The 83,153-nt window shown below is 32.1% G+C and carries 77 protein-coding genes, 1 tRNA gene and 1 rRNA gene; 30 read left to right on the top strand and 49 right to left on the bottom strand.

Features of this window, described 5'->3' with window-relative positions:
• Window positions 1-552 (bottom strand): tRNA lysidine(34) synthetase TilS (tilS, locus tag ABYI63_RS08205; RefSeq protein WP_372755340.1); only part of this gene is annotated, 552 nt, incomplete at its 3' end.
• 149 nt (window positions 553-701) lie between these two features.
• Between tilS and ABYI63_RS08200 the strand changes: the two genes are divergently transcribed.
• Window positions 702-1,400 (top strand): hypothetical protein, encoded by a 699-nt coding sequence (locus ABYI63_RS08200; RefSeq protein WP_372755338.1) that lies wholly within the window; start codon window positions 702-704, stop codon window positions 1,398-1,400.
• Here the strand turns inward: ABYI63_RS08200 and pabB are convergent.
• Window positions 1,388-2,686, bottom strand: coding sequence for an aminodeoxychorismate synthase component I (gene pabB, locus ABYI63_RS08195; protein ID WP_372755336.1), 1,299 nt, complete (start codon window positions 2,684-2,686; stop codon window positions 1,388-1,390). The genes ABYI63_RS08200 and pabB overlap by 13 nt on opposite strands.
• Window positions 2,687-2,765: 79 nt before the next feature.
• Between pabB and ABYI63_RS08190 the strand changes: the two genes are divergently transcribed.
• The gene (locus ABYI63_RS08190) at window positions 2,766-3,647 is read left to right on the top strand and encodes an aldose 1-epimerase family protein (RefSeq protein ID WP_372755334.1); all 882 of its coding nucleotides are present in this window, start codon (window positions 2,766-2,768) and stop codon (window positions 3,645-3,647) included.
• A 46-nt stretch (window positions 3,648-3,693) separates the two neighbouring features.
• Window positions 3,694-5,040 (top strand): DEAD/DEAH box helicase, encoded by a 1,347-nt coding sequence (locus ABYI63_RS08185; RefSeq protein WP_372755332.1) that lies wholly within the window; start codon window positions 3,694-3,696, stop codon window positions 5,038-5,040.
• Between the two features lie 35 nt (window positions 5,041-5,075).
• On the opposite strand, the gene ABYI63_RS08180 is transcribed toward ABYI63_RS08185, so the two are convergent.
• From ABYI63_RS08180 to ABYI63_RS08145, 8 genes are all read right to left on the bottom strand, one after another.
• Entirely contained in the window at window positions 5,076-5,618 is a 543-nt protein-coding gene (locus ABYI63_RS08180) for a cupin domain-containing protein (RefSeq protein ID WP_372755330.1), read from the bottom strand.
• Between the two features lie 83 nt (window positions 5,619-5,701).
• Window positions 5,702-6,511: a helix-turn-helix domain-containing protein gene (locus tag ABYI63_RS08175; RefSeq protein WP_372755328.1), complete on the bottom strand. Its 810-nt coding sequence runs from the start codon at window positions 6,509-6,511 to the stop codon at window positions 5,702-5,704.
• A 519-nt stretch (window positions 6,512-7,030) separates the two neighbouring features.
• Window positions 7,031-8,566, bottom strand: a complete 1,536-nt coding sequence (locus ABYI63_RS08170; protein WP_372755326.1) for a helix-turn-helix transcriptional regulator — start codon at window positions 8,564-8,566, stop codon at window positions 7,031-7,033.
• 263 nt (window positions 8,567-8,829) lie between these two features.
• Window positions 8,830-9,438 (bottom strand): DEAD/DEAH box helicase, encoded by a 609-nt coding sequence (locus ABYI63_RS08165; protein WP_372755324.1) that lies wholly within the window; start codon window positions 9,436-9,438, stop codon window positions 8,830-8,832.
• A gap of 95 nt (window positions 9,439-9,533) precedes the next feature.
• On the bottom strand, window positions 9,534-10,562 hold the full coding sequence (locus ABYI63_RS08160) for a putative zinc-binding metallopeptidase (protein ID WP_372755322.1): 1,029 nt from the start codon (window positions 10,560-10,562) through the stop codon (window positions 9,534-9,536).
• 156 nt (window positions 10,563-10,718) lie between these two features.
• Window positions 10,719-11,297 carry a YceI family protein gene (locus ABYI63_RS08155; protein ID WP_372755320.1) on the bottom strand — a complete coding sequence of 193 codons (579 nt, stop codon included), beginning with the start codon at window positions 11,295-11,297 and terminating at the stop codon, window positions 10,719-10,721.
• Between the two features lie 24 nt (window positions 11,298-11,321).
• Window positions 11,322-11,675: a SnoaL-like domain-containing protein gene (locus tag ABYI63_RS08150; RefSeq protein ID WP_372755318.1), complete on the bottom strand. Its 354-nt coding sequence runs from the start codon at window positions 11,673-11,675 to the stop codon at window positions 11,322-11,324.
• A gap of 95 nt (window positions 11,676-11,770) precedes the next feature.
• Complete coding sequence (locus ABYI63_RS08145; RefSeq protein WP_372755316.1) at window positions 11,771-12,355, bottom strand: Crp/Fnr family transcriptional regulator; 585 nt, start codon at window positions 12,353-12,355, stop codon at window positions 11,771-11,773.
• A gap of 93 nt (window positions 12,356-12,448) precedes the next feature.
• Between ABYI63_RS08145 and ABYI63_RS08140 the strand changes: the two genes are divergently transcribed.
• On the top strand, window positions 12,449-13,657 hold the full coding sequence (locus ABYI63_RS08140) for a multidrug effflux MFS transporter (RefSeq protein ID WP_372755314.1): 1,209 nt from the start codon (window positions 12,449-12,451) through the stop codon (window positions 13,655-13,657).
• Window positions 13,658-13,755: 98 nt separating this feature from the next.
• Here the strand turns inward: ABYI63_RS08140 and ABYI63_RS08135 are convergent, their stop codons facing one another.
• Both ABYI63_RS08135 and ABYI63_RS08130 read right to left on the bottom strand, forming a co-directional pair.
• Window positions 13,756-15,528, bottom strand: a complete 1,773-nt coding sequence (locus ABYI63_RS08135; protein WP_372755312.1) for an ABC transporter ATP-binding protein — start codon at window positions 15,526-15,528, stop codon at window positions 13,756-13,758.
• Between the two features lie 250 nt (window positions 15,529-15,778).
• Complete coding sequence (locus tag ABYI63_RS08130; protein ID WP_372755310.1) at window positions 15,779-16,786, bottom strand: NAD(P)-dependent alcohol dehydrogenase; 1,008 nt, start codon at window positions 16,784-16,786, stop codon at window positions 15,779-15,781.
• 137 nt (window positions 16,787-16,923) lie between these two features.
• Here ABYI63_RS08130 and ABYI63_RS08125 point away from each other — a divergent pair, with 137 nt between their 5' ends.
• The 3 genes from ABYI63_RS08125 (at window position 16,924) to ABYI63_RS08115 (ending at window position 20,248) form a co-directional block, all read left to right on the top strand.
• The gene (locus ABYI63_RS08125; protein ID WP_372755308.1) at window positions 16,924-17,538 is read left to right on the top strand and encodes a fumarylacetoacetate hydrolase family protein; all 615 of its coding nucleotides are present in this window, start codon (window positions 16,924-16,926) and stop codon (window positions 17,536-17,538) included.
• 126 nt (window positions 17,539-17,664) lie between these two features.
• The gene (locus ABYI63_RS08120; protein ID WP_372755306.1) at window positions 17,665-19,584 is read left to right on the top strand and encodes a DUF294 nucleotidyltransferase-like domain-containing protein; all 1,920 of its coding nucleotides are present in this window, start codon (window positions 17,665-17,667) and stop codon (window positions 19,582-19,584) included.
• 4 nt (window positions 19,585-19,588) lie between these two features.
• Window positions 19,589-20,248 carry an exonuclease domain-containing protein gene (locus ABYI63_RS08115; protein ID WP_372755304.1) on the top strand — a complete coding sequence of 220 codons (660 nt, stop codon included), beginning with the start codon at window positions 19,589-19,591 and terminating at the stop codon, window positions 20,246-20,248.
• A gap of 65 nt (window positions 20,249-20,313) precedes the next feature.
• Here the strand turns inward: ABYI63_RS08115 and acs are convergent, their stop codons facing one another.
• Genes acs through ABYI63_RS08100 form a run of 3 tightly spaced genes read right to left on the bottom strand, consistent with a single transcriptional unit; the run spans window position 20,314 to window position 24,239 of the window.
• A complete protein-coding gene (gene acs / locus ABYI63_RS08110; RefSeq protein ID WP_372755302.1) occupies window positions 20,314-22,221 on the bottom strand; it encodes an acetate--CoA ligase in 1,908 nt (635 codons plus the stop codon).
• Window positions 22,222-22,270: 49 nt separating this feature from the next.
• Window positions 22,271-23,992, bottom strand: a complete 1,722-nt coding sequence (locus ABYI63_RS08105) for a sodium:solute symporter family protein (protein WP_372755344.1) — start codon at window positions 23,990-23,992, stop codon at window positions 22,271-22,273.
• Window positions 23,985-24,239 (bottom strand): DUF4212 domain-containing protein, encoded by a 255-nt coding sequence (locus ABYI63_RS08100; protein ID WP_372755300.1) that lies wholly within the window; start codon window positions 24,237-24,239, stop codon window positions 23,985-23,987. Before ABYI63_RS08100 ends, ABYI63_RS08105 begins: the two co-directional genes overlap by 8 nt.
• A gap of 353 nt (window positions 24,240-24,592) precedes the next feature.
• On the opposite strand from ABYI63_RS08100, the gene ABYI63_RS08095 reads away from it, so the two are divergent.
• Window positions 24,593-25,696: a heparan-alpha-glucosaminide N-acetyltransferase domain-containing protein gene (locus ABYI63_RS08095; RefSeq protein ID WP_372755298.1), complete on the top strand. Its 1,104-nt coding sequence runs from the start codon at window positions 24,593-24,595 to the stop codon at window positions 25,694-25,696.
• An 85-nt stretch (window positions 25,697-25,781) separates the two neighbouring features.
• Here the strand turns inward: ABYI63_RS08095 and ABYI63_RS08090 are convergent, their stop codons facing one another.
• The 13 genes from ABYI63_RS08090 to ABYI63_RS08030 all read right to left on the bottom strand — a co-directional run bounded on the left by ABYI63_RS08090 (window position 25,782) and on the right by ABYI63_RS08030 (window position 38,194).
• Window positions 25,782-26,483 (bottom strand): response regulator transcription factor, encoded by a 702-nt coding sequence (locus ABYI63_RS08090; RefSeq protein ID WP_372755296.1) that lies wholly within the window; start codon window positions 26,481-26,483, stop codon window positions 25,782-25,784.
• A 2-nt stretch (window positions 26,484-26,485) separates the two neighbouring features.
• The gene (locus ABYI63_RS08085) at window positions 26,486-28,051 is read right to left on the bottom strand and encodes a sensor histidine kinase (RefSeq protein WP_372755342.1); all 1,566 of its coding nucleotides are present in this window, start codon (window positions 28,049-28,051) and stop codon (window positions 26,486-26,488) included.
• Window positions 28,052-28,114: 63 nt separating this feature from the next.
• Window positions 28,115-28,714 (bottom strand): dephospho-CoA kinase, encoded by a 600-nt coding sequence (coaE, locus tag ABYI63_RS08080; protein ID WP_372755294.1) that lies wholly within the window; start codon window positions 28,712-28,714, stop codon window positions 28,115-28,117.
• On the bottom strand, window positions 28,711-29,670 hold the full coding sequence (locus ABYI63_RS08075) for a YbbR-like domain-containing protein (protein ID WP_372755292.1): 960 nt from the start codon (window positions 29,668-29,670) through the stop codon (window positions 28,711-28,713). Before ABYI63_RS08075 ends, coaE begins: the two co-directional genes overlap by 4 nt.
• A gap of 6 nt (window positions 29,671-29,676) precedes the next feature.
• Entirely contained in the window at window positions 29,677-30,678 is a 1,002-nt protein-coding gene (locus ABYI63_RS08070; protein ID WP_372755290.1) for a glycosyltransferase family 2 protein, read from the bottom strand.
• Between the two features lie 118 nt (window positions 30,679-30,796).
• Window positions 30,797-31,615, bottom strand: a complete 819-nt coding sequence (locus ABYI63_RS08065; protein WP_372755288.1) for an enoyl-ACP reductase — start codon at window positions 31,613-31,615, stop codon at window positions 30,797-30,799.
• A gap of 96 nt (window positions 31,616-31,711) precedes the next feature.
• On the bottom strand, window positions 31,712-33,364 hold the full coding sequence (gene recN, locus ABYI63_RS08060; RefSeq protein WP_372755286.1) for a DNA repair protein RecN: 1,653 nt from the start codon (window positions 33,362-33,364) through the stop codon (window positions 31,712-31,714).
• Between the two features lie 43 nt (window positions 33,365-33,407).
• Complete coding sequence (locus ABYI63_RS08055; RefSeq protein WP_372755284.1) at window positions 33,408-34,295, bottom strand: DUF4835 family protein; 888 nt, start codon at window positions 34,293-34,295, stop codon at window positions 33,408-33,410.
• Entirely contained in the window at window positions 34,288-35,499 is a 1,212-nt protein-coding gene (coaBC, locus tag ABYI63_RS08050) for a bifunctional phosphopantothenoylcysteine decarboxylase/phosphopantothenate--cysteine ligase CoaBC (RefSeq protein WP_372755282.1), read from the bottom strand. Before coaBC ends, ABYI63_RS08055 begins: the two co-directional genes overlap by 8 nt.
• A gap of 12 nt (window positions 35,500-35,511) precedes the next feature.
• Window positions 35,512-35,838 (bottom strand): DNA-directed RNA polymerase subunit omega, encoded by a 327-nt coding sequence (locus ABYI63_RS08045; protein ID WP_132218790.1) that lies wholly within the window; start codon window positions 35,836-35,838, stop codon window positions 35,512-35,514.
• A gap of 12 nt (window positions 35,839-35,850) precedes the next feature.
• Window positions 35,851-36,678, bottom strand: a complete 828-nt coding sequence (locus ABYI63_RS08040) for an outer membrane protein assembly factor BamD (RefSeq protein ID WP_372755280.1) — start codon at window positions 36,676-36,678, stop codon at window positions 35,851-35,853.
• 117 nt (window positions 36,679-36,795) lie between these two features.
• Complete coding sequence (gene dapA / locus ABYI63_RS08035; protein WP_372755278.1) at window positions 36,796-37,674, bottom strand: 4-hydroxy-tetrahydrodipicolinate synthase; 879 nt, start codon at window positions 37,672-37,674, stop codon at window positions 36,796-36,798.
• Window positions 37,667-38,194: a hypothetical protein gene (locus ABYI63_RS08030; protein ID WP_372755276.1), complete on the bottom strand. Its 528-nt coding sequence runs from the start codon at window positions 38,192-38,194 to the stop codon at window positions 37,667-37,669. The genes dapA and ABYI63_RS08030 overlap by 8 nt, the downstream gene beginning before the upstream one ends.
• A 58-nt stretch (window positions 38,195-38,252) precedes the next feature.
• On the opposite strand from ABYI63_RS08030, the gene ABYI63_RS08025 reads away from it, so the two are divergent.
• Both ABYI63_RS08025 and ABYI63_RS08020 read left to right on the top strand, forming a co-directional pair.
• Window positions 38,253-39,011: a 5'-nucleotidase C-terminal domain-containing protein gene (locus ABYI63_RS08025; protein WP_372755274.1), complete on the top strand. Its 759-nt coding sequence runs from the start codon at window positions 38,253-38,255 to the stop codon at window positions 39,009-39,011.
• 4 nt (window positions 39,012-39,015) lie between these two features.
• Window positions 39,016-39,933 carry a bifunctional UDP-sugar hydrolase/5'-nucleotidase gene (locus tag ABYI63_RS08020; RefSeq protein ID WP_372755272.1) on the top strand — a complete coding sequence of 306 codons (918 nt, stop codon included), beginning with the start codon at window positions 39,016-39,018 and terminating at the stop codon, window positions 39,931-39,933.
• Here ABYI63_RS08020 and ABYI63_RS08015 read toward each other — a convergent pair.
• The 5 genes from ABYI63_RS08015 to ABYI63_RS07995 form a co-directional block, all read right to left on the bottom strand.
• Window positions 39,930-40,727 carry a hypothetical protein gene (locus tag ABYI63_RS08015; protein WP_372755270.1) on the bottom strand — a complete coding sequence of 266 codons (798 nt, stop codon included), beginning with the start codon at window positions 40,725-40,727 and terminating at the stop codon, window positions 39,930-39,932. The two genes, ABYI63_RS08020 and ABYI63_RS08015, sit on opposite strands and share 4 nt — an antisense overlap.
• Window positions 40,728-40,944: 217 nt before the next feature.
• Complete coding sequence (locus tag ABYI63_RS08010) at window positions 40,945-41,586, bottom strand: hypothetical protein (RefSeq protein ID WP_372755268.1); 642 nt, start codon at window positions 41,584-41,586, stop codon at window positions 40,945-40,947.
• 162 nt (window positions 41,587-41,748) lie between these two features.
• A complete protein-coding gene (ligA, locus tag ABYI63_RS08005; protein WP_372755266.1) occupies window positions 41,749-43,743 on the bottom strand; it encodes an NAD-dependent DNA ligase LigA in 1,995 nt (664 codons plus the stop codon).
• A 51-nt stretch (window positions 43,744-43,794) separates the two neighbouring features.
• Window positions 43,795-44,661: a peptide chain release factor N(5)-glutamine methyltransferase gene (gene prmC, locus ABYI63_RS08000; RefSeq protein ID WP_372755264.1), complete on the bottom strand. Its 867-nt coding sequence runs from the start codon at window positions 44,659-44,661 to the stop codon at window positions 43,795-43,797.
• A gap of 54 nt (window positions 44,662-44,715) precedes the next feature.
• On the bottom strand, window positions 44,716-45,207 hold the full coding sequence (locus ABYI63_RS07995) for a GNAT family N-acetyltransferase (protein WP_372755262.1): 492 nt from the start codon (window positions 45,205-45,207) through the stop codon (window positions 44,716-44,718).
• Window positions 45,208-45,261: 54 nt separating this feature from the next.
• Between ABYI63_RS07995 and ABYI63_RS07990 the strand changes: the two genes are divergently transcribed.
• Genes ABYI63_RS07990 through ABYI63_RS07975 form a run of 4 tightly spaced genes read left to right on the top strand, consistent with a single transcriptional unit; the run spans window position 45,262 to window position 47,991 of the window.
• Window positions 45,262-45,714, top strand: a complete 453-nt coding sequence (locus ABYI63_RS07990) for a hypothetical protein (RefSeq protein ID WP_372755260.1) — start codon at window positions 45,262-45,264, stop codon at window positions 45,712-45,714.
• 10 nt (window positions 45,715-45,724) lie between these two features.
• A complete protein-coding gene (gene ribD / locus ABYI63_RS07985; protein WP_372755258.1) occupies window positions 45,725-46,777 on the top strand; it encodes a bifunctional diaminohydroxyphosphoribosylaminopyrimidine deaminase/5-amino-6-(5-phosphoribosylamino)uracil reductase RibD in 1,053 nt (350 codons plus the stop codon).
• Complete coding sequence (locus tag ABYI63_RS07980) at window positions 46,770-47,390, top strand: HAD family hydrolase (RefSeq protein ID WP_372755256.1); 621 nt, start codon at window positions 46,770-46,772, stop codon at window positions 47,388-47,390. Before ribD ends, ABYI63_RS07980 begins: the two co-directional genes overlap by 8 nt.
• Window positions 47,383-47,991 carry a YigZ family protein gene (locus tag ABYI63_RS07975; RefSeq protein ID WP_372755254.1) on the top strand — a complete coding sequence of 203 codons (609 nt, stop codon included), beginning with the start codon at window positions 47,383-47,385 and terminating at the stop codon, window positions 47,989-47,991. The genes ABYI63_RS07980 and ABYI63_RS07975 overlap by 8 nt, the downstream gene beginning before the upstream one ends.
• Window position 47,992: 1 nt before the next feature.
• Here ABYI63_RS07975 and ABYI63_RS07970 read toward each other — a convergent pair whose 3' ends face one another.
• Window positions 47,993-48,391: an acyl-CoA thioesterase gene (locus tag ABYI63_RS07970; protein WP_372755252.1), complete on the bottom strand. Its 399-nt coding sequence runs from the start codon at window positions 48,389-48,391 to the stop codon at window positions 47,993-47,995.
• 184 nt (window positions 48,392-48,575) lie between these two features.
• On the opposite strand from ABYI63_RS07970, the gene dnaA reads away from it, so the two are divergent.
• From dnaA to ABYI63_RS07955, 3 genes are read left to right on the top strand one after another with little or no spacing between them, the layout of a single operon-like run.
• Window positions 48,576-50,003, top strand: coding sequence for a chromosomal replication initiator protein DnaA (gene dnaA / locus ABYI63_RS07965; RefSeq protein WP_372755250.1), 1,428 nt, complete (start codon window positions 48,576-48,578; stop codon window positions 50,001-50,003).
• Between the two features lie 13 nt (window positions 50,004-50,016).
• Window positions 50,017-50,490: a low molecular weight protein-tyrosine-phosphatase gene (locus ABYI63_RS07960; RefSeq protein ID WP_372755248.1), complete on the top strand. Its 474-nt coding sequence runs from the start codon at window positions 50,017-50,019 to the stop codon at window positions 50,488-50,490.
• Window positions 50,477-51,193, top strand: a complete 717-nt coding sequence (locus ABYI63_RS07955) for an SAM-dependent methyltransferase (protein ID WP_372755246.1) — start codon at window positions 50,477-50,479, stop codon at window positions 51,191-51,193. Before ABYI63_RS07960 ends, ABYI63_RS07955 begins: the two co-directional genes overlap by 14 nt.
• A 3-nt stretch (window positions 51,194-51,196) precedes the next feature.
• On the opposite strand, the gene ABYI63_RS07950 is transcribed toward ABYI63_RS07955, so the two are convergent.
• The 5 genes from ABYI63_RS07950 to dapF all read right to left on the bottom strand — a co-directional run bounded on the left by ABYI63_RS07950 (window position 51,197) and on the right by dapF (window position 55,217).
• Entirely contained in the window at window positions 51,197-51,856 is a 660-nt protein-coding gene (locus tag ABYI63_RS07950; protein ID WP_372755244.1) for a peptidoglycan-binding protein LysM, read from the bottom strand.
• A 111-nt stretch (window positions 51,857-51,967) separates the two neighbouring features.
• Window positions 51,968-52,879 carry a DUF2279 domain-containing protein gene (locus tag ABYI63_RS07945; RefSeq protein WP_372755242.1) on the bottom strand — a complete coding sequence of 304 codons (912 nt, stop codon included), beginning with the start codon at window positions 52,877-52,879 and terminating at the stop codon, window positions 51,968-51,970.
• Entirely contained in the window at window positions 52,879-53,922 is a 1,044-nt protein-coding gene (mltG, locus tag ABYI63_RS07940; RefSeq protein WP_372755240.1) for an endolytic transglycosylase MltG, read from the bottom strand. Before mltG ends, ABYI63_RS07945 begins: the two co-directional genes overlap by 1 nt.
• On the bottom strand, window positions 53,923-54,447 hold the full coding sequence (locus ABYI63_RS07935; RefSeq protein ID WP_372755238.1) for a GNAT family N-acetyltransferase: 525 nt from the start codon (window positions 54,445-54,447) through the stop codon (window positions 53,923-53,925).
• Window positions 54,444-55,217 (bottom strand): diaminopimelate epimerase, encoded by a 774-nt coding sequence (gene dapF / locus ABYI63_RS07930; RefSeq protein ID WP_372755236.1) that lies wholly within the window; start codon window positions 55,215-55,217, stop codon window positions 54,444-54,446. The genes ABYI63_RS07935 and dapF overlap by 4 nt, the downstream gene beginning before the upstream one ends.
• Before the next feature lie 307 nt (window positions 55,218-55,524).
• Between dapF and ABYI63_RS07925 the strand changes: the two genes are divergently transcribed.
• Both ABYI63_RS07925 and ABYI63_RS07920 read left to right on the top strand, forming a co-directional pair.
• The gene (locus ABYI63_RS07925; protein ID WP_372755234.1) at window positions 55,525-56,928 is read left to right on the top strand and encodes a trypsin-like peptidase domain-containing protein; all 1,404 of its coding nucleotides are present in this window, start codon (window positions 55,525-55,527) and stop codon (window positions 56,926-56,928) included.
• 237 nt (window positions 56,929-57,165) lie between these two features.
• Entirely contained in the window at window positions 57,166-57,795 is a 630-nt protein-coding gene (locus ABYI63_RS07920) for a tRNA (guanine-N1)-methyltransferase (protein WP_372755232.1), read from the top strand.
• Between the two features lie 35 nt (window positions 57,796-57,830).
• Here ABYI63_RS07920 and ABYI63_RS07915 read toward each other — a convergent pair whose 3' ends face one another.
• The 6 genes from ABYI63_RS07915 to ABYI63_RS07890 form a co-directional block, all read right to left on the bottom strand.
• The gene (locus tag ABYI63_RS07915; protein WP_372755229.1) at window positions 57,831-58,316 is read right to left on the bottom strand and encodes a GtrA family protein; all 486 of its coding nucleotides are present in this window, start codon (window positions 58,314-58,316) and stop codon (window positions 57,831-57,833) included.
• Window positions 58,317-58,409: 93 nt separating this feature from the next.
• On the bottom strand, window positions 58,410-59,138 hold the full coding sequence (locus ABYI63_RS07910; protein WP_372755227.1) for a LytR/AlgR family response regulator transcription factor: 729 nt from the start codon (window positions 59,136-59,138) through the stop codon (window positions 58,410-58,412).
• 88 nt (window positions 59,139-59,226) lie between these two features.
• Complete coding sequence (locus ABYI63_RS07905) at window positions 59,227-60,264, bottom strand: sensor histidine kinase (protein ID WP_372755225.1); 1,038 nt, start codon at window positions 60,262-60,264, stop codon at window positions 59,227-59,229.
• A gap of 4 nt (window positions 60,265-60,268) precedes the next feature.
• The gene (locus ABYI63_RS07900; protein ID WP_372755223.1) at window positions 60,269-60,613 is read right to left on the bottom strand and encodes a DUF4907 domain-containing protein; all 345 of its coding nucleotides are present in this window, start codon (window positions 60,611-60,613) and stop codon (window positions 60,269-60,271) included.
• A gap of 116 nt (window positions 60,614-60,729) precedes the next feature.
• Entirely contained in the window at window positions 60,730-61,722 is a 993-nt protein-coding gene (locus ABYI63_RS07895) for a Kelch repeat-containing protein (RefSeq protein WP_372755221.1), read from the bottom strand.
• A gap of 3 nt (window positions 61,723-61,725) precedes the next feature.
• Window positions 61,726-62,610, bottom strand: coding sequence for a DUF6268 family outer membrane beta-barrel protein (locus tag ABYI63_RS07890; protein ID WP_372755219.1), 885 nt, complete (start codon window positions 62,608-62,610; stop codon window positions 61,726-61,728).
• A 223-nt stretch (window positions 62,611-62,833) separates the two neighbouring features.
• Here ABYI63_RS07890 and ABYI63_RS07885 point away from each other — a divergent pair, with 223 nt between their 5' ends.
• The 4 genes from ABYI63_RS07885 (at window position 62,834) to ABYI63_RS07870 (ending at window position 68,225) form a co-directional block, all read left to right on the top strand.
• Window positions 62,834-64,144 (top strand): DUF4270 family protein, encoded by a 1,311-nt coding sequence (locus ABYI63_RS07885; protein WP_372755217.1) that lies wholly within the window; start codon window positions 62,834-62,836, stop codon window positions 64,142-64,144.
• The gene (locus ABYI63_RS07880) at window positions 64,134-65,384 is read left to right on the top strand and encodes a hypothetical protein (RefSeq protein ID WP_372755215.1); all 1,251 of its coding nucleotides are present in this window, start codon (window positions 64,134-64,136) and stop codon (window positions 65,382-65,384) included. Before ABYI63_RS07885 ends, ABYI63_RS07880 begins: the two co-directional genes overlap by 11 nt.
• A gap of 33 nt (window positions 65,385-65,417) precedes the next feature.
• On the top strand, window positions 65,418-66,095 hold the full coding sequence (gene trmD, locus ABYI63_RS07875) for a tRNA (guanosine(37)-N1)-methyltransferase TrmD (RefSeq protein ID WP_372755213.1): 678 nt from the start codon (window positions 65,418-65,420) through the stop codon (window positions 66,093-66,095).
• 243 nt (window positions 66,096-66,338) lie between these two features.
• The gene (locus ABYI63_RS07870; protein WP_372755211.1) at window positions 66,339-68,225 is read left to right on the top strand and encodes a CocE/NonD family hydrolase; all 1,887 of its coding nucleotides are present in this window, start codon (window positions 66,339-66,341) and stop codon (window positions 68,223-68,225) included.
• 111 nt (window positions 68,226-68,336) lie between these two features.
• On the opposite strand, the gene ABYI63_RS07865 is transcribed toward ABYI63_RS07870, so the two are convergent.
• Window positions 68,337-70,409: a hypothetical protein gene (locus tag ABYI63_RS07865; protein WP_372755209.1), complete on the bottom strand. Its 2,073-nt coding sequence runs from the start codon at window positions 70,407-70,409 to the stop codon at window positions 68,337-68,339.
• A gap of 427 nt (window positions 70,410-70,836) precedes the next feature.
• On the opposite strand from ABYI63_RS07865, the gene ABYI63_RS07860 reads away from it, so the two are divergent.
• The 7 genes from ABYI63_RS07860 to ABYI63_RS07830 all read left to right on the top strand — a co-directional run bounded on the left by ABYI63_RS07860 (window position 70,837) and on the right by ABYI63_RS07830 (window position 79,583).
• Window positions 70,837-71,520, top strand: coding sequence for a hypothetical protein (locus tag ABYI63_RS07860; protein ID WP_372755207.1), 684 nt, complete (start codon window positions 70,837-70,839; stop codon window positions 71,518-71,520).
• 297 nt (window positions 71,521-71,817) lie between these two features.
• The gene (gene rplS, locus ABYI63_RS07855) at window positions 71,818-72,168 is read left to right on the top strand and encodes a 50S ribosomal protein L19 (protein WP_372755205.1); all 351 of its coding nucleotides are present in this window, start codon (window positions 71,818-71,820) and stop codon (window positions 72,166-72,168) included.
• 874 nt (window positions 72,169-73,042) lie between these two features.
• Entirely contained in the window at window positions 73,043-75,253 is a 2,211-nt protein-coding gene (locus tag ABYI63_RS07850; RefSeq protein WP_372755203.1) for an NADP-dependent isocitrate dehydrogenase, read from the top strand.
• 75 nt (window positions 75,254-75,328) lie between these two features.
• Window positions 75,329-77,704 carry a TonB-dependent receptor domain-containing protein gene (locus tag ABYI63_RS07845; protein ID WP_372755201.1) on the top strand — a complete coding sequence of 792 codons (2,376 nt, stop codon included), beginning with the start codon at window positions 75,329-75,331 and terminating at the stop codon, window positions 77,702-77,704.
• A 4-nt stretch (window positions 77,705-77,708) separates the two neighbouring features.
• Window positions 77,709-78,521 (top strand): DUF4249 domain-containing protein, encoded by an 813-nt coding sequence (locus ABYI63_RS07840; RefSeq protein WP_372755199.1) that lies wholly within the window; start codon window positions 77,709-77,711, stop codon window positions 78,519-78,521.
• A 20-nt stretch (window positions 78,522-78,541) separates the two neighbouring features.
• Window positions 78,542-79,360, top strand: coding sequence for an N-acetylmuramic acid 6-phosphate etherase (gene murQ, locus ABYI63_RS07835; RefSeq protein ID WP_372755197.1), 819 nt, complete (start codon window positions 78,542-78,544; stop codon window positions 79,358-79,360).
• The gene (locus ABYI63_RS07830) at window positions 79,350-79,583 is read left to right on the top strand and encodes a DUF6095 family protein (RefSeq protein ID WP_372755195.1); all 234 of its coding nucleotides are present in this window, start codon (window positions 79,350-79,352) and stop codon (window positions 79,581-79,583) included. Before murQ ends, ABYI63_RS07830 begins: the two co-directional genes overlap by 11 nt.
• A gap of 518 nt (window positions 79,584-80,101) precedes the next feature.
• Here the strand turns inward: ABYI63_RS07830 and ABYI63_RS07825 are convergent.
• From ABYI63_RS07825 to rrf, 3 genes are all read right to left on the bottom strand, one after another.
• Window positions 80,102-82,558, bottom strand: coding sequence for a helix-turn-helix domain-containing protein (locus ABYI63_RS07825; protein WP_372755193.1), 2,457 nt, complete (start codon window positions 82,556-82,558; stop codon window positions 80,102-80,104).
• A 337-nt stretch (window positions 82,559-82,895) separates the two neighbouring features.
• Window positions 82,896-82,968 (bottom strand) — tRNA-Lys (locus ABYI63_RS07820).
• A 68-nt stretch (window positions 82,969-83,036) separates the two neighbouring features.
• Window positions 83,037-83,143: ribosomal RNA gene (gene rrf / locus ABYI63_RS07815) — 5S ribosomal RNA — on the bottom strand.
• Window positions 83,144-83,153 lie beyond the last annotated feature (10 nt).

Here is an 83,153-nt window from a genome sequence, read left to right as displayed (position 1 = left end):
ATTGCTGCTGTCTTCTCGCCACTCCAACTTATGCGCTCTGGCATAGGTTTCGATGTCTTCTCTTGTAAAACTTAATAGTGGCCTCACCACATTATTATTAACTGCCGGAATGCCTAATAAACCATCTAATCCGGTTCCTCGTGTTAGATTTATCAAAAACGTTTCGAGGTTATCATCGGCATGATGCGCCGTTAAAATATATTCAAAATGAAGTTGTTCGGTAAGTTCGGCAAACCATTGATATCTTAAAACCCTTGCTGCCATTTGAATACTTATCTTTTCATCGGCTGCAAACAATTTAGTATCAAAGCTTTCTATAAAGACTTCTAAATCTAATTCTTCGGCAAGTTGTAAAACAAAATCTTCGTCGGCATCACTTTCCTTCCCGCGTAAATTAAAATTACAATGTGCCAACGCTACATTTAAACCGATTTTACAACAAAGTTGAGCTAAAACCACGCTATCAATGCCACCTGAAATAGCTATAATCAATTTACTGTTCTTTAAAAAAGCCAGTTTAGAATCAATGTGATTTTGAAAGGTATGAATCATATTTCAAAGTTAATCTTTATTTTAATGTGAGAAAGAAGCGAGATAGCAAAGTTTCGATATAAACAAATACCGATACCTAAAAATGATTTTAATCATTAAAAATAATAGAGAATTTTGTAAATTTAGAAAGACAACTAAATACAGGCACTATGAGCACTATTGAACGATTAAACGACAAAGCCACCCAAAATGCATTTAACAAAAAAGTTGTGGCAACTTCCCATCAATTACATCCTTACGTAAAACATCGCCTTTATATTGCGGAATCTACAGGCATCATTCCTAAAAAAATGTACTCCTCTAGCGGAATTATTGATGAAAGCATCGTTAAATTTTATGAAAACGGTTATGATATTGATATTGACGCCAATGCTTTAAAATTAAAATTATTTAAATATGTGGATGCGGAATTGGATGCTATCTATAAAAAAGAAGCATTTCATAAAAACACCGTGAGCACGAATGCCATTTTAGAAGAAGAACTTGGTGCCTTAGAAGAACATTACACCATTGATGATGGCTTTGACTATGTTATGAATGAAGATTTAGACGACATTTCATATCAACAAAATGGACATAAAAAAAACTTTTTTTTATATGATGATGGCGATGGAAGCGCCTCGGTTTTAAATGCACTTGACGCCACGAAGGCTAAAGGAGATTCTAGTAAAAAAGCACTGGGCAACTTGTATAGTTGGCTTCCTTTAAATGTATCTAATATTGTTGACTTGTTTATTTTTGGAAAACTTAGTTTTGAAGAAATTTCAAAAGTAAAAAATATTGAAACCAAACGGATTGCGCTTATTTTTGATGAAATAAAAAAGAATTTTAACGATCACATCGAATAGTCTTCTAAGACTTCTCGCATGGCTTTAGCCTTAACCAAGCATTCTTCGTATTCCTTTATTGGGTCACTTTTAGCAGTAATAGCCCCACCAACGGAATACGATACGTATCGCTTGGTTTCGTTGTATAATATACTACGTATAACCACATTAAAATCGAAATCACCCGTAGGGGAAAAATACCCAACTGCTCCAGAATAGAGTCCGCGTTTGGTTTCTTCCAAAGCTTCAATAATAGTCATTGCAGAAATTTTCGGTGCCCCTGTCATGCTACCCATTGGGAAAGTACTTTTTATAATATCTACCGGATGCGTGGTATGTTCAACCTCCGATTTTACAGTAGAAATCATTTGATGTACCTGGTCAAATGTATAAACTTCACATAATTCCTCAACAAAAACACTACCTTTCTTAGCGGTTTTAGATAAATCGTTTCGTACCAAATCCACAATCATAATATTTTCGCTTCGCTCCTTTTCATTAGTCTGCAACTCTTTTTTTAGTTGCTCATCTTCCTCATTATTCTTTGATCGTTTCGCGGTCCCTTTAATAGGTTGTGAAATAATTGTAGTCCCTTGTTTTTTTATATAACGTTCTGGGGAAGCCGACAACACATACTTGTCTTGACATTTTAAAAAGGTTGCAAAGGGCGGGTTTGATATTCTATTTAACTTAAAGTAGGTTTCCAAAGGATTAATCTGCGTATCTTCCGAATAAAACTCCTGACAAAAATTAGCTTCATACAAATCACCACGATGTATGTGTGCCAACATGTTATTTATCTTCTCAACATAGGCATCCTTATGGATGCGAAGTTTAATTTTGAGATTATTTGATTTAGAATAAGTTAAATTTTCATATGCCTGAATGGCTTTTAAATCCACCTCAAATTCATCATCACACATATTTAAATACTGCATTTCAACTTGGCTTCCCTTAAAAAAGAAAAGTTTTTTTGGCTGAAAGAAATACAAATCGGGAAACTGTAAACCATCAAAATTCTGTGACACCAGATTTTCAACAGCATTTTTTAAATCGTAAGTTAAATAACCAAAAATCCAATCTTTAGTAGCCGTTTGGTATCCTTTTAAATGTTCAAAAGCTTGAGTGAAATCGGTTTTAATGCTAGTAAATGCATCAACAGCAAGCACTGCATCGTAACTGGAATAGGCTTGTTTATAATTATTAGAGTCCAACCAAACAACATCATCAAATTGTTGAGCCCAATGCAATAACTGCTCCTTAAACAAGTTTACATCGGGGATAATATGGCTAAAGGTGGTTCTCAACTATTAAATTTAAGCTGTAAAGTTAGTTAGATTCCTTAAAAATTTACAACTTTTGTACTTTAGTTTAAAATAACGGCATATGATAACTTTAGAAAATAGTCAACTTAAAATAATGGTAAATGCCATAGGTGCTGAATTGAGCAAAATTACCTCCGTAAAAAATGAAACAGAATTTATGTGGGACGCCAACCCAAACGTTTGGGGGAGTTTTGCTCCTAATTTATTTCCCATTATTGGCGCATTAAAAAATGACACTTATTTTTTTGAAGGTAATGCTTATAAGTTACCAAAACATGGTATGGTTAGAAATAACGACGCCGTTATATTACACGAACGCACTACAAATAGCTTAAAGTTTAAACTAAATTATAGTGAAGATTCCTTAAAAATCTATCCATTTAAATTTGAGTTTTACATAACCTACACTTTGAATAACAACAGTATTGAAGTACAGCATACCGTTAAAAACATAGATAAAAAACCACTTTACTTTTCGGTTGGCGGACACCCTGCATTTAAATGTCCGGTATTTGAAAATGAGGTTTATGAAGATTATTCATTGGAGTTTGAATACATTGAGAATTCAGAAACACACCTCATAAACATGGATAACGGCCTCATTTCCAAAAACACCAAACCCATCTTAAGCAACACAAACACATTGCCATTAACCCACGATATGTTTAATGATGATGCGCTTATTTTTAAAGATCTGAAGTCTAAAAAAGTAACTTTAAAGAGCAAAACCCATGGCAACATCCTTTCTGTAAGTTACCAAGATTTTCCTTATTTAGGAATTTGGGCTAAACCAACTGGAGATTATGTGTGTATTGAACCATGGTTAGGTATTGCAGACAATGATGATACCAACCAAGACTTTACCACTAAAGAAGGTATTTTAAAATTAGACGCTGGCAACACGTTTAAAGCAAGTTATTCCATTGAAATACTCAAGCTATAAGCGAAATAGAATAATAAGTGTAACTTTGCAATCTTAAACAGCTACTGTGACTTTCAAAGATTTAAATTTAAACACGCCTTTATATAACGCCTTAGACGATTTAGGCTTTACCACACCAACACCTATTCAGGCCGAATCCTTTAATGTGGTTAATTCAGGTGCCGATATTGTTGGTATAGCCCAAACAGGTACAGGTAAAACATTTGCCTACATGCTGCCTATTTTAAAAGGTCTGAAATTTTCTACACAAGAATCTCCTCGGGTTTTGGTATTAGTTCCTACACGCGAACTAGTAGTACAAGTAGTTGAAGAAATTGAGAAACTAGCAAAATACATTAATACCCGTGTATTAGGTGTTTATGGGGGCACGAACATTAACACCCAAAAACAGGCAATTGCAGAAGGCGTTGACATATTAGTTGCTACGCCGGGCCGAATGTACGATTTAGCACTTACACGCGTATTACAGTTAAAAACCATTCAAAAACTGGTTATTGATGAAGTTGATGTGATGCTCGATTTAGGTTTTAGACACCAATTAATTAACATATTCGATTTACTTCCTGAAAAACGCCAAAACATCATGTTTTCGGCAACAATGACCGATGATGTAGATGCATTAATTAATGATTTCTTTAAAGGTCCGGAGCGCGTTTCCATTGCTGTTTCTGGTACTCCTTTGGAAAACATTACCCAAACACGTTACAACGTTCCTAATTTTTATACTAAAACTAATTTATTGAAACATCTTTTAAACGATGTGGAAACTTTTAATAAGGTTTTGGTATTTGTTTCGAACAAAAAAATGGCTGATCGCTTATTTGAAATTTTGGATAGTAATTATCATGATGAATTATGCGTAATACACTCCAACAAAACCCAAAACTACCGGTTACGTAGTATTGAACAGTTCCGAAATGGAGACAACCGTATTTTAGTTGCTACCGATGTGATGGCACGTGGTTTGGATATTGATAACATTTCGCATGTTATTAATTTTGATACACCTAATTACCCTGAAAATTATATGCACCGTATTGGTAGAACTGGTCGTGCAGAACGTAAGGGTGATGCTATTTTATTTTCAACAGAGGAAGAACAAGAGTCCGTTAAAGCTATAGAAGGCCTAATGCAAATGACGGTTACCTTGTTAGAAATCCCAGAAGCTGTTGAAATATCTACCGAACTTATAGAAGAAGAGCGTCCGCAAATTAAGGAACGCAACAACCCTGCAAAGCGCGATGAAAATATTGGAGCAGCGTTTCATGAAAAATCCCAAAAAAACCAAAAAGAAAATTTGGGAGGTTCATATAAATTTAAAATTGCAGCCAAATACAAAAAGCCTAAAACGAGAGGTGATAAGAATTACAACAAAAGGAACAAGCGAAAATAAAAATCTAGCTCATTATTCTTACAGTCAGAAGTTTTTTAAACAAAACTGATACCATGTTTTCCACAAATAGAAGCAACCTTTTCAAAATCTGGAGGACCAGCCGGTAGTTCTGCTAATTCCATAAACATGTGCTCTATACCAGCAGGAAAAGCGGAAGTTATCATTTTAGCCTTTTCGGTCCCTACTACTTTCCATGAATGCGCTATATTTTTAGGAGCAAAAGCAACATCGCCTGCTTTTAAAACAGTGGTTTTCCCATTAACCATTATTTCTATTTGTCCTTTAACAACTCGAAAAACTTCATCTTCTTTGGTATGAATATGTGGGGGAATTCCAACCCCGGGATCTACATTATCAACCCATTCTACTAACTGATTATTGGTATCACTACCTATAAGTTTGTGTGTTTGGATATCACCAATAACATTTAATACATCACCTTCAGCATCTTTAACTATTTTGGGTTGCGTACTAATGTTTTCATCGTTTTTTAAAGGTGCCTGTCCTGAAATAGAACTAGGTGCTAATACTAGACATATGCCTAAACCTGATGTTTTTAAAAAGTCTTTTCGTTCCATAATATTTTGATTTACTGCAATATACCACCACACATCTTTAATATCACTACGAAAAACACGGCAAAACCTTAGATTTTCAGAAATTATTGCTTTTTGCGAAGTGCAGAGGGGGTATTGCCCGTGTGGAGCTTAAAAAAATAACAAAAATAATCGGGTGAAGAAAAACCTAATGAAAAACTAATTTCTTTAATAGTTTTGTTTGAAAATTTTAAAGCATGTCTAGACCGCATTAGCAACTGTTCCATTATGATGCTTTTAGCACCTACTTTTAAAACTTCCTTAACACATTCATTAAGATATTTAGGCGAAATATGAAGTTTATCTGCATAATAAACCACTTCATGATGTTTAAAAACATGCGTATTAACCAACTGTTTAAAACTATAAACCAATTGAGCTTTGGAGTTATATTTAGATGCCACGGATTTTATATTACATTGTCCATCGCAATAAATAAAAAAGGTATTGAGTAAAGACATTATGGCCTCATCTTTATGATTGAGCTGAGAACCCAATAATTCGTCCATCATTTCTAAAATGGCTTGTATACGCTTTTCTATACCTGGGCTTAATTGTATTAAAGGAATATCTTCAGAATTAAACAATCGCACTTTATTAATATGTAAGTTGCTTAACATGGGATTATTTAAAATTTCCGGAGTTATAAAAAGTATATAACCGGAAGCCAAAACACTGTTCGTTTTTACTAGTTTCCATTGACTTCTGGCATCAATAAAAATGATAGAATTAGCTACATTTTTATACGAAATACCATCTATTTTTAAAGAATCTATCCCATTTTTTATCCAACAAACTGCAAAACTATTTGTGTTGTTGGGTTTTGAAATAGTCCCTTTTAAAATTTGAGATATATGGATACCGTTAGATTGCATATAAAGACAATATTTTACGTAAAATCCTGATGGATTTACTAAAACCTTAATATATGAAAGAAACTTTAAATATTAAAATATACCTATTGTAAATTAACTAGACTTGAAGACACAACTAATTTAACTATACATGTTTTAAAATGAAATTAAATAAAACTGTTTAATGAAGAAGAAATATTTTTAATGATTTTATTTAAGAAAATAAAAAAAGGAGCCTCTCCCAAGACTCCTTTTTTAAATCCCTATAAACAAAATTATTGTCGATAACTACTTTTGTTTTTGATCAAATTTCCTAACAGATAACTGTCTTTAAATTTTAACCAACTTCCAACCACTTAGAAACAAAAGTATTCGGGTACTGATAAAATCAGCATTAATTAATAGCAGAACAAATATCATTAACTTCCTTGAAAATCGCTATAAATGCACTACGCAATTACTACGCAACTTGAAAATTCCAAGCAATATGTAGGTTTTATATTATCTAATATTTAAAAGACTAAATAATATACTACAAATCTATTTAGTGGATAAATTTTTAAAAGTTTCTTGAAGATAATCTGGCAAGGTAGTTTCATTAGTGTTCAGTGCTATCTTTTTAGAAATTCTATAGCGTTTACTTTCTAAAGCTCTAACCGAAATGTTTAAAAATAAGGCTATTTCTTTATTCTTAAATCCCATAAAAAGATAGTAACAAGTAATAATTTCTGAGTCGTTAAGTTGCGGATGTAAGGTCTCTATTTTTTTAAAAAACTCTACGTTAAGATCATTAACTATTTCAATTTGATTATCACTTTTATCTAAAAGTACCGAAGCATTATGGTGTAAGTTTTTGTATAGTTCCTTAACTCTATCTCGTTGTTCTGTTTCAACACGTATTTTAGAAATATTTTGAACTTCATTTTTCAAATTAAGAATATACTCTTCTAGACCCAACACCTTACCTGTTAATTTCTCGTTATTGGACTTCAAATATGACAAGTTACTTATCTTATTTTTAGTAGCCTTTAACTTACTTTTGTTTTTTCTATAATAAAGAAAAAAGAAAACGCTTAAAAATGCTAAAACACATAACAATAGCAATGCCAAAACACCATTCCAAAATGTTTTACGACTTTCATTTTTTAGCTCCGATTCCTTTTCTAGCAAAACATGGCTTATTTGCATACTTGCTTCCAGGTTTTTATCAAACATTTTGTTTTCAAAATAAACTATGGAATCCAGATATACTTTTGTATTATTAAAATCCCCTAATGATTTATAAGTATCTACTTTTAAATTCAAATACCGTCTTATTAAATCCTTGTTCATGCTGTTTCTGTACTTTTCAGATTTAGATAAATAGTGAAAAACAGAATCTTTAGTTTTGGTTTTAAAGAAATGTTCCGCAAATGATATGTACAAAGCGGCGCTATAGGAGTTATAATTATAAGTTGTAATGGTTGGGTTGTGTTCTAAACTCTCAAATTCATTTAGGTAACCATAGGCACTTTTTAAATTATCTAATTTAATAAAGTTGGAAGTTAGCATGTAGGTAGCAAATAAATAGAAATAAGCATCATCTTCTATCTTTTTGTATTTATCCAAATTCTTTAATAACAACTTATTGCAGGCTTCATAGTTATTATTGGTAAATTCAACATAAGCATGCATTTGCTCCACTTCAATCAATCCATTGGTATTATTCTCTAATTCGTAATACTTCTTTGCTTTATCTAAATAACTATACGCTATAGAAGCTTTTTTAGCAAAATACATTCCTGCAAAAAGTTCTAAACTAGCATTTGCGGCCACATTATAGTTCTTCTCCTTTTCAGCATACCTAACAGACAGCACATAATTGTGGTAAGAACGTGCATATTCACTTCGCTCATCATGTATTAAGGCTTTAAGAAAATAATAGTCGGCAAGTCGTCCTTTAATTTTATCTTCTATTGGCTCTGGAATAGAATCTAAAAATGCCTGAGCTTTTGCAGAAGTTTCGTTAACATATACATTGGCGGAATCGACTAACCTAAAGTAATTTTTGGATGCTCCATTTTGAGTAAAACTCATCGTACAAAAACTTAAAAAGCATGACAAACAGAGCTTTTTAATTAGGTTATGGCTTATACCAAGTCTAAATAGAGAGAAACTTTCGATGGCTAAAGGTTTTACTTGAAATGACTACAAAAATAATAAATATTTTTGCACAAAAATTGGCAAAACGAGTATAATTACTTCGAATTAAAATTAAAAAACACCTTGATAAATTATTATTTCTTTAATATGAAAGTTAAAAAAGCACCCTTTAATAGCATTATTAATATTTGTGCTAATTATAACTCAATTACCTCAGCAAGGTGCATGAAGGACTCTTGCCAACGGTCAAAACGATCATCATATTTATCAGTAAAAACTAAATATTGGCATCTTCCAATGCTTTCTGGAGTTCTTGTTACCTCAGCAAAATTATTGTTTCTAAATAAGAATTCAGCATCTTCAACAATGCACATTTGTAACTTATTCAAATTAATACCGTTAAGATAAAATATTCTGTTTAACCGTTTAGGCGTAGCAATCACAATATCGGTTCCTAAATACAAGTCTTCCCGCTGTAACTCTATATTATGCTCTTCATAAGCACAATATACCCGTAAATCTGTCCCCCTTTTATAGGCATTGAAAATTTCGGCAAGGTGTAATGCCGACTGTTTGTCTTTCACAAAAATTAATGCACGAGGCGCATCTTCAAAAGCTTTTTTTAATTTATTTATGACACTAATAACAATACTAGTTGTTTTTCCAGCATTTTTAGTCGCTATTACAAATAGATTTTTGCCTCCTTTTATTTTTGATAATATTTCCTTTTGAAGTGCATTTGGTTCTGTTATACCTTGGCGTTGCAAATTATCTTTAAGCGGCTCAATTATTTTTTTAAAAGACATTTATAAATTTTTATTTATATGGCAAAGATAACCTTTTAAAAATTCAATTAGAAATAGTGCTATCAGATAATACTATCACTAAAATAATGAAGCATTTATTGAATAACCAAACTGCTGTTATTTAGCAAATTGTGGATATATGTAAGCTTTTCAACTACTTTATTTGGTACCACAAACGGATAAATATCTGGTAACCCCATAGACCTGTTCAAGCTATTAGCAGCGCAAGTTAGTGCCATACTAGCTTCAAAAATAACGTTAAAGTCTTCTGTTGCATAAGGGTTTAAACTTGAAGTAACTACCAACTTTTTTACTGCTTGTTTTTCAGGCTGGAAGACCATACCAAAACTGTGGGCTGTTTCTAGGGTATCCATAATATGTAAATAATGTGCCCAGGTTTCAGCCCAATCTTCCCAGGCATGGCTACTGGCATATTCACTAATAAAATTTTGATTCCAATTCTCAGGCGCACCATTTTTATAATGAGTCTCCAAAGCATCACCATAATTCATACGCTCATCTCCAAACATCTGTCTAAACGATTCTATATTGGAATCATCAAACAAAAGTTCCCAGTAATAGTGACCAACTTCATGCCGAAAATGCCCCAAAAGTGTTCGGTACGGTTCATTCATCTGTTTTCGCAATTGCTCACGATGTACAGAATCGGCTTCGGATAAAATAATAGTTACTACTCCTTCGGCATGCCCTGTTAGCACATTTTTATCATTGTTTTCAGATAAAAAATCAAAAACAATACCCTCCGATTTTTTTAATTTTGAAACAATTGGTAACCTCAGTTTTAACAATTGGTAAATTAATCGATGTTTGGCAATCTCTAATCTTTTCCATTTTTCAAAATTCTCATTACTAGTTCTGTCGGGAACTGTTCTGTTTAAACTGCAGGCCAAACAAAACTCTTTGTTTTGATTAGCATCTACCAACCAGTTACAAACACCCCATGCTTCATTAGTGCAAAGCTTTGAAAAGTTGCTTTGGTTGTTGTTAGGTATTTCAAATGCATCAAAATACGGATTGTAACCCAAAGCAGTGTTGCAATTTTTACAAATTGTATTTTCGAAAAAGACAGGTGATTCACAATTAGGACATTCGAAAACCTTCATAGCTATGTTTTTATAATAAATTTATGAAAAAGGCAAATATTAAGAATGGATGCTACAATCAAATGTAAGAATTTATTTTAATTCATGTGTTTTAATTCCACAAAAAAAAGCGCTCAATAATGAACGCTTTTTACTTGCTATTAGTCACTCTGTAATTTAGAATTCTAAGTCTGATACTAAATCGAATTCATCGTATATAGCTTTATCTTTCAAACCATCAAAGAAGCTTGTAGAACCGTAACGCACGTCGTATTTAGTTCTATCAACTTTTAAGGATGCTGTTGCTTTATTTCCATAAATAGACATTACAAAAGTAATAGGGTGTGTTTTACCTTTTATTGTTAAATCGCCAGTTACACTATAAGAATTTTTTCCTGAAGGTGTTACTTTTTTAAATACTAATGTAGATGTTGGGTGGTTTGCAACACCAAAGAAATCGTCCGATTTTAGGTGGCCATCCAATTTCCCTTTAGAATCTCCTTGTAAGTCTGTTGAACTAATAGTAGTCATATCAATTACGAATTCGCCACCAACTAATTTATTATCTTCAAAAGTTAATGAACCGGATTTGATTGCGATGGTACCTTCGTGAGAACCTGTTACTTTGTAACCTTTCCAAACGACTTTACTTTTATCAATTTTAATATCTTTTTTCTCTCCAGCTTTTGTAGTAAAGGCGAAAGATGTAAATGCTACTAGAGCTACAATTGCTAAATTTTTAATTGCTTTTTTCATTGTTTATTTTTTTTTAAGTTAATACTAATTTCCGTAATAAAATTTTTCTTTTATAATTTTACCTTCTTGCCATTCTTGAACTGCTACTTGTGTGAATTTTTTATAACCTAAATCATTGTGAGTGAATTCTAGTTCCCATTCCACCATAGTAGTTTTTTCTCCAACAGCTACTTTTAAAGGTTTTGCACATTTAAATTCTGTAATACCTGCAAAAAAAGCTTCTTTTCGTTTTCTATTCAGTGCTTTTCCAATACACAACGGATTGTCGTTTTCTTGCATAACCACCTCATCATGATAATAATCCTCAAAGGCTTCTAAAGCTTTTCCTTGAAGAATTAAATCGTTTACAGCGCTTATTTTTTCAATTAGTGTATTCACGTGTTGAACTATCAATATGACAATACAAAGATGAAAAACATAAACGTTATACAAAATAAAGTAGTTTATGAAATGATGTTAAACTAGATTAACATTTATTGCTCTAATATAAGCTGACTTTTTATTTTACTAAGAAATTCTTTTGTTATACCTAAGTAAGAAGCAATCATATATTGGGGTATCCGTTGCTCGATTAATGGATACTGTTCTCGAAAATACAAATATTGATTTTTAGCCGAAAGACTATTGTTTCTAACAATTCTTTTTTGAGACGCAACAAAAGCCTTTTCTATAATTTGTCTGAAAAAACGCTCTAATTTTGGAATACCAGCTAAAAGGTTTTCATAAGATTCATAAGGAAATATGACTAATTCAGAATTCTCTAAGCACTGCACATTAAAATCGGCAGGGGTTTGGGTTATAAAACTGCCCATATCTGAAGTCCACCAATCTTCTATGGAAAACATTAAAATATGCTCCTGCCCCTCAGAATCTACATAAAAGGTTTTTGTACAACCAGATAATACAAAGCAGGTATATCTGCAAACATCACCTTGTTGCACAATATATTGCCCTTTTAAAAATTTTCTAACTGTTATTTTAGATTTAAGAAAAGCAATTTCATCAGTTGTTAAATCTATATATTTACTTATATATTTTAAAAGTGGCTCTATATTCATCTAAAATAAAGTTTAAGACAAATTTAATAATAATACTGTGGTTTATTAATCTAAATTAACATTTAAACTTTTTAATAACATTACTTTTGTGGCATGCAAAAAACACAAACTTTTAAATTTGAATTTGTTGCGTTGATGGCTTCGTTAATGTCCATTGTTGCTTTATCAATAGATGCGTTATTACCTGCATTACCAGAAATAGGAACAACGCTACATATTACCAACCCAAGCGATAACCAATTATTAATTACAATGATTTTTTTAGGTATTGGTTTTGGGCAACTTATTTTTGGACCAATATCCGATAGTTTAGGACGTAAACCTGTTGTTTTCGTGGGGTTTATAGTTTTCATTTTTGCAAGTATTATTTGTGTAAACACTTCAAGTTTTGAGGTTATGATTATAGGAAGAGTTTTACAAGGCATTGGACTAGCATCACCAAGAAGTTTAACTATTTCTATGATTCGAGATTCCTATAGTGGGAATTACATGGCCAAAATAACCTCGATTGTTGTGATGTTTTTTATTTTAGTTCCTGTAATTGCTCCAACATTAGGTACTTTTTTGCTTTACTTTTTTAGCTGGAAAGCCATTTTTTATTTTAACCTAGCATTCGGCGTTGGTGTTATGTTTTGGTTTTGGAGAAGACAACCAGAAACATTACCTAAAGAAAAACGCATCAAATTCTCAACAAACTTATTTGCAAATGGTGTTAAAGAGTTTTTTAAGTATCCTGAAGCCATTGCCTACACCTTGGTTTCTGGTTTTATAACTGGTTCATTTATGGTGTATTTGAGCACCTCTCAACAAATTTTTGAGCAACAATATGATTTAGCTGAAATGTTTCCCTACATCTTTGCTAGTTTGGCAATCTCTATAGGCTTGGCAACTTACTTAAATAGCACCTTAGTTGTTAAGTTAGGGATGTTACGCCTAGGTTTTTTCGCCACTATTGCTTATAGTACCGTGTCCTTGCTATATGTTGTTATGTTTTGGTCTGGAGTAAACCCAAGTATTTATGTTTTGGTAGTCTTTTTTGCAATTCAATTTTTTGCTGTAGGTTTTTTGTTTGGAAACTTAAGAGCCCTTGCCATGCAGCCGCTAGGACATATTGCTGGAATAGGCGCAGCTTTAAACGGGTTTATATCTACCGTATTTGCTGTTCCCATAGCAAATTACATTGGCGGATTTGTTAAAACTTCTGTCTTACCACTATTTATTGGCTTTTCAGTTTTCGGCATATTATCCTTGTTTATATTTCTATATCTCAAAAAACAAAACCGTGCGGTTAGCATAGCATAGAGCTTCTCATTACCTTGGGTTAGAGTTTATTTTTGAGGTTTTTAAAACACGGTATTGTTCCGTTATTAGCCTCTAATTGATTAACAAAAATAATTGGTTTATATCTTCGCCTGATAAGTATATAAATCGTAATACCTTCCTTGTAAAGCAATCAATTGATCGTGACTACCTCGTTCTACAATATGTCCAGCTTCTATTACTAATATTTGATCTGCTTTCTTAATTGTACTTAAACGGTGAGCAATTACTATGGTAGTTCTATCTTTAATTAATTCTGATAAACTTTTTTGAATTAATGCTTCACTTTCGGTATCTAAACTGGAAGTCGCTTCATCTAAAATAATAATTTTCGGATTCGCTAATATAGCACGCGCTATTGCTAAACGCTGACGCTGACCGCCGGATAATTTTACCCCTCGCTCTCCAATTAACGTGTCCAAGCCATTTTCAAATCTGTCTGTGAACTCATTTACATAAGCAGCCTTAACAGCACTTTGTAGTTCAGCTTCGGTAGCATTTGGTCTTGGGAACATGATATTTTCACGAATAGTACCTTCAAACAAAAATTCATCTTGTAAAACCACACCTAAATATTGGCGATAAGAACTCAACTTTACTTTTGATAAGTCCTGTTTATCAACACTTACCATTCCTGATTTTGGAGTTAAAAAAGTAGCAGACAAACCAGCAATAGTCGACTTTCCAGATCCCGAACTTCCTACTAAAGCTGTAACCGATCCTGCTGGAGCTGTGAAACTTATATTATGCAATACTTGTTTACCGGCTTCATAGGCAAAGGACACATCATTAAAGCTTATCTCTCCTTTTATATCTTTTAACTCAATAGTACGCTCTACATTGTCTTCTTCTGCAGTCATATTCATAAGTTCTTCGGTTCTATCTAAACCTGCCAATGCTTCGGTTAGTTGACTACCAATATTACTCATTTGTACAATTGGGGCAATCATAAAACCGAGAACTAAGGTGAAGAATAAAAAATCACCTGTTGTCATTTCCCCATTAATCATATAATAACCACCAATACCCATTATACCCGTTGTTGCAACACCTATTAAAAAGGTAGAAGCACTCGTCATAAACGCTGTTGCTGTTAAACTTTTCTTCACGTTTTGGTAGAGTTTTTCTACGCCTTTTTCGAATACAACTTGCTCCTGCGCTTCTGCATTAAAGGCTTTTATTACCCGAACCCCTGCTAAGGTTTCAGTTAAACGTCCTGTTACTTCTGCGTTTATTTTACCACGAACTCTAAAAATGGGGCGAATGTATTTAAAAGCCCTAAGTGCAATGTATCCAAAAATGGAGAGTGGTACAAACACAAAAAGTGTCATCCAGGGATTCAATTTAATAAGGATTATCAACGAAATAATAGCCGTAAAACTACCGCCTACCAATTGCACTAAACCAGTACCAATTAAATTTCGTACACCTTCAACATCACTCATAATTCGAGAAACCAGAGCACCAGATTTTGTATTATCGAAAAAATTAATAGGTAACGAAAGAACCTTTTTTTGAACCTGGGCGCGCAATTCACTAATTAAATACTGTGCTTGTACACTTAAAATACGGGTTAATAAAAATGAGGTAGTTGCCTGTACTAAAATAGCTGTTAAAACAATGGCTATTAATGTGTAAAGCTGTGTATAATCTTTATTTGGAATTACATCATCAAGCAATACTTTACTCTGCCAAGGCAATACTAGAGCAGAAAGACTTTTAATAACTATCAAAATTAATCCAATAAAAACCAAATTTCGCCTTGGCCAAATAATGGTTTTAAAGGCTTGTGCCATAGTTACTTTTGACTTTGTTTTATCGCTAGGTTCAGCGTATTGTTTTAAGTGTCGCATTATAAAATATTAGAAGTCGCAAAAATAACCATTCTAAACGGTGTATTCTACAGATTGTTATAAATAAAAAAACCACCTTTAAAAAGTGGTTTAATTATACTAAAGTTTATAAGTCTTTAATCGCGTTTAGATTTTTTTGCAAGCTTCGCTGCCTTCTTTTCCTTAGGTGTTAAAAGAGGTTCTTTTTTAACCGTTTTCTTAGCATCATGTGATTTTGCCATTTTTAATAAAATTTAATTAAACATTTTGTTTATACTTTCAATACAATTCTAAATCGGGCTTTACCGTCTTCTAAATGCTTTATGGCCTTATTGACATCTTCCAATTTAAATTCTTCAACTGTTGGATAAATATTGTGTCGTACACAAAACTCCAACATCTTTTTAGTTAACGCGATACTTCCTATTGGGCTTCCTCCTACCGATTTTTCACCCATAATTAAACTGAATGCAGGAATCGCCATAGGTTCTAAAACCGCACCAACTGTGTGTAATTTTCCCTGAGGTGCCAGTGTGGTTAAAAAGGAATTCCAATCTAAAGTTACATTGGTTGTATTCAAAATAAAATCTAACGTACCAGCGATACTCTCTAAAGCTTCTGGCTTGGTAGAATCAACTACATGGTGTGCACCCATTTTTAAAATCTCTTCTGTTTTATTAGGATTTGAACTGAAGGCTGTAACTTCACATCCCCATGCCTTTAAAAATTTTATCGCCATATGTCCTAAACCTCCAACACCTATTACACCCACGCGATCCGTTGGTTTTACTCCCGACAAAACAATAGGATTAAACACGGTAATTCCGCCACAAAATAGAGGGCCTGCCTTAGCCATATCTAAACCTTCTGGTAATGGAATTACCCAAGACCAATGGCCTCTTACGAAATCGGCAAATCCGCCATGACGACCTACAATCGTAGCCTCCGAACTGTTACATAAATGTTGCTTTCCGTCTAAACACTGGTTACAATGCATGCAAGCGCCAGAACTCCAGCCCATGCCTACTTTATCGCCAATTTTCAAACCTTTTACGTCTTTTCCAAGAGCAGCCACTTCTCCTACAATTTCATGTCCTGGTACTAAAGGGTATTGACTCATACCCCAGTCATTATGAATCATGCTAATATCTGAATGACAAATACCACAATAAATCACCTTAATATCCACTTCTTCACCACCAATATTTGGCAATTCATATTGAAATACATCCAAAGTTGCACCTGCCTCCTTGGCTGCATATCCCGTTACCTTTTTCATAATTTTAGAATTTAGTTGTTAGTTCTAAAGATACAGAAAACAGCATTAACTTTTATAATAAAGAAGTTAAATATAGTTTAAATTAATCGGCTTATTTACTAAATTTACAACTTCAACATTAATAAAAATTAAACATTATGAAAATAATTGGAATTGGTAAAAACTATGTAAGTGATAAAGCTGAAATTGCAGATATTAAAACGGGAGATCAATTAATATTTTTAAAAGCTGAAAGTACATTAGTTACTAATAATGACAATATTGTTTTTCCTTCTATTACAAAGGAATTGGCATACGAAGTTGAGTTAGTGGTTAAAATAGGTAAAAAAGGAAAAGACATTTCAGTTGAAACTGCCGATTCTTATATTTCTGAAATCGCTGTTGGAATTGATTACACCGCAAAAGACGTATTAGCTGCAAGCAGAGCAAATAAAGGGCCTTGGGCATTAGCTAAAGGGTTTGACGGAGCTTCACCGATTTCGAGTTTTAAACCAGTTTCAAATTTCCCTGATTTAAACAATATCAATTTTGATTTGGTTATCAATGGAGAACAAAAACAAGTAGGAAATACCGATTTTATGATTTATAATTTTAGTGAAATTATTTCTTTTGTTTCAACTTATATGACACTTGAGCCTGGAGATCTTATATTTACAGGAACACCTGCCCTTGGTACAGGTTTAAATGTTAAAGGCGATCATTTACAAGCCTCCATTGAAGGAGAATTACTATTAGATTTTAAATTAATTTAATTCTAAAAAAATTTTAAAATGTCTCGTAACTTTAATGAACAAAACGAGCACATTCCATATTTTATTCTCCAACGGAAGAATTAATAGTTATAAGCATGTGTCCATAAACAAAACAATTATAAACACATGAAAAACTCTATTGCAGAACGTGTATACGATTTCTTAAAAATCTATCCGCCTTTTAACATGTTGAAGGCGGATGATTTATTAGAAATTTCAACTCAAGTTTCTATAATATATTTAGAAAAAGGAGACACTTTATTTAAAAAAGGAGATGCTTTTAACGAGCATTTTTATATGGTTAGAAATGGTGCCATCACTTCCTTTCATACCGATTCCAACAATGTACAAGAAATAGTAAACATAAGTGATGCTGGCGATATTTTTGGTGTTCGCCCCCTCATTGCTAAAGAAAATTACAAACTTACAGCTACCGCAAACGAAGAATCTATTGTTTATGCCATTCCCATAAGCACGTTCCAAGCAGTTACACAAGGTAATGCTAGTATTTATAAATTTTTAATTACAGCCTTTGCCACAAATGCCTACGATCCTTATACAGCAGAAGAAACTGGCAAAATATTTGCCGATTACCTACCGGTAACTTCACAGGATATTGTAAGTTTTCAAACCGCAAATTATTCAAAAAACCCAATTACTTGTAATGTTAATTCATCCTTGAAAGAGGCAGCCATCAAAATGAGTACTCATAAAATTGGCTGTATCATTGTTGTAGATAAAAACACCCACCCAGTTGGAATTATTACCAATAGTGATATTAAAAATAAAATAGCTACGGGCTTATTTCCCATAGAAACACCCGTTACTAATATCATGAGTTCACCCGTAATTACAGACAAAAAAGATTTAACCGTAGCCGATGGCCAGTTGCAGATGATCAAACATACTATTGGACATTTGTGTATTACGAAAGATGGCACTGTAAATTCAAAACTTATTGGTGTTTTAACACATCACGATGTACTAGTTACTTTAGGCAACAACCCTTCCGTAATTTTAAAAGAAATTAAACGTGCCAAACGCACAAAAAGATTGCGAACAGCAAGACTTAAAGCCAATACACTGTTAAAAAGTTATTTAGAACAGAACATTCCAATCTCGCATATTGTAAAAGTTATTTCTCAAATTAATGATGCTATTACAATTAGAGCTATAGAAATAGCTTTAAAAAAAATGCATATACCACCTCCTGTTTCATTTTCGTGGCTGTCTTTAGGTAGTCAAGGCAGGAAAGAACAATTGTTGTTTACAGACCAGGATAACGCGATTGTTTTTGAAGATGTTGAAGAAAGTAAACTCCTAGAAACCAAAGCTTACTTTTTAGAACTAGCTAAAATGGTAACAAAATCATTAAATAAAATTGGTTTTGAATACTGTGATGCTAACATGATGGCAAGCAATATGGAATGGTGTAAATCTATAACCGATTGGAAATTACAATTTGAAAAATGGATTTTACATCCCGATGAAAAAGCCATCTTACTATCTTCTATATTTTTCGATTATAATTCGGTTTATGGTGATAATGACCTGGTAGATGCATTATCAAATTCCATATACGAATCCTTAAACAAAACGTCTTTATTTTTTAAGTTTTTAGGAAAAGATGCCATTAATAACCCACCTACCCTCAGCTTCTTTAAGCAATTTATTATAGAAGAAAACAAAGAAGAAAAAGACCTTTTCAACATAAAAAGCAGGGCATTAATGCCTTTAATTGATGCAGCAAGATTATTGATATTAAGCCACAACATAAAAGGCATAAATAATACTGCTGAACGATTTGAAAAATTAGCTGAATTAGAGAAAAACAATAAAGAACTGTATGAATCCTGTTCATATGCCTTCAAAGCTTTATTAAAATTTAAAACAAAACAAGGGTTATTACATAACGATTCTGGTAAGTATATAAAATTAGACACGCTATCAAAAGAAGATAAACTAAAACTAAAAAGATGTTTTAAACCCATCCAAGAAGTTCAAGAAACCTTAAAGATTAGGTTTGATTTAAAAAACTTTATGTAACAAAATGATAAACTGGCTCTTTAAGAAAAAATCCAATTATCCAGATTTTTGGAATGACTATATCAACTGTTTCCAATCCAAAAACGAATCTACTATTCCTGCTACTCGTTTTATAGCTTTTGATACAGAAACCACAGGGTTTGACAAGAAAGAAGACCGTATTTTATCTATTGGGGCTGTATCCTTTACGGGAAAAACAATTAACGTAAATGATAGTTTGGAATTGTATTTAAAACAAGACATTTTTAAAGCTGAAACTGTTAAAATTCATGGTTTAATGAAATCCGAATCTAAAGAAAAGATATCGGAACTAGATGCTATTAAAGCCTTTTTAGCTTATATAAAAAATGATGTTTTAATTGCACATCATGCCAATTTCGACAAGAACATGGTAAACGAAATGCTTTTAAGACATGGCTTAGGAAAACTTAAAAATAAGTTTATAGATACAGGTGTTTTATATAAAAAATCGATTCATGTCATATATAGAGATAAAGACAAAATCTACTCATTAGATGAATTAGCTAAAGAATTAAATGTTCCAATCGTAGATAGACATACTGCTACTGGCGACGCATTAATTACTGCCCTTATATTTCTGAAAGTATTAGCCCGATTGGATAAACGCAAACACTTAAATTGGGGATATCTTATAGAAAAATAGTCAACAATTATCACCAAATAACTGTTGACCATTTTTAATCTTGAACTCAATACTACTACACCTTATTATAGTGCATTATCCATAATTTCTTGAACCACTTCTGGGTTTAATAGCGTACTAGTATCCCCTAAATTGCTAGTATCTTTACAAGCAATTTTACGTAAAATACGACGCATAATTTTACCTGAACGTGTTTTTGGTAAGCCTTGCGTAAATTGTATTTTATCAAGTTTTGCAATGGGGCCTATTTTATCAGAAATAAGCTGATTTATCTCTTTACGTAAATTATCATGAACCCTACTTTCACCTGTATCTTTAAGTATTATATAACCATACAACGCACTTCCTTTAACATCGTGTGGAAAACCAACAATGGCACTTTCAGCAACAGCAGGGTGTTCGTTTATAGCATCTTCAATAGGTGCTGTACCTAAATTATGACCTGAAACTATTATAACATCGTCTACACGACCTGTAATACGGTAGTAACCTACTTCATCCCGTAAGGCACCATCTCCCGTAAAGTACTTATTTTCATAAGTTGAAAAATAGGTTTCTCGGTAACGTTCATGGTTCCCCCAAATAGTTCTTGCGATACTTGGCCAAGGAAATTTTATGCACAAACGCCCCTCAACTTGATTGCCTTTAAGTTCATTTCCAAATTCATCCATTAAAGCTGGCTGAACCCCTATAAAAGGCAGTGTAGCATAGGTTGGTTTTGTTGGCGTAACATACGGTATAGGCGTTATCATAATTCCTCCTGTTTCCGTTTGCCACCAAGAATCTATTAAAGGACTTTTGTTTTTTCCTATTACATCGTTATACCAGTGCCATGCCTCTTCATTAATTGGTTCTCCTACACTGCCAAGTACCTTTAAAGACGTTAAATCGTATTTTTCAACAATTTCAACACCTTGCTTTGCCAAGGCACGAATGGCCGTTGGTGCTGTATAAAATTGTGTAATTTTATGTTTTTGAACAATTTGCCAAAACCTTCCAAAATCGGGGTAACTAGGCACTCCTTCAAATAAAACCGTAGTAGCACCATTCGCTAATGGGCCATAAACAATATAACTGTGCCCAGTAATCCAACCAACATCGGCAGTACACCAATACACATCATTTTCACGATACTGAAAAGCATTTTTAAAGGTATACGCTGTATAAACCATATAACCTGCAGTGGTATGCACCATTCCCTTTGGTTGCCCCGTTGAACCGGATGTATACAAGATGAAGAGCGGATCTTCAGCATCCATAATTTCTGCCTTACAATCGGTTGATGCCGCATCTAAAAGTGGCTGTAGCCATTGGTCTCTACCACTTTTCATATTAATTTCTGAATTTATTCGCTTTGCAACTAAAACACTTTTTACACCAGGACATTTTTCCAAGGCTTCATCAACAATACCTTTTAAATCGATGGTTTTTGAACCTCTATAAGCACCATCAGAAGTAATTACCATTTTACAATCACTATCATTTATTCGCGTAGCCAATGCAGTAGCAGAAAACCCTGCGAACACCACCGAATGAATGGCACCAATTCTAGCACAAGCTAATACCGCTATTGCCAATTCAGGAATCATAGGTACATAAATACAAACACGATCCCCTTTTTCAACACCCTGATTTTTAAACACGTTAGCAAATTGATTTACTCGCTTGTGCAATTCATTATATGTAATATGCTCTGATGGTTCCTCAGGATTGTTCGGTTCGAACAAAATAGCCGTTTTATCGCCACGAGTGGCCAAATGCCTATCAATACAATTTTCTGTAATATTTAACTTAGCGCCTTCAAACCATTTTACCTCAGGTTTTTTAAAGTCCCAGCTTAAAACATTATCCCATTTTTTACGCCATACAAAATGCTCTTCGGCAACTTCCTCCCAGAAATTTTCTGGTTCTCTAATAGATTTTCTGTAAACTTGATAGTATTCCTCTAAATGTTTAATGTGATAGTTACTCATTCTGTTTGATGTTTATTATTTGTTGTTTGTTGTTTTATTTTCACCTTATTTAATGCTCAGTTGCTGCACCTGCTCCACTTGGTATGCGTATATTTTCAACAATATCCTGTACATCTTGAGGCGGGGCGGGAGTGAATTTCATAATGATTATAGAAACTATAAAATTCAAAACCATGGATACGGCTCCAAAACCTTCTGGCGAAATACCAAACCACCAATCAGATTTATTTCCACCTCCAAACCAATCGAATTTAAATTTAAGCATATAAAATAACATAAATGCAATACCTACAACCATACCTGCAATAGCTCCTTCTTTATTCATTCGTTTATAGAAAATGCCTAAAATTATAGCAGGAAAAAAAGACGCTGCTGCTAAACCAAAAGCCAAAGCCACAGTTGCTGCTACAAAACCCGGTGGATTTATTCCAAAATAACCCGCAATACAAACAGCTACAACTGCCGATAATCTTGCCGCAATTAATTCGCCATTTTCTGAAATTTGTGGATTGATCATTTTTTTTATTAAATCGTGTGATACGGAAGATGAGATAACTAATAATAAGCCAGCTGCAGTTGATAATGCTGCTGCTAGAGCACCTGCCGCTACTAATGCAATAACCCAATCTGGTAAATTAGCAATCTCAGGATTTGCAAGTACCATAATATCATTATCTACAACCAATTCATTTTTTGAAGCATCCGCTAGATATTGAATAAGGCCGTCTTTATTTTTATCACTAAAAACGATTAAACCTGTTGTCTCCCACTTTTTAAACCATTCTGGAACGTTGGCATAAGGCTTATTGGAAACAGTTTCAATTAAGTTCGTTCTAGCAAAAACGGAAACTGCTGGTGCTGTAGTATATAAAATGGCAATTAACAGCAATGCCAAACCTGCCGATTTACGAGCATCCCTAACCCGTTTAACAGTAAAAAATCTAACAATTACATGTGGTAAACCTGCTGTTCCTACCATTAGAGCTAAAGTTATAGCAAATACATCTATCATTGATTTGGAACCTTCGGTGTATTCCGCAAACCCCAAATCGGTGCTTAAACCATCTAATTTATCCAACAAATAAGTACCAGAACCATCGGATAAAGTGCTCCCAAAACCCAATTGAGGAATTGGGTTACCCGTCATTTGAATAGAAATAAAAATAGCAGGAACCATAAATGCAAAAATAAGCACACAGTATTGGGCGACCTGCGTATATGTAATACCTTTCATACCACCTAAAACGGCGTAAAAAAGTACAATTAACATTCCAATGATAACCCCTGTATTAATATCCACTTCTAAAAAGCGTGAAAACACCAAACCAACACCCCGCATTTGTCCTGCAACATAGGTAAACGAGACCAATAACGCACAAATTACACCTACAAAACGTGCTGTATTGGAATAATACCTATCTCCTATAAAATCGGGAACTGTAAATTTTCCGAATTTGCGTAAATACGGTGCTAATAACAATGCCAAAAGCACATAGCCTCCTGTCCATCCCATTAAATAAACAGCACCATCATAACCTGCAAATGAAATAATTCCCGCCATGGATATAAATGAAGCTGCGCTCATCCAATCGGCAGCTGTTGCCATACCGTTGGCTAAAGGAGAAACGCCTCCCCCTGCAACATAAAACTCTTTAGTGGAAGCTGCTCGCGTCCAAATGGCAATGCCTATATAAATTGCAAATGTTAAACCGACTATAATATAAGTCCAGTTTTGAACGCCTAGTGCCCCCAAAAAAAACAGTTTATTCATCATAACCATATTTTTTATCAAGCTTGTTCATTAATCGAACATAAACAAATATGAGTATCACAAATACATAAATAGAACCTTGCTGAGCGAACCAAAAGCCTAATTTAAAGCCTCCCATTTTTATTTGGTTCAAGGCATCTTTGAATAAAATACCTGCGCCATAGGAAACTAAAAACCAAATTGTTAAAAGTATAAATAGGTATTTTAGGTTTTCTTTCCAATAGGCTTTTGCACTATTTTTTGTCATGGTTATAGTTTAGTTGGTTGCTTTTGAAAATTACATAAATCAAAATTTTAAGAAAATGGTTGGTTAATCCATAACGTATCATTAATTATGTTAAATGATGTTTAAAATAATTGACATATTGCTAATATAATAATTTGCATATAATGCGCAATTAGATTCATGTATTTTATAAAATTTTCAGAAAAAAATTAACTAAAAATGCTAATAAAAACTTAAAACAATAAAAATAAAAATTTCAAACTATTGCTGTTTTCATTAGAAATATCTTTATTAATATTGCATAAATAATTTATAAAAGCTTTATTGCATTTTAAATTATAGAAGTATCTTTACACTAATCAAAGCAAAAAGTATTGCAGACAAATCGTCTTTATTTTATTGATGCCGTTAGAGCCTTTGCAATTTTAATGATGTTGCAAGGGCATTTTATTGATACCCTTTTAGACCCTATTTATAGAAGTACCGATTATACGGCTTATAATGTGTGGTCTTATTTTAGGGGTATTACCGCACCTACTTTTTTTACAATATCTGGCTTAGTTTTTACTTATTTACTTTTGCGTGCCAATGCTAAAGGAGATGATAAAAAACGTATGAGAAAAGGCATTTTTCGAGGTTTGTTGTTATTAGGTATTGGCTATAGTTTACGCGTAAATTTAGTTAGTTGGTTTACGGGCTATTTTGGCACTTACTTTTTAGTAATTGATGTATTACAATGTATTGGATTGTCTCTAATTATTTTGGTTGGCTTATACTCAATATTTAAGAATCATAGTTATGTTTTTTCAGGTGTCTTATTTACCATTGGATGTATTGTTTTTTTATCTGAACCTTTATACAGAAATATAGAAATAACCAGTGTGCCTCTTTTTTTCGCAAACTATATGACTAAAATGAATGGTTCTATATTCACAATTTTACCATGGTTTGGTTATTCTGCTTTTGGAGCATTTTTATCTACTGTTTTTTTCAGACATGCGCATAGAAGTCGTTTCAAACAACTTTCAATCACAACATTTTTTGCCACAGGTATAATGCTCATTTTTTGGTCTACAGACATTCTTTACTTTCTTCATTACCTAACAAATTTTAAATTATTTCATAGATGTGCCGATTTTAATTATCTATTCATCAGACTTGGAAATGTGTTAGTTATTTTTGGTTTGTTTTATACTTTTGAAAAATATTTAAAACAATCTATCGTATCTAGGATTGGAGAAAAAACCCTTTCTATGTATGTAATTCACTTTATAATACTTTATGGAAGTTTTACAGGTTTTGGTTTAAAACGTTTCTTTAATAAATCATTAGACCCTATGGAAGCAGTTATTGGAGCTATTATGTTTGTTATAGTGGTTTGTTTGGTATCCTTCCATTATGGTAAGACCAACACATTCGTATATAATATGATAGGAAAATTAATTAAGCCTTTTAAAAGCAAAAAAGAAGTTGATTAAAATAGAATTCAGTTAATAAACTTATTTAAAACAAAAAATCCAGCATGAGCTGGATTTTTTATTTCTGAGATTTAGGTTTATTATACTAGTTTACAACAAGTCTAAAACCTTCACCATGTATATTTAATATTTCTACTTTTTCATCAAGCTTTAAATATTTACGAAGTTTAGCTATATACACATCCATACTACGAGAGGTGAAATAATTATCGTCTCTCCATATTTTAGTAAGCGCTAATTCACGTGGCATTAAATCGTTTTCATGTAAAGCCAACAAACGTAATAATTCATTTTCTTTAGGAGATAATTTAACTGGTTCTCCTCCTTTATAACGTAAAAAACGCAATTTTGAATTCAAATCAAAATTACCAATTTTAAACTCAAATTGTTTACTATCAGAAATGGTTTCGGTAGCTTTACGTTGAATAATGGCTTTAATTTTCATTAACAACACTTCACTATCAAAAGGTTTATTTAAATAATCATCTGCACCTACTTTATAGCCTTTCAACACATCTTCTTTCATTGTTTTTGCTGTTAAAAACACAATAGGCACATCGGTGTTTTTTTCGCGTATTTCTTTCGCTAAGGTGAAACCATCCTTATATGGCATCATAACATCAAGAATGCATAAATCGAAATCGTCTTTCTTAAATTTTTCGAATCCCTCCATGCCATTTTTAGCGTGAACAACATCGTAATCGTTCATCACTAAATAATCCTTAAGTACAATTCCAAAATTAGGATCGTCTTCTACTAATAAAATTTTCTTTTTTTGCTCTTCCATATTTATGATATTATTGGAAGCTTTATTGTAAAAATGCTTCCTTTGTCTTTTTCACTTTCTACTGATACGTGACCTTGATGGTCTTCTACAATTCGTTTCACGTAAGCCAAACCTAATCCATGGCCTTTTACGTTATGTATATTTCCGGTATGCTCTCTGTAAAATTTTTCGAACACCCGTTTGGCAGCTGCTTTACTCATGCCGCTACCATGATCTTTTATTTTTAACAAAATATTGTTTCCAACATTTTCTGTATATACTTCTATTTTTGGTGCTTCCGGCGAATACTTAATAGCATTATCCAGAATATTTACAATCACATTTGTAAAATGAGTATCGTTTGCCAAAACAGACGACTTCGCTGCATCAAAACACGTTTTAATATAACCTTTTCTATCTTCTACTATAAGTTCAACGTGAGTAATAGCATCTTCAATTAAGTCGTGCAAGTCCAACCTATCCTTACTAATGTTTAATTCATTTTTCTCTAGTTTAGATATTCTTAATACGTTTTCAACTTGCGCATGCATACGTTTATTTTCTTCCTTAATCATTGCTAAATAGCGCACTACTTTTTCTTTATCGTCAATAACTTTTGGGTTTTTAATAGCGTCCAAAGCTAAATTGATAGTAGCAATTGGCGTTTTAAACTCATGAGTCATATTATTTATAAAGTCTGTCTTTATTTCAGAAATTTTACGTTGCTTAACTAATTGATATAAGGCGCTTCCGTAAGCCAAAATAATAATAGAAGTAAAAATAATTGATAACAAAATCATGCCCAATAAGGATGATAAAATAAACTTTTTATCATCTGGAAAATTCACAAGTAGCTTATAGGAACTTTGGTTATTTTCATTATAAAACATAAACACACTAAAGGCTGATGCTTCATAATTTTCAAAGTTATCGCTTCGTATTCTAGTTGCTAACCCGTTACTATAAATAGCAAACTCGAAATCGATAGTAATGCCTTGTTCTTTAAGTTTCTCAGATAATAGACTTTGAATTTCTTCCTTAGTTACACGTTTATGAATTGGTAATCTAGGTGCTAAATCTTTATAAGCATCGTCAAAAAATATTTTATCGGTGCTTGATAATTTATCTAAAAGCAACAACTTATCGTTGGTACTTAAATCGGCATTAGAACCGCCATTTTGATAAACTTTGGTTTCCTTATTGGTTAAAACCCGTTTTACGTTAATAGTATCTAAACCTATGTCAAAGAGCGATGAATTAAACTTATAATTTTCTTCTAAAGTACCGCTTCTATAAACCACAGTTTCTTTAGAGTCTAAATCTTCTCTTATAATATATAAATTCCTAATGGCTGCGGTATCTACCTCATAACCCTTGAACATAATATCTTGAAGTTTGTAAACGTATTCGGCTCTTTCCCGCTCTTCTAAAGAGTTGGAAACATAGTTTAGCACTTTATCTACATTAAACTTAAAACGTTCTTTTTCGTTTTTTACAGAACCTTCAATATAATATGCTTGAACAAAGATTATCCCAATTAGAGACAAACTCATTAATAGGATTAATAGGATGAAAATTTTTTTGCTCATCATTCAAAATTAACATTTTAACATTTAGTGCTTATCCCTTTTAACCTTACATTAACAAAAATGTTAAAATTTTGATTTTTCAATGCACCTAAGAATTTCGTTATGAATTTTAAATACCTGATTTTTAGTATTTTCCATATCCACATTGGTTATTACGAAATTTGAGAGCTTTATTTTTTCGTCATCGGTCCATTGATTATTCATTATAGCCTCGATCTTTTCTTTTGTAGTATTATCTCGTTTCAATAATCGTGTTATCCTAAGATCTTTTGGCGCAGTAACTGTAATGGTATAATCGCATTCCTTGTAACCATCATTTTCAAATAAAATAGCGACTTCCTTAATAACATAAACTGAGTCTTGTTTTAATGCCCATTTTTTAAAATGATTAGCTACTTTGGGATGCACAATGGCGTTCATCTTTTGCAAATAACTTTTATCATTAAAAATAATATTTGCAATAAATGGCTTATTTAAATGATTATTAACATAAGCTTCACTTCCAAACAATTCAATAAGTTTTCGTTTAATAATCTTAGACTTAATCATCAGTTTTTTTGCCTCATCATCTGCAATATAAACAGGAATACCTAAAGCCAAAAATTGTTTTGCAACCGTAGTTTTACCACTACCTATGCCTCCTGTTAAACCGACTACAATCATTTTATAATTATAAATTCTATCCGTTGCTGATTAATTTTCACATTTTTAACCAAGTTAGGAAAAACATTTAATTCCGGTACCAAAAGCGACTGATTACTTATGGCTTTACTATAATCGCAAACAACTTCAAAATCTTTAGCACCTACCTTCTTATAGTCACTTAAGCTAACATAATAAGAAACATTTACCTCTTTTGGAAAGTATTTAAGACTAATGCCATCAGGTACGTTTATAATTTTAACTGGTACTTTTAAAGTACCTTCGGTAAACTTTTCAACGGTTGCTTTTAGAACAACGCTTTCGCTAGAAAAGGTTACATCTTTGTTTTTCTTGGGAAGTTTTAACTTGATAGTTTCAAAAATGTTTTTTCTAACTTCTTTTAATGTAACACGTTGGGTAAAAATAAGATTTATATTGGATACCAATGCTTTTGGACCTACAACCACCAACGAATCTGGCTCCAAAGTATAGGGGCTAGAAACATCAAACCCTGGAACAAATTGAATATCTTCATGTAATTTTATGGGTACCTTTTTAACCATATTGATACCATATCGGAACCCTATAGTTTCTGGTGTCATATTCAATAACTGAATTTTACTTCCAAATTGGGTGTTTTCTAAATAGTCCGTGGATTTACGCCAAACATACATAGAATCATTTTTTGATACATCCTTTTTAAAATCGACGATAATTTTTGGTCTAGAAAAGTAATATTTAAGCCATTTAAATCCATTAGTTTTTAAGGTAATGTTCAATGCCACCGAATCATTTAAAATAACATATTCTTGAGGCACATTAACCTTTTCAACACCAAACACAATGGTATTCGTATACTCTTTGGACAATTTGGTGAATAATAATATGATGAATGCCAATATTAAAAACAAAAAAAACACATTGATTTTTTTGTTTTTAAAGGATGCTAATATGTCTAGTTTAAGCTTTCTTAACATATACAATCATTTAAAAAATAAATTAGGAAAACATACTTCTGGTTTCTTTTTAAAAACCGCTATTGCTAAAGTAGATTTAAAAAAGCCATAACCATAACCTAAAAACTGAACACCAATAGCTATTAAAGCCAACATAGAAACCGTCAAATTTTTAGTTGTAAACAAGGCTATAAAAAATGCTGCTGTAAAATAAAAAACATAAAGCCATAAAAACAATTTGAAATTAAAAACAAGCATTATTAAAGCAAGTACTAAGCCTAAACAAAATACCGTTGGAAACCAGTAAGTTATTTTTTTTGTACTAGGATGCCAAGAGTTTAAAATAGGACGAACCATTCCAAATTTATGCACCTGATTATAAAATTTACTCCAAGATATTCTTCGTTTATGATATACAAAAGCCTCAGGGATTAAAACCGTTTTATAACCCAAATTCCAAAGTCTAATAGACAAATCAGGATCTTCTCCAGGGTGAATTTTCCCAAAACCACCAGAAGCCAAAAACGCTTCTTTAGACAAGCCCATATTAAAACTTCTAGGTTGAAACGTATCTACGCTTTTTTTATTGCCTCGAATGCCTCCGGTTGTAATAAAAGAAGTCATGGAAAAATTAATGGCTTTTTGCAAATTACTAAATGAGTGATGTGCCGCATCTGGTCCACCATAACAATCTACATAATTTTCATTTAAACTTTTTTCAACTTCATACAAATAGTTTTCGGGAAGAATACAATCTGAATCTAAAATGATAAAATAATTACCTTTTGCATGTCTCATTCCGAAATTTCTGGAATCACCCGGACCTGAATTTTCCTTAAAATAATAAGAAATATTGAGTTTCGTTTGGAATGGCACTATAACATCTTTAGAAGGTATTAATGAGCCATCCTCCACAATAACAATTTCATAAGTTGTTTCAGTTTTTAAACCTACGAAACTTTGTAAAAGTTCTTGTATTTCGTCGGGACGATTATAAACAGGAATAATGAATGAAAATTGTAAATGCATATCACAAATGTAACCAATCCTAATAAAAAAGCCACCTTAAAACAGGTGGCTATTTGCTTTATTTAAAAAAGGCATCGCAGCTTAATAAAAGCTGCAAATTCTAAAATAATTTAATTAATTATTGCTTTTCCATAAAGGCTTCCATAACAGCAGTACTAACGCCCATATTACTGAACCCACCATCGTGAAATAGGTTTTGTAAAGTAACACGTTTTGTTAAATCACTAAATAAGGTTACGGTATAATTTGCACAATCTAAAGCAGTTGCGTTTCCAAGTGGCGACATTTTATCAGCATAAGCAATAAAACCATCAAATCCTTTTACACCACTACCTGCAGTTGTAGGTGTTGGTGATTGAGAAATTGTGTTTACACGCACTTTTTTATCGCGACCAAAGAAATATCCAAAACTACGGGCTACGCTCTCTAAATATGCCTTATTATCTGCCATATCATTATAATCTGGAAACACGCGTTGTGCCGCCATATAACTTAATGCCACAATGCTACCCCACTCGTTCATAGCATCTTGCTTGTAAAGTGTTTGCATTACTTTATGAAAAGACATTGCAGAAACATCCGTTCCCTTTTGTGTCCATTCATAATTTTGATTTGTATAATGCTGTCCTTTCCTAACATTAATAGACATCCCAATAGAATGTAATACGAAATCAATTTTACCACCAAGAATTTCTACAGATTTTTTTACTAAATTCTCTAAATCTTCAATAGAAGTAGCGTCGGCAGGAATAATTTGAGACCCTGTTTTTTCAGCTAACTCATTAATTTGTCCCATTCTCATGGCAACTGGTGCATTAGTTAAAACAAATGTACCACCTTCTTCATGAACACGTTCTGCTGTTTTCCAAGCAATTGAATTTGAGTCTAATGCTCCAAAAATGATTCCTCTTTTTCCTTTCAGTAAATTATATGACATATTGAATATTATTTGGTTCTCTTTTAATAAGATGATTTATTTTTCCGGGCAAAAATACTAAACTTTTAATTTATAACTTGAAACTTTAAACTTTTTTCAATTTAGCAATTCTTTTGCATGTGCAATAGCCGAAGACGACATTTCTATTCCACCTAACATTTGAGCTATTTCCACTATGCGTTCGTCATGGTTTAACTTAACTAAATTCGTTTGTGTAACATCATTAACATCTTCTTTAAATACCTTAAAATGCGAATGCCCTTTGGCTGCAATTTGAGGTAAATGTGTGATAGAGAACACTTGCATAGACTTGCTCATTTCTAGCATAATATCTCCCATTTTATTTGAAATTTCACCAGAAACCCCTGTATCAATTTCATCAAACATGATGGTTGGTAATTGAATATACTTTGCTAAAATTGATTTTATGGCTAGCATAATTCTAGACAACTCCCCACCCGATGCAGCCTTTTTAAGATCGTTAAAATTACCACCTTTATTTGCGGAAAATAAAAAGGATAATTCGTCTGTTCCATTAGGTAAAAAATCAGAAATTTTAACAACTTCTATCTTAAATTGGGCATTTGGCATCCCTAAACTAGCCAAAATGGTTTCTAATTGCCGTTTTAATTCTGGAATTATTTTAGTTCTTTTCTGATGAATTTCACTTGAAATAATATTTAGAACTTTAGCTTTTGTATCAATTTCAGACTCTTTTTTCTGAATGGCATCATCTAAATTCTCTGTAAAAGAAACCTTTTCTTCCAATTCACCTTTAATGGTTAGCAATTCAGAAACAGTAGTTACAACGTGTTTTTGCATCAAATTATGAAGTAAACGTAACTTTGCATCAACTACTCCTAACCTATTAGGATCAGCCTCCAAGTTTTCCTGTAGCACATCCACTTCTGCATAAACATCGTCCATTTCAATCAAACTGCTATTAACGCGCGCATATAAGTCTTCATATTTAGAAGCGTAAGCAGTTAACTTTTGCAGAGTATTCTTTAAAGCGGTAAGTGTTGATAACACCCCTATTCCTTCTTCATTTAATAACTGATATGCTTCCGATAGTTTTTCCTTTATACCTTCAATATTATTAAGACTTTCGTATTCTTCTTCAAGCAATTCTAATTCACCGTCAATTAAATTAGCTTCAACCAATTCGTTCAACAAAAAGGCATTATAATCATGCTCTTTAATAGCCTCCGCTTGAAAATTTAAAAGTTCCTGAAGTTCCTTCTTTAAGATTTTATAGGCTTTTAACTCTGTTTTGTAAGTCTGAAGTTCCGTTTCATTATCTGCCAAAGCATCAATAATTTGAAACTGAAACTCATTGCTGGTAAGTTGCAAGGTTTCGTGTTGTGAATGCACATCAATTAAACGCTCTCCTAATAATTGCAAACTATTTAAGTTTACGGGAGAATCATTTACAAAAGCTCTTGACTTACCTGAAGGTAAAATTTCTCTACGAATAATGGTTTGTTCCTCGTAATCAAAATCTTCCGACTTAAAAAGTGCCTGTAATTTATAATTTGAAATATTAAAAACAGCTTCAATAACGCATTTTTGTGTGGTATCTTTTAAACTGCTTAAATCAGCACGTTTCCCAAGAATTAATGATAATCCTCCTAAAAGGATGGATTTACCCGCACCTGTTTCACCCGTTATTATAGAAAACCCGTCATTAAAATCTACTTGAAGATTATCAATTAAAGCGTAGTTTTTTATGGAAAGTGAGATTAACATTCAGTTTTAAAAGTTTAAGATTAAAAAGTAAAAAGCGACTAACTTAAAACTTAATATTTTGCCATTTGCTACTGTACATGGGGGCCACTTTTTGCAGAGTTTCTTTTACGCTAGCGATATTAACATTGGGACCACCACTAAAAATTTGTTCTATTTCATCAGCCTTAGCATCAAAAAAAGTTCTAAGCAAAAAGGAATTCGGTCTGCGTGTATTCATCGTTTGAAATTGCTTTAAGGAAGACGCAATTTGCTCTTTACCTTCCTTTGGATTACTGCTCATTACATCTAAACCTTTTCGGTGATATGTATACAACACATCTTTATATTCTTTAAAAGTAGGCGATAAAACGTTGTCAATTAATGCAAACTTGCTTTGCAAACCATCGGATAGTTTCCAGCCTTTATAATTATCTTGTTGTGAATAATTTACAATTGTTTGCGCCTGTTTAAAATAAACATCTCCACCACCTTCAGAAAAGGACTCCGCATCCAATCCTAAAATCATATAAACATGAAATGACAAAACAGATACTAAATTTGATTCGTATTGCGTTGGATTATAAATTAAATTTTGAAATTCTAAATATTGAAAATTAAAATCTTTATCGTTAAAATTATATATAGGTGTTGAAAAAGACGAACCAAATACCGGTCTTGATGATTGCACCTGAAGTGAGGCTTGAAAAGATTCACCATTGTAACTCACAATATTAACAAACATACTGCAATCAATCCGCTCCTGTGCAGCAAAGTTTTTGTTTGTCCATTTGGTATTGTTAACAAACTCTTTAAGTTGTTTTTCTAATGTTTTAAAAATCTGTAAATTTTCATCACCAGTTTGTTGGGCATTTACAACAACATTACAGTTTAACTCCTGCGAAAAGCCAACAAAACCAAAACTGAATATTAAAACTATTAGTAAATTACGCATTAATTTGTTCTAAAATTTTATTTAATAAATCGTTAGCTACAGCTTCTTTCGATTTTAATTGATATTCGGTAACCGTCTCATCGGCATCAATAAAAGTAACTTTATTTGTGTCGTTTTTAAAACCTGCTCCTTCATCATTTAACGAATTTAAAACAATTAAATTTAAATTCTTTCTTTTTAGTTTGTCTTTTGCGTTTTCAAGTTCATTATCTGTTTCTAAAGCAAAACCAACTAAAAACTGATTGGTTTTAATACCACCTAATGATGCTAAAATATCTTTTGTTTCGGTTAACTCTAGGATTAACGACGCATCTTTCTTTTTAATTTTTTGGGATGCAATTTCTTTTGGTGTAAAATCGGCTACAGCTGCTGAAAGAATGGCTATATCAACATCTTTAAAATACTTATGTGCTTCATTATACATATCTTCCGCACTAACAACCGGAATAACATCAATTAAACTATGGGAGATTTTTTGGTGTGTTGGCCCAGTTATCAAATACACTTGGGCTCCTAAATTTGCTGATGCCTTAGCAATCTCAAAACCCATTTTACCGCTAGAGTGATTCCCTATATATCGAACAGGATCTATAGCTTCATAAGTAGGACCTGCCGTGATAAGCATTTTTTTTCCTTTTAAAGGTAATTTATCTATAATGGCCTTTTCAATAAAAGCTACAATATCCTCTGGTTCAGCCATTCTGCCTTCTCCTACTAAACCACTAGCTAACTCACCGCTAGTTGCAGGAACCATGATATTTCCGTAACTATTTAAAGCTTCAAAAGATTTTAAAGTACTCGGGTGTATGTACATATCCAAATCCATTGCTGGTGCATAAAACACAGGACATCTGGCAGATAAATATGTAGCTAACAACAAGTTATCACAAACGCCATTTGCCATCTTAGACAATGTATTTGCGGTGGCTGGAGCTATAATAAATATATCTGCCCACATGCCTAAATCCACATGGCTATTCCAAACTGCAGTATCATCACCTTCATTTACAAAAGATGAATACACTGGATTTTTTGAAAGGGTTGATAAAGTTAAAGGTGTAATAAAATCTTTGGAAGAAGGCGTCATAATGACTTTTACATTGGCGCCCGACTTTATAAATAACCTAACTAAGGAAGCTGATTTATAAGCGGCAATACCACCACTAATTCCTAATAGTATGTTCTTGCCGCTTAATATTGACATTTTAAAAAAATTTTACTGATTATCTTCTTCAGTATTTCTAAAATATATTTTGTCTGTTAACCATTCTTGAACAGCTAAAGCATGAGGTTTTGGTAATTTTTCATAAAATTTAGAAACCTCTATTTGCTCTTTATTTTCAAAGATTTCTTCTAAACTATCATTATAAGTAGCAAATTCTTCTAATTTATCGATAAGTTCTTTTTTAATCTCTGTGTTAATCTGTTCAGCACGTCTTGCTATGATTGAAATTGACTCATAGATATTCTCTGTTGGTTCGTCAATTTGGTTTCTGTCGTACGTGATGGTATTAACAGGTGCATTGGTTTTCTTTAAATCCATTGTCGTTGTTATTTAACTTTTAGTGCTATATTTTTGTAATTCTTCGTCTAATATCGAAGACATTTGATTTACTTCTTCTAAGTGTTTAGAGTTAGCAAACGCTTTTTTAAACGCATTAGAAAACTCTTTAGCTTGTTCTAATCGTTCTTTTTTTAAGTGAACAAGGCCATTGATAGTGTTTTTATACTCTACACTATTTACGGCCAATTTATATGCTGAATCTAGTCTGTAATACAAGGCTTCCTCACGCAGTGTGGAACCTGGAAAATCGAACACAAAATTGTCAAATGACTTTACAGAGGCTGGATAATCGGAAATTGTATTGTATTGTTTACCTATTTCAAAAGCTTTCTTTTCTAACTTATAATCTAATTCCTTAACTAATTTATTAGCTTCTGAAAGGTATTCAGACTGTGGAAACATATTGATAAATTCTTGTAATTTCTCTATAGCTTCCCTTGTATCTTTTTGATCTTTACTATAAACTGGCGACAACATATAGTAGCTTTTAGCTCCTAAAAACGATGCCTCTTCTAATTTTTCACTTTTAGGGTAACTTGAAGCAAATCGTTCAAACTGATAACCTGCGGTATAATAATCATTCATTTTATAAAATGAGTGAGAATACAGATACATTAATTTTTCCGCTTGTGGCTTTCCTCTATAATTTGGTACAATTTGCGCAAACAATTTGTTAGCTTTTGCAAATTTACCCTCATTATATAATTCTTCTCCCATTTTAAACTTTGCCCCAATATCTTCAGATTTAAGAACTTTTTGATATTCGCTGCAAGAGCTTAAAATTGTGAAGGTTAGTAATATGTAAAGAAATTTGTTCATAGTTTTAAAACAGGATGCAAAATTAAGTTATTAATATGGATTTTAAAAATATTATTTTACCGCTAAAATAACGGCTTAAACACAGCAATTATAAGGTTTAAGTAATATTTAACAATACTAAAACTTATTTACAAATGATTTAATTTTCTCTTTTAGAGTAGTTGTTGCAGGAACTAGTGGCAAACGTACACTATCTCTACACAACCCTAATGCTTCAAAAACAGCTTTAATACCTGATGGATTATTTTCTTCAAAAATATAACCAATAACATCCATAAGTTTATAATGCAACTTATAAGCCTCTTTGGCGTCACCTTTCAATCCTAAACGAATCATTTCCGAAAACTCTTTTGGAAATGCTTGACCTATAACAGAAATAACGCCTGCTCCACCTGCTAAAACGATACCTAAAGCTAAATCGTCATCACCAGAAATGATTAAGAAATCTTCTGGCTTGTTTTTAATCAAATTGTAATATTGAGCAACATTATTACCTGCTTCCTTAACACCAATAATGTTTTTAAAATCATTGGCCAAACGTAATGTTGTTTCGGGCTCTATATTTCTAGAGGTACGCCCAGGAACATTATATAAAATAACGTCGATAGGAGACACTTCTGCTATTGCTTTGAAGTGCTGATAAATACCTTCTTGTGTAGGTTTACTATAATAAGGAGACACCGATAATATGGCATCGATATTACTTAAATCGGTAGTTTTAATTTCTTCAATAACGTTTGCTGTATTATTACCTCCAATACCTAAAACCATAGGAACACGCCCGTTATTTGCTTTAGCAATTGTTTCAATAACCTGCTTTTTTTCTTGTTTGGTAATGGTTACACTTTCTCCGGTGGTACCACAAACTACAAGATACTCTACGCCATTTTCAATATTGAAATTAACAATAGTTGATAAAGCATCATGATCTATACTTAAATCTGCTTTAAATGGTGTAACTAAAGCAACTCCAGTTCCTAGAAACTTACTATTCATTCTTAATTTTATTTAATATAGTTAAGTATTTAAAAATTTCAGTTTTAAATACATCAAATTCTTTTATAGTGGTTTTAATTATCAAATCGTTTAATCGTTCATCATCTTGTAAAATACCAATTTTAAATTGCGCTTTAGATTTAGCTGTAAGCAGTTTTAATTCAATAACTTCTGTTTCATAAAAGCTAATTAAAGCATCAAACTCGGTATCTAAAAACCTTTGCAATTCGCTGTTTTTTATAACACCTTTCCAACCAAAATCTATAGAACTATAACAAACATCCCAAGATTTAAGGGCTTCTTTTGGCTTACTAGAAAATGCAACAACCTTTAATTTATTTGGTTGTACTTTTAAAAACGATGCTAAAGCTCTGAACTCTTCAAAATCATTTATTTCATCTAGGTTAAAGATAATTCCTAAACTTTCAATTTTATTATTAGTAACATTTACATGTCGTTCTATTAATAATTTATTAATCTGTTTTTTAATAGATTTTTCTTTAAAACCCTTTAAAATCATTTACCTTTATCCTTTGCGCAAAGGTAACAAAACTACATTCAAAAAATCTATTAAAAATATGAGGTTTACATATTTAATTTATTTGTTATATATATTACTGTGTTTCAATTGTAAACAACCCAAAGACTATTTAACTAAAATTGAAGGAAAACAAATTCCTGTTAGCGATTCTCTATCAACCGATGCTGATATTGAGGCTTTCATTAAACCCTATAGAACGCATATTCAAAAAGATTTAGATAGCATTTTAGCCTATGCTCCTATGACGTATTCAAAATCTGATGGAGATTTTAACACTTCTATTGGAAATTTTATTGCCGACGCCATTTATGACGAAGCAAACCCTATTTTTAAAAGTAGAACAGGCAAAAATATTGACCTAGTATTATTAAATCATGGTGGTATTCGTTCCATAATTTCAAAAGGAAATATAACAACAAGAACAGCATTTGAATTAATGCCTTTTGAAAATAGTATTGTTGTTGCTGCCCTTAAAGGGAACCAAGTTGATAGCTTAGTTCATTATTTAACTGTTTCGCGAAAGGCACATCCTATTTCTAAACTCAAACTTTCAATCGACAAAGATTATAAAGTTATTGAAGCTTCCGTTAGCGGTAGAAAAATTGAGTCTGGAAAAACATACTATGTAGCCACCAACGATTACTTATACAATGGTGGTGATGGCATGTCATTTTTTAAGAAAACCGACAGTCTTTATGTTTTAGATTACAAAATTCGACAAGCCTTAATAGATAACTTTAAGAAAATAGACACCATCAAAGCTTTTATAGACGATAGATTTATTCAATTAAAATAAACTCATGAAACGTAGAGAATTTATTCAGCAGGCATCTGCAACTGCAGCCTTGGTAAGTATAGGTGGTATTGGGCTACAATCATTTGCCAGTGCACCAAGAACAACTAAAATAACCATTCTTCATACTAATGATGTACATAGTCATATAGACCCATTTGGACCTGAAGATGGCAGAAATGCTAACATGGGAGGCATTGCCAGAAGATCTGTTTTAATCGAAGACATTAGAAAAGAAAACCCAAACACCCTTTTGCTGGATGCTGGTGATATTTTTCAGGGTACTCCATACTTTAACTACTATGGTGGCGAACTCGAGTTTAAACTGATGAGTAAACTTAAATATGATGCAGCAACCATTGGTAACCATGATTTTGACAATGGGATAGATGGTTTATACGCCCAACTTCCACATGCTCAATTTCAGTTCATCTCATCAAATTACGATTTTTCAAATACCATAATGAACACTCATGTGAAACCTTATAAAATTTTCGTAAAAGAGAATATTAAAATTGGGGTATTTGGTTTAGGAATAGAGCTTAACGGGCTGGTAAATGCTGATATGTTTAAAGAAACTAAATATTTAGATCCTATTGAGATTACACAAGATATGACACGTATTCTAAAAACTGAAGAAAAATGCGATCTTATAATTTGTTTATCTCATTTAGGATATGATTACAAAACAGAAAGCAACAAAATTAGCGATTTAAAACTAGCTGCCGCCACCAAGGATATCGACCTAATTATTGGAGGCCATACCCATACGTTTCTAAAAAAACCTTCTATCGTAAAAAATAGTGACGGTAAAAATATGTTAGTAAATCAAGTGGGATGTTACGGTATAAATCTTGGAAAAATAGACTTCTATTTTGATGCTGATAAAAATAAATCTGCCAACGGCACTTCTATTATTGTTTAAGACAATACCGCATCGGATGAATACCTATTGTTTTGGTTTAGCCTAAACTGTTTTGGTGTTCTGGTTAATCCCAAGTCCATTACATAGCTAAACATTACAAAAAGCGCTATTGCGTAAAGTAATTTATGCAATAATTCAAAACTCCAATCATATAAGTAATATAAGTTTACATAATTAAGTATACTTGACAACCCAAAAAAGATTATTGAAGTTAAAAATAATGCAGACTGTTTAGACTGCGTGCTTAAATACACTGTAAAAGACACAAATCCCAATATAATAAGCACTAAACTTTTTACCCCAAATAACAAGACTTCATTGGAGTTAGGCACAACTGCTTGTAAAAGCCCATATATTACAAAAAGAAAATAAAGTGTAATAGATAGCACAATTAGTAAATAGGCCGTAATTACTAAATTAGGTTTTATCAATTTTAATTTTGGAACTACCATAACAAGCAAACAAATATAACTGGCTGCATAAAGTATGCTGGATATTTCAATAATATGTTCCTCATATAAAAACATGGTAGTAATATCTCCTAAAAACGAAAACAATAAAAAGGAAATAAAGACAATGCCCAATGTATTACGCTTCATAAAAAAGAAAATTAAAAAGACAGGAATAAAAAGGGGCATTACTGATTTCATAAAAAATGAATCCTCTAAAAAAACAGCAATAACATTGATGGCTATTAATAAAATTAAAGCACCTAGAAATGCTTTATCATAGGCAAATTTATACAGGCTTTCCATAATAGTTGTAATAAGTAGGTCATCAAATATAGTTAACAAAAACCATTTTAACGTTATTATATGTCTTTTTATCGATAAAAAACATGTTTGCATGCGTTTTATCGAATACTAAAGCCCAAAAACGCACTTTTTTTTTAAAACAAGAGATAATCAGTTTTTATAAATAATATCCATTTATAATTAATAGAAGACTATTAGCCCTACAAACAATTATTTATGCCATACGAAAAAGATTCGTGGTTTATAAATAAATCAATTAGTCAAAAAGAGTTGATGTTCTTTTCTTTCCTCCAATATTGGATAATACAGCTTGTTTAAAAAAGAAATAACAGGAGAGCCCAAATAATGTAGTAGATATTACATTTAGTAAGTTTCTTTCCGCTATATAAGTATAAGCAATCCATAAAACCTCTCCAAAAACTATAAATAACGAAGCCAAAAACAAGTAAAAAGATTTTACATTGTCGTGATAAAAATAATTCAATAAGGACATTGATAACAACAGCAAAATTAAAACATTATATATCAATTCAATATAGAAAACTGAACCTTTCTGATAATGTGGTCCAACAATAACTTGTAATACGTAAATTATATAAATATTTAAGACAGCTAAAACGAATAGATGTAACTTATAATTTTTTAAAATGTGAGGGAAAGATATTGATCTACCTATTTCGATGATTAATGAAGCATAAGCTAAAATATATAAAACATTGCCTATATCGTAATTTAATTTACCAGGTAAAAAGTTTTCTATCAGGACTAACAAATCTGAAACAGAAAATAACACCAAAAAAAATGTAAAAAACAGAGATTTTCGCTTAACAGACAAACAGTATAATAAAGTAACAGTAGGTAAAATTATAGATTTAAAAACTGTAGCCGTTTCAGGCATTTCACTAAACTGAAAAACAACAGTTATAATATAAAGTAAGGACGCTAAAACTACCAAGATTTGAGACTTGTACATAACAGCAATTTATGATTAAAAACCAAATATAACAAAAATAAGCAATTAAACGAATAAAATTTACATTTTATCGATAAAATACAATGATTACCCTATTATTTGTAAGAATTCAAATTCATTATATATACGAATTCCTAAACTTTCAGCTTTCTTCTTTTTACTAGGTCCCATAGCATCTCCCGCAACGATAAAACTAGTTTTGGAGGATATAGAACTACTTACCTTACCGCCATTATCTTCTATAAGTTTTTTTAGTTCATCGCGAGTTAGTGTTTCAAAAACACCTGAAACAACAATGCTTTGCCCTTTTAACAGCTCTGTTTGGCCAACAAGTTGTTCTGCTGAAATTTCCATTTGAACTCCAAACACCTTCAACCGGTTGATGATAAGCCTGTTTTCTTCCGATGAAAAAAATGCACGTACACTTTCTGCTATTTTAATTCCAATTTCATCCACATTAACTAATTCTTGTTCGGAAGCCTCAGAAATAGCATCAATACTTTTATAATGCTTAGCCAATTTTTTTGCTACCGTTTCTCCTACATAACGAATTCCCAAAGCGTATAACACCCGTTCAAATGGAATGTTTTTAGATAGCTCTATGCCTTGAACTAAGTTATCGGCACTTTTTTCAGCCATCCGTTCCAATGGAATAACTTGTTCTTTCGTTAATTCGTATAAATCAGAATAATTAGAAATTAATCCTTCATTAACCAAAAGAGCCACAGTTTCACCACCTAAACCCTCAATATCCATGGCTTTCCTAGATATAAAATGTTGAATACGCCCTATAATTTGTGGTTTACACCCATTGTAATTTGGACAATAATGTTGAGCCTCCCCTTCTTGACGCACCAATTCAGTTTTACATTCTGGACAATGCGTTATGTATTTAGTTGGTTGTGAATTTACTGGCCGCTTACTTAAATCAACTCCTAAAATTTTCGGAATAATTTCTCCGCCTTTTTCCACATAAACTTCGTCTTCAACTCTAATATCTAGTTTTTCAATTTGATCTGCGTTATGTAATGAGGCACGTTTAACAGTGGTTCCCGCTAATTCAACAGGCTCTAAATTAGCCACGGGAGTAATGGCTCCAGTACGCCCAACTTGGTAAGTTATACTATTTAATTTAGTAGAAACTTGTTCTGCTTTAAACTTATACGCCATAGCCCAACGAGGTGCTTTAGCTGTATAACCTAACTCTTCTTGTTGTTGCAAACTATTTACTTTAATTACAACACCATCGGTTTCATATGGCAGATCATGACGATGAATATTCCAATAGTCTATAAATTCCAAAACCTCATCAATAGAATAAGCCAATTTTGCAGCCTTCGGTACTTTAAACCCCCATTGTCTGGCTTTTTCTAAACTTTCAAATTGCGAATTAACACCCAGATTTGACCCTGTTAAATTGTACAATAAACATTCTAAAGGACGTTTAGCTACTTCTGCACTATCTTGTAATTTTAAACTTCCAGAAGCTGTGTTTCTGGGATTTCTATAGGGCTCTTCACCAATTTCAATCCGTTCCTCGTTCATTTTAATAAAACCTTCAAAAGGTAAAACAATTTCTCCTCGAATATCAAATTTTTCAGGAAAATCACCCTTCAACTGTAAAGGCACCGACTTAATAGTTTTTACATTAGCTGTAACATTGTCTCCCTGAAATCCATCACCTCTGGTTACAGCTTTTACAAGTTTTCCGGCTTCGTAAGTTAAACTTATGGACGCTCCATCATATTTTAATTCGCAGGTATATTGTACATCGGCATCAATTATTTTTTTGATACGAACTTCCCAGTCTTGTAAATCTTCTTTAGAATATGAATTATCCAACGAGTACATACGATACTCATGCGGAATGGTTTCAAAATTTTTAGTAACCTCTCCTCCCACACGTTGCGTTGGTGAATTTGCATCAAAAAACTCGGGATGCTGTGCCTCTAACTGTTGAAGTTCTTTAAGTTTTAAATCGAAATCATAATCCGAAATAGTAGCATTATCCAATACATAATAATTGTAATTATGTTGATTTAATTCCTCCCTTAAATTTTGTATTTGTTGCTGTATTGTCATATTTAAACTACTAATTCTCTTTTTTTTATCGCTGACCTCCTTTGAAATTCGCTAATCGTTAATTTTCACTCCTTTTATCATTCTATCTTTTTTGAAAAAATCTTTTTTCAATTCAATATCTTTAAATTGATTAGCTTCTAACAACTGAATCATATCTTCACCAAGATACTCATTGATTTCAAAAAAGAGCATACCCTTTTCAATTAACTTATTAACAGCAAATTGCGCAATGGCCTTATAAAATATCAAAGGGTTATTATCATCCACAAACAAAGCCAAATGCGGCTCATTATCTAAAACATTAGGCTTCATTAATTCTTTTTCAAGTTCTCGAACATATGGAGGATTGGAAACAATAATATCGAAATTTAAGTTATTAATAATTGTTTGCAAATTTTGAATTTCCAAAATATTCGCTTGAAAAAAGCTTACTTTCACATCATTAGAATCGGCATTCTGTTTGGCTATTTTTAAAGCTTCAGCACTAACATCTAAAGCATACACTTTTGCATTTGGTATCTTTTTGGCTAGGGAAATTGCTATACAACCACTTCCCGTTCCTATATCCAAAATTTTCAATTCTGTTTTCTGATTTCTGAATTCAGAAATTATCCATGCAACCAACTCTTCGGTTTCTGGTCTTGGTATTAGGGTGTTTTCATTTACTTTAAATGATAATCCGAAAAAATCCGTTTCCCCTAAGATGTATTGTATAGGTTGTTGTTGTTTTAAAGAATCTAAAGCTGCTAAAATTGGGTCATAATTATTAATCGTCAATTGGGGTTCCATGGCGAGTTTTAACCTCGTCACTTTAAAATAGGCTTCAGTAAGTAAAAAAAAGAAGCTATCCACCTCCTCTTTGTCATATAAAGCATCTAATTCTTTATGAAACCGATATTGTACTTCCTTTAAATTCAAATTGTTTATAAATTAATTAGTGCTTTTGCTACACTGTACTAGCTAGGTATGAGATTACAAATCCTTAATCATCCAAATTCCACATGAATAATGTCCCGTATTACCTAAAGCACCACCTAAATGTTTAAACCCATAACTTTCATAAATATGAATTGCTGCTTTTAATTGTGGTGCCGACTCCAAATAACATTGTTTATAACCTAAGTCTTTTGCCGCTTTTAAACAAGCCTCAAAAACCTTTCTACCATAGCCTTTACTACGTATTTTAGGCGAAAAATACATTTTTTGTATCTCGCAAACTTCTGTTTCAAAACCCTTTAAAGGTTTCACTCCGCCGCCACCTAAAACTTTACCGTTAACATCAATTACATAATACACGTCATTATCATTCTGATAAGATTCGTACATCCTTGGTGTTTCTTCATCTGAATATGCCGTACCTTCAAGTGGAATATTAAATTCATGAAAACACGCTCTGATAATCTGTTCCAATTCCGCATTGTCATTTGGCTCAATTTCTCGAATAACTGTAGTATCTTTACTCACTTTTAAATGCTAATTTTGAGCCAGTGAAGATACATGAATTCTAAAAAAGCAAGCATGAAACGCCTGATAATCTTATCAACAATACTACTTACATTTTTCAACTGTTCTGTTAATGAAAAACCAGAGTTTATTGGTATTGATAATATAAAAGTATCGGAATCAACCTCAGAATACGTTGTATTAACAGCCAATGCTATTTTTAAAAACCCCAATATTATAAGCGGAGAAATACAGGTAAATACTATTAAGGTTCTGATAAATAATAGCGAAGTAGCTTCGGTTTCCTCTGAAAATTATCAAGTTCCAGCAAAAAAAGAGTTTTCCATACCACTAAACGCAAACATCCCTATTGAAAAGGTTTTTGGTAACGAAAACTTAAGCGTTTTAATTAGCAGTTTGCTTACTAAAAAAATGAAAGTACATTATAAAGGTGTTATAAAATATAAGGTTTTAGGTTTTTCTCACACTTATGATGTAGACAAAACTGAAGACATAAAATTACAATAAACATTCTCTTGTGAATAATCACGAAACATTTATAAAATATTGCATTAACATTGCTAAAAATGGCTTGGGCAGCACAAGACCAAACCCCATGGTTGGAAGTGTTATTGTGCATAATGGCCTGATAATTGGCGAAGGTTTTACGAGTCCTTATGGAGGCAATCATGCTGAAGTAAATGCCATAAATTCGGTAAAAGATAAATCAGTTTTGAAAGAATCTACAATTTATGTAACGCTAGAACCTTGTTCCCATTTTGGAAAAACCCCTCCTTGTAGTGACCTAATTATTAAACATCAAATACCAAATGTAGTGATAGGCTGTATAGATGACAATAGTTTGGTTGCAGGTAAAGGTGTTGCAAAACTTAAACTTGCTGGTTGCCAAGTAATTGTTGGGGTTTTAGAAAAAGAGTGTAAAGAGCACCATAAACGCTTTTTTACGTTTCACAATAAAAAAAGGCCTTATATTATTTTAAAATGGGCCAAATCAACAGATGGTTATATTGCTCCAGAAACAAAAAATGAACAAAAACCAGTTTGGATTACCAATGAGTTTTCCAGACAATTAGTACACAAATGGCGATCTGAAGAACAAGCCATTTTAGTTGGTACTAATACTGTGTTACAAGATAATCCAAGTTTAACGGTTAGAGATTGGACAGGTAATAACCCAATAAGAATTGTACTGGATAAAGATGATAAATTAACGAAAGAACTTGCCGTTTTTAATAATGAAGCTGAAACCATAACAATTGGCTCCATCAACCAAAAACCCCAATCCATAATTCACAACAACAATTTAGAGTTAATTAATTGGGATCAAAAAACAAGGGTCGCACAGCAAATATGCGATATACTTTTCAATCGTCAAATCAATTCCGTTATCATTGAAGGAGGCGCAAAAACACTTCAACAATTCATTGATGAAAATCTTTGGGATGAAGCAAGGGTTTTTACAGGTAACATTCAGTTTAAAACAGGTGTAAAAGCACCACACTTTTCAGGAACCTTAATTTCTGAAGAAAAAGTAATTACAGATATACTTAAAATTTACAATAATGATTAAAACCATCATTTTCGATTTTGGCAATATTTTTATCAACTTAGATATTGAAGGCGCCATAAAACACACCTTTAAAGTCTTAGAAATTGACAACTTTTCGGAAGAAATGCTAGCCTTTCACAACTTGTACGAACAAGGATTAATTTCAACAGAAGAATTTATTGAATTTTATTCAGAGAACTTTCCAAAACTTTCAACGGAAGAATTAATTTCCATTTGGAATTATATGTTAAAAGATTTTCCAGAATACCGATTGGAATTTATTCAACAGCTGAAGAAAGACGGTAAATACAAACTCATCCTTTTAAGCAACACCAACGAACTTCATATAAATTGGATTAAAGAACACGTACCCTTTTATGAAGCTTTTAAAAAATCCTTTGATGCCTTTTATTTATCACACGAAATTAATTTGAGAAAACCTGATAACCAAATATTTGAATTTGTCTTAACGCAAAATAACTTAAAAGCAGCAGATTGTTTATTTATTGACGATAATGAATTTAACTGTAAAACCTCAAAGGCATTAGGCATTAACACATGGCACTTAAACCCTGAAACCGAAGATGTAGTAGATTTATTTAAAATTAAAAACAAATTGTTTAAGTTTGAGTGAAAAAGACACATACAAAACCATTGCAACACCAACTGAGAGCATTCTTTTTAAAGAAAAAAACAGCAAATTTTTCGGATATGCTTTTCCCGTATTTGATGAAGACTCTGTAAAAACTCATATAGAAGCTTTAAAAAAAGAACATCATTCAGCAAGACATTGGTGTTATGCTTACCAATTAGGAACCGAAACCATTACATATCGAGCAAATGATGATGGCGAACCCAATAATTCTGCTGGATTGCCAATTTACGGACAAATACAATCGTTTGAAGTAACTAACATCCTAATTGTAGTTGTTCGCTATTTTGGAGGTGTTAAGTTAGGTGTGGGCGGATTAATAAGTGCCTACAAAACCACTGCGCAATTAACTTTAGAAGCTTCAAAAATTGTTGAAAAAACTATTAATATTAACTTTTGCATCACCTTTGATTATAAAAACATGAATACTGTGATGCGTATCATTAAGGAAAGAAATTTAGAGGTTGTAAATCAAATATTGGAGCTAGATTGTAATATTTTTATTTCAGTTAGAAAAAAGGATGCGGAATCCGTTTTTGAGACCTTTCATCGACTTTTTGAAATTGAAATTAAAGAAATTTAGATTAATTATTAATAGCATCTAAAACATACTGCGGCGCCCTCATTGGACGGTTCGTTTTCATATCAATAAACACTAAAGTAGTACTCGCTAATGTTAATATCTCACCCTTCTGATTGGTAATTTCATACTCAAATTCAATCTTTGCTGTAGGGGTGTTTTTTAGTTGTGTTTTTACATTAATTACATCGTCATAAACCGCTGATTTTTTATAGTTTATGTTCAAAGAAATAACTGGTAACATTACTCCATTTTCTTCCATATTTTTATAAGAAATCCCGAACTTTCTAAGCCATTCAATTCTTCCCATTTCCAGATATAATGCGTAATTTCCGTGATAAACAACACCCATTTGGTCCGTTTCTCCATATCTCACTCTTATTTGTATTTCATCGATTTTCATAAGGTTTATTAAATATTTTTTTGTAGTTTCGAGAAAGGGTAAACATGGGTAAAAAATTCTAAAAAATCAACATTAAATGATTTTTTTTTTAAGAATTTTGTTCACATATTTGCCAAACGAAAAAAGGGGTTAATTTTATTAATTTTCTTTCACAAACCTAACAAACAAAACCTAAAAAATAATAATGAGTGTAACTGCGCAAACGGTATGGAATAATTGTCTTGAATTCATAAAAGATAATATACAACCGCAAGCTTATAAAACTTGGTTTGAACCAATTCAGGCAGTTAAACTTACTGATAACGCTTTGAGCATTCAAGTACCTAGTAAATTTTTCTACGAATGGCTAGAAGAACACTATGTAAAAATACTTAAAGTTTCTCTAACTAAAGAATTGGGGGAAAAAGCCAAACTTGTTTACATTATCAAAATGGAAAACACGTATGGTAACAAACAACCGTTTACCGAGAAAATTCCTAGCTCTAACAGGAGCGCAATGAAATCTCAGGAAGTTGACGTGCCTTTGAACAATAAAAATCCAGAATTACGAAATCCGTTTGTTATTCCTGGGATTAGAAATGTAAAAATTGAGTCGCAACTTAACCCTAATTATAGCTTTGAAAACTTTTTAGAAGGAGATTCTAACCGCTTAGCTAGAAGTGCTGGATTAGCAGTGGCTTCAAAGCCAGGAGGAACCTCTTTTAATCCGTTATTAATTTTTGGTGGTGTTGGTTTAGGAAAAACCCATTTAGCACATGCTATTGGAGTTGATATAAAAGACAAATACCCAGAAAAAACGGTTCTATATATTTCTGCTGAAAAATTTACACAACAGTATATAGATTCTGTTAAGAAAAACAACAGAAATGATTTTATTCATTTCTATCAAATTATTGATGTTTTAATTATTGACGATGTTCAATTCTTATCTGGTAAAACAGGTACTCAAGATGTATTTTTCCACATTTTCAATCACCTACACCAAAATGGAAAACAGGTTATTTTAACAAGTGATAAAGCACCTGTTGATATGCAAGATATTGAACAACGTTTACTATCTCGTTTTAAATGGGGATTATCTGCTGAATTGCAAACTCCAGATTTTGAAACACGTGTTTCCATATTGAAAAATAAATTATATCGCGACGGTGTTGATATGCCTGATGATATTATTGAATACGTTGCAAAAAACATCAAAAGCAATGTGCGTGAATTGGAAGGCGCCATTATTTCGTTAATAGCACAATCTTCTTTCAATAAGAAAGAAATCACTATTGATTTAGCGCGTGTTATAGTTGAAAAATTCGTTAAAAACACCAAACGGGAAGTTTCTATCGATTATATTCAAAAAGTCGTTTCAGATTATTTCCAAATGGATGTTGACACGTTACAATCAAAAACCAGAAAGCGCCACATTGTACAAGCTAGACAATTAGCTATGTTTTTCGCTAAAAAATTCACAAAAGCATCATTAGCAAGTATCGGTTCTCAAATAGGGAAACGTGATCACGCAACTGTATTGCACGCATGCAAAACTGTAGATAATTTAACTTCAACAGACAAACAATTTAAAAAATACGTTGAAGATATTACTAAAAAACTTTCAGTCTAAATTCAGATAAAAAATGACTAAAATTCTAATGGTTTGTTTAGGCAATATTTGTCGTTCGCCATTAGCCGAAGGCATTTTAAAGGCAAAATTAAAAAGTGAGTCTTTTTATGTAGATTCAGCTGGCACTGGCGATTATCATATTGGCAAAAACCCAGATCCACGTTCTATAGCAATTGCCAAAAAATATGGCCTAGATATATCGAACCTAAAAGGAAGACAGTTTGATGTTTCGGATTTTGATAAGTTCGATAGTATATTTGTTATGGACGAATCCAACTATAGAAATGTAATTTCTTTGGCTCGTAATGAAGAAGATAAAGCAAAAGTAAATTTTATACTCAACCTAGTTCATCCGAATCAGGACTATAATGTTCCGGACCCCTATTATGGCGGTCATGAGGGTTTTGAGAATGTTTATAAAATGCTAAACGAAGCCTGTACTATATTAGCCAATTCACTTATTAAAACCAACAATGACAACAGCTAAAGGCATACTATACCTAATTCCAACTACCTTAGGAGATAACGAACCTTTAGAAGTACTTCCTATTACGGTTAAGCAAATAATTGAGGCAACCGACACTTTTATTGTTGAAAATGATAAAACAGCTCGCCACTTTATAAAACGTATTTCACCTGAAAAATCACAACCTTCATTAAAAATGTTTCATTTAAACAAGTTTACTGAAGTATCCGATTTACCAAGTTTTCTGGAACCTTGCTTGAAGGGCATTAACGTTGGTTTACTTTCAGAAGCAGGCTGCCCAGGTGTTGCAGATCCTGGTGCTGATATCGTAAAAATTGCCCATCAAAAAAATATTAAAGTAGTTCCTTTGGTAGGCCCTTCTTCTATATTAATGGCTTTGATGAGCTCCGGAATGAACGGACAAAGTTTTGCGTTTAATGGCTATTTACCTATTGATAAAGGAGAACGTAAAAGCGAAATTAAACGATTAGAACGCCTATCATTTGAGCATAATCAATCACAAATTTTCATTGAAACACCTTATCGAAATAATAAGATGCTTGATGATTTAAGCAATATTTTAGACCAAAATACACAAATATGTGTAGCTTGTGACATTACACTACCAACAGAATTTATAAAAACACAATCTGCGAACCAGTGGAAAAAAAATATAGTAGACCTTCATAAAAGACCTACTATATTTATTATTCATAAAAACTAAAGCTTATATCGCTTTTGCTTTTCTATCCGCTTTAATCAAAGACGTATCATAACCTGAAAATCGTTTCATATAATACTCTATAGTAGTACCATAACTATCTTCAAAATTATCAATACCATAACTTCTTAAATAATTTTTTACACTGCCAGCACCAGCTAAATGAGCCGCAGCTAAAATTCCAGATTCGGTAATAAGGATGCCATTTAACTTTTTACCAACAAAATTTTTGATGTCACGGCGCAAAATCCATTTATTTCTAGCTGTATTAGCTATAAATGCCTTCTCCTGAAGTTCTGGTTCATTTAAAAACAATTTTGGATTGTGAATACCAATCAATTTCAACGTATTAACACCAAATTGATATTTTCCTAAATACCCTAAGGTATTCACAGTAAAATAATCACCTCTTGATTCTTTAAAAGCTAAGGCTTCTTTAAACCCGACGAACGATTTCCCAAGGATAGGAGAAATGGGTTTATTTAGATCGATTGACGCAATAGCATTATCTTTAACGCTATGGTCCTGACTTACAGTATAATTTAACTCTAAACCACTTGTTGAGTACTTACTTAAATCAATCGTTTCACTTGTTGAAAACGACATGAACAATAGAATACATATTGTTACAGTTAGGATTAAGTAACTTGCAATACTTTTTCTCATAGTTTCTAAATTTCTTCAACATTTATACATAGTAATAAATGCTTGAAAATTTGAGCGTGCAAAAGTACATCTTTTTTATCTACTATCAAAATTAATCGATTAACTACCTGTTTAATAGTACAATAGATGAAATACACAGCCTTTTTTGCCAAATTCTAAAGTTGGTAAAGGAACTTTTATCATATTAAAAACGTCAAAAATAGACCTCAGCAATTTTGAATTTGTTTCAATGCTGGACAAATTTACATCTAAACTTAAGTAGAATTGACGTTGTCTTCTATAATTTGTTAACAACTGATTGTCAATATCTTCCACCCCAGACAACATACCATCCGCCCCATAGCCTACGGCTACATTTAACCATTTTGGAATATTTTTATTCTTTAAAAACGAATGCATATTTGCACTTAACCAATAGGTTTGCCCGTTATAGTCTTTCAAAATTTGTTCCAAAAAATCTTTTCCAAGTTTATCTGGACGCTCTTTTGTATACTTTGTTTGATGAAATGAAAATTTTAACGCGATACGTTGTTCTTCCCAAAGTAGTTCCTGACCAACGTACAGTCCTGTTCCTGATGCATTTGCCAAAATATCACCCCAAGAAAAACCCCATTCCTGGGAGAAACCATCTAAAACTTCAACAGTTGTTAAAAATGTAAAACCAAGTGTTGCACCATATATAAGCTGATCTTTTTTGCCTACTCCACTCCAATTTAAAAGCTGTGCTCCATGTTTTCCTAATTGATAAGAAGTAAAAACATGCCCCATTTTGTCCATTTGAAGCCATTCGTTGTTATCATCAATAGTATGGAAATTAGATTGAGGGTAATTGGCATACCATAGCTGATTTAATCCGATTAAAGTCACGGTTCCAATAGCCGCTTCTGAAATTATTATTAAATTTCGTCTTGGCTTATTGAGCGTATCAGAAGGCGTTAAAAACGCATCAAAATTAGATTGTGAAAATAAAGCGATCGGCAATAAAAGTACCAGAATCAAATATTTTATTGCCGAATCTCCCACTACTTATTTATACCCTGGGAAGATAAATAACGTTGATACTCTTGTGCATTCACATTATGCTGAGATAAGGTTTTAGCAAATTTATGAAAGCCTAAGCGACTAGCATCTGCACAGAAATAAAGATATTGATGCTTTTCATAATTCAAGACAGCATCAATGGCGGATATATCAGGCATTGCTATAAGTCCTGGTGGCAAGCCTAAATTTTTATAGGTGTTATATGGCGAAACGATGTCTTTATGAATATTAAGCACGCGTTTAATAACTGTATTCTTATATTCTGGTAATTGATACGCAGCAAATTTTAGTGTTGGATCTGCCTGCAATGGCATTTTTATCCGAATACGATTTAAATAAACACCTGCAATAGTTGGCTGTTCTGAAGCCTGTTTTGATTCTTCGTAAACAATGGAAGCCAATGCAATAACTTCATCCCTTGTTAAACCTAAAGCTTTTGCTTTTGCCTTCCTAGCGTCGGTCCAAAATCTATTATATTCTTTCAGCATACGCTCTCGAAACTGTTCAGCTGAAGTATTCCAGAAAAACTCATAACTATTAGGCAAATACATTCCTAATGCTGTTGCTTTATTAAAACCATTCTTAGATAAAAAAGCCGAATCTGTAAGCACATTCACTAAGGTTACGCTGTCAGCTTCAATTTGCGAGCTAACTCGACCTGCTAATTTATAAATAGTCTCCTGATTATTAAAAGACAAGGTAATTGGCAAATTGTTACTTCGTATGGAATTAATTATATCGTTATTATTCATTCCCTTTTTGATAGCGAAGCGTCCCGCTTTAATATTGTTTACATACTTTTTTTGTTTAGCAAGCGCATCAAAAGTGCTCATATCTTTTAATAAAGGCTCTAATTGTTCCTTTACATCTTCATAGGATGCATTTGTAGGCACATAAATATAGGCAACCTCATTATTAAAAGCGGTATTTGAATTCATCATAACACCATAAATATAATAAGCAAAATAGGCTGCAGCCGCTAACCCAAGAAACACAATAGCTAAAAGTATCTTTTTTATGTACATTTATTTATTAATAAGTTGAAATATATACTCGTTTTTATAGGAACCGTTTACAAAAATCCAGTCCTTTTTTAATCCAATATTTTTAAACCCTTGTTTGGTAAAAAGTTTGATACTTACCTCATTTTCTTCAGACACATTACAATACAATTGATGCAACCCCAATTGTGAAAAACTATAATTAACTAAAAGTTTTAAAGCTTCACTACCTATACCTTTTGCTCTTTGACGTGGTTCTTTGACTAAAATACCTACTCCTGCCCTGCTATTTTTAAAATCAAAATCGAACAAATCTATCATACCTAAAGGTTCATGATTATAATTTGAAATAACCAGTCGTAACTGTTTCACTTCAAATATATCTTTATGAGATTGCTTTAAGTACTGCTTAATTAAAAATTTGGAGTAAGGCGTTATGGTATTACTAATTTCCCATACCGATTCATCGTTTTCAATAGCATGTATAAACTCTAAATCTTCTGGTTCTAAAGCACGTAGGTAAATATGTTCTCCTTTTAAGGTTATCATATCGTTCCTGTAAACACATAATTTGCAGGCCCAATAAGCCAAACATTTTTATAAGTTCCATTGGCAACATCGAACTTTACTTGCAATTTGCCGCCTTGTACTTTTAAAGTAATTAAATTTTTATCTGTTTCTTTTAATGAATGCATTGCTATTGCTACAGCAGTTACACCGGTTCCACAAGACAAGGTTTCATCTTCTACGCCGCGTTCGTACGTCCTAACCATAAACAATTGATCATTTATTTTTTTTACAAAATTAACGTTGCTTCCAGCTTCATTATAAGGTGTACCATACCTAATTGCTGCGCCCTTTGTTTTTATATCAAAACTTTCAATTTGTTCTTCAAATTGTACGTGATGCGGAGATCCTGTATTTAAAAACACATGATTAGGATGTTTTTCAACAACATCAACATCTAGCATCTGCAATTCAACAATATCATCTTTAATACTAGCGTGATGTAACCCATCAATAGCTTCAAAAATGGCCTTATCGGTAATAACACCCAATTGTTTTGCAAAGGCTACTAAGCAGCGTCCGCCATTTCCACACATGGTACTTTCATTGCCATCGGCATTGTAATACACCATTTTAAAATCTAAATCGGGATGATTTTCTAATAAAATTAAACCATCAGCACCAACTCCAAAACGACGATCACATAAAAATGCAATGTGTTTGGTATCTTTCTTATTGAACGTTTCAAGACGATTATCAATCATCACAAAATCGTTTCCTGTTCCTTGGTATTTATAAAAAGTCTGTTGCATAATAAAGCACAAATATAAAGAAGTCTTTTTATGATTAATGAATTTTGATTAAGGATTCTTGCTTTTTGAATTTTACAACATTTGTTTGAGAAAGCTACAATGAAGCTAAGGCTTAACGCTAAAAAGGATTACCACAAAAATGCTGTTTTGTATTTTTCAATAATTACGCAATTTATTAATTTTACATAGCTAATAATGAATTGTTAAGAGGCGTTAAAGTTGAAGTTAAAAAAAGTTAAAAGCAATTATCTGATTCAATAAAATTTTAATTTTAATCGTTCTTTTAATAAAACTTAAACTGAAAAACATGAAGAAGATATTATCATTAGTTCTCGTTTCTGCATTAGGTGGCGCTCTAACGCTTGGTGCTTATAAACTTTTTTTAGAGCCAGAAAGCAAACTATTTATAACATCGGCGGATGCTAATCCATCCATGTATCAAACTAGCAATGTTAGTAATTTATTAAACGCTGCTGAAGCGCCCGATTTTACAATAGCAGCAGAAAATGCTGTTAACTCCGTGGTACACGTTAAAAACGTATCTATAAATTCTGGCCAATTAACACTTCAGGATTTATTTTCGGGAAGAAGCACGCCACGTGCCCAAATGGGAACAGGTTCTGGAGTTATTATAAATGCCGACGGCTATATTATTACCAATAATCATGTTATTAATAATTCGGATGAATTGTTAATAACACTAAATAACAATAAAACCTATAAAGCGGAAATTGTTGGTACCGATCCTAAAACTGATATTGCACTTTTAAAAATAGAAGCAGATGAAGACTTACCGTTTGTAACGTTTGCAGATTCTGACCAGGCTAAGATTGGCGAGTGGGTATTGGCTGTAGGAAACCCTTTTAACCTTACTTCTACAGTGACAGCAGGTATTATTAGTGCCAAGGCCAGAGATTTATCAGGTACTAGTTCGCAATCGTTTATTCAAACTGATGCAGCCGTAAACCCAGGAAACTCTGGCGGTGCCCTTGTAAATGTACGTGGTGAATTAATTGGTATTAACACCGCAATTTCATCACAAACAGGTTCTTATATTGGATATTCATTTGCGGTACCAAGTAATATAGCACGCCGTGTTGTTGAAGATATTATGGAGTTTGGTAATGTACAAAATGGCATTCTTGGTATTAGCGGAGGTTCTTTAAATAGCGAATTTGCAGATAAAATTGGTATAAATGACACCGAAGGTATTTATGTTGATAGTGTTGTTGAAGATTCGGGTGCCGAGAAAGCTGGCATTGAAAAGGGCGATATAATTAAAGAAATTGATAATATTAAGGTGTCTAAATTCGCCGATTTAACCGGCCATATTGGCGCGAAGCGTGTTGGCGACAAAGTGACTTTAAAAATTTCAAGAGATGGTTCGTTAAAAACAGTTAATGTTACCCTATCTCGTAATGAAACATTAACCTTACCGTTAGTTGGTCGGGTTAAAAACACGAAGCAAGAAGATTTGAAAAAATTAAAAGCACCTAACGGTATTAAAATAATTGAACTAGATAAAACATATGCCGATTACTGGAAAAAGAATGGCGTGAAAGAAGGTTCTATCATCACCTCTATAAATGATAGAAAAATCAACTCGGTTGATGATGCTCAAGAAGCTATTAAAAACAAATCGGATTACGAGCCGTTACGCATTGAACTTATAAATTCAAACGGTGAAAAAGAACGTTATAACTTCAGATAATATTTTATTAAATTACAAATTAAATAACCTCTTAAAATACATCTTTTAAGAGGTTATTTTTTTGCTATAATAGTATGCTATAAAAATAGGGGTAAGTTAATATTGGGTAAATAGTCTATTTTATTATAAATTACGTATATAAAATAGCCTCATAATACATGGCTTTTTGTTAAATTTAAATTTTTATAACTAATATTTTTTAACTTAGTAAACCTAAAACTGATAACCCACTTAAAAATGAATTTCACCAAACCTTTAGCCTTATTTTTCTTCCTTTTGTCAACTTTTATTTTTGCGCAAACACCTGAAGACAGAAATGAGCCATTGTCTTTAAACAGCGGTACATTAAGTAATCAGTTTGAGTATGTACTAACAAAATCTGGAAGTTGGGGTAAAGAAGGTATTTCCTATAGAGTGGTAAGAGCTAACTGGTTAACTGAATTAAAAGCGCATACACTTGATTCACTTGAAGCCATTCGTAATGATTTAGTGGCTGCAGAAATCACGGTAGAATCTCAGGCACAAGAAATTGCAGATTTAAAAACCAGTTTAGCAACAGCTAATGAGTCCTTAAGCAAAGCTAAGGAGCAAAAAGACACCATATCTATTTTGGGTGCTAAAACAGAAAAAAGTAGCTACAAAGCCATCATGTGGGGCGTAATAGTTATTTTATTATTAGTGTTATTGTTTTTTATCTACAAATTTAAAAATAGTAACGCTGTTACAAAACATGCCAAACAAGCTCTTGAAGATTTGGAAGAGGAATTTGAAGAGCACCGAAAAACAGCCGTTGAGCGCGAACAAAAAGTACGACGCCAATTACAAGACGAAATAATTAAGCAAAAGAACATAAAGCCTAAAAAGTAAAAAACAATTAAAGCAAGACTTTAAAGAATCTGTAGTTATGCTACAGATTTTTTTTGTACCCTAAAGCTAAATTTACTTTGTAAAACATAACCATAAATAACAGTGAAAATAATAGTTATAAATCGTGAAGGTGTTGGATATAATTTCAAAACATCTACTAAAAGTTTCATTGAAACGTAACTTATCAAAATAGCTCCCATACCAACTACAAAGTATCTAAAAAACTGAACATTCCAAGGTAAATTGGAATCTTGAAAGGTTATAAAGCGATTTAGTAGAAAACCTGTTACAAATGTTATAGGGAAAACAAAAAATAAAGCCGCTATATGCGGACTTAAAACTACGAAGTATAAATCTACATTCTGCTTGGCAAAAATGAACTGATAGAACAGGAAATACAGAACCGTATCAAAAACCAAATTACTTCCACCGCAAAATGCATACCTGAAAGTTTTTAAAGGCATGAAATACTTGAATAAAAAATAGAACGAATCTATAAACTGAATAATTAGTTTTCTCATAAAAATAATACGGCAGCAAATGTAAATAAGTAAACTAGAAATAAAAATTTTAAAATGAGTTTACTTTAAATTTCAATTTTTACCCGTTAAATACTAAACACCAAATCGTTTAATAACATCATCCTTATAAGTCTCTCCTATAGGAATTTGAATTCCGTCCACTATAATTTTAGTTTTTTGTAAGGCTTTTATAAAATCAATATTAACAACAAAAGACCTATGAACTCTTATAAAATTAGAAGAAGGTAGTTTCCCTAATATATCTTTAAAGCTAGAGAGCGTTAATATAGCTTTATCCGATTGGGATGTGTAAATTTTTATATAATCCTTTAAACCTTGCATGTACTTTATGGAATCGATGTCTATTTTAATATTTTCATATTCCGATTTCACAAAAATAAAATTATCTGGTGTATTTGTTGGAGAAAATTCCATAGTCGCTTTAGATTTTGGAACAGTTTTATTCTCCAATTCATACTTTTCTTTAGCGCGCGTTACCGCTTTTAAAAACCGATGAAAAGGTATAGGCTTAACTAAATAGTCGGTCGCATTTAAATTAAAACCGTCTAAGGCATATTGTGGATATGCCGTTGTAAAAATAAACTGAGGCATATTATCTAAAGTTTTAACCAAATCGATACCAGTAAGATTCGGCATTTCAATATCTAAAAAAATTAGATCTACTTTATGTTTGTTTAAAAGGGTTATTGCTTCTAATGGGTTGGTACATTTTACTACTATTTCAAGTCCACCAATTTGTTTGATATAAGATTCTATAACATCTATTGCTAAAGGTTCATCATCAATAATTACACAATTCATCTGTTTATTTTTATTGTTTCCCAAAAGTAAGACCCGATATACCTAAATTAATCCATTGGTTTATAGAAGTATAGATATGAATATATCATTAACTTAATTTCAAATTTAAATTTACAACAAATCTATTATCTTTTTCCGTAACCTCAAGCACATGTTTATCAGGATAAAGCAGTTCCAACCGTTCTCTGGTGTTTTGTAATCCAATACCAGAGCTATCTTTATCTGTTTTTCTATTTCCAATAATATTTACGCACTTAAAGTGTATTTCATCACCTTTAACATTAATTTCAATTTTCACTTCTGTTCGACCTTTAAAATCGGTTCCATATTTAAATGCGTTTTCTATAAATGAAATAAATAATAATGGTCTAATTTTTTGACTCGCGATATTTCCATGTATGTTTAGCACTACATCTTTATTATCGGCAATTCGCAAACGCTGTAATTTCAAATAGTTTTGGATATACTCCAACTCTTTTGTTAAAGTTACAAATTCATTATTAGTTTCATACAACATGTACCGCATTAATTCCGATAAGGTTATTATGGCCTCTGGAGCATCGTTGGACCGCTTTGTTGTTAGAGAATATATACTATTTAACGAATTAAATAAAAAATGTGGACTTAATTGATGTTTTAAAAAATGAAGTTCTGTAGACGACTTTTGTACTTCAATTTCTTTCTTTTTTCGTTCGTTTCTGTTCCATTCTGAATAAACACCTAATGCTAAACCTGTAACAATTAATAAAACATTAAAAACGAATGGCCTCATAAACGGCAATAGAAACATCGAATCTTTTCTATCATTTGGAAAAGGTGGTTTAAAATTAGGGTTTGGCCGAAACTCTAAAGTAAATTCATTTACTACAATTGTTGAGATAACTACGAGTAGAAATGCGCTTACAATATATAATAATGTTTTCTTTTTAAGTAGAAACTTAGATACTAAATAGGAATAATTCACATAAAAAATCACCAAATTGCTGGCAAAAACAATGAGCATACCCTTTGTAAAAAACTCATTTCCAGAGCGAGGTAATAACAAAGTAAACGATAAAAAAACAGCCCAAATAGATACATGTAATAATATTTGTTTACGGTAATCTTTTAATTTTAGCTGTTTCATAATACTAATTTACACAGTTTAACTTAATACCAAGCTGTTGTAGTTCTGAAAGTGACACACGTGGATTTACTCTTATAATTAACTTTTCAGTAACCAAATTGGCAACCGTTTTAGCATCATGATAAGAACAAAATGATTGATTATTTTGAATTGTGGGAATGTAATCTTGTTTAATTAGCAGCTTGTTTTTATAACTAATACTGTATCCATACCCAGAACCTGTTTCGAATACTGTTGTTTCAAATGGTACAGGTTTAGAACCAAATGATGTTTCTGTAACAATATAAAAAACTAAAACAGTGCCTAAAATTAATAAAAGCGATATAATATATATTGGTTTCCTATTCATAAAATTTTATATTATAATTAGAAATCCAAAGCACTCATTAAAAAAAGTAAGGGAGAGAATGTGCTTTGGATTTCAAAAAAAAAAAAAACTACTAATCAAATATTATTATTTGATGATTAATCTTCATCATCATAATCATCTTGAGGGTACAATTCATAAATATCATCTAAATATAAACTTCCTGTTCTACCCATCAACACAAAGCCTCTAGTTCCATTTGAGAAAGCTACTGCATCTTGACGCACTGTTGCTTCTAAATCAGTTATTTCCTCCCATAAATCTGTTGTAGGGTTGTATTCCCATATACTTCCAATTGCACCACCATAATAACCAGTAGCAATGTATCCTAAACCACCCATTTCAAGTCCAACGGCATTCGATCTAACAATAGAATAATCATCATCTTCATCTAAATCCTCTAAACGAGTCCAAATCTCTGTTTCTGGATTAAACTTCCAAAAATCTACTTTATATAAACCATTACTTACACCAGTACCTATATATACTTCATTGTCTATTATAAAACTTGTAGCATCAATTCTTTTTTCACCACCAAAACCTAAAAGTTCAGACCAGGTATCAGTTAACGGATTGTATTTCCAGAAATCTTTTTTATCATTATCACCGTCGTTTCCAGTTCCGATATATCCCATACCATTTATACCGAATTCTACAGCAGCACGTCTTACACCGCCACCGAAATTGGCTTTTTGAGTCCATGCATTAGAACTTGGATCGTATTGCCAAAAATCTGATAACTCATCATCACCATCATAACCAATACCTACGTATCCTTTACCATCAACAGCAAATCCTGAAGCCGAACTTCTAGCAACTCCTGGGAAATCTGCTTTTTGTACCCAGTAATTGCCCTCAATATTGTACTGCCAAAAATCATTTAAGTAATCATCTCCATCGTATCCTGTGCCCATGTACCCAAAATCACCAATGGTAAAACCTACCGAATTGCTTCTTGGAATTCCGTCAAAAACAGAGCGTTCTTGCCAGTTACCTCTTTCGGTATCATCATCTGAAGAGCAATTAAAAAACGTAATTGCACTTAATGAAGTAATTAGTATGGTTATTAACCGTGTTTTATTGTTTTTCATAATTTAATTTTTTGTTTGATTTTTTATGTTAAATGTTATTCCTGCCGCAAAAAAGGGTTTGGAAGTTGTGTTAAAATTATATAAGGTTATATCATCATTACTAAGCAACTTATAGTCATTTGAAAGCGCATAACCTCCTTTAAAGTTAATTGCCCAAAAATTATCCATCAAATAACTATACGTTACCCCTAAAGAAGTTGTTGAAAATGATGCCTTATGGGCGTCGACTGTAGTATCCATACTGATGCTTTTATTTAAATTAGCATAAAAACCATCCATTAAAAGTTCTGTTTTAACGGAGCTTATTTCACTTAGTTTATATGTTGCGGATGTTTCTGGAAACCCAATTCCAAACGAAAATTTATCGTTTACTTCCTTGGTGTAACTAAATAGAGGTATTATGGTTGGTTTTCCGGTTATGGTAGCATAACTTACTCCTAAAGAGATTGTTTCAGCATTCCCCTCATTACCTAGTGTTTTAGTTGCTAACAAACTACCTGTAAACTGCAAATCATTACTATTAACTTTATTTGTTAAATTGGAAACAATAGCAGCCTTGGCACCAGTTGTTAATTCCCAGGTTGCAGATAGGGGTAATATATAACTGGCAGCATAATTTATATCATAAATTTGCGTGATAGCATCACTTAAAAAACTAAAATCTTTCATGTAATCAAAACCATAACTCGTAAAGCCAACATTTTGAATTAATACACCTGTTTTAAGTTTTGTTGGAATACCTACTTTAAAATCAGTTTTGTAAAAATCTATGTCATCATGCCCTATTGGTGCCAAGCCGTAATTAAATGAAAACATCGTTTCGCTTAATTGGGCGAAAGATTTGTTTCCAACAGAAATAATTAAGGCTATCATGATAATTCTCTTCATTTATCAAATAAAATTTCGCCAAAAATATTTTTATCATCTTTTAAATAAAAAGATAATAGCTGTTCTAGGGAATAGTCTATACAAACTCCTCTTTTTTGATGACGAACCCTTAAAACTCATTTTAGTAGTTACAATTGACCAATTCGCCTATTAAATTCAGGTATTCGTATAACTAATTTTAGCGAGAATTGGTGTTTAATTAAGTTCGCAAAAATTATTATTTATGACCATAAAGCAAGTAATTACAGTACCTATTTTTATAATAGCGTTGTGTGCATTATTTATATCTTGTGAAAACGACGACGAGACTATTCCCGTTGGTGAAGACTGGGTTAATTTAGATACTAAAGTATATTTTATAGATACATTAACAATAAAATCTTCGACTTTTAAATTTGATTCCATAACCGTTTCTGGCACAAGTAAGTTATTAGTTGGAGCTTATACCGATCCAATATTCGGATTAACAAAAAGTAAAAGTTATGTACAACTATCCAACTCAATCTATACCTTAGACAGTAAGTACACTTACGATTCTATCGCATTGATTCTTAACTACGATAGTTATTTCTATAACGATACTATCCCTGTCCAAACCATAAATATATATGAAGTTTTGGATGATATTGAACCAGATGACGATGCTACCAGCTATTATAACACTACTAAAATCACTAGCACTACCACTCCAATAGGCACAAAACGTTTTCTTGCAAAACCTACAAAAGATGATTCTCTGCATGTGACATTAAGCAACACATACGGAAAAACCTTATTTGAAAATATTAGAGATAATAAGATTAATAATTCAGATGAGTTTTTAAAAACATATAAGGGAATTCTTATTGAGCCCGATAACAGTAATACAGCCATGCTTGGTTTTCTAAAAACAAGTTTTATTAGAGTTTATTATACCGATAAATCGGAAGTTGTTACAGACTCCGATTATATAGATATCTCATTTGATGAAACTAATAGTTTCCATAATATTTCTAGTGAAATAGAACCCACTATTTTCAGTTCTTTAACAAACCAAGAAACCTTTTTACCAAGCACTTCAACAGATAACAATGTATTTATGCAGGCTGGTACTGGGATGGCCACGAGAATTGATATCCCAAACCTAGAATCCCTATACGATATTCCTGGAACAGGTATAATTATAGATGCGAACTTAAAGTTTAAACTAAAACAGAACTCAGCTACAGATAACCTCTATACTGACGACAATTTAAATGTTTATATCATAGACCATGAATCTAATATTGTAAGTGCTTTGGTTGATTCACAAGGATCAACCGTGTACGCAACCATCGAATCTGAAAATTCAGAATTTAATATTACCACTTATACCATTCCTGTAAAATACTTTTTAAATCTAAAATTAACTGATATAAATGGTGACAAATATTATTTAGCTATTTATCCAAGTAGTTTTTCAGAATCGGTGAATAGGTATATTTTTAATGGAGAAGCTGCTTCAAAAACAATAAAATCTAAACTCGAATTAACTTACGCTATCTATGATAAATAAGTCTATAATATCATGTGCATTGGTATTGATGGTTTCAATACAAATAAGTGCGCAATCCAATCAACTTTCAAGTTCCCCATATTCTTTATATGGTTTAGGTTTAAGCAACGAAACATCTACAGGAACTATAAACGGGTTGGGAGGCTTAGGTCTTGCAATGCCTTCAAACCGGTTTATTAACAGCTCAAACCCTGCATCATTCGGTAGCATACTTCCCAATTCATTCTTTTTTGATTTCGGATTTAAAGCACAAACCAACACCCTTTCTGAAAAAGGTGGTTCGAACTCAAATTTTATTGGAAACTTTTCAAATATAGCCTTGGCTTTTCCTGTTACTAAAAAATCTGGTTTTGGTTTAACTCTAATTCCTTTAACCAATGTTGGTTATAGCGTTTCTAATATTCAAACTAATATAGAAGGCAGCAGTAGTAGTATTTTTATTACCGACATTACAGGTACCGGAGGTATAAACGATTTGAAACTTAATTATGGCTACGCCTTATCAAACAAATTGCGATTAGGTATTAATGCATCGGCATTATTTGGACAGATAACACAAACTGAAACAGATTATTTACCTTACAATACCTTTATCATTGAGGATGTTAATAACTACTCCGGAATTCGTTTAGGTGCTGGTTTTCAATATGATGTTTTAAAAAGCACTTCCATTGGTGCTACAATTAATTTACCCACAAGCCTTAATGGAAGTAAATCAAGTACAATTACTTTATACACTTCCGATTCTACATCCGATTTAACTGAAAACACTGAAAGTTCCATTGATGATTTCAAATTACCTCTAGAGCTTGCTTTTGGTTTTCAAACAACGTTTAAAAACTATTTAAGTGTTAATTTCGACTATAAAAAGAGCTTTTGGGATACAACCAACCAAACAGACCAACTAGGAGAATTTGTAGATCAGGATGCCTTCGGAATTGGTTTACAATATGCTGCCGAAAAAAAAATAGGAAAGTTTTTCAATAACCTAGAATACCGTGCTGGTTTTGACTTTAGTAATGGGAATTTAGAAGTAAACGACCAACGTATACAGAATTCCGCTTTAAAATTAGGTATTGGAGTCCCTTTTAATAATGGCACAAGTTCCATGATAAATATAGGTTATACTTATGGTAAAAAAGGACAAGTTTCTAGCGGTTTAATAAATGAAAATTATCATTTATTAACTTTAAATTTAAGTTTGGAAGGTATTTGGTTTATGAAAAGAAAAATTGATTAATTCAATTATCTTTGCAATTCTTAATTCAGAACCATGCGCATCGATATTATTACCGTTTTACCAGAATTACTTAAAAGTCCTTTTGAAGCCTCTATTTTAAAACGCGCCATCGAAGCCAACTTGGTTGAAGTTCATTTTCATAATTTACGTGATTATACAAGCGATAAACATAAATCTGTTGACGATACACAATTTGGTGGCGGTGCTGGTATGGTAATGATGGTAGAACCCATTGATAAATGTATTTCTGCTTTAAAAGAACAACGCCTTTACGACGAAATAATTTATATGACGCCAGATGGTGAAACCTTAAAACAAGGTATCGCCAACCAGTTATCTCTAAAAGAAAACATAATCATTTTATGCGGACATTATAAAGGTGTAGACCAACGGGTACGCGATCAATTAATAACTCGTGAAATTTCTATAGGAGATTATGTATTATCTGGTGGCGAATTAGGTGCCGCTGTACTTTGCGATGCCGTAATAAGGTTAATACCTGGTGTGTTGGGCAATGAAACCTCCGCCCTAACAGATTCTTTTCAGGATAATTTATTGGCGCCTCCTATTTATACCAAGCCGCGTGACTACAAAGGCTGGAAAGTGCCAGAACTTTTATTTAGCGGAAATTTTCCAAAAATTGAAAAATGGCGTGAAGAACAAGCTTACCTGCGCACAAAAGAACGAAGACCAGATTTGTTGGAAGATTAAAGTCATTTCAGAAAAAATTCATACCATATTTAGTAATTTCTTTTGAAAAATAGTCGGTATTCATGTTCGTGCTATTGGATTACGAAACCTATCTACTGTAATTTCAATTCTTTAAATCAAATAGATTTACACAACAAAAAATAAGCTCAACATACGCTTTTGCTCTTTCAGTTTATATACCTAAATTTAAAACTTTAATAACAAAAGTTACCTTTCAACAGTTTAATCACAAATCCTAATTACATGAAAAGACACCCGATTATAATTTTAGTTGTAATTGCCTATTGCTTTATTACTAACTTCAACCTGCTAGCACAAAATAAAATACTTCAAGAACTAGAAGAGATTGCAATTATAGATCAAAAAATTATGATGCCTATGCGCGACGGTATTCGCTTAGCAACAGATATTTATCGACCAAAAACAGACAAAAAAGTACCCATTATTTTTTCTCGTACCCCGTACAATTTTAATTCTTGGGGAGATGGTGAACAAAAAACACGAACGGCTCAAAAAGCTTTGGAAGTAGTAAAAAAAGGCTACGCCTATGTGGTTCAAAACGAACGAGGTCGCTATTTTTCGGAAGGAGAATGGGATATTCTTGGAGTGCCATTAACAGATGGTTATGATGCTTTTACCTGGATGAAAAATCAATCGTGGTCCAATGGTAAAATTGGTACCTTAGGTTGTTCTTCAACTGCAGAATGGCAAATGGCAGTTGCAGCATTGGACCATCCTTCGCATGCCGCAATGGTTCCTCAAGGTTTTGGTGCTGGTGTTGGTAGAATTGGAAAAATTAATGAACAAGGAAATTGGTACCGGGGTGGTGTAGAGCAAATGTTATTTTTTGCCTGGCTATATAGTGTTGAACAAGACAAATTTAAACCACGTATTCCAGCGGGTGCTACGCAAGAAGATTTAATTCGAATTTCAAGGTTTTACGATTTAGACCCTGAAAATCCGCCAGTAGATATGGCTGAAGCCTTAAAGCATTTACCTATTCAGGATATACTTAAAAACATAAATGGAAAACATGAGATTTTCGATAAAATGATAACTCGTAAACCAAATGATGAAGCTTGGTTTAAAGGAGGTATTTATCATGATAATATGGAAATTGGTGTTCCTAGTTTCTGGTTTGCTTCATGGTATGACGTGTCTATTACTCCAAATCTAGCTTTGTATAATCATGTTCGAAATAATTCTAAGGATGCTACTATTAGAGATAACCAATACTTAGTAATTGCACCAACGTTACATTGTGCTTACACACGGGCTTCTGAAAACACCATTGTAGGTGAACGTAATGTAGGCGACGCAAGACTTAACTACGACGAACAAATTTACGCTTGGTTTGATTTATGGTTAAAAGATGAACAAAACGATTTTAAAGAAAAAACACCTAGAGTACAATATTATACCATGGGAAGTAATAAATGGCAAGCTTCGGAAACTTGGCCTCCAAAAAACGCTAAATTAACTACCTATTATTTAAATAGTAATGGGAAAGCAAATAGTGCATTAGGTGATGGTAAATTAAAGACTTCAAAAGCTAAGTCCGATTCTCCTGATAGTTTCACTTACAATCCGATGGCACCTGTTCCATCTTACGGAGGTAATGTTTGTTGTACTGGAAATGCAGTTCAAGGTGGTGCATTCGATCAACAACAAATGGAAACTAGAGATGATATTTTAGTCTACACCACAGATGTTTTAAAAGAAGGAGTAGAAATTTCGGGATTTATTGAATCCACTTTATATGTATCCTCGGATGTGAAAGATACAGATTTCACCATTAAATTAATTGATGTTTATCCTGATGGCACTGCTTACAATTTGGATGAAACCATTCAACGTGTAAGATATCGTGAAGGTTACGACAAAGAAGTGTTCATGGAAAAAGATCAGGTTTATAAAGTAGATTTAACACCTATGTCTACCAGTAATTACTTTAAAAAAGGACATCGTATCCGTATTGAAATATCTAGTAGTAATTTTCCGCGTTTTGCTCGAAACCTAAATACCGGTGGTAATAACTATGATGAAAAAGAAGGTATAATAGCCAACAATAAAGTACATCATTCTTCAAAATATCCATCGCAAATAAAACTTCCAATAATTTCTAATTAAGATTAGAAATTATTAAAAACAACAAAGATTAGATTTTAATGAATCTCCTATTAAAATCTAATCTTTAAATTTTATTACTTTATAAATCTAATTCCACAAATTGCTTTGTTTTTAATCTAGCAATTCAGGAGTATTCAAAATCAATTCTATTTTCTTTATTATTACAGTAATTTGATTCATTTGTGTTTCTATATTTCTAAAAAACAAACTAATATCTCTATTTACCCAACTTTCAGAAATAACGCGTGCCCCCAGACTTATTCTTAATACAGCACTTTCCACATCATTACCATATTTTACATTAACAGCTTGCCCAATATGACATCTTTGCGCTGCAAGCCTAACAATCTCTAAAGGAGAATCTTCAAAATGATTAGAAATATCAGAATTCAATAACATATAAAGCTTTTTCACATTATCTACAGATAAGGCTACTTTATTTTTTAAAATGAAGAAAGGAAAAATAGTACGTATATTTCGAATTCCAAATTCTTTACTATTATAACTATTAGTTTTTGCTTCATTACCATAAATGGGTTCTAAAAAAGAGGCGTCTTTGATGGAGTCTTCAACAAAATTACAAAACATTTCAATGCCCATATTTCTATATAAAATAGGTGTTTTGTAGTATCTATCCATTTCTACAATTGCAGCATTCCAGCGCATGTAAGACCCATAGTTATAACCTTCTGATAAATCTTTGGAACAGCACCATGAAGTTGGCCAATCGGAATGATTGTAATATTTGGTTAAACCTGCCGGCAATGTATTTTTTGCCGCATGAATTAATTTACTAACACTTTCTGGTAAAATTAAAGCACCTGAATACGGAGGTCCTGTAAAATATTTACTACCTGTTATAGCAACAATAAAACCTTTCTCTAAATATTTTTGAATGTCTGTAGGATCCAACCTAAGTTGTGCGGCATCAATAATGACTTGAATTGATAAATCTTTAAGGGATTTTAATTCCTTCATCATTTTTTCACTAGGCGATTGATAGCCTAATTTTGAATGATCCATAACATGCAATACCACATGTTTACCCAACTTACTAGTTTCAGAAATGGCAGAAAAAATCTCAGAATCGAGTTGGGTAGTTGATTTTAATTCTCCTTTTTCATTTCTAAATGGAACCTTAATCAAATCTACATCTCTGAAGCCTTCAATTCTATCTCCTTTTTTTATGGGATGATTTAAAGCTGTTGTGTTTTCAAAATGACATCCTTTTAAAGCTGCCGGAACACCACTGCCAGTTTCATCGGAAGCCACTAAAACATGAGTAATATCTTTATCCGTGATAATTTGGGTAATGGCCGCAATTTGAAGTGATGAATCTGTACCAGAAGGCGAAAAAATTATTTGAGTTTCATCATTTAATTTAAAAATCTTTTTAAGGTTGTCTTTTAATAATTCAGAAAAAGCAATAGTTGCATTTTTAAAACCATTTTTTAAACTGTTCTTAATTAAAATACTACGTACTTTATCTGTTTTATCAAATGCAAAATTAGAAACACTTGTAGCTGTTGAAGATGCAAATGTAAAAGCATCGGGTCTTGGAAATGGTCTGCAACCATATTTATTCAATAATGCTATCTCATCTATATTTAATCTAAGATCGCCACCATCCATCAAAAGATACTCCGTTGGTTTTGCCAAATTTTCAATAATTGGTTTCCAAGCCTCTTTAAATACACTATTAGAGCTTTTAACACCATGAAACGCCTGAAACTCTTCTATTTCTAATAAGGATTCAGGAGCTATAGTTTCAGAAGTTTTAATTAAATTAATCAAAGTGTAATCAAGCGGATGCAATTTTTCTTTATCCTCTTTTGGTAATAGATTGTAAAATATTCGAGTCACTTCAAAGGCTGCGATATCACATAATGCAACATCCTCTTTTTTATGATCTAATGCCTTATGCCAAAGTTGCCATTCAATACCATATCTTAAGTAAACTAAAGCTAAAACAGGTTTTCTTAAAAACGCTGAACCTATTATAATGGATTTGTTAGGTATAATTTTAAATATATTAGGCTCAGTAGTAGAAGTTATAATATTAATGTTATTTAATTTAGGAACGGTATTAAATCTTTTCAATACATGAACTAAATAATTCACATTTTCCTTTTCAAATAAACTTGTTCTTCTATACTGATCCTCAATTAATATATTGTTTGTCATTGATTTTTTTTTATTAAAAAACGTTCATCAGAACGTTCCAAGTAATGTAAATAATTTAGGAATAAATTTTAATTATTTTTTAAATTTTATAAAGCCATAAAAGTAAGATTTTTTTAAAACTTTATTGCTATCCATGTTTTAGAAATATTTTAATTAAAATTCAAACAAAACATTTAATATCAACAAATTACAACCTTAAATAATATCAAAATCTATAAAAGGTGATTTTTGTGTCTTTTTTCTTATTTATATTTTTCCAAAAACTAATTATATTCTTTCAAAAGACACAAATTAAATGTAGAAGGCATTCATACTATAAGGTTTTATTAAATGTGAATATGAATTGTATTGTGTGTTGAAAAAATGTTTAATTTGGCCTACTGAAGTTTCTCAACTTTATTAATAAAATTTTAAGAATTGTAGCGCTATGAAAAAGTTTTTTATTTTATGTTTTATTTTAATAACTGGTAATTTAATTGCACAAAACAGTGAAATGTTTTCGTATAAATTAGATAACTTCGTAAGTTTGAAGGTTCCAAAAAACTTTGTAGAATCGGATACGCTTATAGATGGTGTGCAAATAAGACAAATTAGGTTTAAAACTAAAACCTACGATTTTATTGCTCAAAGAGTACTTTTTGAAAATGAAGACCAAAAGCAAAGTCTGTCCAGATTACCGTACGATTACACGAGCTTAATAGATGAGTATAATCGTGTTATTGCAAGAATGCGCTATAGAGTTCCCTATTATTTAAAAACCACAACCCTAGTTGAAAAAGAAGGGTTTACTGGTTATAATTTAAAATTTGCCAATGATTTAGAAACCCCTACTTATGAGGCAGAATTTTATTTATTAAATAAAAACTTGTACACATTTTTCTATGCTAGCGACACCAATTTTGATGCTAAAGTTAGTACAGAATTGTTCAATTCTGTTACAATAAATAACAAGCAGGATATTAGTCAATACTTAGGTAAACCCCCAAAATACAGGTTTGGATATGTAATTGCTACTTACTTCTTTTTAAGTTTAATATTGGTTGGTGCCATTATTTACTCCATTAAAATTTATAGAAAGAAAAGAGGGAAACCAAGTATTTTTCATGAGTAGAATAACACATAACAAAGTAATTTGGTTTTAATGAAATGATCTAAATTAAAGGAATCTGTGTTAAGGTTTGAGGCATTGTTGAAGTTCCTCACAAAAAGCGACTGCCGAAACCTGACTTTTTGCTGTTAACAAACTCATTATTAACCTAATATTTCCGAGCAAAAAGAAACACCATAAAAAATTCAATTATTAATTGTGCATTGTTAATTAATAATTATCTTTGCAGCCAATTTCGGGTTAACCTCTGGCGAGAATCGTGAATGTTGTTTCGAATTAATCATTTTTAAATATAAAGAAATGGAATCTTTAATAAAGTTTGTACAAGACGAATTTGTAGCAAAAAAAGACTTTCCAGAGTTTGGAGCTGGAGATACAATTACTGTTTACTATGAAATTAGAGAGGGCGAAAAAGTTCGTACTCAGTTTTTTAGAGGTGTTGTAATACAAAAAAGAGGATCTGGTTCTTCAGAGACTTTTACAATCAGAAAAATGTCTGGTACTATTGGAGTAGAGCGTATCTTCCCTATTAATTTACCTGCATTACAAAAAATTGAAGTTAATAAGCGTGGTAAAGTACGTAGAGCAAGAATTTACTACTTTAGAGGTCTTACTGGTAAAAAAGCAAGAATTAAAGAGCGCAGACATTAATAAAAGCGTATTGCGAAAGCAACTTAAAAGCCCTGAAACAAATTTCAGGGCTTTTTTTATTAACAATTGTTAATAACTTGAGTTTATAAGTTGTTGATATATAATGTGTTAAAAACAATGGTTTATATGCATTTATATTGTAAATTAGCAACAAGGAACAAAACTAACAAGTAAAATTGGTTTCATTTAAAAAATGAATTTAAATTTGTTTCTTAGTAAGGTAACGTTCTTTATTATAAAATTGTTTTTTGAGGTTTAATTGTAGTATGTGTAAGCATATTAAAAACAAAAGAACCATGATATTATAAAAAGTACCAAATACAAATGTAGTTGGCAACTAGTATAATTGAAAGCTTATAAAAAACAGCTAAGTTGAAAAACTTGTTGTTATAATAAAAGCAATGCATCAAGCTTAACAATCGTTAACAACGATAAAGAAAGATTGATGGCATCAAGAAAAACAGTTAAATGAAACATTTAAGTAATAGGTCAATACATTTTGAAAATTACAAAAAATGTTTCCTTGAAATAATAGCACTTATATTGAAAAATCAAGCTTAAGGCTTAGATTAATTTAGTAGAAATACTGAGTAGATTAAGTTATATTATTTCAGAGAAAGCCATGTCAAAGTAGATAAACATCTGCAGTGATATGGCTTTTGTTTTTTGTAACATCTGGAATACTTTTATTAAAAAATTCTTACTACTAACATCAATTTTTGATTTTCTCTCAAAATTAGTTCCTTCTCTCCTATTTCGCTTAGCAATTAAACCAATATAAAAGTCAATTTTTGTATATTCGCACCGCGAAAACGTTATCGTATAACGTATTCAACAATTTATAATTAAATAATAATATAAAACCATCATATTAATGTCTAAAATTATCTATACAAAAACCGATGAAGCTCCAGCGCTTGCCACACGTTCATTTTTACCTATAGTAAAAGCTTTTGTAAAATCGTCTGGTATTAATATTGAAACCAAAGATATTTCATTAGCTGCCAGGATATTATCCGTTTTTCCAGATTTTTTAAATGACAGTCAACGTGTTTCTGATGATTTAGCAATTCTTGGTGAATTGGCTAAAAGTCCAGAAGCAAATATTATTAAATTACCAAATATTAGTGCCTCCATTCCGCAGTTAAAAGCTGCTATAAAAGAGTTACAATCTAAGGGTTTCGCCATTCCTAATTATCCTGATGAAGCATCAAACGATGCTGAAAAAGATATTAAATCGCGATACGATAAAATAAAAGGTAGCGCTGTAAACCCTGTATTACGTGAAGGAAATTCAGATAGACGTGCGCCGAAAGCCGTTAAGAATTATGCTAAAAAGAATCCTCACTCTATGGGCGCTTGGTCTAGCGATTCTAAAACACATGTTGCCACTATGGAATCTGGAGATTTCTTTGCTAATGAAAAATCTTTAACGCTGCCTGAAGCCACTAGTATTAAAATTGTTCATACAGACAATAATGGAAATGAAACCGTTTTAAAGGATAGTTTCAATTTACTTCAAGGTGAAATAATTGACGCCACTGTTTTAAGCAAAACAGCATTAGTTAACTTTCTAGATGCTCAAATTAAAGATGCTAAAGCAAATGATGTTTTATTTTCATTGCACATGAAAGGAACAATGATGAAAGTAAGTGATCCTATTATTTTTGGTCACGCTGTAAAAGTGTTTTTCAAAAATGTATTTGAAAAACACGCTGAAACCTTAGAAAAAATTGGTGTAGATGTGAACAATGGTTTTGGTAATTTGGTTGAAAAAATTCAAACTTTACCAGACGCAAAACGTAATGAAATTCAAGCAGATATAGATGCTGCATTTAAAAATGGACCTGCAGTTGCGATGGTGAACAGTGATAAAGGCATTACCAACCTACATGTACCAAGCGATGTTATTATTGATGCATCTATGCCTGCAATGATACGCACTTCGGGACAAATGTGGAATGCAGAAGGCAAACTTCAAGATACAAAAGCAGTTATTCCTGATTCTAGTTATGCTGGTATTTATTCTGCCACTATCGATTTTTGTAAAAAGCATGGTGCCTTCGATCCAACCACCATGGGAACCGTTCCAAACGTTGGATTAATGGCTAAAGCCGCTGAAGAATATGGTTCACACGATAAAACTTTTGAAATGGCTTCAAACGGCACAGTAAGTGTTATTGATGCCTCAGGAAACACTTTATTAAAGCATACTGTTGAAGCGGGAGATATTTGGAGAATGTGTCAAACAAAAGATGCTCCAATACAAGACTGGGTTAAATTGGCCGTTACTCGTGCAAAAGCTTCTGAAACACCTGCCGTTTTTTGGTTAGACGAAAACAGAGCCCACGATGCCGAATTAATTAAAAAAGTAAACACTTATTTAAAAGATCACGATACCACTGGATTAGATTTAAGAATTCTATCTCCGGTAGATGCTACCCTATTTACCTGCGAAAGAATTATAAAAGGGTTAGATACTATTTCCGTTTCAGGAAACGTTTTACGCGATTATTTAACCGATTTATTCCCAATTTTAGAAGTTGGAACGAGCGCAAAAATGTTATCTATTGTACCATTGATGAATGGTGGTGGCTTATTTGAAACTGGTGCTGGTGGATCTGCTCCTAAGCACGTGCAACAATTTACAACTGAAAACCATTTACGTTGGGATTCTTTAGGTGAATTTTTAGCTCTGGCTGTTTCATTAGAACATTTAGCAACTGTGAATAATAACGCTAAAGCTCAAGTACTTGCTGATACTTTAGATGAAGCTACAGGAAAATTGTTAGAGAACGATAAATCACCATCACGTAAAGCTGGTGAACTAGATAACCGCGGAAGTCACTTTTATTTAGCACTTTATTGGGCCGAGGCTCTAGCTGCTCAAACAAAAGATGCAGATTTAAAAGCAGAGTTTACTCCTATTGCACAACAATTGAAGAAAAATGAAGCCGTAATTGTAGCTGAATTGAATGAAATTCAAGGTAAACCTGTAAATATTGGTGGTTATTATGAACCAAATGAAACTTTAGTTAATGAGGCTATGAGACCAAGCTCGACATTTAACAATATTTTAAGTTAAATTAAAGTAATACAATTTGAAAAAGCTCCTGTAAAGGGGCTTTTTTTTTATATTTTTATAAAAAAAAAGCTATCAATGAAGAACATTTTTTTATGCTTTCTCCTTACGTGCTGTTGTAGTATAACTTCTTTAATTGCTCAAGAAAAAATAACCTTAAAAGGTGTCATTTCAGAACAAAAAAACAACGAAACTTTAATTGGTGTTAGCATTATTTTTCCAGAATTAAATACGGGAACAACAACCAATGAATATGGTTTTTATTCGATAACTGTACCGAAAGGCACATACAAGGTTATCATTAGTTATATTGGGTTTGCAACAAAAATGGAGACACTGTTACTTACTAACAACACTACGAAAAATTTTAGTTTAACTGATACTCTAGAAACCTTAGATGAAATAGTTATCACAGAAAATGTTGAAAGATTAAACATCAAAACACCTCAAATGAGTGTTGCAAAGCTTACATCTGGAACTATTAAAGAAATTCCTGTGGTATTTGGCGAAGCCGATATCATAAAAGCTATTACCTTACTGCCTGGGGTTACAAATGCGGGCGAAGGGTCGTCTGGTTTTAATGTTAGAGGCGGTTCTGTAGATCAGAATTTAATTCTCCTCGATGAAGCCACCATTTATAATTCGTCCCATTTATTCGGCTTCTTTTCAGTTTTTAACCCAGATGCTATAAAAGATTTAAAATTGTATAAAGGAGGTATTCCTGCCCGCTACGGCGGAAGGGTTTCTTCGGTTTTGGATATTTATCAAAAGGATGGAAACAGTAAAGAATTTCATGCCAATGGTGGTATTGGTCTAATTTCTAGCAGATTACTTCTAGAGGGGCCTTTAAAAAAAGATAAAGGTTCATTTCTTTTAGGTGGCAGATCTAGTTATGCGCATCTTTTTTTACCAATTTTTGATATTGATAATATTGCCTATTTCTACGATTTAAATACAAAATTAAGTTATAAATTGGATGATAGAAACAATATTTATCTATCAGGCTATTTCGGTCGTGATGTTTTTCGGCTTAATGAAACCATCGATAACACTTACGGAAATACGGTATTAAATTTTAGATGGAATCACTTACTTTCAGATAAACTTTTTTCAAACGTTTCACTTATCTATTCAGATTATTATTATGGCTTAAAACTTGGGTTTGTAGAATTCGATTGGGTTTCTGGCATTAGGAACTTCAACTTAAAATATGACTTTAAGCATTATATTTCCAATAATTTTAAGTTGCAATATGGTTTAAATAGTATTTACTATAAGTTTAACCCTGGGGATATTAAACCCACCACAGAAACTTCTGGCATAAACCCATTCAAATTAACTGATAAATTTGCTTTTGAAAATGCTATTTATTTAGAGGCTGAGCATAAACTATCGGATAAGTTATCTCTTTCCTATGGATTACGCTTTAGTTCTTTTTTAAGACTAGGTCAAGATGAATTAAATATTTATGAAAATGATCAAGCCGTTGTTTTTAACAACGATTTTAAAATCTATGAAAAAGCAGACCCCATAGGCACGGAAAGTTTTAATCGCAGCGATATCATTGCAGATTTTTTCAATGTAGAACCTCGTTTGTCGCTTTCCTATCAATTAAATTCTAATAGTTCAATAAAGGGTAGTTATAATAGAATGAGTCAATATTTACACCTACTTTCTAACACCAATTCTCCAACACCTTTGGATATTTGGACTCCTAGTGGTAAATATGTTAAACCCCAATTACTAGATCAATTCGCGGTCGGTTACTTCAAAAATTTCAAAAATAACACTTATTCTTTAGAAGTAGAAAGCTTTTATAAAAACGTAAAAAACAGGATTGATTACATTGATGGTGCCGATTTAATTGCAAACAATGCTATTGAACAAGTTATTTTAAGTGGAGAAGCTCAAGCCTATGGTATGGAATTACTCTTTAGAAAAAATGAAGGCAAGCTTAAAGGTTGGTTAGCTTATACCCTATCTAAATCCCAACAGCAAACAAAAGGCAGAACACCTTCAGAAACTGGAATTAATGATGGTAATTGGTACAATACACCTTATGATAAAACACATGATATTTCATTAACAAGTAGTTATAATTTAAACAATAAATTAAAACTTAACGCTAATTTCTTATTTCAAACAGGGCAACCTACCACATTTCCAAACGGACAATATGTTTACAATAACATTACCATACCCAATTATAATGATCGAAATTCCGATAGGTTACCAACTTACAACCGCTTAGATGTTTCAGTTTCATACACTCCAAAACCCGAAAAAATCAAAGGTTGGCAAACAGAATGGGTGTTCGGTATATACAATATCTATAATCGAAAAAATGCTGCTTCTATTGCCTTCGGACAAAATGAAGAAACCAAATTAAATGAAGCTTACAGACTCTCTATTTTTGGAATTGTTCCTTCTGTATCATACAATTTTAAGTTTTAACGCGATGAAAAAAATACTATACATACTTTGTTGTCTTTCTGTTTTTACTTGTGAAGATGTTATTGAATTAGACTTAAATACTGCTGAACCAAGATTAGTAATTGACGCCTCCATTAAATGGTATAAAGACACCTCAGGAAAAAATCAATTCATAAAATTATCCTTAACCGCGCCGTATTACAGTACGGAAATACCTCCTGCAACGGGTGCTACCGTAACAGTATCGGATCAATTTAATAACGTTTTTAATTTTGTTGAAGAAGAGAATTCTGGAATTTATAAAAACCTTACTTTTATTCCAACAATTGATGGGGTTTATAAGCTAAAAATCGTTTATAATAATGAAACTTATACAGCCACTGAAACTTTAATGCCTGTGGTGGATATAGATAGAGTGGAACAAAAAAATGATACTGGTTTTTCGGGAGATGAAACAGAGTTAAAGGCATACTATTCCGATCAGAAAGATATTAAAAATTATTATCTTTTTGAATTTATTAATATTGAAACAAACATAGTGAATATAGAAGTTTACGATGATAAATTCACAGATGGAAATCAAATTTTTGCTTATTATTCTAATGAAGATATCGTGAAAGGTGACGAGTTAGTAATTCAAAATCATGGCATATCACAACGTTATTATGAGTATATGGTGATTTTATTGCAACAAGGTAATGAAGAATCTGGTGATCCTTTTGAAGTACAACCTGCAAAAATAAGAGGTAATTGTATAAATGAAACTAATCCCGACAACTATCCATTTGGATATTTCAGAGCTTCAGAAGTTTCTGTTTTCAATTATACTATAGAATAAAAAATGTTTACTTTTGAACCATGAGCTTTACAAAAACAACCGAACAAGATTCAAACTACAACCATTTGGAAAAAATGTCTGTTTCTGAATTATTGACTAATATTAATAATGAAGATAAACTAGTTCCACAGGCTGTTGAAAAGGCAATACCTCAAATTGAAACACTAGTTTCTGTAATAGTAAACAAATTAAAAGAAGGCGGACGTTTATTTTATATTGGTGCTGGAACGAGTGGAAGATTAGGTATTTTAGATGCCTCAGAATGTCCTCCTACCTTTGGTGTGCCTCATAGTTTAGTAAACGGACTTATAGCCGGAGGTGATTCAGCAATTAGAAAGGCTGTTGAATTTGCCGAAGATTCCACCACACAAGGTTGGGAAGATTTACAATCTTATCAAATATCAGATAAAGATGTTGTAATCGGAATTGCTGCCTCTGGTACTACACCTTATGTAATTTCTGCATTAAAAGCTTGTAATGAAAATAACATAATTACAGGATGCATAACTTGCAACAAAAACAGTCCGTTATCACAAACTGCCAAATTTCCTATAGAAGTTATTGTAGGTCCTGAATTTGTTACAGGTAGTTCAAGAATGAAGGCAGGAACCGCTCAGAAATTAGTTCTTAATATGATAACAACAACAAGTATGACACAACTTGGGCATATTAAGGGGAACAAAATGGTGGATATGCAACTGAGCAACAATAAACTTGTGGATAGGGGTACCAAAATGATAATGCAAGAGCTTAATATTTCAGAAGATGAAGCAAAAAGCCTTTTAAATACGCACAAAAACGTACGTGCAGCAATAAAAAATTATAATAATGGAAACTAACAGAACCGATAAAACAATATTATTTAAAGGCGTAAAACTATTGGCCTTTGCACTTCTAAGTCTTTTTATGGGACCAATTTTAATGACCTTGGCACTTTCCGATAAAGAAAATTCCCTATACATTCCATTATTAATTGTGGCTACATTAATATGTGTTATGGCTGTATTCCTTATTTTTAAAGGCATTAAAACCATAATGTCTAGCATGTTTAAAAAGAAGTAAATTTATATAATTTATTCCCTTAGGGTTTGTTGAATTATATGTAAAATTAGAAGCATTTATTTCTAAATTCACCCCCTTATGATTATAAATTACTATCGAAAATGGTGAATAATATGGCTATTTTCCTAGACTTAGTATGTGCTTCTTTATGCCCTATTCTTGCTTGTACAACTCAATAATTAATAACAAGGATGGAATTAGCCGATGCACATCTGATAGTATTCCTGATTTTGGATAATTTCATTTAAATAGGTCTTAGCAAATTCACAAAGTTCCACCTTCATTTTTATCACTAATTGTAACGGTTAATGTATCATTCAACTTAAAGAAACATCTATATAAAACTAAAATATGCAGAATAACCTGTAGCTACAGGAAGATCATTTTTAAATGATATTATTCAGTTAATCTAAAAACTTATAGTCTTTTTTAAGTGTTTAAATTTGATTCTAACTGAATGTGTACGTTAAAGTAATAGAAAGGTTTGGCGCTTTTAAGATTTGGTTTACATTAAAATTCTACCCTGTAGAGGAAGCTTTATTAATCGCTTCTAAAACCAAGCGTATTTCACCAAAACTATACTTTTCATCCAATTGATTTTTTAAATCGGATAAATTTTCAAAGTTTTTCTGAGGAATCAGTTTAAGTAATTCCTCGTAATGTTCCGTAGGTATTAAATCTGTAATCTTTACCTCTCCAGATGGAATAAAAGTAACTAGATGTCCAAAAATGGTATTAGCATTAAGTTCTCGTTCATCAGCAATTTCAGAAATTGTTTTGCCTGACTTAAAAAGTTCTAAGGAAATTTTCATCGTTTCTCCTTTTCCTTTAGTTTTTTTAGGTTCCTTAGTTACTAAATCAAATTTTTCGACTGAGGTTTCAATATCATTTTCATCACAATAATTTCTAATGACTTCCAAAATTGCATCACCATATTTGTCAACTCTGGTTTTCCCCATACCATTTATCTTTAATAGTTCTTTTTTATTAGTTGGCAAGGTTTCACACATTTCATATAAGGCCTTCTGAGTGAACACTTGATAATGAATCAAATCATTTTCTTGGGCAATCTCGTTTCTTAGAATTCTTAGAATTTCATACAATTCCAAATTGGTTGTACCATCTATAACAGTATTTCTAGCTTTTTTTGGTTTTTCCTTACTATGAAATACAGCCTTAACTCTTAATTCTAAAAACAACTTTGTTGAAAACCCTTCAGCCAAACCGTCAAAATATAATAATTTCGTATCTAACAATTCTTCAAGAATATCGAAGTTCTTAGTTAAATCCCCACCTACAGCCTTATTGTCCGTTGTAAAACCAAAAGCTTTTAAAGGTAATACCATATGCTTGTCTGTTTCCGTTTTAAAATAGCCAACTGCTTTTTTAAACCGTTCCTGAATTATTTTGCTAGATTCTGGTATCCCTTCATTTTCTGATAGCTCTTTTAATTGTAATTTAAAGTTATTACTAACTTTCAAAAAATTAGTGATAGTAGTTTTAATACTTTGAACTGGCATTTCAACATTACCCTCAATAACGGTTTTGTTTTTATAAAAAATATCTAAAATTCTATTTATAGGATACAAAAACTCATAAAAATCAAATACTTCAAATATCAAATCTAATTGATACATTTTTTGTGAAGACTGCAAAACGAGCGTATCTGGCTCATTTTCTTCAGCATTTTTATTAAATACTAAAACATTATTATCGTTAATAATATGACTAGAATCAATTTTACTTTTTAGAGCCAAACCTTCTAAAGATTTACACCTACTTAGGGCAACATAGGTTTGTCCATGAGCAAAAGCGCCTTGGGCATCAATTATAGCGCGTTCAAAAGTTAAACCCTGACTTTTATGAATGGTTATAGACCAAGCCAAGCGTAAAGGCATTTGTGTAAAAGAACCTATTTTATCTTCAGTGATGGCCTTGGTTTCTTCATTAACCGTATAATTAATGTTTTCCCAAACTTCTGGCGTGGTATTTATATTGAAATCATCATCAGGACAATGCACCACAACTTCATCTTTATCTAAATGAATAACCTTGCCTATTTTACCATTAAAATAACGTTTATCTGGGCTGCTATCATTCTTTACAAACATAACTTGAGCTCCAACTTTCAGTTTTAATGATTCACTATTAGGATAAGAAAACTCAGGAAATTTACCTTCTATTTTTGCATTATAAGTAAACTCTTTTGTTTTAAGTTTATCCAATTCTGCCTTATTGGTGGCTTCAGCTTTATTATTATGCGTCGTTAATGAAATATAACCTGCATCCGGTTCGGGTATGAAATCTGGAATATAGCGCTTGTTCAATTCTTCTGCTGCCGCTTCACTAAGTACATTGTTCCTAATCTCATTTAAAATCTGAATAAACTTAGGATTTTCTTGTCTATAAATATGTTTTAATTCAATAGTTATAGCCGCACACTCCTGAAAAGCGCGACTACTAAAAAAGAAACCATTATTATAAACATGCTTTAACAATTCCCATTCATTTTCTCTAATAACAGGCGACAATTGTTGCAAATCGCCAATCATAAGTACTTGTACTCCTCCAAAAACCTTATTTCTATTTCTAAAACGTCGCAAAGTCCTATCAATGCCATCTAGTAAATCAGCCCGTACCATACTTATCTCATCAATAACTAATAAATCCATCGATTTAATGATATTGATTTTAGTCTTACTAAATTTTCTATTAAAACCACTGGAATTATTTAAATCTGTGTCAGGTAAAATAGGCCCAAATGGCATTTGAAAAAAAGAATGAATAGTAACACCTTTTGCATTTATGGCAGCAACTCCTGTTGGCGCAACAACAACCAAGCGTTTTAAGCTATCCATTTTCAATCGATGCAAAAAAGTTGTTTTACCAGTACCCGCTTTTCCCGTTAAAAAAATTGAGCGATTTGTATTATTTACAAATTCCCAAGCTAAATCAAGCTCTTTATTAGCTGCCATTATATAGGTTTAAAATAGTGTTTGAAGATACTAATTTGAACATTTATTTTGGTGGGTTTTTAAGAAAAATAAAAACCGTGCTATACACTATATCTTTTTATGCATCAAGTTTAACTCATACTTCCAATCAATATATATGCATAAAAAGGATACCGTTTCTATCACTCCCACAATTATCAACTAATATGAAACTTTAAAACCATTAAACAGAATTATAAAAGTTCCTATATTATAATAACCTATACTCGAAGAAAAAAATTTAAAACATTCTTTAAACAAAAAAAACCTTGTTAATAAGATAATTAACAAGGTTTATACAATAAAAAAAATCTATTTGTGACCTGGCTGGGATTCGAACCCAGGACCCTTTCATTAAAAGTGAAATGCTCTACCAACTGAGCTACCAGGTCAATATATTATTTTATCTCTTATAAAAAATAAAAATAAAAAATCCTCAGCAAAAAATGCTGAGGATTAAAAAAGGCAACGACCTACTCTCCCACAATGCAGTACCATCGGCGCTAACGGGCTTAACTTCTCTGTTCGGAATGGTAAGAGGTGAGCCCCGTCGCTATAACCACCTTAAGTCATAGCT

Source organism: Mariniflexile sp., from assembly GCF_041583155.1.
GTDB lineage: Bacteria > Bacteroidota > Bacteroidia > Flavobacteriales > Flavobacteriaceae > Mariniflexile.
Note: the sequence above shows the minus strand (reverse complement) of the source record. Positions and strands in the feature narration are given on the sequence as shown.

What these genes read in the sequence shown, in the direction of transcription:
- ABYI63_RS08200 (WP_372755338.1), top strand. Translation starts at nt 702, where the DNA reads ATGAGCACTATTGAACGATTAAACGACAAAGCCACCCAAAATGCATTT.
- ABYI63_RS07865 (WP_372755209.1), bottom strand. Translation starts at nt 70,409, where the DNA reads ATGACAAACAATATATTAATTGAGGATCAGTATAGAAGAACAAGTTTA.
- ABYI63_RS08075 (WP_372755292.1), bottom strand. Translation starts at nt 29,670, where the DNA reads ATGTTAAGAAAGCTTAAACTAGACATATTAGCATCCTTTAAAAACAAA.
- ABYI63_RS07980 (WP_372755256.1), top strand. Translation starts at nt 46,770, where the DNA reads ATGATTAAAACCATCATTTTCGATTTTGGCAATATTTTTATCAACTTA.
- ABYI63_RS08170 (WP_372755326.1), bottom strand. Translation starts at nt 8,566, where the DNA reads ATGAGTTTTACTCAAAATGGAGCATCCAAAAATTACTTTAGGTTAGTC.
- murQ (WP_372755197.1), top strand. Translation starts at nt 78,542, where the DNA reads ATGAGCTTTACAAAAACAACCGAACAAGATTCAAACTACAACCATTTG.
- ABYI63_RS08100 (WP_372755300.1), bottom strand. Translation starts at nt 24,239, where the DNA reads ATGACAAAAAATAGTGCAAAAGCCTATTGGAAAGAAAACCTAAAATAC.
- ABYI63_RS08125 (WP_372755308.1), top strand. Translation starts at nt 16,924, where the DNA reads ATGAAAATAATTGGAATTGGTAAAAACTATGTAAGTGATAAAGCTGAA.
- ABYI63_RS08090 (WP_372755296.1), bottom strand. Translation starts at nt 26,483, where the DNA reads ATGGAAGAGCAAAAAAAGAAAATTTTATTAGTAGAAGACGATCCTAAT.
- ABYI63_RS08010 (WP_372755268.1), bottom strand. Translation starts at nt 41,586, where the DNA reads ATGCCTGAAACGGCTACAGTTTTTAAATCTATAATTTTACCTACTGTT.
- ABYI63_RS07895 (WP_372755221.1), bottom strand. Translation starts at nt 61,722, where the DNA reads ATGAAAAACAATAAAACACGGTTAATAACCATACTAATTACTTCATTA.
- ABYI63_RS07825 (WP_372755193.1), bottom strand. Translation starts at nt 82,558, where the DNA reads ATGGCAGCTAATAAAGAGCTTGATTTAGCTTGGGAATTTGTAAATAAT.
- ABYI63_RS07910 (WP_372755227.1), bottom strand. Translation starts at nt 59,138, where the DNA reads ATGAATTGTGTAATTATTGATGATGAACCTTTAGCAATAGATGTTATA.
- ABYI63_RS08130 (WP_372755310.1), bottom strand. Translation starts at nt 16,786, where the DNA reads ATGAAAAAGGTAACGGGATATGCAGCCAAGGAGGCAGGTGCAACTTTG.
- ABYI63_RS07935 (WP_372755238.1), bottom strand. Translation starts at nt 54,447, where the DNA reads ATGATAACCTTAAAAGGAGAACATATTTACCTACGTGCTTTAGAACCA.
- ABYI63_RS08105 (WP_372755344.1), bottom strand. Translation starts at nt 23,992, where the DNA reads ATGAATAAACTGTTTTTTTTGGGGGCACTAGGCGTTCAAAACTGGACT.
- ABYI63_RS08190 (WP_372755334.1), top strand. Translation starts at nt 2,766, where the DNA reads ATGATAACTTTAGAAAATAGTCAACTTAAAATAATGGTAAATGCCATA.
- ABYI63_RS08085 (WP_372755342.1), bottom strand. Translation starts at nt 28,051, where the DNA reads ATGAGCAAAAAAATTTTCATCCTATTAATCCTATTAATGAGTTTGTCT.
- ABYI63_RS07880 (WP_372755215.1), top strand. Translation starts at nt 64,134, where the DNA reads ATGATAAATAAGTCTATAATATCATGTGCATTGGTATTGATGGTTTCA.
- trmD (WP_372755213.1), top strand. Translation starts at nt 65,418, where the DNA reads ATGCGCATCGATATTATTACCGTTTTACCAGAATTACTTAAAAGTCCT.
- ABYI63_RS08175 (WP_372755328.1), bottom strand. Translation starts at nt 6,511, where the DNA reads ATGCAATCTAACGGTATCCATATATCTCAAATTTTAAAAGGGACTATT.
- ABYI63_RS07830 (WP_372755195.1), top strand. Translation starts at nt 79,350, where the DNA reads ATGGAAACTAACAGAACCGATAAAACAATATTATTTAAAGGCGTAAAA.
- ABYI63_RS08055 (WP_372755284.1), bottom strand. Translation starts at nt 34,295, where the DNA reads ATGCGTAATTTACTAATAGTTTTAATATTCAGTTTTGGTTTTGTTGGC.
- ABYI63_RS08025 (WP_372755274.1), top strand. Translation starts at nt 38,253, where the DNA reads ATGAGGTTTACATATTTAATTTATTTGTTATATATATTACTGTGTTTC.
- ABYI63_RS08165 (WP_372755324.1), bottom strand. Translation starts at nt 9,438, where the DNA reads ATGTCTTTTAAAAAAATAATTGAGCCGCTTAAAGATAATTTGCAACGC.
- ABYI63_RS08120 (WP_372755306.1), top strand. Translation starts at nt 17,665, where the DNA reads ATGAAAAACTCTATTGCAGAACGTGTATACGATTTCTTAAAAATCTAT.
- ABYI63_RS07990 (WP_372755260.1), top strand. Translation starts at nt 45,262, where the DNA reads ATGAAACGCCTGATAATCTTATCAACAATACTACTTACATTTTTCAAC.
- ABYI63_RS07890 (WP_372755219.1), bottom strand. Translation starts at nt 62,610, where the DNA reads ATGAAGAGAATTATCATGATAGCCTTAATTATTTCTGTTGGAAACAAA.
- ABYI63_RS07950 (WP_372755244.1), bottom strand. Translation starts at nt 51,856, where the DNA reads ATGAGAAAAAGTATTGCAAGTTACTTAATCCTAACTGTAACAATATGT.
- ABYI63_RS08070 (WP_372755290.1), bottom strand. Translation starts at nt 30,678, where the DNA reads ATGCATTTACAATTTTCATTCATTATTCCTGTTTATAATCGTCCCGAC.
- recN (WP_372755286.1), bottom strand. Translation starts at nt 33,364, where the DNA reads ATGTTAATCTCACTTTCCATAAAAAACTACGCTTTAATTGATAATCTT.
- ABYI63_RS07920 (WP_372755232.1), top strand. Translation starts at nt 57,166, where the DNA reads ATGAATTTCACCAAACCTTTAGCCTTATTTTTCTTCCTTTTGTCAACT.
- ABYI63_RS08115 (WP_372755304.1), top strand. Translation starts at nt 19,589, where the DNA reads ATGATAAACTGGCTCTTTAAGAAAAAATCCAATTATCCAGATTTTTGG.
- rplS (WP_372755205.1), top strand. Translation starts at nt 71,818, where the DNA reads ATGGAATCTTTAATAAAGTTTGTACAAGACGAATTTGTAGCAAAAAAA.
- coaE (WP_372755294.1), bottom strand. Translation starts at nt 28,714, where the DNA reads ATGATTGTAGTCGGTTTAACAGGAGGCATAGGTAGTGGTAAAACTACG.
- ABYI63_RS08145 (WP_372755316.1), bottom strand. Translation starts at nt 12,355, where the DNA reads ATGAATATAGAGCCACTTTTAAAATATATAAGTAAATATATAGATTTA.
- ABYI63_RS08030 (WP_372755276.1), bottom strand. Translation starts at nt 38,194, where the DNA reads ATGATTTTAAAGGGTTTTAAAGAAAAATCTATTAAAAAACAGATTAAT.
- ABYI63_RS07850 (WP_372755203.1), top strand. Translation starts at nt 73,043, where the DNA reads ATGTCTAAAATTATCTATACAAAAACCGATGAAGCTCCAGCGCTTGCC.
- ABYI63_RS07905 (WP_372755225.1), bottom strand. Translation starts at nt 60,264, where the DNA reads ATGAAACAGCTAAAATTAAAAGATTACCGTAAACAAATATTATTACAT.
- ABYI63_RS08155 (WP_372755320.1), bottom strand. Translation starts at nt 11,297, where the DNA reads ATGAAAAAAGCAATTAAAAATTTAGCAATTGTAGCTCTAGTAGCATTT.
- ABYI63_RS08020 (WP_372755272.1), top strand. Translation starts at nt 39,016, where the DNA reads ATGAAACGTAGAGAATTTATTCAGCAGGCATCTGCAACTGCAGCCTTG.
- dnaA (WP_372755250.1), top strand. Translation starts at nt 48,576, where the DNA reads ATGAGTGTAACTGCGCAAACGGTATGGAATAATTGTCTTGAATTCATA.
- ABYI63_RS07870 (WP_372755211.1), top strand. Translation starts at nt 66,339, where the DNA reads ATGAAAAGACACCCGATTATAATTTTAGTTGTAATTGCCTATTGCTTT.
- ABYI63_RS07925 (WP_372755234.1), top strand. Translation starts at nt 55,525, where the DNA reads ATGAAGAAGATATTATCATTAGTTCTCGTTTCTGCATTAGGTGGCGCT.
- ABYI63_RS07970 (WP_372755252.1), bottom strand. Translation starts at nt 48,391, where the DNA reads ATGAAAATCGATGAAATACAAATAAGAGTGAGATATGGAGAAACGGAC.
- ABYI63_RS07955 (WP_372755246.1), top strand. Translation starts at nt 50,477, where the DNA reads ATGACAACAGCTAAAGGCATACTATACCTAATTCCAACTACCTTAGGA.
- ABYI63_RS07885 (WP_372755217.1), top strand. Translation starts at nt 62,834, where the DNA reads ATGACCATAAAGCAAGTAATTACAGTACCTATTTTTATAATAGCGTTG.
- ABYI63_RS08040 (WP_372755280.1), bottom strand. Translation starts at nt 36,678, where the DNA reads ATGAACAAATTTCTTTACATATTACTAACCTTCACAATTTTAAGCTCT.
- ABYI63_RS07860 (WP_372755207.1), top strand. Translation starts at nt 70,837, where the DNA reads ATGAAAAAGTTTTTTATTTTATGTTTTATTTTAATAACTGGTAATTTA.
- mltG (WP_372755240.1), bottom strand. Translation starts at nt 53,922, where the DNA reads ATGTACATAAAAAAGATACTTTTAGCTATTGTGTTTCTTGGGTTAGCG.
- ABYI63_RS07960 (WP_372755248.1), top strand. Translation starts at nt 50,017, where the DNA reads ATGACTAAAATTCTAATGGTTTGTTTAGGCAATATTTGTCGTTCGCCA.
- ABYI63_RS08135 (WP_372755312.1), bottom strand. Translation starts at nt 15,528, where the DNA reads ATGCGACACTTAAAACAATACGCTGAACCTAGCGATAAAACAAAGTCA.
- ABYI63_RS07900 (WP_372755223.1), bottom strand. Translation starts at nt 60,613, where the DNA reads ATGAATAGGAAACCAATATATATTATATCGCTTTTATTAATTTTAGGC.
- coaBC (WP_372755282.1), bottom strand. Translation starts at nt 35,499, where the DNA reads ATGTCAATATTAAGCGGCAAGAACATACTATTAGGAATTAGTGGTGGT.
- ABYI63_RS07840 (WP_372755199.1), top strand. Translation starts at nt 77,709, where the DNA reads ATGAAAAAAATACTATACATACTTTGTTGTCTTTCTGTTTTTACTTGT.
- ABYI63_RS07845 (WP_372755201.1), top strand. Translation starts at nt 75,329, where the DNA reads ATGAAGAACATTTTTTTATGCTTTCTCCTTACGTGCTGTTGTAGTATA.
- ABYI63_RS08045 (WP_132218790.1), bottom strand. Translation starts at nt 35,838, where the DNA reads ATGGATTTAAAGAAAACCAATGCACCTGTTAATACCATCACGTACGAC.
- dapA (WP_372755278.1), bottom strand. Translation starts at nt 37,674, where the DNA reads ATGAATAGTAAGTTTCTAGGAACTGGAGTTGCTTTAGTTACACCATTT.
- ABYI63_RS08180 (WP_372755330.1), bottom strand. Translation starts at nt 5,618, where the DNA reads ATGGAACGAAAAGACTTTTTAAAAACATCAGGTTTAGGCATATGTCTA.
- ABYI63_RS08160 (WP_372755322.1), bottom strand. Translation starts at nt 10,562, where the DNA reads ATGAAGGTTTTCGAATGTCCTAATTGTGAATCACCTGTCTTTTTCGAA.
- ABYI63_RS08065 (WP_372755288.1), bottom strand. Translation starts at nt 31,615, where the DNA reads ATGTCATATAATTTACTGAAAGGAAAAAGAGGAATCATTTTTGGAGCA.
- acs (WP_372755302.1), bottom strand. Translation starts at nt 22,221, where the DNA reads ATGAGTAACTATCACATTAAACATTTAGAGGAATACTATCAAGTTTAC.
- dapF (WP_372755236.1), bottom strand. Translation starts at nt 55,217, where the DNA reads ATGCAACAGACTTTTTATAAATACCAAGGAACAGGAAACGATTTTGTG.
- ligA (WP_372755266.1), bottom strand. Translation starts at nt 43,743, where the DNA reads ATGACAATACAGCAACAAATACAAAATTTAAGGGAGGAATTAAATCAA.
- ABYI63_RS08140 (WP_372755314.1), top strand. Translation starts at nt 12,449, where the DNA reads ATGCAAAAAACACAAACTTTTAAATTTGAATTTGTTGCGTTGATGGCT.
- ABYI63_RS07915 (WP_372755229.1), bottom strand. Translation starts at nt 58,316, where the DNA reads ATGAGAAAACTAATTATTCAGTTTATAGATTCGTTCTATTTTTTATTC.